General features: G+C 47.3%; 109 protein-coding genes, 1 other RNA gene, 3 pseudogenes and 1 riboswitch. Of the genes and pseudogenes, 27 read left to right on the forward strand and 86 right to left on the reverse strand.

From position 1 onward, the window contains the following. Positions 1-214: 214 nt before the first annotated feature. The 15 genes from BLV33_RS16190 to rpoE form a co-directional block, all read right to left on the reverse strand. The gene (locus tag BLV33_RS16190) at positions 215-484 is read right to left on the reverse strand and encodes a pro-sigmaK processing inhibitor BofA family protein (RefSeq protein ID WP_090793867.1); all 270 of its coding nucleotides are present in this window, start codon (positions 482-484) and stop codon (positions 215-217) included. Then, entirely contained in the window at positions 466-786 is a 321-nt protein-coding gene (locus BLV33_RS16195) for a DUF2508 family protein (RefSeq protein ID WP_090793871.1), read from the reverse strand. The genes BLV33_RS16190 and BLV33_RS16195 overlap by 19 nt, the downstream gene beginning before the upstream one ends. A gap of 140 nt (positions 787-926) precedes the next feature. Further along, positions 927-1,523 carry a recombination mediator RecR gene (gene recR, locus BLV33_RS16200; RefSeq protein WP_090793874.1) on the reverse strand — a complete coding sequence of 199 codons (597 nt, stop codon included), beginning with the start codon at positions 1,521-1,523 and terminating at the stop codon, positions 927-929. Positions 1,524-1,574: 51 nt separating this feature from the next. Then, positions 1,575-1,886, reverse strand: a complete 312-nt coding sequence (locus BLV33_RS16205) for a YbaB/EbfC family nucleoid-associated protein (protein ID WP_090793879.1) — start codon at positions 1,884-1,886, stop codon at positions 1,575-1,577. 18 nt (positions 1,887-1,904) lie between these two features. After that, the gene (gene dnaX, locus BLV33_RS16210; protein WP_090793884.1) at positions 1,905-3,644 is read right to left on the reverse strand and encodes a DNA polymerase III subunit gamma/tau; all 1,740 of its coding nucleotides are present in this window, start codon (positions 3,642-3,644) and stop codon (positions 1,905-1,907) included. A gap of 161 nt (positions 3,645-3,805) precedes the next feature. Then, positions 3,806-4,069: signal recognition particle sRNA large type (ffs, locus tag BLV33_RS16215), an RNA gene on the reverse strand. Positions 4,070-4,119: 50 nt separating this feature from the next. Continuing rightward, positions 4,120-4,506 carry a hypothetical protein gene (locus BLV33_RS16220; RefSeq protein WP_090793888.1) on the reverse strand — a complete coding sequence of 129 codons (387 nt, stop codon included), beginning with the start codon at positions 4,504-4,506 and terminating at the stop codon, positions 4,120-4,122. A 90-nt stretch (positions 4,507-4,596) separates the two neighbouring features. Further along, complete coding sequence (rpmE, locus tag BLV33_RS16225) at positions 4,597-4,794, reverse strand: 50S ribosomal protein L31 (protein ID WP_090793891.1); 198 nt, start codon at positions 4,792-4,794, stop codon at positions 4,597-4,599. Between the two features lie 124 nt (positions 4,795-4,918). Next, the gene (locus tag BLV33_RS16230) at positions 4,919-6,187 is read right to left on the reverse strand and encodes a radical SAM family protein (RefSeq protein ID WP_090793894.1); all 1,269 of its coding nucleotides are present in this window, start codon (positions 6,185-6,187) and stop codon (positions 4,919-4,921) included. Between the two features lie 25 nt (positions 6,188-6,212). Then, a complete protein-coding gene (gene rho / locus BLV33_RS16235) occupies positions 6,213-7,499 on the reverse strand; it encodes a transcription termination factor Rho (protein WP_090793897.1) in 1,287 nt (428 codons plus the stop codon). A gap of 82 nt (positions 7,500-7,581) precedes the next feature. After that, complete coding sequence (locus BLV33_RS16240; RefSeq protein ID WP_090798970.1) at positions 7,582-8,841, reverse strand: UDP-N-acetylglucosamine 1-carboxyvinyltransferase; 1,260 nt, start codon at positions 8,839-8,841, stop codon at positions 7,582-7,584. A 137-nt stretch (positions 8,842-8,978) separates the two neighbouring features. Continuing rightward, entirely contained in the window at positions 8,979-9,833 is an 855-nt protein-coding gene (fba, locus tag BLV33_RS16245; protein ID WP_090793900.1) for a class II fructose-1,6-bisphosphate aldolase, read from the reverse strand. Between the two features lie 141 nt (positions 9,834-9,974). Beyond that, positions 9,975-10,361 carry a response regulator gene (locus BLV33_RS16250; protein ID WP_090793903.1) on the reverse strand — a complete coding sequence of 129 codons (387 nt, stop codon included), beginning with the start codon at positions 10,359-10,361 and terminating at the stop codon, positions 9,975-9,977. A 143-nt stretch (positions 10,362-10,504) separates the two neighbouring features. Continuing rightward, positions 10,505-12,106, reverse strand: a complete 1,602-nt coding sequence (locus tag BLV33_RS16255; RefSeq protein ID WP_090793906.1) for a CTP synthase — start codon at positions 12,104-12,106, stop codon at positions 10,505-10,507. A gap of 158 nt (positions 12,107-12,264) precedes the next feature. Next, positions 12,265-12,843: a DNA-directed RNA polymerase subunit delta gene (gene rpoE / locus BLV33_RS16260; RefSeq protein ID WP_090793909.1), complete on the reverse strand. Its 579-nt coding sequence runs from the start codon at positions 12,841-12,843 to the stop codon at positions 12,265-12,267. Positions 12,844-13,287: 444 nt separating this feature from the next. Between rpoE and BLV33_RS16265 the strand changes: the two genes are divergently transcribed. Further along, positions 13,288-14,460 (forward strand): S8 family peptidase, encoded by a 1,173-nt coding sequence (locus BLV33_RS16265; protein ID WP_090793912.1) that lies wholly within the window; start codon positions 13,288-13,290, stop codon positions 14,458-14,460. Between the two features lie 86 nt (positions 14,461-14,546). Here BLV33_RS16265 and argS read toward each other — a convergent pair whose 3' ends face one another. The 4 genes from argS to speE all read right to left on the reverse strand — a co-directional run bounded on the left by argS (position 14,547) and on the right by speE (position 18,704). After that, positions 14,547-16,220 (reverse strand): arginine--tRNA ligase, encoded by a 1,674-nt coding sequence (gene argS, locus BLV33_RS16270; protein WP_090793916.1) that lies wholly within the window; start codon positions 16,218-16,220, stop codon positions 14,547-14,549. A 4-nt stretch (positions 16,221-16,224) separates the two neighbouring features. After that, positions 16,225-16,641 (reverse strand): YwiB family protein, encoded by a 417-nt coding sequence (locus tag BLV33_RS16275; protein WP_090793919.1) that lies wholly within the window; start codon positions 16,639-16,641, stop codon positions 16,225-16,227. 318 nt (positions 16,642-16,959) lie between these two features. After that, on the reverse strand, positions 16,960-17,832 hold the full coding sequence (gene speB, locus BLV33_RS16280; protein ID WP_090793922.1) for an agmatinase: 873 nt from the start codon (positions 17,830-17,832) through the stop codon (positions 16,960-16,962). A gap of 44 nt (positions 17,833-17,876) precedes the next feature. Further along, entirely contained in the window at positions 17,877-18,704 is an 828-nt protein-coding gene (speE, locus tag BLV33_RS16285; RefSeq protein WP_090798972.1) for a polyamine aminopropyltransferase, read from the reverse strand. A gap of 188 nt (positions 18,705-18,892) precedes the next feature. Between speE and BLV33_RS16290 the strand changes: the two genes are divergently transcribed. Further along, positions 18,893-20,977 carry a transglycosylase domain-containing protein gene (locus tag BLV33_RS16290; protein WP_090793924.1) on the forward strand — a complete coding sequence of 695 codons (2,085 nt, stop codon included), beginning with the start codon at positions 18,893-18,895 and terminating at the stop codon, positions 20,975-20,977. 139 nt (positions 20,978-21,116) lie between these two features. Here BLV33_RS16290 and BLV33_RS16295 read toward each other — a convergent pair whose 3' ends face one another. After that, positions 21,117-21,608 (reverse strand): YwhD family protein, encoded by a 492-nt coding sequence (locus BLV33_RS16295; protein WP_090793927.1) that lies wholly within the window; start codon positions 21,606-21,608, stop codon positions 21,117-21,119. 177 nt (positions 21,609-21,785) lie between these two features. On the opposite strand from BLV33_RS16295, the gene BLV33_RS16300 reads away from it, so the two are divergent. The 3 genes from BLV33_RS16300 (at position 21,786) to BLV33_RS16310 (ending at position 25,558) form a co-directional block, all read left to right on the forward strand. After that, the gene (locus tag BLV33_RS16300) at positions 21,786-23,783 is read left to right on the forward strand and encodes a M1 family metallopeptidase (protein WP_090793930.1); all 1,998 of its coding nucleotides are present in this window, start codon (positions 21,786-21,788) and stop codon (positions 23,781-23,783) included. Between the two features lie 170 nt (positions 23,784-23,953). Next, positions 23,954-24,775 (forward strand): hypothetical protein, encoded by an 822-nt coding sequence (locus BLV33_RS16305; protein WP_090793932.1) that lies wholly within the window; start codon positions 23,954-23,956, stop codon positions 24,773-24,775. A gap of 168 nt (positions 24,776-24,943) precedes the next feature. Further along, positions 24,944-25,084, forward strand: a riboswitch (cyclic di-AMP (ydaO/yuaA leader). Then, entirely contained in the window at positions 25,085-25,558 is a 474-nt protein-coding gene (locus BLV33_RS16310) for a C40 family peptidase (RefSeq protein ID WP_171909357.1), read from the forward strand. 235 nt (positions 25,559-25,793) lie between these two features. Here the strand turns inward: BLV33_RS16310 and BLV33_RS16315 are convergent, their stop codons facing one another. From BLV33_RS16315 to BLV33_RS16325, 3 genes are read right to left on the reverse strand one after another with little or no spacing between them, the layout of a single operon-like run. Beyond that, complete coding sequence (locus BLV33_RS16315) at positions 25,794-26,120, reverse strand: ArsR/SmtB family transcription factor (protein WP_090793939.1); 327 nt, start codon at positions 26,118-26,120, stop codon at positions 25,794-25,796. A 1-nt stretch (position 26,121) separates the two neighbouring features. After that, entirely contained in the window at positions 26,122-26,547 is a 426-nt protein-coding gene (locus BLV33_RS16320) for an SRPBCC family protein (protein ID WP_090793942.1), read from the reverse strand. Positions 26,548-26,575: 28 nt separating this feature from the next. Beyond that, a complete protein-coding gene (locus BLV33_RS16325) occupies positions 26,576-26,953 on the reverse strand; it encodes a hypothetical protein (protein ID WP_090793945.1) in 378 nt (125 codons plus the stop codon). A gap of 160 nt (positions 26,954-27,113) precedes the next feature. Here BLV33_RS16325 and BLV33_RS16330 point away from each other — a divergent pair, with 160 nt between their 5' ends. Beyond that, positions 27,114-27,887: an exodeoxyribonuclease III gene (locus BLV33_RS16330; protein WP_090793948.1), complete on the forward strand. Its 774-nt coding sequence runs from the start codon at positions 27,114-27,116 to the stop codon at positions 27,885-27,887. Positions 27,888-27,933: 46 nt separating this feature from the next. On the opposite strand, the gene BLV33_RS16335 is transcribed toward BLV33_RS16330, so the two are convergent. After that, positions 27,934-28,386, reverse strand: coding sequence for an SRPBCC family protein (locus BLV33_RS16335; RefSeq protein WP_090793951.1), 453 nt, complete (start codon positions 28,384-28,386; stop codon positions 27,934-27,936). Between the two features lie 145 nt (positions 28,387-28,531). On the opposite strand from BLV33_RS16335, the gene BLV33_RS16340 reads away from it, so the two are divergent. Together BLV33_RS16340 and BLV33_RS16345 are read left to right on the forward strand one after the other, a co-directional pair. Next, entirely contained in the window at positions 28,532-29,353 is an 822-nt protein-coding gene (locus BLV33_RS16340) for a helix-turn-helix domain-containing protein (RefSeq protein WP_090793954.1), read from the forward strand. Between the two features lie 256 nt (positions 29,354-29,609). Then, positions 29,610-30,056, forward strand: a complete 447-nt coding sequence (locus BLV33_RS16345) for a YdeI/OmpD-associated family protein (RefSeq protein ID WP_090793957.1) — start codon at positions 29,610-29,612, stop codon at positions 30,054-30,056. A 187-nt stretch (positions 30,057-30,243) separates the two neighbouring features. Here the strand turns inward: BLV33_RS16345 and BLV33_RS16350 are convergent, their stop codons facing one another. From BLV33_RS16350 to BLV33_RS16405, 13 genes are all read right to left on the reverse strand, one after another. Continuing rightward, entirely contained in the window at positions 30,244-30,783 is a 540-nt protein-coding gene (locus BLV33_RS16350; RefSeq protein ID WP_090793960.1) for an NADPH-dependent FMN reductase, read from the reverse strand. A gap of 145 nt (positions 30,784-30,928) precedes the next feature. Beyond that, positions 30,929-31,300 carry a VOC family protein gene (locus BLV33_RS16355; protein ID WP_090793963.1) on the reverse strand — a complete coding sequence of 124 codons (372 nt, stop codon included), beginning with the start codon at positions 31,298-31,300 and terminating at the stop codon, positions 30,929-30,931. Between the two features lie 5 nt (positions 31,301-31,305). After that, positions 31,306-31,623 carry a luciferase domain-containing protein gene (locus BLV33_RS16360; RefSeq protein WP_090793966.1) on the reverse strand — a complete coding sequence of 106 codons (318 nt, stop codon included), beginning with the start codon at positions 31,621-31,623 and terminating at the stop codon, positions 31,306-31,308. A gap of 44 nt (positions 31,624-31,667) precedes the next feature. Further along, positions 31,668-32,132 carry a MarR family winged helix-turn-helix transcriptional regulator gene (locus tag BLV33_RS16365; RefSeq protein ID WP_090793970.1) on the reverse strand — a complete coding sequence of 155 codons (465 nt, stop codon included), beginning with the start codon at positions 32,130-32,132 and terminating at the stop codon, positions 31,668-31,670. 176 nt (positions 32,133-32,308) lie between these two features. After that, on the reverse strand, positions 32,309-32,686 hold the full coding sequence (locus BLV33_RS16370; RefSeq protein WP_090793973.1) for a VOC family protein: 378 nt from the start codon (positions 32,684-32,686) through the stop codon (positions 32,309-32,311). Positions 32,687-32,702: 16 nt separating this feature from the next. Further along, complete coding sequence (locus BLV33_RS28855) at positions 32,703-32,852, reverse strand: VOC family protein (protein ID WP_139305761.1); 150 nt, start codon at positions 32,850-32,852, stop codon at positions 32,703-32,705. Between the two features lie 165 nt (positions 32,853-33,017). After that, complete coding sequence (locus tag BLV33_RS16380; protein WP_171909178.1) at positions 33,018-33,446, reverse strand: RNA polymerase sigma factor; 429 nt, start codon at positions 33,444-33,446, stop codon at positions 33,018-33,020. A gap of 5 nt (positions 33,447-33,451) precedes the next feature. Continuing rightward, entirely contained in the window at positions 33,452-33,586 is a 135-nt protein-coding gene (locus tag BLV33_RS30465; protein ID WP_290439055.1) for a VOC family protein, read from the reverse strand. Positions 33,587-33,606: 20 nt separating this feature from the next. Further along, positions 33,607-33,873 carry a VOC family protein gene (locus BLV33_RS16385; protein ID WP_090793980.1) on the reverse strand — a complete coding sequence of 89 codons (267 nt, stop codon included), beginning with the start codon at positions 33,871-33,873 and terminating at the stop codon, positions 33,607-33,609. 138 nt (positions 33,874-34,011) lie between these two features. Further along, the gene (locus BLV33_RS16390) at positions 34,012-35,097 is read right to left on the reverse strand and encodes an RNA-guided endonuclease InsQ/TnpB family protein (protein WP_090793982.1); all 1,086 of its coding nucleotides are present in this window, start codon (positions 35,095-35,097) and stop codon (positions 34,012-34,014) included. Positions 35,098-35,167: 70 nt separating this feature from the next. Next, complete coding sequence (locus tag BLV33_RS16395) at positions 35,168-36,070, reverse strand: IS1595-like element ISPaen7 family transposase (protein ID WP_086557962.1); 903 nt, start codon at positions 36,068-36,070, stop codon at positions 35,168-35,170. A 32-nt stretch (positions 36,071-36,102) separates the two neighbouring features. After that, entirely contained in the window at positions 36,103-36,537 is a 435-nt protein-coding gene (tnpA, locus tag BLV33_RS16400; protein ID WP_139305841.1) for an IS200/IS605 family transposase, read from the reverse strand. 284 nt (positions 36,538-36,821) lie between these two features. Then, a complete protein-coding gene (locus BLV33_RS16405; protein WP_090793988.1) occupies positions 36,822-37,238 on the reverse strand; it encodes a VOC family protein in 417 nt (138 codons plus the stop codon). Positions 37,239-37,352: 114 nt separating this feature from the next. Here BLV33_RS16405 and BLV33_RS16410 point away from each other — a divergent pair, with 114 nt between their 5' ends. Next, positions 37,353-38,072, forward strand: a complete 720-nt coding sequence (locus tag BLV33_RS16410) for a TetR/AcrR family transcriptional regulator C-terminal domain-containing protein (RefSeq protein ID WP_090793991.1) — start codon at positions 37,353-37,355, stop codon at positions 38,070-38,072. A 155-nt stretch (positions 38,073-38,227) separates the two neighbouring features. Here BLV33_RS16410 and BLV33_RS16415 read toward each other — a convergent pair whose 3' ends face one another. The 3 genes from BLV33_RS16415 to BLV33_RS16425 form a co-directional block, all read right to left on the reverse strand. Further along, entirely contained in the window at positions 38,228-39,064 is an 837-nt protein-coding gene (locus BLV33_RS16415; RefSeq protein WP_090793993.1) for a sulfurtransferase, read from the reverse strand. A 47-nt stretch (positions 39,065-39,111) separates the two neighbouring features. Next, complete coding sequence (locus BLV33_RS16420) at positions 39,112-39,582, reverse strand: GNAT family N-acetyltransferase (protein WP_090793995.1); 471 nt, start codon at positions 39,580-39,582, stop codon at positions 39,112-39,114. A 105-nt stretch (positions 39,583-39,687) separates the two neighbouring features. Beyond that, positions 39,688-40,338, reverse strand: a complete 651-nt coding sequence (locus tag BLV33_RS16425) for a hypothetical protein (RefSeq protein WP_090793998.1) — start codon at positions 40,336-40,338, stop codon at positions 39,688-39,690. 114 nt (positions 40,339-40,452) lie between these two features. On the opposite strand from BLV33_RS16425, the gene BLV33_RS16430 reads away from it, so the two are divergent. Further along, positions 40,453-40,917: a GNAT family N-acetyltransferase gene (locus BLV33_RS16430; protein ID WP_253187086.1), complete on the forward strand. Its 465-nt coding sequence runs from the start codon at positions 40,453-40,455 to the stop codon at positions 40,915-40,917. A gap of 3 nt (positions 40,918-40,920) precedes the next feature. On the opposite strand, the gene BLV33_RS16435 is transcribed toward BLV33_RS16430, so the two are convergent. Genes BLV33_RS16435 through BLV33_RS16445 form a run of 3 tightly spaced genes read right to left on the reverse strand, consistent with a single transcriptional unit; the run spans position 40,921 to position 43,366 of the window. Continuing rightward, positions 40,921-41,217, reverse strand: coding sequence for a 4a-hydroxytetrahydrobiopterin dehydratase (locus BLV33_RS16435; RefSeq protein WP_090794004.1), 297 nt, complete (start codon positions 41,215-41,217; stop codon positions 40,921-40,923). 23 nt (positions 41,218-41,240) lie between these two features. Continuing rightward, on the reverse strand, positions 41,241-43,046 hold the full coding sequence (gene recQ, locus BLV33_RS16440) for a DNA helicase RecQ (protein WP_090794006.1): 1,806 nt from the start codon (positions 43,044-43,046) through the stop codon (positions 41,241-41,243). Between the two features lie 26 nt (positions 43,047-43,072). Continuing rightward, positions 43,073-43,366, reverse strand: coding sequence for a hypothetical protein (locus tag BLV33_RS16445; protein WP_090794009.1), 294 nt, complete (start codon positions 43,364-43,366; stop codon positions 43,073-43,075). A 191-nt stretch (positions 43,367-43,557) separates the two neighbouring features. Here BLV33_RS16445 and BLV33_RS16450 point away from each other — a divergent pair, with 191 nt between their 5' ends. The 3 genes from BLV33_RS16450 to BLV33_RS16460 all read left to right on the forward strand — a co-directional run bounded on the left by BLV33_RS16450 (position 43,558) and on the right by BLV33_RS16460 (position 49,638). After that, positions 43,558-45,147: an SWIM zinc finger family protein gene (locus BLV33_RS16450; RefSeq protein ID WP_090794012.1), complete on the forward strand. Its 1,590-nt coding sequence runs from the start codon at positions 43,558-43,560 to the stop codon at positions 45,145-45,147. Next, positions 45,135-48,101 (forward strand): DEAD/DEAH box helicase, encoded by a 2,967-nt coding sequence (locus BLV33_RS16455; protein ID WP_171909179.1) that lies wholly within the window; start codon positions 45,135-45,137, stop codon positions 48,099-48,101. Before BLV33_RS16450 ends, BLV33_RS16455 begins: the two co-directional genes overlap by 13 nt. 262 nt (positions 48,102-48,363) lie before the next feature. Beyond that, a complete protein-coding gene (locus tag BLV33_RS16460; protein WP_090798974.1) occupies positions 48,364-49,638 on the forward strand; it encodes an MFS transporter in 1,275 nt (424 codons plus the stop codon). Here BLV33_RS16460 and BLV33_RS16465 read toward each other — a convergent pair. Continuing rightward, positions 49,629-50,534, reverse strand: coding sequence for a GNAT family N-acetyltransferase (locus BLV33_RS16465; protein ID WP_090794016.1), 906 nt, complete (start codon positions 50,532-50,534; stop codon positions 49,629-49,631). The genes BLV33_RS16460 and BLV33_RS16465 overlap by 10 nt on opposite strands. Before the next feature lie 211 nt (positions 50,535-50,745). Here BLV33_RS16465 and BLV33_RS16470 point away from each other — a divergent pair, with 211 nt between their 5' ends. Next, entirely contained in the window at positions 50,746-51,813 is a 1,068-nt protein-coding gene (locus BLV33_RS16470; RefSeq protein ID WP_253187245.1) for an ABC transporter permease subunit, read from the forward strand. After that, entirely contained in the window at positions 51,814-52,764 is a 951-nt protein-coding gene (locus BLV33_RS16475) for an ABC transporter permease subunit (protein ID WP_090794022.1), read from the forward strand. 92 nt (positions 52,765-52,856) lie between these two features. Here the strand turns inward: BLV33_RS16475 and BLV33_RS16480 are convergent, their stop codons facing one another. The 4 genes from BLV33_RS16480 to BLV33_RS16495 all read right to left on the reverse strand — a co-directional run bounded on the left by BLV33_RS16480 (position 52,857) and on the right by BLV33_RS16495 (position 55,905). Further along, positions 52,857-53,822: a bile acid:sodium symporter family protein gene (locus BLV33_RS16480; RefSeq protein ID WP_090794025.1), complete on the reverse strand. Its 966-nt coding sequence runs from the start codon at positions 53,820-53,822 to the stop codon at positions 52,857-52,859. Continuing rightward, positions 53,819-54,736: an NAD-dependent epimerase/dehydratase family protein gene (locus BLV33_RS16485; protein WP_090794028.1), complete on the reverse strand. Its 918-nt coding sequence runs from the start codon at positions 54,734-54,736 to the stop codon at positions 53,819-53,821. The genes BLV33_RS16480 and BLV33_RS16485 overlap by 4 nt, the downstream gene beginning before the upstream one ends. A 238-nt stretch (positions 54,737-54,974) precedes the next feature. Next, positions 54,975-55,607 carry a LysE family translocator gene (locus tag BLV33_RS16490; RefSeq protein WP_090794031.1) on the reverse strand — a complete coding sequence of 211 codons (633 nt, stop codon included), beginning with the start codon at positions 55,605-55,607 and terminating at the stop codon, positions 54,975-54,977. Positions 55,608-55,620: 13 nt separating this feature from the next. Continuing rightward, positions 55,621-55,905: a hypothetical protein gene (locus tag BLV33_RS16495; protein ID WP_139305762.1), complete on the reverse strand. Its 285-nt coding sequence runs from the start codon at positions 55,903-55,905 to the stop codon at positions 55,621-55,623. A 432-nt stretch (positions 55,906-56,337) separates the two neighbouring features. Here BLV33_RS16495 and BLV33_RS16500 point away from each other — a divergent pair, with 432 nt between their 5' ends. Together BLV33_RS16500 and BLV33_RS16505 are read left to right on the forward strand one after the other, a co-directional pair. Continuing rightward, positions 56,338-57,075: an SDR family NAD(P)-dependent oxidoreductase gene (locus BLV33_RS16500; RefSeq protein WP_090794036.1), complete on the forward strand. Its 738-nt coding sequence runs from the start codon at positions 56,338-56,340 to the stop codon at positions 57,073-57,075. Between the two features lie 115 nt (positions 57,076-57,190). Continuing rightward, positions 57,191-57,745, forward strand: coding sequence for a hypothetical protein (locus tag BLV33_RS16505; RefSeq protein WP_090794039.1), 555 nt, complete (start codon positions 57,191-57,193; stop codon positions 57,743-57,745). An 86-nt stretch (positions 57,746-57,831) separates the two neighbouring features. Here the strand turns inward: BLV33_RS16505 and BLV33_RS16510 are convergent. The 4 genes and pseudogenes from BLV33_RS16510 to BLV33_RS16525 form a co-directional block, all read right to left on the reverse strand. Beyond that, positions 57,832-58,585: pseudogene (locus BLV33_RS16510) on the reverse strand (methyltransferase domain-containing protein). 309 nt (positions 58,586-58,894) lie between these two features. Further along, on the reverse strand, positions 58,895-60,496 hold the full coding sequence (locus BLV33_RS16515; RefSeq protein WP_090794042.1) for a UDP-glucose--hexose-1-phosphate uridylyltransferase: 1,602 nt from the start codon (positions 60,494-60,496) through the stop codon (positions 58,895-58,897). Then, the gene (gene galE, locus BLV33_RS16520) at positions 60,496-61,482 is read right to left on the reverse strand and encodes a UDP-glucose 4-epimerase GalE (protein WP_090794045.1); all 987 of its coding nucleotides are present in this window, start codon (positions 61,480-61,482) and stop codon (positions 60,496-60,498) included. Before galE ends, BLV33_RS16515 begins: the two co-directional genes overlap by 1 nt. Continuing rightward, positions 61,483-62,664 carry a galactokinase gene (locus BLV33_RS16525; protein WP_090794047.1) on the reverse strand — a complete coding sequence of 394 codons (1,182 nt, stop codon included), beginning with the start codon at positions 62,662-62,664 and terminating at the stop codon, positions 61,483-61,485. It abuts the gene before it with no gap. Positions 62,665-62,873: 209 nt separating this feature from the next. Here BLV33_RS16525 and BLV33_RS16530 point away from each other — a divergent pair, with 209 nt between their 5' ends. Then, the gene (locus BLV33_RS16530; protein ID WP_090798976.1) at positions 62,874-63,746 is read left to right on the forward strand and encodes an AraC family transcriptional regulator; all 873 of its coding nucleotides are present in this window, start codon (positions 62,874-62,876) and stop codon (positions 63,744-63,746) included. A gap of 125 nt (positions 63,747-63,871) precedes the next feature. Here the strand turns inward: BLV33_RS16530 and BLV33_RS16535 are convergent, their stop codons facing one another. The 6 genes from BLV33_RS16535 to ilvA all read right to left on the reverse strand — a co-directional run bounded on the left by BLV33_RS16535 (position 63,872) and on the right by ilvA (position 71,695). After that, on the reverse strand, positions 63,872-64,834 hold the full coding sequence (locus BLV33_RS16535) for an ABC transporter permease (protein ID WP_090794052.1): 963 nt from the start codon (positions 64,832-64,834) through the stop codon (positions 63,872-63,874). A 1-nt stretch (position 64,835) separates the two neighbouring features. After that, positions 64,836-65,915 (reverse strand): ABC transporter permease, encoded by a 1,080-nt coding sequence (locus BLV33_RS16540; protein WP_090794055.1) that lies wholly within the window; start codon positions 65,913-65,915, stop codon positions 64,836-64,838. Further along, positions 65,908-67,449 carry an ABC transporter ATP-binding protein gene (locus BLV33_RS16545; RefSeq protein ID WP_090794058.1) on the reverse strand — a complete coding sequence of 514 codons (1,542 nt, stop codon included), beginning with the start codon at positions 67,447-67,449 and terminating at the stop codon, positions 65,908-65,910. Before BLV33_RS16545 ends, BLV33_RS16540 begins: the two co-directional genes overlap by 8 nt. Positions 67,450-67,570: 121 nt before the next feature. Continuing rightward, positions 67,571-68,665 (reverse strand): BMP family lipoprotein, encoded by a 1,095-nt coding sequence (locus BLV33_RS16550; RefSeq protein WP_090794061.1) that lies wholly within the window; start codon positions 68,663-68,665, stop codon positions 67,571-67,573. Positions 68,666-68,909: 244 nt separating this feature from the next. Next, complete coding sequence (locus BLV33_RS16555) at positions 68,910-70,403, reverse strand: putative bifunctional diguanylate cyclase/phosphodiesterase (protein WP_090794064.1); 1,494 nt, start codon at positions 70,401-70,403, stop codon at positions 68,910-68,912. 35 nt (positions 70,404-70,438) lie between these two features. Beyond that, a complete protein-coding gene (ilvA, locus tag BLV33_RS16560) occupies positions 70,439-71,695 on the reverse strand; it encodes a threonine ammonia-lyase IlvA (RefSeq protein WP_090794067.1) in 1,257 nt (418 codons plus the stop codon). Between the two features lie 142 nt (positions 71,696-71,837). On the opposite strand from ilvA, the gene BLV33_RS16565 reads away from it, so the two are divergent. Continuing rightward, on the forward strand, positions 71,838-72,062 hold the full coding sequence (locus BLV33_RS16565) for a DUF1540 domain-containing protein (RefSeq protein WP_090794069.1): 225 nt from the start codon (positions 71,838-71,840) through the stop codon (positions 72,060-72,062). 150 nt (positions 72,063-72,212) lie between these two features. On the opposite strand, the gene BLV33_RS16570 is transcribed toward BLV33_RS16565, so the two are convergent. The 7 genes and pseudogenes from BLV33_RS16570 to BLV33_RS30470 all read right to left on the reverse strand — a co-directional run bounded on the left by BLV33_RS16570 (position 72,213) and on the right by BLV33_RS30470 (position 83,323). After that, positions 72,213-74,573 (reverse strand): YcdB/YcdC domain-containing protein, encoded by a 2,361-nt coding sequence (locus BLV33_RS16570; RefSeq protein ID WP_090794072.1) that lies wholly within the window; start codon positions 74,571-74,573, stop codon positions 72,213-72,215. 184 nt (positions 74,574-74,757) lie between these two features. After that, positions 74,758-75,465, reverse strand: coding sequence for a 23S rRNA pseudouridine(2604) synthase RluF (rluF, locus tag BLV33_RS16575; protein WP_090794075.1), 708 nt, complete (start codon positions 75,463-75,465; stop codon positions 74,758-74,760). Between the two features lie 701 nt (positions 75,466-76,166). Next, positions 76,167-76,472 carry a hypothetical protein gene (locus tag BLV33_RS16580; protein WP_090794077.1) on the reverse strand — a complete coding sequence of 102 codons (306 nt, stop codon included), beginning with the start codon at positions 76,470-76,472 and terminating at the stop codon, positions 76,167-76,169. 56 nt (positions 76,473-76,528) lie between these two features. Continuing rightward, positions 76,529-78,631, reverse strand: coding sequence for an ABC transporter ATP-binding protein (locus tag BLV33_RS16585; RefSeq protein WP_090794080.1), 2,103 nt, complete (start codon positions 78,629-78,631; stop codon positions 76,529-76,531). A gap of 20 nt (positions 78,632-78,651) precedes the next feature. Next, entirely contained in the window at positions 78,652-80,397 is a 1,746-nt protein-coding gene (locus tag BLV33_RS16590) for an ABC transporter ATP-binding protein (protein ID WP_090794082.1), read from the reverse strand. A 638-nt stretch (positions 80,398-81,035) separates the two neighbouring features. Beyond that, positions 81,036-82,977, reverse strand: a pseudogene (locus tag BLV33_RS16595) (ABC-F family ATP-binding cassette domain-containing protein). A gap of 214 nt (positions 82,978-83,191) precedes the next feature. Beyond that, positions 83,192-83,323 (reverse strand): hypothetical protein, encoded by a 132-nt coding sequence (locus BLV33_RS30470; protein WP_290439056.1) that lies wholly within the window; start codon positions 83,321-83,323, stop codon positions 83,192-83,194. Positions 83,324-83,528: 205 nt separating this feature from the next. Here BLV33_RS30470 and BLV33_RS16600 point away from each other — a divergent pair, with 205 nt between their 5' ends. The 3 genes and pseudogenes from BLV33_RS16600 to BLV33_RS30140 all read left to right on the forward strand — a co-directional run bounded on the left by BLV33_RS16600 (position 83,529) and on the right by BLV33_RS30140 (position 86,408). Next, positions 83,529-84,278: a pirin family protein gene (locus BLV33_RS16600; RefSeq protein ID WP_090794085.1), complete on the forward strand. Its 750-nt coding sequence runs from the start codon at positions 83,529-83,531 to the stop codon at positions 84,276-84,278. A 189-nt stretch (positions 84,279-84,467) separates the two neighbouring features. Further along, positions 84,468-85,258, forward strand: a pseudogene (locus BLV33_RS30135) (transglycosylase domain-containing protein). Between the two features lie 316 nt (positions 85,259-85,574). Beyond that, positions 85,575-86,408 (forward strand): transglycosylase domain-containing protein, encoded by an 834-nt coding sequence (locus tag BLV33_RS30140; RefSeq protein WP_290439079.1) that lies wholly within the window; start codon positions 85,575-85,577, stop codon positions 86,406-86,408. A 133-nt stretch (positions 86,409-86,541) separates the two neighbouring features. Here BLV33_RS30140 and BLV33_RS16610 read toward each other — a convergent pair whose 3' ends face one another. From BLV33_RS16610 to BLV33_RS16660, 11 genes are all read right to left on the reverse strand, one after another. Further along, positions 86,542-88,209 (reverse strand): S-layer homology domain-containing protein, encoded by a 1,668-nt coding sequence (locus BLV33_RS16610; protein ID WP_090794088.1) that lies wholly within the window; start codon positions 88,207-88,209, stop codon positions 86,542-86,544. A gap of 560 nt (positions 88,210-88,769) precedes the next feature. Next, positions 88,770-90,014 carry an MFS transporter gene (locus tag BLV33_RS16615; RefSeq protein WP_090794091.1) on the reverse strand — a complete coding sequence of 415 codons (1,245 nt, stop codon included), beginning with the start codon at positions 90,012-90,014 and terminating at the stop codon, positions 88,770-88,772. Positions 90,015-90,079: 65 nt separating this feature from the next. After that, positions 90,080-91,276, reverse strand: coding sequence for an MFS transporter (locus BLV33_RS16620; protein ID WP_090794094.1), 1,197 nt, complete (start codon positions 91,274-91,276; stop codon positions 90,080-90,082). A 241-nt stretch (positions 91,277-91,517) separates the two neighbouring features. Next, entirely contained in the window at positions 91,518-91,922 is a 405-nt protein-coding gene (locus BLV33_RS16625) for a hypothetical protein (RefSeq protein ID WP_090794097.1), read from the reverse strand. 56 nt (positions 91,923-91,978) lie between these two features. Next, positions 91,979-92,626 carry a hypothetical protein gene (locus tag BLV33_RS16630; protein ID WP_090794100.1) on the reverse strand — a complete coding sequence of 216 codons (648 nt, stop codon included), beginning with the start codon at positions 92,624-92,626 and terminating at the stop codon, positions 91,979-91,981. 176 nt (positions 92,627-92,802) lie between these two features. Beyond that, positions 92,803-93,633 (reverse strand): aldo/keto reductase, encoded by an 831-nt coding sequence (locus BLV33_RS16635; protein ID WP_090794103.1) that lies wholly within the window; start codon positions 93,631-93,633, stop codon positions 92,803-92,805. A gap of 146 nt (positions 93,634-93,779) precedes the next feature. Further along, positions 93,780-94,034 carry a hypothetical protein gene (locus BLV33_RS16640; RefSeq protein ID WP_090794106.1) on the reverse strand — a complete coding sequence of 85 codons (255 nt, stop codon included), beginning with the start codon at positions 94,032-94,034 and terminating at the stop codon, positions 93,780-93,782. Positions 94,035-94,070: 36 nt separating this feature from the next. After that, entirely contained in the window at positions 94,071-94,556 is a 486-nt protein-coding gene (locus tag BLV33_RS16645; RefSeq protein WP_090794109.1) for a VanZ family protein, read from the reverse strand. 350 nt (positions 94,557-94,906) lie between these two features. Then, positions 94,907-97,390: a S1C family serine protease gene (locus BLV33_RS16650; protein ID WP_171909180.1), complete on the reverse strand. Its 2,484-nt coding sequence runs from the start codon at positions 97,388-97,390 to the stop codon at positions 94,907-94,909. A 132-nt stretch (positions 97,391-97,522) separates the two neighbouring features. Beyond that, positions 97,523-98,275 carry a formate dehydrogenase accessory sulfurtransferase FdhD gene (gene fdhD / locus BLV33_RS16655; protein WP_253187247.1) on the reverse strand — a complete coding sequence of 251 codons (753 nt, stop codon included), beginning with the start codon at positions 98,273-98,275 and terminating at the stop codon, positions 97,523-97,525. Positions 98,276-98,575: 300 nt separating this feature from the next. After that, positions 98,576-98,905 carry a winged helix-turn-helix transcriptional regulator gene (locus tag BLV33_RS16660; RefSeq protein WP_090794112.1) on the reverse strand — a complete coding sequence of 110 codons (330 nt, stop codon included), beginning with the start codon at positions 98,903-98,905 and terminating at the stop codon, positions 98,576-98,578. A gap of 180 nt (positions 98,906-99,085) precedes the next feature. Here BLV33_RS16660 and BLV33_RS16665 point away from each other — a divergent pair, with 180 nt between their 5' ends. From BLV33_RS16665 to BLV33_RS16675, 3 genes are read left to right on the forward strand one after another with little or no spacing between them, the layout of a single operon-like run. Then, complete coding sequence (locus tag BLV33_RS16665) at positions 99,086-100,162, forward strand: LLM class flavin-dependent oxidoreductase (RefSeq protein ID WP_090794115.1); 1,077 nt, start codon at positions 99,086-99,088, stop codon at positions 100,160-100,162. Continuing rightward, positions 100,159-100,725 (forward strand): NADPH-dependent FMN reductase, encoded by a 567-nt coding sequence (locus BLV33_RS16670; protein WP_090794118.1) that lies wholly within the window; start codon positions 100,159-100,161, stop codon positions 100,723-100,725. The genes BLV33_RS16665 and BLV33_RS16670 overlap by 4 nt, the downstream gene beginning before the upstream one ends. A gap of 20 nt (positions 100,726-100,745) precedes the next feature. Next, a complete protein-coding gene (locus tag BLV33_RS16675) occupies positions 100,746-101,933 on the forward strand; it encodes an MFS transporter (protein WP_090794121.1) in 1,188 nt (395 codons plus the stop codon). A gap of 63 nt (positions 101,934-101,996) precedes the next feature. On the opposite strand, the gene BLV33_RS16680 is transcribed toward BLV33_RS16675, so the two are convergent. The 5 genes from BLV33_RS16680 to BLV33_RS16700 all read right to left on the reverse strand — a co-directional run bounded on the left by BLV33_RS16680 (position 101,997) and on the right by BLV33_RS16700 (position 106,708). Continuing rightward, positions 101,997-102,857 carry a DUF72 domain-containing protein gene (locus BLV33_RS16680; protein WP_090794124.1) on the reverse strand — a complete coding sequence of 287 codons (861 nt, stop codon included), beginning with the start codon at positions 102,855-102,857 and terminating at the stop codon, positions 101,997-101,999. 287 nt (positions 102,858-103,144) lie between these two features. Then, positions 103,145-104,029 (reverse strand): glycine betaine ABC transporter substrate-binding protein, encoded by an 885-nt coding sequence (locus tag BLV33_RS16685; RefSeq protein ID WP_090794127.1) that lies wholly within the window; start codon positions 104,027-104,029, stop codon positions 103,145-103,147. A 27-nt stretch (positions 104,030-104,056) separates the two neighbouring features. After that, complete coding sequence (locus BLV33_RS16690) at positions 104,057-104,710, reverse strand: ABC transporter permease (protein WP_366414820.1); 654 nt, start codon at positions 104,708-104,710, stop codon at positions 104,057-104,059. Continuing rightward, entirely contained in the window at positions 104,710-105,837 is a 1,128-nt protein-coding gene (locus BLV33_RS16695) for an ABC transporter ATP-binding protein (protein ID WP_090794130.1), read from the reverse strand. The genes BLV33_RS16690 and BLV33_RS16695 overlap by 1 nt, the downstream gene beginning before the upstream one ends. 244 nt (positions 105,838-106,081) lie before the next feature. Beyond that, complete coding sequence (locus BLV33_RS16700) at positions 106,082-106,708, reverse strand: GntR family transcriptional regulator (protein WP_090794133.1); 627 nt, start codon at positions 106,706-106,708, stop codon at positions 106,082-106,084. A gap of 320 nt (positions 106,709-107,028) precedes the next feature. Between BLV33_RS16700 and BLV33_RS16705 the strand changes: the two genes are divergently transcribed. Next, the gene (locus BLV33_RS16705; RefSeq protein ID WP_090794135.1) at positions 107,029-107,289 is read left to right on the forward strand and encodes a GlsB/YeaQ/YmgE family stress response membrane protein; all 261 of its coding nucleotides are present in this window, start codon (positions 107,029-107,031) and stop codon (positions 107,287-107,289) included. A gap of 124 nt (positions 107,290-107,413) precedes the next feature. Here the strand turns inward: BLV33_RS16705 and BLV33_RS16710 are convergent, their stop codons facing one another. The 3 genes from BLV33_RS16710 to BLV33_RS16720 all read right to left on the reverse strand — a co-directional run bounded on the left by BLV33_RS16710 (position 107,414) and on the right by BLV33_RS16720 (position 111,947). Continuing rightward, complete coding sequence (locus BLV33_RS16710) at positions 107,414-108,991, reverse strand: phospholipase D-like domain-containing protein (protein WP_090794138.1); 1,578 nt, start codon at positions 108,989-108,991, stop codon at positions 107,414-107,416. 21 nt (positions 108,992-109,012) lie between these two features. Beyond that, on the reverse strand, positions 109,013-110,098 hold the full coding sequence (locus tag BLV33_RS16715) for an AI-2E family transporter (RefSeq protein ID WP_090794141.1): 1,086 nt from the start codon (positions 110,096-110,098) through the stop codon (positions 109,013-109,015). Positions 110,099-110,294: 196 nt separating this feature from the next. Next, positions 110,295-111,947, reverse strand: a complete 1,653-nt coding sequence (locus BLV33_RS16720; RefSeq protein ID WP_090798984.1) for a glutamine--tRNA ligase/YqeY domain fusion protein — start codon at positions 111,945-111,947, stop codon at positions 110,295-110,297. A gap of 88 nt (positions 111,948-112,035) precedes the next feature. On the opposite strand from BLV33_RS16720, the gene BLV33_RS16725 reads away from it, so the two are divergent. Further along, the gene (locus BLV33_RS16725) at positions 112,036-113,268 is read left to right on the forward strand and encodes an aminopeptidase (RefSeq protein ID WP_090794143.1); all 1,233 of its coding nucleotides are present in this window, start codon (positions 112,036-112,038) and stop codon (positions 113,266-113,268) included. Positions 113,269-113,338: 70 nt separating this feature from the next. Here the strand turns inward: BLV33_RS16725 and BLV33_RS16730 are convergent, their stop codons facing one another. Together BLV33_RS16730 and BLV33_RS16735 are read right to left on the reverse strand one after the other, a co-directional pair. After that, a complete protein-coding gene (locus tag BLV33_RS16730) occupies positions 113,339-113,554 on the reverse strand; it encodes a hypothetical protein (RefSeq protein WP_090794145.1) in 216 nt (71 codons plus the stop codon). Positions 113,555-113,643: 89 nt separating this feature from the next. Continuing rightward, positions 113,644-115,323, reverse strand: coding sequence for a glycerol-3-phosphate dehydrogenase/oxidase (locus BLV33_RS16735; RefSeq protein ID WP_090794147.1), 1,680 nt, complete (start codon positions 115,321-115,323; stop codon positions 113,644-113,646). Positions 115,324-115,343: the final 20 nt, after the last annotated feature.

A 115,343-nucleotide genomic window follows, 5' to 3' on the forward strand; every position in this document is an offset into this window, starting at 1 on the left:
GTTTTCAAAGAACAATAACTCTCTCTTCAGCGACTCTCTTTCGAAAGCCGGAAGACTAATATATCATGGCGCCAGCTCAATAGCAACTTGTATGTCTTCCCAGACAAAATCTGTTCCAATGCTGCAATTGTTCATGTCTTTTTAGCGGCAACTTTCATAAGATACCACAAGTCACAATTCGAAGTCAATGCCAATTGCAGGGAATTTTGCGAAGCTACATCAGGACAAGTTTCAACGTTACCAATAGAAATAATCCCGGGATGCCGAGGAAAGTAACCGTCGATAATGTCCAATAGTTAAAAGGTATTGAAACATTCGTGTATTGACTAAGCAGATTAATAACAAACAACAGAAACACGGCTATAAGTAAATTAATGCCTAAAAAAGACAACGACCTTCCAGCCTGTCCTTTGCGAAACCAAAGATAAAGAAGCAAAAGAGAGGAGCCTACAAGCAAGCCCCACATTACATATTGGACGACCATTGCATGACCTCCGCTGGACTGGGACGATCTTTTATATCCTGTATATTAAAATGAAGCTCTCTCGCTTGTTTGAGCAGCATCTCGTATCTTTTCTCTGCGGCTTCCATACAACAAATGGCGTAGTCGATCTGATCCTTGCCTAATGCAAAATCAAACTGGGCTTGTGAGTTGGTCCAGACTTTATGCGCCTTTTGAAGCTCCTGCAGCAAAAACTGCTGCTCTTTACGCACAGTTTCCCCTTGCAATTGAACCGCTGAAGAACCTTTCCATCTTGAGCTTGACCAAATACTGTTGACCTTCATCACGCTTCCCCCTCATTGATAAATAAAAATACCTCTATAAATATCATATGGACGGGAAATGCGCTTTAGAACCAAGCAATCGCCTATTTTTTTACAAAAAAAGAGCCTTATGGGCTCCGGGATTCCTTTTGTTATGATTACTACAGTTCCCTGCGGCCTTCAAGGGATTTAGTCAATGTAATTTCATCCGCATATTCCAGATCTCCTCCGACAGGCAGGCCATGGGCAATTCGCGTCACTTTCAGCCCGAACGGTTTCACCAACCTGGAAAGATACATCGCCGTAGCCTCGCCTTCAATATTCGGATTGGTTGCCAGAATCAGCTCCTGCACCTTCTCATCACTGAGTCTCTTGAGCAACTCGGCAATATGAATCTGATCGGGTCCAATCCCTTCCATGGGAGAGATAGCGCCATGCAGGACATGATAATAGCCGAGGAACTCTTTGGTTCTTTCCATCGCTACCAAATCTTTGGGCTCCTGCACCACACAGATCATGGAATCGTCCCTGCTTTTATCCTGACAGATCCGGCAAGGATCGATATCTGTAATATTGCAGCATACAGAGCAGTAATGAAGGTTACGCTTCACATTGACCAGCGCCTTGGCGAAGTCGATAACATCGTCTTCCTTCATCCGCAGCACATGAAAAGCAAGCCGGCCGGCCGTTTTGGGACCTACCCCTGGCAAACGGGAAAAGGCATCAATCAACTTCGCTATCGGTTCGGGGTAATACAACGGAAGATCTCCTTCATATTTAAAAGTATGTTAGAAACTTGGGGTTAGAGTTTAGAATAATCCTGGAATATTCATGCCGCCGGTGAATTTGCCCATATCCTTGTTGGCCAGCTCATCCGCTTTCGTAAGCGCATCATTAATGGCTGTCAAAATCAAGTCCTGCAGCATTTCCACATCCTCGGGATCAACAGCTTCCGGCTTGATGATAATGTTTTGTACTTTTTTGTGGCCGTTTACAGTAACTGTAACAACTCCGCCGCCTGCACTGCCTTCAATGACTTTGGTGCCAAGTTCTTCCTGAGCTTTCATCATTTGCTCCTGCATTTTCTTCACTTGCTTCATCATTTGGTTCATGTTATTCATCGTCATTCTCCTTTGGATTTAGTCTTCTTTAATGGTGACCAGGTCTTCGCCAAACAGCTGGATCGCTTCCGAAATCCACTCTTCCTTCGGGCTTCCGGCCGATTCATCTTCAGGCTGCAGCTCCAGAATTTCCGTTGGCGCTTCTGCAGCTACAGATTGGGCATCATCCCACTCTTTGCGCATAATCGTCACAAGCCTGTAAGATTTGCCTAGAACAGACGTTAGTACCTGCTCGATGAGCTGTTTATTTTCCGGCTTCTCTGTTGTATTGCGATGCATGTCGTTCTTGAAAGCAACTAGCAAAGTATCGCCTGCGACGGATACCAAATCTCCGTTGACCAGCCAAGCGTGAACCGTTATTTTCTTTTCTTTGACTGCACTCAGGACTTGACTCCACTTCATTAATGCCTGGCGCGTACTTTCACCGTTGGCTGCTTGCAAGAAGCCATCCAGCTTCAGGCCCGATTTCTTGGAAGGAGCCAACGGTGCTGCTTTGGGAGCTGCTGATGGCCTCGAACCGCCGTCACCGGATGGAACAGCTATACCCGATTTTACCAGTCCAGCGAACTGATCTTCAAGTTTTTGCAGCTTGCTGCTCATTTCGAGCAGGAGATCCGCTTGATCTGATGAAGTCGCGGTTGAGTTTACGCGTGCGGTCTCATTGGGAGCCTGCGCAAGAGCACCGCTGATTTTCATGATGGCAAGTTCCAGCATGGTTTGAGGCTGAGCGGAATATTTCATCTCACTCTGGTAATGGTTCAGGACTTCAATCATCCCCATCATGGCTGCAGGGGTAAAATGCCCGGCCACACTTTGCATTTGCGCTAAATCAAAGATTCGTTCCGTGACTGCCGTCGAATTTGGAACCATGCGCACCATCAATAAATCCCGGAAGTAATCGATCAGGCTCTCGATGCATTTGTCAGCGCTCTTGCCTTCTTGCATGAAGGTATCGACAAGTTCCAGGGCTGCCCCTAGATCTTGATCCTTAATAGCTTTAACAAGTTTCTCGAATTGATCTGAGGCTACTCCGCCTGTGATGGACAGGATATCGCCAAGCTGAATCGTACCTGCTGCAAAGGAGGCAGATTGATCCAGCAGGCTTAAGGCATCCCTCATCCCGCCATCGGATAATCGTGCTATATAATGAAGCGCTTCTTCATCGGCGTCAATGTGTTCTTGCTCGCATACGTACTTCAGTCTCGCTACTTGCTCATCCAGTGAAACTCTTCGAAAATCAAAACGCTGACAGCGCGAAAGGATCGTCGCGGGAAGGCGATGAGGCTCCGTCGTGGCGAGAATAAACATCACATGGGCTGGAGGCTCCTCCAAGGTTTTGAGCAGAGCATTGAACGCTTCGGTTGTGAGCATATGAACTTCGTCAATAATATATACCTTTTGCCTGACCTCGGTTGGTGCATATTTGACTTTATCGCGAAGATCGCGAATTTCTTCAACACCGCGGTTGGATGCAGCATCGATCTCCACAACGTCCATAACGGAACCTTCCGTTATGCGAAGGCAAGCGGAGCACTCATTGCACGGCTCTATGCCAGGACCCTTCTCGCAATTGATCGCTTTCGCCAAAATTTTGGCGGTGCTGGTCTTGCCGGTTCCACGAGGGCCACTGAATAAATAGGCATGGGAAATACGATTTTCTCTTAATGAGTTTTGCAAGGTTTGAGTAATATGGTTCTGTCCTACAACCTCCCGGAACGATTGGGATCGCCACGTCCGGTATAACGCGATATGTGCCATAATATCCTCTCCAATAATTCCAGCTTAGAATTATTGCATTCATTATACTATATCCCCACGTGTGATGAAATAGATGATGTTTCAACCGGTTTATTCCAGAAAAAGAAAAAACGCCGAAATCGACGTTTGGTGTTTATGCTTATAGTAAATATTGAAGTAAACCGTGCACCTGTTATTGATAAAGGGATCCAAGCGAACTCTTATCGTTAGCTCAAGTTAGGCTTCCCCTCGGCACATGAAAAATCCAACTTACGGCTGCTTCCTTCCAGACCTGACCGGGTTCATAGGCATTCATTGCGAAGGACCCGACTCTCAACACCACGTGTAAAAGTCAGACCTTACATCACAGTACCTCTAACAGGGATTCGACCCCGCTACAGCGGATTGCGAGCTACAGGGCACCGCTACCTCCCCGTCTAGCACGGCAAAAATAAGTATATCCGATAAAAAGGCAAATAGCAACCGGAGCATATTGTCATTTGGGTACGGTTACTCTCACTGAATATCTGGGCATATTGGTGCTGAGCGCCATTTGTACTGCAGATCGTAGTTGGTCTTCTTTTACGGGTCCAAGGCCTTCTTTAAAGCGCAATCGTACATCTGCAATCGCACCTTTAAATTGAATTCTGGACTCCTGAATATCTGGAAATTGTGCCATAACCGCATTCATTAAATGGGTATCATCTTGATAATGATGGTAAGTGGGGTTCATTGGATTGTTGGGATTGACACTCGTCATTCCCATATATCCATCCTGCGGATAGGATTTCACATTAGGATTGCTCGGATTGGAATTCGCACAGCCCGCCAATAAGGCGATACTTACTGCGGCTGCCCCTATTCGACAAAAAGCCATAAACATAAAAACACCTCCCCTTCTCATCTAAGCCTTAACTTAGGATGACCCGGAGAGGTGAACTTATGCGATAGAAAGCATTGAAATGCGTACCAATTAGATGCCGTATTTCTTTTTGAATTTATCAACACGGCCGCCCGCATCGACGAACTTCTGTTTACCTGTGAAGAACGGATGGCAATTGGAGCAAATCTCAACACGAAGATTTTGCTTGATGGATCCTGTCTCAAATGTGTTGCCACAAGCACAAGTCACTGTGGTTAATTGATAATTAGGATGAATAGCTTCTTTCATATCCTGTTCACCTCTTTCTGCCCTGAATCATTACGCGAAACAGAGTTAAATTGACACGTAGAACATAATACCACAAACGATATAGGGTTGGCAACTTAAAAAATAAGATTATTAAAATTCCCGGCTACGCTCTTGCTCCGGTTGTTTTCCCAAAAAATTCAGGTGTATGCGTATAAGAGCCCAAAATGACATCCGGCAGCTCTTCCTGGAAAATCTCAATCATCTGCTTCATGCCAAAAAGCTCCCCTCGAGCCTTGGGGATGACCCCCAGGTAGCTCTCCGGATCAATATTGAGGTTTCTGAATTGAATTAATTTCAATTCCGTTCTGCGGACAAACTCAATCATGGCCTCAATTTCCTCTTCGCGATCCGTGACGCCGGGAAACACCAAGTAGTTAATCGAGGTAATAACCCCTTGTTCCTTCGCATAACGCAGGGATTTTTCAACATTCTTAAGGGTATAGCCTCGCGGCTTGTAATAGGCATTGTAATGATCGTCCAGTGCACTGATTGTACTTACTCTCATCAAATCAAGTCCCGCATCGACAATACCGCGAATATGGTCCGACAATCCCGCATTCGTATTGATGTTGATATAGCCCAACTTCGTTTGCTGCCGCACCTCTCTCATAGCCGCGATGATTAACGGCGCTTGGGTAGAGGGCTCGCCCTCACAGCCTTGCCCGAAGCTGATGATGCTGTCCGGTGTCCGCAAATGCTCCAGCATGACTTGCACGACTTCATCCACATTCGGTTTGAAGCTCATCCGCGTTTGCGGGGCAGGGAACCCGCTGTCATCCGGCTGCTCGGAGATACAGCCAAAGCATCCTGCATTGCACGAAAAGGAAACGGGGACAGCCCCCTCCCAACGATTCAAGAACGTGTTGGATGCAGTCAAACACTCATAACCCAGAGCACAGTTGGATAAATGTTCGTATAACCGATTCTCGGGATACTGGCTAACCAAACGTTTAACCTGAACCTCCAGTTCATCTGGATCGCAGTTTACAGGATTCCAGAAGTAAGGAGCGTCGCTTTGCTTGGCAGCCACATAAAAGCCATCCTCTTTCCACACAACAGCGGTATATCCAAATAGCGGAAGCAGCTGGCTTTTGTCCGATTTTACATAGCCAGGGAGCAATAAACGAGTGAACCCTTGCGGCAGCAATGCGCCTACAGCTTGATAATCTCCTTCTACAAGCTGCATATTACCGGATTCAGCATGTATTCCAACAGGTCTGGTATGAGGCAAACTTACTAAAGTAGCTCCCTCCGGCAGAGGGATTAATTCATCCTCCATAATTTCCGTTATCATCTCGGCGTTGCGGCCGAGCGAATAGAAATCGGGATGATCAAATACGTTGCCGGCTGAGTCAGCGTAAACCAAATTCATCTTTGCACACCCCCTTGGACCCCAATCAAGAAGCCGAAGGCTTAACCTTGCCCTTGCCGGTTCCGGCTGCAGCGGCTGTTAATGTATCCAAAAACTCCTGATTGGTCTTGGAGTCTCCCAGCTTCTTAATAAAGGTTTCCGTATATTCGTAGGAATCATTCATTCCTTTGCGTAAAGCCCAAACTTTATCCAGCTCATCCTTCGTCAAAAGAGCCTCTTCACGGCGTGTGCCGGACCTCCGAATATCAATCGCCGGGAACGTTCTGCGCTCGGCGAGCTTGCGATCCAGATGAAGCTCCAAATTCCCGGTTCCCTTGAACTCTTCATAGATGACATCGTCCATTCTGGAACCTGTCTCTACAAGGGCAGTTGCGAGAATCGTCAAGCTGCCGCCCTCTTCGATGTTTCGAGCCGCCCCAAAAAAACGCTTTGGACGGTGGAAAGCACTCGGGTCAATACCACCGGTCAGTGTACGTCCGGATGGAGGAACAACCAGGTTATAGGCTCTGGCCAGACGAGTAATGCTGTCAAGCAGGATAACGACATCTTTCTTATGTTCGACAAGCCGCATGGCGCGTTCCAGCACCAGCTCGGCAACCTTGATATGATTCTCCGGGAGCTCATCAAATGTCGAGGCCACAACCTCTCCATTTACAGAGCGCTGCATGTCTGTTACTTCCTCCGGCCGTTCATCGATGAGCAATACAAACAATTCAATGTCCGGATAATTGGTAGAAATACTGTTGGCAATTTCCTTTAGCAGCAAGGTTTTGCCTGCTTTGGGGGGAGCTACGATTAATCCACGCTGTCCTAATCCTACAGGGGCCAGCAAATCCATGATCCGGGTGGAAAGCTTGGTTGGAGTGGTCTCCAAAATGATGCGCGTCTGTGGATATAAAGGGGTTAGCGCTGGAAAGTGGAGCCTTTCGGATGCGGTTTCGGGTTTCTCACCATTAACGGCTTCCACTTGAAGGAGACCGAAATAACGTTCATTCTCTTTGGGAGGCCTGCATTTCCCGGAGACTAAATCTCCTGATCGCAAATCAAATTTGCGAATTTGCGAGGCGGAAATATAAATATCTTCCGTACTCGGCAAATAGTTAATCGGCCTCAAAAATCCAAAGCCCTCTGAAAGAATTTCCAGAACGCCCTCCATGAACATCAATCCGCTTTCTGCAGCTTGAGCCCGAAGTATGGAGAAGATCAGCTCTTTTTTCTTGAGTTGTCCATAGGATGGGATCTGATGTTTTTTCGCTAACTTATATAATTCTGTAAGCTTCTGTGTCTCTAATTCTGCAAGCTGCATGCTCATTTGTTTCTACCACCAAACTATTAAATTTTATCCCTGCTTATTATTGCATATGAATATCTAGCATTGCCTGTTCGGAGTCCATTTATTCCTCTTGGACACGCCAAACTTCCGCCCCCAAAGAAGAAAGGTTGGTTACTAAATTCTCGTAACCCCTATCGATATACTCCACACCTGTGACCTCGGTAATCCCTCCGAAAGAAACGCTTAAACCAGCAATAACCAGCGCCGCACCGGCTCTGAGGTCCGTGGCTTTCACTTTAGCGGAACTTAGTAAAGAACCCTCGATTATGGCCGAACGGCCCTCTACTTTCATCTTGGCACCCATACGAACCAATTCTGGTATATGTTTAAATCGGTTGCTGTATACATAGTCTGTCAAAATACTTACACCACGCGCTTGACAAAGCAAACTCGCCATAGGGGACTGAAGGTCTGTAGCAAACCCGGGGTAAACCAACGCTTTCACATCGACACTCTGATATTCAGGCTGACCGACTACGCGAATGGATTCATCCATTTCATAGATATGTACACCCATCTCCTGAAGTTTGGCCGTGACGGCTTCCATATGCTTGGGGATTACGTTATCAACGATTACGTCACCGCGGGTTGCAGCTGCAGCAATCATATAAGTACCGGCTTGAATCCGATCGGGAATAATAGAATGACGGCAGCCATGCAGGGAATCCACACCTTCAATACGGATCGTTTCGGTACCGGCTCCTATGATTTTGGCGCCCATCGCATTGAGCAGCGTAGCGACATCGATGATTTCCGGCTCTTTGGCTGCGTTTTCGATAATAGTAGAGCCTTTAGCTCGCGATGCAGCCAGCATGATATTGATCGTAGCGCCGACGCTCACCATGTCCAAATAAATTTTGGCCCCGCGGAGCTCCTTTGCACGAATCCGCAAAGCTCCGTTCTCATTGCTGACTTGCGCCCCCAAAGCCTCGAATCCTTTTATATGCAGATCAATCGGCCGCGGTTCGAAATTGCATCCTCCCGGGAGGCCGATGGTAGCTTCACCAAATCTACCTAAAAGTGCGCCCATTAAATAATAGGAGGCCCTTAGCTTTTTTACTTTGCCATTAGGCATGGGGAGGGATTTCATACGGCTCGGGTCTATGACCATCTTGTCTTCATTCCAATCGATGGAAGCCCCCAAATCTGTTAAAATTTCTGTATATACAGCCACATCGCTAAGATGAGGCAGATTATCCAAAATTACTGTTGTTTCTGCAAGAATGGCAGCTGGAATCAAGGCAACTGCACTGTTCTTTGCACCGCTAATTTGAACGGTCCCTCGCAGCGGACGTCCGCCAGCGATCATTAATTTTTCCAACATGGATGTTTTTCCCCCTAAATCAGGTACATACTTGCTGTCCATCAGGACAAACCCATCTACAATAGCCAATTAAAAAAACAGAAGAAGGAAACGCTCTCGGCCGAGAAACATTTCCTGCTACTATACGATTTGAATTAAGCTTGATTGCTGCTTCCGAACAATTGAATTTTGGATTTTACAACTTCAACCATGGCTTTCTTGGCTGGGGTTAGATACTTGCGAGGATCATAAACTTTTCCGTCTTTACCAAGAACTTCGCGGATGGCTTCAGTCATGGCCACTTGGTTCTCTGTGTTCACATTGATTTTGCCTACGCCTGCTTGAATGGATTTGCGAATCATTTCATCCGGCACACCGGAGCCGCCATGAAGCACCACTGGAACAGGTATAGCACGGGATACTTTCTCAATGATGTCAAAATGAATATTAGGTTCGCCGGCATACATACCGTGAGCAGTACCCACTGCAATAGCCAGACAATCGACACCGGTCTCTTCATAGAAACGGATGGCTTCTTCCGGTTTGGCCATGTTTGCATTTTCTTCGTCAACGCTGATATCGTCCTCAACTCCGCCAATTGTGCCCAGCTCACCCTCTACGGAAACGCCCATAGCGCGAGCGGCTTTAACCACTTCCTTGGTTAAACGGATATTGTCTTCATAGGAATGATGAGAACCGTCAAACATAACAGAGCTGAAGCCGGCACGGATACATTTCATTGCCACTTCGAAAGAGCTGCCATGATCAAGATGCAAAGCAATCGGCAAGCCGGATTTTTTAGCTGCCGCTTCCGCAATAGCTACTGTAAATTCGATGCCCATATACTTGAGCGCCCCTTCACTGACTCCATAGATAAACGGAGACTTCAGTTCCATGGCAGCTTCCATAATCGCTTGGGCGAACTCCAAATTATTCATGTTGAATTGACCCACTGCGAATTTATTCGCTTTGGCTTGCGGCAAAAAATCATTCATCGAAACGAGTGGCATGGTGTTTTTTCCTCCTGCTTTTTCTTTAAATTAAGATGCGATACCGCTCTCAGTCATACTGAGTTATTATAGCACATAACTTTTCAAATGATAACCAAGCCCGCTGCATCGATGCCCAAAAAAAAAGATCCTATATAAGGATCATACAGCAAATCCGCTGCTGGATTCATTGCCAAGCTGCATATTTACGGCTAATCGGAGTTCATCGATATCAAATGGTTTGGTGAAATGCATAATCGCGCCAAGATCTGTCGCTTCCTTGATCATATCGAGTTCACCATAAGCTGTCATCATGATCACTTTCATCGAGGCATCCATAGCTTTGATATGTCGCAAAATATCCAATCCGTCCATCCCGGGAATCTTCATGTCGAGAAGAACCAAATCCGGCGTAACTTTTTTAACGATCTCAAGCGCCAGTTTTCCGCTGGATGCCTGATAGGCGTCATATCCTTCATTGTTAAATACTTCCATCAAAAGGATGCGAATACCGTTCTGGTCATCCACGATTAATATTTTTTTCTTCAAATTTACGTGCCTCCTCCAGTGATAATAGCAATCTCCCAAGGGCCTGAGAAGTAAACAATTCGCTATCCATTTGGATATTCCTTCCTGAGAGGAGGTTCAATTTAAGAGTTTTCCAAAATAATGGTTATTACATCATTTGTAAGTTATGTCTGTATCTGTAAAGAAGCTTTCACAAATTCACGGAATAAAGGCTGCGGCCGATTCGGTCTGGAGGTAAACTCCGGATGGAACTGTACCGCCAAAAACCAGGGATGCCCGGGAAGCTCAATCATTTCCACCAATCGGCCATCCGGCGACGTGCCGGATATACGCAATCCCGCCGACTCCAAGAGGTCACGATATTGATTGTTGAATTCATAGCGGTGACGATGGCGCTCATAAACCAATTCATCCTGGTAGCATTGCGCGGCCAAACTGTCTGGAGCCAGCTTGCAGGGATAAAGCCCTAAGCGCATGGTACCGCCCAAATCCTCAATATCTTTTTGTTCGGGCAGCAAATCGATGACAGGGTAAGCTGTCGTTGGATTGATTTCAGAGCTGTTGGCTCCTTCGAGTTTAACGATGGAACGAGCATATTCCACAACGGCTACTTGCATACCTAGACAGATGCCCAAGAAAGGGATACCACTCTCCCGTGCATAGCGGATTGCCGATACTTTGCCTTCAATCCCTCTATCCCCAAAGCCTCCAGGCACCAGTATGCCATTTACACCTTGAAGCAGCTCCGAAACATTATGATCGTAAACATCTTCGGCGTTGATCCAACGAATGGTAATCTCGGAACCATTGTCAATACCTGCATGTCCCAAAGCCTCAACGATGCTCAGGTAAGCATCGTGCAGAGCCACATATTTACCGACAATGGCGATCTCGGTCGTTTGCTTCAAGTTCTTCACCCGATGAACCATGTCTTCCCATTCGCCCATCTCCAGAGGATTTGTAATGAGCTTAAGGTGGTTAACTACAAACTCATCCAGCCCCTGGTCTCGCAGCATCATGGGCACTTCATACAAGGTTTCAGCATCTTTGCATTCTATAACAGCACCCGGCTCAATATCACAGAACAAGGCAATTTTCCGTTTCATTTCTTCAGTCAGTGATTGCTCCGTGCGGCAGACAATGACATGCGGTTGGATGCCCAGACTGCGCAGCTCTTTCACGCTATGCTGCGTGGGTTTTGTTTTTAATTCTCCAGCCGCATTGAGGTACGGAATCAAGGTGACGTGAATGTAGATTACATTGTCGCGGCCAATATCATTTTTCATTTGACGTATAGCTTCCAGAAAAGGAAGACTTTCAATGTCCCCAACCGTTCCGCCAATTTCGGTGATGACTACATCGGATCCAGCTTCACGTCCAGCGCGGATAATACGATCCTTGATCTCATTCGTGATATGCGGGATCACCTGCACAGTTCCACCAAGGTATTCCCCTCTGCGTTCTTTGGTAATGACAGAGGAATATACTTTGCCAGTTGTTACATTCGAGTTTTTGGAAAGATTAATGTCGATAAACCGTTCATAATGGCCCAAATCCAAATCCGTTTCGGCGCCATCATCGGTAACAAACACTTCCCCATGCTGGTAGGGACTCATGGTCCCTGGATCCACATTGATATAGGGATCGAATTTCTGAATGGTAACTTTGAGGCCCCTGTTCTTGAGCAGCCTTCCCAAGGAAGCAGCTGTAATCCCTTTGCCCAACGAAGACACGACGCCTCCGGTTACAAAAATGTACTTAGTCATTATGTAGCTCCGCCTCCTGGAAGTTTTTAGTGTAAAAAAACAAAAAAAGTGACACCCGTAGTGACGGGGCACTTTTATAAACGCAATCGCGAATTGTTAAGTTTTTTTAAAGCCCATGCAATAGTTTACTCTGTAGAGAGGTTAACTGTCAAGCCAAGTTATTTGTCTTCTTCTTCATCGTCTTCAAACGTGGATTCCTCATCCGTTTCGTCATCAAGTTCATCCTCGGCTTCCTCTTCCGCATCGTCTCCAATGACGGCATCTCCGAGATCTTCCCCTTCAATCTCCTCGTCCTCAAAGAATTCGGTATCCTCTTCCGCTTCTTCTTCGGCTTCGAATTCATCCGGTTCCGCGAAGGCATCGTATTCTTCTTCGACTTCTTCCTCGGCAAAAATATCGTCGTCGTCCAAATCGTCATCTTCATCGTTGATAATTCTTGGACGCTTGGCGTTACTGACCGCATCATCGGTTTTTTCCACCGGATACCAGCGCTTCAAACCCCATAAGTTAGTGCCTACGCAAGCAAAACGGCCGTCGATATTAATCTCCGTATATAGTTGAGCGATTACCTGCATAACATCCTGTTCGGATAATCCCTTGATCTTTGCAATTTCCGACATCAGGTCACGGTAATAAAACGGCGTGTTTACCGCCTTCAGTAACTCGAACGCCAAATCCACCATAGGCATTTCTTTTGCCTTTTCATCGGAGATTTTGAGAGTGTAATCGGTAGCCATCTATGGCACATCCCTTCAACCTGTATCATGTAATCTTTATTAAGTAAAACCTATTTTTTCTAAAAATGCAACTACCCGATCTATGTAAAAGAATGCGCAAAAAAAACGAGCACAAAGGAAACAAGCGAAGGTCCCCCTTCGCTTCAGACTGGCGAGAAAACTCTTGGCCTCAACCGATACCTACGGAAGAGTGATTTGGCTTCTCGGCAATCTCAAGCGAAGGTCCCCCCTCGCTTGTGACTGTATCCTCGGGAAAATGAGCTCATTTTCCCGGTTTGAGCAAGAGACACGCACCCCGGTCTCTCTCTTTATCCTATGAATGCCCGGGCGGTTCTGTCACGGCTTCACACCTATTTATTTACAAAGAGGCTAAGACACGGTCAGACAAGATGACCTGTACATAAGATGGGGAGATTCCAGTTAGCACCTGAGGGGGAATGAAGTTTGGATGCCATCAATTTTCTTCGTCAGCTGCACGAAGAGATTGGATCAGCTCAAGGTTCGGCCAAGAAACACATCCTCCATTTCCGAAACCTTAGAGATTACAGGTTATGCAAAGTTGAGCTGGAGCGTTTGAAAACCTCGCTCTCGGGCTTGTCCTCCGTGCAGGATCTTCAAATTATTCACGCCTTCTCCTGCTCCCTGGATTCCAACCAGAAGCTAGCTGAAGGACAGTATCCTATCTACATCGAAGAAGATTGCAAAATGAAAGTTCATGACAACCCCTCGCCCAAAAAGGGCAAGCAAGTCCATTCCCTGAATCAATTGGTAAAATCACCTGTCATTCCTTGGGGTGTTGGGCAGATTAAAGCTCCGGAGGCATGGAAGCAATCGCTCGGCAATCATGTAAGTATAGGCGTTATTGATACCGGAGTGGATTATAACCATCCCGATCTTCGACAAGCGGTTTCACGCGGGGTTAATCTGATCCATCGGCATTTGCTCCCATTTGACGACAACGGGCATGGCACCCATATATCCGGCACGATCGCGGCAGCAGGCAGCGCAAACGGGATTATCGGCGTAGCACCGAGAGCGAACATTCATCCAGTGAAAGCCTTTGATCAAAACGGAAGCGCTTATGTCTCCGATATCATTGCCGGTATCGACTGGTGCGTGCAAAATAATCTGGATGTCATCAATATGAGCTTCGGCATGAAGACCTACAACAAATCATTGGAATTGGCCGTGCTGAATGCCTATCATGCCGGCAAGGTTATCGTCGCTTCGTCCGGAAACGATGGCCATAAGGCCGCGATCGATTATCCGGCGCGCTTCCCTCAAGTCGTCTCGGTCGGAGCGATGACGAAGAATAATAAAATCGCCATCTTCAGCAACCGGGGGCGGCGCATTGACGTCTACGCGCCGGGCGAGCGCGTATATTCCGCTTGGCTCCACGGCGCTTATAACGAGCTGAGCGGCACCTCCATGGCCACGGCTCACGTCAGCGGCGTGATTGCCTTAATGCTTTCAATGCGGCCGCGGCTCGCGCCGCTGCAGATCAAAACGATCCTGAGGCGGTATTCCAATTCGCTCAGCAAAAACCGCAAAGTGCGGTGGCAGCCCGGGCAGCTCAATGCCCGACGCGTGCTGAACGCACTTAATAAGGATAAATAAGCTTAGCGAAGCTTATTTATTTCTAATGAGAAAAGCCCAGGCGGAGGAACTTAGCCTGGGCTTTTGTTATGGAGAAGCGGCGGATGCTACATCCGCTCCGGAGCCGAAACGCCAACGAGGCGGAGCACGTTGGCCAGGGTCGTGCGCAGCGCGCCCAGCAAGGCGAGGCGCGCCTGGGTTTGCTGTGCGTCGTCGGTGATGACGCGCTCGGCCTTGTAATAGCTATGAAACTGGCTGGCCAGTTCATAGACATAGCGGATGAGCCGATGCGGAGCGTACTGCTCGGCCGCGACCGCGATCTCTTCGGGCAGCTCGCCCATTTTGCGCAGCAGGTCGAGCTCCGCTTCCGTGTTTAGGATCGTCAGGTCGATCTGCTGCAAATCCTGGAGCACTATGCCCTGCTCTTCGGCTTGTCGAAAAATGCTGCAGATCCGCGCATGCGCATATTGTACATAAAAGACAGGATTCTCATTGGACTGCGAAACGGCAAGATCCATGTCGAAATCGAGATGCGAATCCATGCTGCGCATAGTGAAGAAATAGCGGATCGGGTCCACGCCAACCTCATCCATCAGTTCTTCCATCGTGACCGCTTTGCCGGTACGCTTCGACATTTTGACTTTTTCCCCGTCTTGGAACAAGCTGACCATCTGGGCGATCAGCACGGTGAGTGTGTCGGGATCATAGCCAAGAGCCGTCATGGCGGCTTTCATCCGCGGGATATAACCGTGATGGTCGGCGCCCCAAATGTTGATCAATTGGTCGAACCCTCGCTGATATTTATTGCGGTGGTAAGCAATATCCGGCGTCAAATAAGTGAAGGATCCGTCGTTCTTGATCAAAACGCGTTCCTTATCATCGCCAAAAGGGGTGGTCCGCAGCCAAGTGGCTCCTTCTTCTTCGAAGATATGTCCTTTTTCCCTTAACTCCTTCAGGACATCCGGAATCAATTGGTCCGTATAAATGGAAGTTTCCGAGAACCATTCATCGAACTTCACACCGAATCGAGCCAGATCCCGTTTGATTTTATCGAGCTCTTTTTCAAGTCCGTAGACGCGAAAATATACCAAGCGCTCTTCATAAGGAAGGGCAGCCAGGCGTTCGCCTTCCTGCTGCAATAATTCGACGGCGAATTGCTTGATGTCCTCACCATGATACCCGTCCTCGGGCATGGGAACGTCTTGTCCCATGGCTTGCAAATAACGGGCTTCAATTGACTTGGCCAGATTCATGATTTGATTGCCCGCATCATTGATGTAGTACTCTCTGGACACCTCATAGCCTGCAAAATCAAGCACATTGCAAAGGGCATCGCCGACTGCGGCCCCTCTGGCATGCCCCAAATGCAAGGAGCCGGTAGGATTGGCACTGACGAATTCGACCTGTATTCTTTTCCCTTGGCCTATATGGACTTCACCGTAACGTTCACCCTTGTCCCGAACATCCTTGATGATGGAATAAAGGTAGCTTTTGTTCATTGTAAAATTAATAAATCCCGGTCCGGCAATCTCCGCTTCGGCAATACCTGCCTTTTCTTTACGAAGATGAGCTACTAGCTGCTCGGCGACTTGCCTTGGATTTTGCTTGGCGATGCGTGAAAGCTGCATGGCTATGTTCGTGGCAAAATCGCCATGCGCTTTATCCTTGGGCACTTCCAAGATGATTTCCGGCAGCTGCGAGGCTTCAGCAAGTCCTGCGGAAGCAACAGCTTCAGTAATAGCTTCCTTGAGGGTTGCTTTAACTTGATTGAGCACATCCATTTGATTATTCCTCCTGAATCACAAGCTTTATCTCATATAATCCTGCAGGCTCCCCTTGCACGATTAAATTATAACTCCAGCTCACCCAGCCTATGCCGCGGCTCAAATCCGATGACATCCCATGAGTATGCATTTCAAGCTCCAGCCTGCCCTGGTTGGTTTGATAAAATCCAATGCTTCGCTCTCCAGGCAGGAACGATTGCTCTGACTCCACATCGCCCTGCCGGATTATTCGCACTTGACCCGTTTCCAGCTTAAGCAGAGTCGTTGTACGCCCAAGCTCCGATTCTGTTTCTTCATAACGAATATAGAAATGCTTCCCTTTCGGGTACAAATCTCCTTGGGCCAACTGCAGGGTTTCCTGCTTCCCCTGCCTGCTTTCGATTCGGATGCGGACTCTTTGTTTACCTGTGGTTGCCATTTAAGATATCTCCGATCCAAGGATAAACGGCTATGCCGTCCTAATGACGAGCGCGTTTGTCAAGGTTGATGCGAAGCAAGATAAGTTTAGAAAAACTTATAATTTCTTATCAACCCAGAAATCCATAGTCTTATGTGTGGATAGGCAAGTTAGCTATTAGTTTATATGATACAGGGATTGAATTCAATCTGCTTGTTCTTGATGCAAGAAAAAAAACACCATGCGGAGAAAGCCTGGTTCTGCACGGTGTTCCGATATATTCTTCCATCATTTAAGGCAGCACCGCCGGAAAATCCGCGGTACGGTTAACTCTTACTCTTATGATTTTACCAATCCGATCAAAATCTCGCGAACAAGCTTCGCTGCAACGATCTGTGTTTGTTCAGAGTGATCATATACCGGCGCAACCTCAACAATGTCGGCCCCCACTACTTTAGCTTCAGAGCCGGCAATGGCATGAACAGCGGCCAGCAGTTCTTTCGAGGTGATACCGCCCGCTTCAGCAGTACCTGTACCGGGTGCGGCTGACGGGTCGAGCACGTCGATATCGATGGTTAAGTACACGGGACGGCCAGCAAGCTCCGGCAGCACCTTCTTTAGAGGCTCCAGAACCTCAAAAGGATGGAGATGCAGGTTCTGACGCGCATATTCGAATTCGTCCCGGGTGCCGGAGCGGATACCGAATTGATAAACATTCTTGCCGCCGATGAGCTCCGCCGCTTTGCGGATCGGTGTGGAATGGGACAACGGCTCTCCTTCGTACTGCTCGCGAAGGTCGGCATGCGCATCGATATGAATCAGCGCCAGATCCGGATACTTCTGATACACCTCGCGAATGACCGGCCAGGAAACGAGATGCTCCCCGCCAAGTCCGAGTGGAAACTTGTCCTCACTCAGCAGCCTGCGGATATAATCCCCAATAATTTCGAGGCTTCTTCCGGCATTGCCGAAGGGCAGCGCCAAATCTCCGGCATCGAAGTAGCTGATGTCTTCCAGACTTTTATTCAGATAAGGGCTGTATTCTTCGAGACCGACCGAAACTTCGCGGATACGGGCGGGGCCGAATCGGGAGCCTGGGCGGAAGCTGACGGTATAATCCATCGGCATCCCGTAAATGACGGCGCGCGAAGCGGCATAATCAGTAGAGCTGGCAATAAATACATTGCCGGAATAGGCATCATCAAAGCGCAAAAGTCTCACATCCTTTATTTATTTACAGGGCTCACGATTCAACCTTACTTCACTAGATCCTCAACGAATTTGGGCAATGCGAATGCAGCTTTATGCAGGCGTGGCGAGTAGTATTTGGTTGTAAATTCAGGGATGGAAGCTTCCTCTACCTGAAGCGGATCATATACTTTACTCCCCATGGTGAAGGTCCAAAGCCCGCTAGGGTAAGTCGGAATATTAGCCGCATACACGCGTACGATCGGGAAGATTTCCTTTACATCGCGGTTAACGGTTTGAATCAGATCCGCTTTAAACCAGGGATTATCGGTTTGCGCGACAAACATGCCGTCCTCTTTTAACGCATCATAGATGCCTTGGTAAAAGCCCTTGGAGAACAGTTCTACTGCCGGCCCAACCGGTTCCGTGGAGTCGACCATAATGAGATCGTATGTGTTTTTGTGATCGTGGATATGCATGTACCCGTCATTTACAATGACCTCAACGCGTGGGTTATCCAGTTCACCGGCGATCGTCGGAAGGTATTTCTTGGAATACTCGATGACTTTGCCGTCAATATCGACAAGCACTGCTTTTTCCACTTTCGGATGCTTCATAATTTCACGGATGACTCCGCCGTCTCCCCCGCCTACTACGAGAACGTGCTTTGGATTCGGATGTGTAACCAGCGCTGGATGTGCCACCATTTCATGATAAACAAATTCATCCTTCACTGTAGTCATGACCATGCCGTCCAAAGTCAGCATCGTGCCCCATTCCACTGTATCGATCATAGCCAGATCCTGAAAAGCCGTTTGTTCTCTGACAAAGGTTTCTTTGATTCTCGCCGTTATGCCGTAGTTATCGGTTTGTTTTTCCGTGTACCACAATTCCATGTCCATTCCTCATCTCATCCTTATTCTTCACAAACTGTATTATAGTAGATTGCCCCCAAAATGCAAGATTTACTGACTCCCTGCCCATTTGTAAAAATAAATGTTCATTCTCCTTGTTTGATTGAATAGAGGACCCCAACCTTTTCCATACTGGTTAATAAGGTTTCCCCAAGGAAAGGAGGTCCGTTATGCCTGATAACAAGCACCCCTCATCCGTGCAATCGGCCAATAAACCGGAGGTACCCGCTATCCGCCACCTTCGGCGTATAAAAAAACTGCTCTCATTCCTATTTTCAAGCACTCTCATCCTCTGTGTCCTTATCGCTTTGTCGCTGCTCTATTTGCGAGCCCAGGCTTTGCCTGTAACCAAGATCCAGCAAACCACCCAGATTGTCGATGCCAACGGTGAATGGATGGATTCTCTTTATGCCGGCCAAAATCGGCAGGTCATTCCGCTTAAGGACGTCTCTCCCTATTTGATTAAAGCCACACTTGCTGTCGAGGATCAGCATTTTTATGATCACTACGGGGTCGATTTCAAAGGAATCGCCCGTGCATCCCTTGTTAATCTTGAGCACATGGCCAAAGTTCAGGGAGCCGGTACGATCACTCAGCAGCTTGCCCGCAATCTGTATCTGAATCATGACCGAACCTGGTCGCGCAAAATCAAGGAAACCGTCTACGCCTTTCAATTGGAGCTGCAGCTGAGCAAAAATCAAATTTTGGAGAACTATTTGAACCAAATCTATTACGGCCATTCGACGTACGGCATTGAAACGGCTTCTCAGCTTTTTTTCGGCAAGCATGCTGTGGATTTGACTCTTGCGGAAAGTGCCCTGCTTGCAGGTGTGCCTAAGGGTCCTCGTTATTATTCACCCTATTATGATTTGAAAGCCTCGAAGGATCGGCAGAAAATCGTCTTGCAGACCATGGTGCGGAGCGAATTCATCACACAGGAAGCAGCGGATGCGGCAAGCAATGAAACGCTCAATATCCTGCCGCTCACGAAGAAAAAACCGGCGATTGCGCCTTATTTTCGCGATTATGTGCGATCCGAGGCTACGGCCAAGCTGGGAATCACTGAGGAACAATTCGATCAAGCCGGTATGAAAGTGTACACCAGTCTGGATTTAAAAGCTCAGCAAATTGCTGAGGATGTGATTCAGGCCCAGCTCAGCCCCTATGACGGACTTCAAGCAGCACTCATTGCGATTGACCCTAGAACCGGTTTCATCAAAGCGATGGTCGGGGGACGGGACTATACCGAAAATCAGTTTAATCGCGCTTTAGCCAGCAGCAGACAACCAGGCTCCTCCTTTAAGCCGATTATGTATTTAGCAGCTCTGCAAATGGGTTTCACTCCGGTTACCCGTTATAAAAGCGAGCCGACGGTGTTCACTTACGATCAAGGGCGGCAAACCTACATGCCCAGTAATTTTGGCGATCAATATGTGCATGATTTTATTGATATGCGCAAGGCGATCGCACGGTCGGACAATATTTATGCCGTGCATACTATTCTCGATGTTGGCCCTGAAAAAGTAATTGAACTGGCACAGCGAATGGGGATCAAAAGCCCGATGAAGCCCCTTCCTTCGCTCGCGCTGGGAACCTTCCCGGTTAGCCCGCTTGAGCTGGCGTCCGCTTACGGCATCATTGCGAATCAAGGCGTCCAGGTCGAAGCGACCGCGATTGAGCGAATCGAGGATGCCGAGGGAACGATTCTTTATCAGGGAGCGCCGACACAAACCAAGGTGACGGAACCCGCTCCAGCCTATGTCCTGACTAATCTAATGGAAGGCGTGTTTGAAGAAGGGGGAACCGGAAGCCGGGTTTCCAGTATTATCAAACGGCCGATCGCCGGAAAGACAGGATCAACCGATACGGATGCCTGGATGGTCGGGTTCACGCCTGAGCTCTCCACAGCGGTTTGGACCGGCTATGATAAAAACAAAATCATCGGCAATGCAGAATCTCATTTAGCCGCACCTATCTTTGCCGAATTCACCGAGCGCTCACTGGAAGCCATCCCGCCCAAGCTGTTTCCCATCCCAGAGGGAGTCGTCAATGTATATATTGATCCGGCAAGCGGGAAACTGGCCAATGCGGATTGCCCGAATTCCCGAATGGAAGCTTTCCTGGCAGGCACTGAACCTACGGCATACTGTACGGATAGAAATGCTGCGCCTCAAACAAGCGAGACAAAACCGACATCGCCCAAGGGTAAAAACGGAACCTGGTGGGAGGATCTGAAGCGTTGGTGGAATAACTGATCAGGAAACACAAAAAGGCAGAACTAAGCGCGCCTTAGTCTGCCTTTTTGCTGTCCTAGTATATGGGTAACATACACTAGTGACCAGTATACTCGCTTCCGATTAGGGTCACAATGCATGACACATAATCTCCATAATTTCAGGAAAGGCCAGCTTTTAGAGCTTCATCCGAGCGGTTCCACCAGTCTTCATTGTGATCGATGAGCTGTTTTTTCAATGCCGCTTTCTCGGTTTCGTCCAATCCATCCAGCACGATTCGGCGTTTCATCGCTTGATCCATCTTGTTGACATGATCGGCGAGAATTTTCCATCCCCGTCTGGCTTCGGTATCCACCAGCATTTCACAAGCCGTTACTCCCGCATAGTAAGAGCCTTCCTCCGTACGATCCACGGCCACCCACACGATCCAGCATTTTCGCCCATTTGGGACATCCTCTTTGTTCGCTGAAAATTTGATCCCCTTTTCCACCCGGCTCTTCGCATGCAGCGCTCCCATATCCAGATACGCTTCACCCTCGTCGATAATCACGCTGGACACATTGCTCAGATCGATAGCTCCCGCCCCAAATCCCTTGTGATTGACCTTCGAGCTGATGATATTGAGGGCGATCTTCTTTTTATCTGAATCCATTTCGGCACCTTCCTATAGATAGGACATAATGTAGCTCTTCTTTATTTTAACTAATGTCCTCTCCTCATTTCCACCTAAAATGAAAAAAAAACTGATTTTCGATTTCTTCCCAGAAATAATCCCAGACAAGCATACATATACATCCTTTAGATGCTTGTCAATACGGGGTGAAAAATCATGAGACCATTATTCAAAAGCCGCAGCTTTCATTGGACGCTCGCCTTACTTTTTGCCGCAGGGGCCGCTCTTCTTTCGGAGTCTCTGCTGCCTCACCGTGCTTCGCTGATCGGAACTTCTCTCCTTCACGAGAAGCCGTATGCCCCCGCACAGGACATGCAGTCAGATCCCAATCTACTGTTTGAGATTCCTGCGCCTAAGCCGTTAAGCAATCGGATCGTAGAATATCATTTGAACGTGCAATATTTGCCGGATTCCAAAGAGCTTCTCGGGCAGCAAACCTTGACTTGGAAAAATCCAGGCTCCCTTCCGGTGGGAGAGCTGTACCTTCATCTGTATCCCAATGCTTTTGAATCCAAAGACACCACCTTTATGCAGGAATCCGGCGGCAAGCTGAGGCAGGATAAGTCCCAGAGCAATAACCATGGAAGCATGCGCCTTCTATCTGTAAAAACCCTTGAAGATCAAGATTTAACGAGGCGGATTGAATTTGTGCAGCCTGATGATGGTAATCAGAACGATCACACTTTGCTCAAGATCATTTTGCCCCAAGCCGTTAATCCTAATGAAAAGATCACGATCAAAACCGAGTTCAAGGTTGAACTCCCTGTTGCTTTTGCACGCATGGGTTACGTCGGGGACTTCGTCATGGCCGGACAATGGTTTCCCAAAGTCGCCGTCTATGAACCGGTTGGAACGCGTGGTCGAACTGCAGAGGGTTGGAACCTGCACCAATATCATGGCAATTCGGAGTTCTATGCTGATTTTGGCATCTATGATGTGAAGATCAAGGTTCCTTCCAGCTATACCGTGGCCGCAACCGGATTTCCGATTAAGTCGCCTGTCGATGATGGCAAAGTGAAATCCTATCAGTTTTATGCAGATGATGTGCATGACTTCGCCTGGTCCGCATCGCCGCACTTCAAATATTATGAAGAGCCCTTTTCCGCACCGCAGGTTCCAGGGGTCAAAATCAAGCTGTATCTGGATCCCAAGCATGATGCGCTCAAAAACCGTTATATGTATGCCGCCAAAAAGGCTCTCTCCCGCTACAGCCAATGGTATGGAAGCTATCCTTATTCCACTCTGTCCATTGTGGTTCCTCCCGAAGGGGGCAATGGAACCGGCGGAATGGAATATCCTACGCTTATTACAGCATGGGGTGTGAGTGAGGAAACGCCCGATCTGGAGCTGGAGCGAGTTGTCGTACATGAAATCGGCCATCAATTTTTTTATGGCATGGTCGCTTCTAACGAATTCGAGGAGGCATGGCTCGATGAGGGCTTCACCACTTATGCAGAGGACAAAATCATGGAGTCTGATTTCGGGTTAATTGCCAACCTGCCTATTGAAGCCAGCTACATGACCTCACCTGAAGCGTTGAAGCTTAATGCCTGGGATTACAGGAACCATAGTGAGTATGCGGATAATGTGTATACGAGAGCCAAGCTTGTCCTAAAGGCCATTGAACGCCAGGTAGGTTCAAATACAATGGATCGTGTTATGAAATCCTACTTCAACCGCTGGAAATTCAAGCATCCGTCCTCTTCAGATTTTCAAAAGACACTGGAGGATGTCACCAAGAGCAATTGGAGCGAGTTTTTCAATCAATATGTATATGGCAGCATGATGGTTGATTATGCAGTTGACAGTATCAAGTCGAAGCTGGTGAAAGGAAGCGGCAGCCCTTCCTATGAAAGCACTATCCTGGTGACCAGATTAGGCGGCGTGTCTCCTTCGGTCCCCATTCATTTTCACTTTGCCGACGGCACTGTGTTAGACAAGGTTTGGGATGGAAAAGAAGCCAGTATTGAATATAAGCTTACGCACGGGGCTCCGGTAGATTGGGTAAAGATAGATCCTGCATATACCTTGGTACTGGAAAATAAACATATCAACAATTATATGAAGACAACCGTCGATGAGAAGTGGAAAATACGTCTTCATCTGGGCTTTGCACAGCTTCTGGAAACTCTGCTCAGTTGGATTGCTTGGTAAATTACGAAGTCAGTTTTGCTAAAGCAAAACTCAAGATTATGCTTACGAAGTCAGTTTTGCTAAAGCAAAACTCAAGATTATGCTTACGAAGTCAGTTTTGCTAAAGCAAAACTCAAGATTATGCTTACGAAGTCAGTTTTGCTAAAGCAAAACTCTAAGGAGGACCTCTCATGAGGCGTTATTTGAAGTCGGGCTTTACCATGGCGCTCCATCAACCATTTGCTGTCATCCTTATGTTTCTTTACCAAGCCGGTTGGGGAGTTTTGCTCTATAAAATGATTCAATCCATCCTATTGCCGCTGATGCACCGCTATCCCGGGGCCGAACAGCCCGCCTTTGCGCTTAAACTATTCTTGGCAGAGAGCCAGTTTCAGCTGTTCAAAACAGATCTGATACAACCTTACATATGGTGGCTGGCTTCCCTGTTTGTGCTTCGAATGCTCGTCACACCGCTGCTGAATGCGGGGATTTATTACTCTCTGGCCCATCCGGAACTTAACGCCGGTTACCGTTTTGTAAAAGGTATCCGTGAGCTGTCCCTTCGCTTCTTTCTCGCTTATATCGTGCAAATCAGCCTGACATTAACGCCGCTCTTTTGGCTCGTGCCTAAATTCCAGACATCCTGGTCCACGCAAAGCTCATACGTTTCCGCTCTTACGGCTATAATGCCATGGCTGATCGCATACCTTTTTTATAGCTATTTGCTGCGGCTTTGCTTTACTTATATCCAGTTTACGCAAGTAAGCCGAGTCCCGCTTCTGTCCTCATTTTCGATTTTGCTGCGCCATGGAGGACTGATTCTTATGATCGGAATCATATTGCTTATTTTCTCGGGACTTTTGACTGGTACGGTTATGACAGCAGCCTACATATGGACTGGATTTATCGCTCTCCTGATTTATCAGCTTTATCCATTTTGCAACATGTTTCTACAAATTTGGAGCCTATCTGCTCAATTCCAGCTTTGGTCCTCCAAGAATAACATGCAATAATCAGGCTGATTTGATCTATTTTCAATAAATTTTTGACCAGCTCCCTTAGCTAAGGGAGCTTTTTTTGTGACAAAATTGTGAACTTTATTTCATATTTTTAAAAAAATCCGTTGTTTGGGGAGGATAAAGTGTTTCAAACCGAGAATATGTGGATCTAGCACTAAAAAACTACATAATTTGCCGAGTTCTCGACAAAAATCGGGAAACGGGGGAACCACTCTGGGTGAATTGATCTCGCAATACAGGGATCATAGGGAAACCTTCAACCGAACCCTTCAGCTAACCTCGTAGGCACCGGAAGGAGTTCAACTGTTGAAGAAGATTATTGTTCTTGGTTTGAGCTTAGTTTTGTTTTTGAGTTTGGGCGTTGGAAGCGCATTTGCACAATCGAAGCTTGAAAAAACGGCAGAGGATTTAATCGGAACCCCCTACAAATGGGCAGGCACCACGAAAAAAGGTTTTGATTGCTCCGGTTTTACCTCTTATGTCTTCGATCAATTGGGCATCGATCTTCCTCACTCATCTAAAGCACAAAGCTATGAAGGCAGCAAGGTAGCGAAGTCAGATCTTCGTGCCGGCGACCTTGTATTCTTCAACACCGACGGCAGAGGTATTTCCCATGTAGGCATCTACCTTGGAGATGGAGTTTTTATTCATTCCGCTACTGACCATGGTGTTACAAAGAACAAGCTTAGTGAGTCCTATTACGCTAAGCGGTATGTAACAGCCGTCCGTATTATGAGCGACGATACATACAATCAACTAACAGCTGAATCCCAGTAATAAACACCTGATAACACATGAATAAAGCCTTCTCATGGTCCCAGCTTGATATTAAGCGGCGTGAGGAGGCTTTATTCTTTCGAAGAATATAATGAGTTGAATAAATTGTTGTAATTCAGCGAATTTTGTAGTCATCAGAACCGGGAAAGCTAACTCTTCAGCGTCTTAATCTAATAGAGGAACAGTTTAAGCGAATGAAAAAATAGAAAGCTATCAATATATGTGGTATGGTTGATCATTCCTCATCGGATTCGACATAGCGCTGCAGCGCTGCCATTTTATTTTCCCAGAATCGCTCGTAATAATCGAGCCACTTCTTCAGCTCGAGCAGCGGCTCCGGCTGCAGGCGGTAGCGCGTCTCGCGACCGACTTTTCTGCTTTTGACGAGCCCCGCATCCGACAGAATACGCAGATGTTTGGACACAGCCGTGCGAGTCATCGGAAAGTGGCCGGTAATAGCCGTAACCGGCATTTCTTGGTCAACAAGCAGTCTCAGCAGACTGCGGCGCGTTTGATCGGCGATGGCCTGAAAGACATCGGGTTTGGGTGCTGTGGCAGCCATCTCAAGCCTCAACGTAAGCGGCCAGCTTTTTTTGTAGCCCTATCCAGCCTTGGAACATTCTCTCGCGGACAAGCTGATGCGTTTCTCCGAATTCGGTGAGCTTGTCGGTATCCCAGCCGGAATGAATAAAGGTAAACTCCGTTTTGCCGTCCAACTCCGTTAATTCGAAAGTAAGCGACCAATCCTTACCCCATTCAAAAGAAAGCCGATTCGGAGGATCAATTACAGTTACTTTGCAGGGAGAATTGCCAAATGGACCCGCATTCAAATGAAATTCAAATCCGGCTACAGGTTGAAAATCATTCGGCATAAACCATGCGGCAATCCCTTCAGAGGTCGCAACCGCGTTCCATACCTTCTGAATAGGAGCATTGAGCACCAGCGTCTGGCGGATATCCGATATTGTGCTCTGGTTGCTATTTTCCATCTTATTCACTCCAATTTTTATAGTTTTTTTATTTCGCTGTCTTCACTTTATCCTTAGGGCGAAAACGCAAGGCGGACCACATATCATCGACAGCTATATTACTGACAGGCCGGTAAGGCGTTTTATTTTGCACCAATTCCGCTAAACTATCCCGGTTAATATCCGGTTTGAATTTACCGCTTTGCTTCGGATAAGTGATCCAAAACAGCGCATCTTCGTTTAAAAAAGGAATGGCTTTCAACATCATTTCCTCGGCTTCCCGGGCATTATTCACAAATAGCTGAATAAACTCATACTTTCCTTCCAGCGTTTCACCCGTTTCAATTCCAAGGAGATACCCTGCAGGCGCACCCAGTACGATTGCTCGTCCTTCTTTGTAACGCAGTTTTTTCAGCAAATCTTCCATGCGGTTAAGCACCTCCTGATGTGAAACCTTTTGGTTTCGCCTTTGATTATATGACACCATCTGGTTTCGTGTCAATCTCTCATCTTAAATATTTTGAATGCTCTAATCTATGATAAACTATTAAAAAAGCTACTATAATTCAGCAAGGAGATTAATCATAATGAAGCTGGTATCCTGGAATGTGAATGGTTTAAGAGCGTGTGTGAACAAAGGATTTAACGATTATTTCAAAGAAGCGGGAGCGGATATATTCTGTATTCAAGAGACGAAGCTGCAAGAAGGCCAAATTAATCTGGAGCAGCACGGAGAATATAAGCAGTATTGGAACTACTCTATTAAAAAGGGTTATTCCGGAACAGCCGTATTCACCAGAATCAAGCCGCTTTCTGTAAGGTACGGCATGGAAGAGGATCATGAGCCCGAGGGCAGGATCATTACATTGGAATTCGACTCCTTTTATCTCGTAAATGTCTACACCCCCAACGCCAGGCGAGATCTGTCGAGGTTGGAGTTTAGACTGGAATGGGAGGAACAGTTTCGAAGCTTTCTTCAGCAGTTGGACGAGCTTAAACCTGTTATCATTTGCGGCGACCTGAATGTGGCCCACAATGATATTGACCTGAAACATCCGAAAGCGAATCGCAACAATTCCGGATTTACCCCTGAGGAACGGGAAAAAATGACCCGATTATTGGATGCCGGGTTTACCGATACCTTCAGACATTTCTACCCTGATCGGACAGATGCCTACTCTTGGTGGTCTAATATGCCAGGAGTAAGAGAGCGGAATGTCGGATGGAGAATTGATTATTTCCTTGTTTCTTCCAGACTAAATTCCTTGTTGATTGAAGCGGAAATCGATTGCGATATCAAAGGCAGCGATCATTGCCCTGTTGTTTTGAATCTTGAAAACACAAAGAGCATACTGGTGTAAACACCATGTAAGCTCTTTTTTTACCCGCCCTCTACTCCCCTGCTTGTTACCAGCCAAAATTCAATGTCTTACCCGTTTCTACGTAAGTTTTGATATTACTAAGCATCATGGGCCAACTCTCAATTGTATTGTCATAAGAGGGATGATTATCTGGCCACTGATCGTTTATCAGCGTGAGCTTCGTACAATCGCCCACCGTCTCTAATGTGAGCGTAACCCTCGTTTCAAGTTCTGCGTGGTTCTCCCGATATGAAGGTCCGGGATGTTCCGTGTAGCTCATGAGCCGATTCGGTTCGATTGCCAGCACCTTACCGTAGACGTGGACCGTCTCATCTCCATCGGTGCCTGGCCCAATATAGGCATAAGGGGCACCAATCTCGAACGTAGAATCAAGAATGCACCCGAAAAAGATCGCTTTGGTTGCTTCAGGTTTTACAAAGACCTGCCAGACATCTTCAGGCTTTGCCCCGACATAAAGAACGTACTTGAGATCATCCATCTTTTATTCCTCCGTTTGATTGTTATTTTATTGTTTTAGTTAGATTGCACAAACAAAGTCAAAATGCTAGTCTCAACTATATAACATAAAATGCGGCTGGTATTGTAAAAACGCGACAATCAGGCGAAGTTAGGGAGGAATGTTCATGAAATCAAATGATGATCAATCCCTTAGGGGTATCCTTAAAGTAGAAGCCGGCATGCAAAAATTTTCGCTAACGCGGTATGAGCCTGCACATGATCTCGCTTTTTTTATCGAGCAATACTGGGTGGTCCGGTTTGACTTGAGAGGACAAGCACCTTATCGTCAAGTCATCTTGTCCTATCCCAATGTAAACTTGGCGTTCGAGCAAGATTATAACGGGATCTTTGCCGGGATTTACGGCGTTCCGAAAACGACATATTCCCGTCTCCTGCAAGAGGATGGCTTGGTCGTGGGTGTTAAATTCCGCCCCGGTGGCTTCTACCCGTTTTGGAAACAGTCCGTATCCCTCCTTACCGGTCAGATCAAAAGCATTCAGGAAGTATTCGGAGTAAATGTGAATGCGCTCCAGGAACAAATTTTTGCCCAGAAATATGAAGACGAGATGGTCCGGCTTGCTGAAAATTTCCTGCGGGAGCGGCTTCCGGAACAGGATGAACAAGTTGAGCTAATCAATAGAATTGTGCAAACCACCATTGAGAATCGGGAGATTACCAAGGTGGAGGACATGGTATGCAGGTTCGGTGTCAGCAAAAGGTCCCTGCAGCGTCTGTTCAGCCGTTATGTCGGTGTCAGCCCGAAATGGGTCATCCAGAGGTATCGGCTTCAAGAGGCGGCTGAGCTTATGGAAAAAGGAGATGTTCCCGACTGGCCTAAGCTGTCGCAGGATTTGGGGTATTACGATCAATCCCATTTCATCAAGGATTTTAAAGCTATGATAGGCCGTTCACCGCAAGAATACATCAAGGAAACCGGGCTTTCCTAACATACTTATATTGTTGAATTAAACATCAAACTTTGCCATTCAGCAATCGAAATATACCCATAACATATTAATTTTGCTAGAATAGGAATTATAATGAAGAATATTATCGAAAGGCCTGTTCGAAGGACCTGCCGAAAGAAATTGGATCAAAATTCGCGAAGGGCAAACGACGGACTATGAAATGTTGGCCAAGCTTCTCGTTCAGGTATCCAGCTCTCTGTAAGGTGATAATTTTTTCCAAAGAGGAGACTATCCTATGAGATTTCGTGCCATTATTCTACTTAGCGGCAAGAGCGCCACTGGTATCCAAGTTCCGGATGAAGTTGTTGCGAGCCTCGGGACGAGCAAAAAACCGCCTGTCCGTGTCACAATCGGAGGTCATACATACCGCAGCACTGTGGCGTCTATGGGCGGAAAGTATATGATCCCGGTCAGTGCAGAGCACCGTATGAGTGCAGGAGTCGCCGCGGGTGATGAGCTGGATGTCGACATTGAGCTTGATACCGAGCCTCGCGAGGTTATCATCCCGCCCGACTTCTCGAACGTGCTTGATCGCGATGCGGATGCCAAACGGTTCTTCGACGGGCTGTCCTACAGCAATAAGCTGCGGTTTGTGCTCTCGATTGAGGAAGCCAAGACGGCCGAGACCAGGCAGCGTCGTATAGATAAGGCGCTGAGCATGCTGAGAGAAGGTCGAACCTAGAGGCTGGTTCGAGCGGCTGAAAGCAACAAAATCCCCCGCCACTTAACCAAAAGTGGTGGGGGATTTTGTTACCAGATATGAAAGTATAAAATTTCGGATCACCGAAATTGACTTTCTTATTGGCGAATAAACCTACCTTTAAACGCGGTCGCTCATCTTCGAAAGACCACGATAGAGGTTTATCTCATTAGCGCAATGTTTTCAATGCACCGCTCCAAGCGAGCACTTGATCAAGCATTCCATTAACATTGGTAAGATTCAGATCAGCTGGCTTAAAAACAGTTCCGTTCTCAAAATCAGTGAAAAGTGACAATGCCGGGTGAATGCGGACGTCCGCCACGGATAATTCCCCCAAGATTCCACGTAAATGTTCAGCTGCACGAGCGCCGCCTACGGCACCATAACTTACGATGCCTGCTGCCTTATTGTTCCAAGCATCTCGCGCAAAATCAAGAGCATTTTTCAATGATGCTGTTATGCTATGATTGTATTCTTGAACGATAAATACGAAGCCATCCAAGCTGGCTAGCTTTACATTCCATGCTGTCGCTTGTTCTGTAGCATCAGCTTCTCCAAAAAGAGGAAGCTTGAATTCTGCGATATCTACGATTTCATAATTAGCATCTCCACGTTTATCAGCGACACTTTTTATCCATTCTCCAACTTGTGGACTGAGACGACCTTGACGCGTGCTTCCTAAGATGATTCCGATATTTAATTTTGACATTGTGTCTTCCTCCTAAGTAGTTTTTCTCCATAATTAAACATAATATATTTAATTACATTTGTCAAGTTGATTACAAATAGTTAGTAAAAAACCAAAAGAAAGCTGCAGCATCTGCCTCCCGGCAATCTTTCAATTTCAAACCTGATTAAACTCTATAATAGGAAAGCACCCAACCAATGCCGTTTCGATCCGTAATGACGGCAAGCAGTCCGTTAAAGGGAGCCTCGAACACCTCAGTATTTATATGCCCGCCAGCCGTCAGGTCATCATAGACCTGGCGAAATTCCTCTTCAGTCTCGAGCTTCAGCAAGATCTTAACATAATCCCCTTTTAGAGACGGATTGGCTGCGTTACTATCAGCGAAGTAGATGATGGTGCTGCCGAAATTCAATTCCGCATTTAACACCTTATCGTCCTGTTTTCTTAAAATTTTGATCTCGCCGCCGAGCACACTCCGATAATACTCGATTTCTTCCTTGCAATTGTCCACAACAACAAAAGGATTTGCAATTTTCATACACTCTACCTCCTAATTTTCATATGCTCGTACTTGGCTCGCAAAATTTCAACCGCATTGTGAACGTCTGCCTCGGATCTCATATAAACGGACACCCAGCCCGACTCCGGATAAATATGATGCTCCTTGGCTCTTCCATCAGCGATTAACTCATCGCGTCTGGATTTGGACAAAAGCAAGTCGACGAGATGATCTCCATGAAGATGTCCGATTTCCTTGCCATTGAATAAAAATTCAATTCCGCCGAATCGGTGGGGTTGAACGGTTACTCCCGGCCAAGAAAGCAGCTCGTCAGTCAAGGCTGTCTTATAATTGGTTTGCATAAAGCAACACCTCCATCCAGGAAAGTTGTTGGATTATAGCCGTTTTACCCATTGCGAACCTGATCGCTCACATTGCGGAGCACCTTCTTCAGCAGACCCAGCATGATTGCATATTCCTCATCGCTTATGCCGATGCGGCTTTTGTTTCTTACGCGATTCAATGCTTCCTGGACCTTTGGAACCAAGGCTCTGCCCGCTTCCGTCAAATACAGCAAATGGTAACGCTTATCCTCGGAATCACTTTCCCTTCGAACGTATCCTTCGGCCTCAAGCTTGGCAATTGCCTTCGCGGTTGTTGTCTTATCAATGAGCAATTCCTCGCTTAACGCTTTTTGCGTTATCCTTTCTTTGCCTGCAATCGTCATCAGGAAAATATACTGCCCACTCCCTATCCGGAAAGGAGCAAGCTCGGCTGCTATCAGAATCTGAAAATGGCGGTAAATAGCCGATATATATTTCCCATACGACTCGGTAGTATCCTTTGGGGATCGAAGCCCATAGCCATCCATAAATGTGTACCCCCTGAAATAGGATGTTATTGCAACTAATTAGAGAATACAACATATAGGATGCTATTGCAACTATTTTTTGAGTAAGCTTTTTGTTTGCAAAAGAAGCACAAAAAGGGCTGCAACAGCCTACCTTGAGGCAAACTGTCACTGCCAGGGAATGGCTTAGGCCCTCATCAACGCACGACGCCGTACTTATTCCCGTCAGGATCGTACAGCGGAAAGCCGCGCATGCCACCGTCGAAGCTCTCGATTTCCTCGATGTTGGCCCCCTTTTCCTTCAAAGTTCGATATGCACCATCCACGTCTTCGGTATGAAAGTTGAAATATTGCTCGACTTGGTAATTGTTCCTTGGGAAACGCCGATACTCGAGATCGAATGCAAGCACGAGGCAGAAAATGATTTTGTAATCGTTCATCATCATCACCGTGGCGTTCGGTTCGTCTCGATGGGTAATCTCAAACCCCAACATTTCCTCATACCACTTTGTGGAGCGTTCCAAGTCGCTTACCGGAACGAATATCCCTACACCAAAAAAAGCCGATTTGCCCATAAGATCATGCCTCCAATTATTTGATTAATGGCGAAGTCACAGTCAACACATTGCCATCCGGGTCCTTGAAATAGAACCAGGCGCGCCCGTTCATGAAACGCACGCGATCGATCTTCACGCCGATATCGGACAGATCGCGGTAAGAGCGGAACATTGGATTTCGCATCGGCACTCCGGAACGCTTGCACGAACGCTTCTAGCAGTTCTGCGTCGGCTTTGGATTTTGGCACTTCTTCCACATCGTCATCTATCTCCGCCAGCAAATGGAATTGCCTGTCGGCTGCTTTCTTGAGCCGTTTCCTGGCCCGATGCAGTGCGGCTTTGATCGCCGTTACGGGCTGGCCCAGCGCACTTGCGGTGTCCGTCGGCGTGAAACCGAACACATCGTCAGCACGATTAGCGCCGCCTGCCTCGGCTCGAGCTCATCCATAAGCACTTCCAGCGATTCACGAATGTCATACTTGCTCCATTCCGAATAGGACTGGTCACCCTGATCGGCCAGAATCTCCGGCAGGAAAGCAGTTTTGCGCCTGCGGCAAATATCGAACCATGCGTTCGCCGCGATGCGATACATATAGGGCTTGCTCAACTCGCGCTCCGGCCATCTTCGGAACCTGCGAAACGCCTTGATCATCGTCTCCTGGAACAAATCATCGCCGTCCCATTCCGAGCCAGCCAAGTGCCTACAATACCTGCGTAACCCCGGCTCATGCGGCAGTGTGAGTTCCTCGAACGCTGCATCATTCGGCTGATGGGCCATATCCATCAATCCTTCCGGTACTTCCGCTTATGCGCGTAGAAAGCGGCCGAGCTTGGCAATTCTTCGACAATCCCGATCCGGTTGCCGTCCGGATCAAGGCAATCAAAGAATCGAATTCCGCCGCTATTCACGATCGGCATCACTTCAACACCGTTCTCGATCAGAGCGGCATGCGAGTATTCAATATCGAACGATTCGAAATTATATAGGGAATTTTATCCTCTCCTGTATCGAACTGCGTCGGTTGAGGCCTCTCTACTTTCCATAGGTTGATATAAGTCGCTTCACCAGGAAAGGCAAGCCCCGTGCATACTTCAGAAATCTGAATTACCTCCAGGTTGAACATCTTTATGTACCACTCCGTCGAACGATTCATATCCGTAACCGGGATAAAGATGCCGCTGACCTTGCTGACGATTTTACTCATCGATCATTCCTCCGTGTTTGTATTTCCTTACTCTACTGTGACATGCTCCCATGCCTAAAGGCAGGGGCTTCTCAGATCATCGGGGATCGTAACCTTTCCCCTCCTTGGAGGCTCTATCCAAGCCTAGTCTTTTTTAGGTTACGATACGTTTTTCAAAGCTAGGTTTAGTATGTTAATCGCCGCATTTACGTCCCGATCTGCAACGTATCCGCAAGAACATTGATGCGTTCGTTCGGATAGTGTTTTTTTGACGATTTCACCACAGTTGGAGCATTGTTGAGATGTGTTGTATGGATTCACTTGCACCACTTGACGACCGGCACTTTCAGCCTTGTACATCACGAATTGTACGAGTTGCTGCCATCCTGCATCAACAATGCTTTTTGCAAGATGATGGTTCTTAACCAACCCTAATACGTTTAAATCTTCAAAAGCAATCAATTGGTACTGGTTTACGAGTTTACGAGAAACTTTGTGCGCATGATCTTTTCGCTGATTGGCTACATGCTCATGCAATTTCGCCAATTGATGTACAGCTTTGCTTCTACGTTTCGAACCTTTTTTCTTTTTGGATACGGCACGTTGTAGATGTTTCAATCGTTGTTCACTTAGACGAAGATATTTGGGTGATTCTATCGGTTCTCCTTCAGATGGTATTGCAAGGTGTTTGAGTCCTAAGTCTATACCAACCTTCATGTTTGTTATAGGCAAAGGTTTGGCTTCAACTTCACACGAAAAACAAGCATAGTATTTTTCGTTTTTGACAAGGATGGAACAGGTTTTCATCTTGCCTTGCAGTTCTCGATGTAGTTTTATTTTCACTTCACCGATCTTGGATAGCTTTATTTTATTGCCATGGATTGTGTACCCGCCTTGCGGATAGGTAAACGAATCGTACCTCGATTGTGGTTTGAAACGTGGGAACCCTGGAGTCTCGGCTTGCTTCACTCGTCTAAAAAATGCTTGATACGCCTTATCCAATCGTTTCGCAACATCCTGTAACACTTGCGAATGCACTTGCTTTAATGCCGGAATGTGTTGTTTACGCTCGTTGAACGTGTTTGCTTGATCGTAGTAGTTCGGTGTTTTCCCTTCTTGTTTGTAGGCAAGAATACGTTCCTCTAGTAACCGGTTATACAACAAACGGCAGCGTTCAAGAGTAAATTGTATCTTCTGTTTTTGCTCTTTTGTTGGGTATATTCGGTATTTGTAGGCAACAAGCAATACTATTCACCTCGTTCTTTTTGGCTTTCAATATATTTTTTAATTTGAATATCAAGTTAGCTCCGCATCGTCATATGGTAAGTTCCTGGTAAGTAATGGTATCGGTAGAAATACAAGCAGATAAAAGCCGATTGAACAGTTGTCCTTCAAACTGTCTGCGGTTGGTACGGAAGCAAAATTCATTCAAGTAGGCTTGCAGATGCTTGGGTGCCAAGCCGTGAAACGTACCGCCAATAGAAGCTTTGGCGTTTGAGATCATCGTATGAAGCCACTTCAAATGATCCGGGTTTTCTTTGACGTTGAATTTGAGCGGCTGGTGGTTGTATTCTTTCGCAAGCGCGTTGTAAGAATGGTAAGCGTCGCTACTGATCGTTGCGCCGGGATCGATATGACGCTGTGCAAAATCGATCAGCGTTTTCCCTTTTACATCCGGAATCACTTGCATCTTGACGTATTGCGGTGCTCCCTGTTTGTTGAGTGAAACACCTACGAGCACGGGCGTTTGTTCGGTGCCACGACCGCGTTTGCCGCCTTCTGTTGGTGCACCAAAAAAGGCATCATCGAGTTCAACCAAGCCGGCCAGTCGATAGTTGGCATCGCGATCACCCATAGCTTTCCTGACTTTCTGAAGGAGCAACCAGGCTGTCGGATAGGTCAATTCAAGTTCTCGAGCGATATAGGTTGCAGAGATGCCGCGTTTATCATGGGCCATTAAAAAGATCGCCCAAAACCAGGTCAACAAAGGCGTGTGCGTTTTATGCATAATGGTACCGGCCGTCACGGAAGTTTGATGCTTACAAGCCATACACTGGTAAAGCTTCCGCGTCTCTAGGAAATAGAACGATTGGCTTTGGCATTTCGGACAGCAAAACCCTTCGGGCCAACGAATCTGGAACAGATGATCGTGACATGCTTGTTCCGTATTAAACTTCTCTTGAAACCTCTTAAGCGTCATCGTTTCTTGTTGAGCCACGCCAATCACTCCCGAACATTCGTTTGTATTTATTATATCAAACAAATGTTCGTATTTAAAGACCTTGCTGAAACAACTTGATATTCAAATTTTTTAATTACATCCAGTTGAACTGTACCTACGGTTGCAACAAAATACGAGTTTGTCCATAGGGAAGGGAGTCTACTTTTTAGATGGTTAAACTCTAGTCTTAGCACTCTTGACGTGTACCCTTTCAAATGTTTCACTACTTTGTGGATTCCAAACTGTGGATCGCATTTGATGAGCAAATGAACATGATCGGGCATGATTTCCATTTCAACGATTTCTGTGTTTAACGCTTTAGACTTCTCTAAAAACAAACTTTTTAGCCTTGTATCAATTGGTTCTTTGAGTACCTTTTTTCGATACTTAGGACAAAAAACAACATGATATTTACAATCAAAAACGATATTATGATTACTTTCTGCTTTTCTACTCAATGTCATCACCTACAGTAAATTGTACCACAAATAGTTAGTTTAATGTAGTTTATCTAACATGTTTTAAAGAGAGAATTTAAGAATTTTGCTCTTAACATCCCTAAAGGGATGCAGAGCAAATTGCCTTATATCCCCATGGCTAAAGCAAGGGGTTTTACGGCGAATTTGATAACGGAAAATTATGGCATTTAGATATGGGGGGCAGGGCAGCGTTGAGGGAACGCATCGGAGGATATGAAGCAAGGAAGCACCCGAAAGGGTGCATGGGTGGGAGTAGATCATCGGACAGATTACAGAAATATTGTTTGCAACATGTTGGCTATTGTTGGCAACCTCTGTTTAAAAACGAGGCAAGTTACTTCAAACAGTATCCCGCCAAGGGCTGTGAAGTACAGCGTATATCCATCCCTGATCTTCTTAGGTTTTTGATCGGTTATAATATTGGCCGCTGCAAGACGATCACAAAGCAGATCGACCTTTTCCGGCGTTTCGACATAGAAACCGACATGAAAATCTTTAGGGTACTCAGGAATAACCCCACCAAAGGCTGCTGGATTACTTAGTACGAGTGTGAAATCATGACCATCGCTCATCACGACAATTGCCTCTCCCTTCTGATCAATCAGTTGGAAGTCGAGTAAATCTCGAAAGAAATCCCGTGCCTCATTCAGATTTTCCACGCTAAGATTCAAATGGTTAAGCCTCATAGTCAGTTCTCCTCGTTGAATGAATGGACGGCTGCATTCATTCGAAATTATTCTAACACCATTAGATTAATCTAACTATGTTATAATTGTCAACCAAGAGAGGTGTTATTTGAAATGGCCAGAAAACGGACTCGACAGCCATTAGAACTCATTGGTGTTGAAGAAAGCGAAGGTACTCATATTCCTTTAAGTCGCTCGCGGATAACGCAATCGGCAATTCGTTTATTAAACGAGTTGGGCTTAAAGGAATTGAGCATGCGGAAAGTAGCCGATGATTTGTTGGTTCAACCTGCTTCCCTGTACTATCACGTAAAAGGAAAAGAGCAATTGCTTCAACTGCTTTCCGACAAAATAAGCTCCGAAATGGTATGGCCCGATTCATCTCTGCCTTGGAGGGAACAGCTTTTGCAGTGGGGAGAACAATTCCGGAAAGTGCTGCACGGATATCGCGACGCCGTAGAGTTGTTTAATTCGACAATCGGATTAGGCTACAATCGTATAATGCAGATCGAAAAGCTTTTTCAAATGCTTGTTGAAGCAGGGTTCGATGACAGCCAGATCCCATGGATCGCCTCCATGCTGAAGAGCTATGTTCTTGGATTCGTGGCAGAAGAAGCGCGGTTTGTATCCTTTGCAGACAAAAGCGACGCCACGCCTGAACAATTAAGTCAGCAATATAATCAGATCTATAGCAGCCTTTCCAAAGAACAGTTTCCAAACATGATCCGATTGGCGCCCTATACAACGAATACGGATTGGCAGCAAGAATTTAATTTTGGCTTGGGAGTAATAATCGACGGACTTTCCGTTAATCTTGCGCCCCATCTATCATAATTCTCATCGACATGTTGTCTAGAGGTTCAGAAAAATGCTATGTCGTCTTCTTGTTTGCAAGCAGTTTGCAATAAGCACAAAAGGACCGCAACAGCCCACCTCTCGGCAACCTGTGACAGCCCTCTAGTCCGTGTCCCACACGACCTCTCGCCTCTTTACTCTTCCCCCGTCGCAATCGGATTCTCCTCATACGAAACCCAGTCGCTCCAGCTTCCCGAATACAGCTTCACGTTCGTAAAACCCGCTTCCATCAGCGCCAGAACATTGGGGCAAGCGGTTACGCCCGAACCGCAGTAAACAATGATTTCATCCGCAGTGTGAAGCTCCTGAAAATGTTTCTCTAGCGCCTCAGGGCTTTTCCATGCTCCGGCTTCGCCCTGCACTTCTTTCCAAAAATAATTTTTTGCACCCGGAATATGTCCAGCCACCCGATCGATGGACTCTTCAAGGCCTTGATAGCGTTTGGCTTCTCTTGAGTCCACCAGTACGGTTCCCGGTAGCTCAAACTTATCCCTCACCTCATCAAAACTGGCAAGCAGGTGCCTGTGCACCTTTGGCGAGAAGACCCGCGGCACCGCGGTCGGCACCTCTTGGGTGACAGGCAGTCCGGCGGCTTTCCATGCGCTGTAGCCCTTGTCCAGAACATAAGTCTGCTTATGCCCCAGCAGCTGCAGCATCCACCACAACCGTGAAGCCATCGCGCCTCCTTGATCATCGTAAGCGATGACTTTTACAGTCGCATCGATGCCCAGACGGCCAACGAGCAAAGAGAATGCCCCCAGATCCGGCAGCGGATGTCTTCCTCCATGCTGCATGATCGGTCCAGATAAATCCTTTTCCAAATCCATATAAAATGCGCCCGGGATGTGATCCTCTGTATAAAGGTTCAATCCTGACACAGGATTACCCAGTATGAATCGGCAATCCACGATGATAATATCCGGCTCATTCAGATGCTCCAACAACCACTCTTGGCTCACGATATGACTCATATCAAATCACTCCTCACTGAAATTAGGTATGGATGCCGGAAGCAGGATCAATCCCCGATGCCGATGGTTGGATTGATGGAATAGGTCAACCAATCTCCTAGTTCCCCGCCCATTTTTTCATAAAATCTCTGTGCTCTAAGATTATCTTTGGCAGTTGTCCAAGACAAATTGGCGTATCGATTTCTGGCTGCATACCCTTTACATGCCGCAAACAGCTTGGCCGCAGCCCCTTGGCCCCGAAACTCTTCAGTGACGAACAGATCATTCATAACGGCAATTTTGGTTGCGCGAAGTGTACTGTAGCTGAAATATAACGTGGCAAAACCCACGAGATTGCCATCACTCTCGGCAACAAATTGGATGCCTTCCCGCTGCTCAAGCAAAACATGTATCAGTTCGTTAAGCTTGTCATCATCCGGCTGCCGAAATTTATAAAACCCGACAATATACTGAATCATTAGCTCCTTAAGCCGCGAAGTATCTTCCAAAAGCGGCTGTCTTATTGTAACTTGAGCCATCCGTATCGCCTCCCAGTAGGTCTTTGTGTCTATTGTACCCCGCCTCGCAGGACCTAGTAATGGAGGAATGGTCAGAAGATTTGCATTTCTGAGCGGGTAAGAAGATTAATCCTCTTCCATTTCTTTATTGTATAAAAACAACAGCAGCACAATCAATGAGATCAAAATACCAACTGTAATCCAGAGCAGATTGTTGATTTGAATCATTAACGCATAATAAGCAAATGAAAACACAAGGAGGGACAAAATAAAGGCAAGTGTAAATTTATTCTCTAATTTGCCGCTTTTTTTAGAGCCTCTCTGTTCGGAGAGAAATGTAAAGCCACGTCGATACTTGGCCATCGTTCCAATCAATAACCACATCAGAATCAAAGTAAATAACTTAATCAGAGGCATATTTTTCAATTCAAAAAAGATCTGGTAATAAGACACGCCTGACATGAGATGGTATGTAAAAAAAATGAGTCCCAAGAGCAAGGTATACGTTGTGATCGAAAAAAAAGCAAAGATCAAAGCATGCCATTTACTAATGCGAAAAATAATGTGAACTAATGCCGCTTGCAGTATTAAAGACAAAAAAGGTCTCACATCATCCCAGCCCATTTTATCCGTAAAAAAATCAAAGCAGCTCGTGAGTAGTGCAGCAGCCAAAAGCTTCTTCCAATGCTGTCTTAAGGAGAACCTGAACATCTGTGCTCCAAAAAAGTACATGGAGACAGATATCACCAGCTTATAAAAATCATCTAGTATATCCATTCTATAGGCCTTCCATTTCTGTTCTATTGCATCTATCATGTAAAATAATTCTACTATAGGTATTAAGAAAGGTGAATGCATGTGAATCCCAATTTCTATTGGAAGATTATACCAATGACAGAAACGCATGGACAATTGATCAGTACGTGGACTTACCCGCCGCCTTACCACATATACAATTGGCCGAGTTGGGAGCACATGGTGCGGGACGAGCTAGAATTTGCCGATCCTGTCGTGCGTAAAGATCAGTATGCAGCGGTCGTTGATGATCAGGGGAAGTTATGCGGCTTTGCGCAATTTTTCCCCATTTCGGGTGTTACGCGTCTTGGTTTAGGACTTCGTCCCGATCTTCTCGGTTTAGGCACGGGTGCGTATTTGACCTCACTTCTCGTGATAGAAGCCAAAAAAAGAGCTCCTCGCAGCAGCATCGATTTGGAGGTGCTCACTTGGAATATCAGAGCGCAGCGCAGCTATTTAAAGGCCGGATTCAAAATCACCGACACCTATATTCGTTCGACTCCTCGTGGATTGGCAGCATTCCACTGCATGGTCTATGAAAAAATACAGAACGATCATTGAACACTACTCATGAAGCAGGATCCCGAAGGAAGCGTCATAATGCGCAGCGGAACGAAAATCCAGATCGCTTAACCCGTTCACCTCGTGTGTGGATAAGCTTAAAGTAACCTTGGTATATTCGATATGAATGACCGGATGATGGTTCAATTCCTGAGCAATTCGCGCAACTTCATTCACGAAACGAATTCCCGTATAAAACTCGCGAAAAAGATAGGTCTTCCTTATAGTAGTTTCATCAGCCAGCAACCAACCTTGCAGCGTCTGCAATCTACTGCTCACTTGTTCCTCGCTCAATTTCATATCAGCAGCCTCCCCGTATTCAGTTAAAAATCATAGACAACTGCATCTATATCACTTTCTCCTGTATAACTTTGCAAAAGCTCCAAAAATGGACGTCCATAATTGCGAAACTTCACTTCACCGACCCCCTTGATCGCCAGCATCCCTGCCGCTGAAGTCGGGACAATCTCACTCATTTCACGAAGGGTGCTGTCTGTAAAAATAATATAAGGCGGTACCTTCTCCTTCTGGGAAATCTCTCTGCGCAGCAGTCGAAGCTGCTCGAATAAGGTGTTGTCGATGGCTGCTGCCTTTTGCTCCTGCCTGCGCACCTTCTGGTACACCTGGATCTTGCCCTGCAGGACATCGGCGGCGGGCTGCTGCAGCTTGACTACCGGATATTGACCTTCGGACAGCTGCAGGTACCCTTCCGAAATCAGCACATTGATCAGGTCTGAAATTTCCTTTTCCGGCAGATCACGCATAATCCCATAGGTCGGCAATCGATCAAAGCGATAGTCCATCACCTTTTTCAGCTTGGAGCCCTTCAGTACCGAGGTGATCATCGAGATGCCAAACCGCTCCTGCATTCGGCGGATACAGGAGAAAATCTTTTGAGCTTCCACAGTGATATCCACCGTGTCACGGTCGTCCTTGCAGGAGCTGCAATTGCGGCAAGCCTCCGTAACATGCTCATCACCGAAATAATGGAGTATATAGTTGCGAAGACAGCGCGGTGAGTAGCAGTAATCGATCATCGTCTGCAGCTTCTTATACTCATTGGCTTTACGTTCGGGTGAATGCTGATTCTGCTCGATCAGGAACTTCTGCGTCATAATGTCCTGTGCGCTGAACAGAAGAATACAGGAGCTGGGTTCTCCATCCCGGCCCGCACGGCCGGCTTCCTGGTAATATGCCTCCATGTTTTTGGGCATGTTGTAATGAATTACGTAGCGAACATTGGATTTATCGATTCCCATCCCGAAAGCGTTAGTTGCTACCATGACACGTATGTCATCGTAGAGGAAAGCCTCTTGATTATAGGAACGCTCCTCATCGGATAAGCCTGCATGGTATTTTCCCGCAGCAAAGCCTTTTTTCTTCAGCAGTTCATAGACATCCTCGACTTCTTTACGCGTGGCCGCATAAATGATGCCTGGTTGATGAGTATGCGCTTTTACATGATTCATGACAAAATCCCGTTTATTCTTACCGCGCAAAATGGTCAGTTCCAAATTATCGCGGCTAAAGCCGTTGATGTACACATCCGGATCACGCAGCGCCAGCAAACGGGCAATATCCTCTGTGACCTCAGCCGTTGCGGTTGCTGTGAAAGCAGCCACAATCGGGCGGTTCGGCAGATCCCGGATAAATGGCGCAATCGATACATAGCTGGGCCGGAAATCGTGGCCCCATTGCGAAACGCAGTGGGCTTCATCTATGGCGATAAAAGGCACATTCAGCGCATGCATTCGCGCTCGAAACCGTTCGGATTCAAGCCGTTCCGGCGCAATGTACAGAAGCTTGTATTTTCCCTGCAGGGCGCCTTGTAAACGCTGCTCTACTTCCTTCGACTCCAGGGTGCTGTTGATAAATGTTGCAGGCACGCCCAAGGCGGTTAACGCATCTACCTGGTCCTTCATCAGCGAGATCAGCGGCGAAATCACAAGGGTCACGCCATCCATCAGTAAAGAAGGCACCTGATAACAAATCGATTTCCCTCCACCGGTCGGCATGATGCCTAATGTATCCTTACCCACAAGAAGACTGGTTATAATCATTTTCTGGCCTTCGCGAAACTCCGGGTAGCCATAAACCTGTTGCAATATTCGACTTGCTTCTTCCAGCATGATGGTTTACACCTCTAATGACGATTTTAAACTAAATAAACCAAGGAAATCACATTCTCACCGTTATGAACCCGGATGACATGATTCTCGGGATCATGGCGAATCACGCCATCCCCCACTTCCATAACCGGATCCGAATCAAGTCCGTAAAAGATGTCGTCCGCCAGCGTCTGCAGGCAGTCCACCTGTTCGGAGGGCTCCAAATCCTGCCAATCGGATGCTTTCATATCAAAAAATTCATGGATTCTGGTCAATTGTCCAAGTGCTCGAACCAAATCATTCAGAATATCGGAATATTCTCTTCCGTGTTTGACACCCATCCTTTTACCGCCTTTCCATCTAACCGTTCATAGCTCCACTTTACCACATTCCTCACTGGAAATCAGGCGCGCTACTCAGCCGTTAAGGATATAAAGATTATAGTCCGCATAAGTTATGGAAATGGGCAATTTCGGGAAAAATCTGTTACTATGTAAAGAGGAAAGTACGCTCGGAGGGTAGAAACGCACAGATGCTGAAACTGCAAATTCCCAAAAACAGAATGAGTTACCTGATGAAGCAGGTCCAGCAGCTTTACGATGCCGTGATTCTGGAGCGAGGCTGGAACTACTACCACAAAGGTCAGGTTACGAGCGTCCAGCTTAAAGGAATAACCATCGAAGCTCTTGTCAAAGGAACCCAAACGTATGAAGTCGTAATTGACCTTGAACATTTTCCCAATAGTGAATGCAGTTGCCCCCATGAAGGATTGTGCAAGCATATTGCGGCAGCTTTTTTCTATTTGTATACGCCTTATGGCCGCCCGGAGATGCTTCTGCAGCAATTGAAACACGCCATTCTAACCCGCAGGAAGAGTAAGGGCGCCCCGCCCACTCCTTCGGAAAAGAAAACAGTCATACCCGCCAAGCCGAATGAAAATGAACTGCCGCAAGAATGGAATCGTTTTTTCGACGGAAAATTTCACGGCTTTTCGATTTCCCATCAGCATTCGATTGAGACCTTCTATGAATCCGCGCTGGCGACGCTGCCCGCTTATGCGGATGACTGGAAAAGCTCTCGAGAGAAACTGTATAGACTTCATATTATACTGTTCATCATGCGAAAGATCGAGCAGTTTTACCAAGATACCAAGAGCTCTTACTTGTCGTATTATCATGAAAGCGGCTGTAAAGCGGCTGCCGAGAACAGCCTGGAGAAGCTGGTTCAAGTTTTAGAGGAAATCGATCCGAATACGACATTTGATGCCGACTCTGATCATTGGCTTACTACACTTGAGATGCTCGGCGATATGTCCCTGCATGGGAAGGACAGCCCGATTAACTGGCTTTTCGTTTACCGTTGTTTGTGGTGGGGTATTACCGGGAAGTCCGCTTGGAATAAAAAAGAAAAGCAGCGTTTGGAAATGCTTTTGGACAAGAAGGATTTATTAAACCGCAGAAGAGATATCCTCACCATTGCAAGAGCTCACTTTGACGTAATGGAAGGCAAGATGGATACCGCCTTGGAGCGGCTGGCCGCTCTGCATACCAGACATGCAGCGGATTTCTTTATATATTTAAAGCATGATGACCAGCTGGAGCAGTGGGAGGACATGTTGGTTTGGCTGAGATGGCTGCTTCCCTCTATTCCCAAAGCCACCCATGAGGATTTTCGTACCTTTTGCCAATATTGGATGGACGCCGCAAAGCATGTGGATTCCGATGCAGAATGGGTTCAGGTGATGGAGTCGCTGCTACCCAGATCTTACTATTATTACACGGCCTATCTGCTGCAGACCCACCGTTACAAGCAATGGGTCGATCTCCAGATGGCCAACCGGATTTCTCCGCTAAGCCTCTACGCCTTAGAGCTTCGCGCGATCGAGGAGCATGATCCGGGCCTCCTGCTTCCGCTGTATCATCAAGCTGCAGAACGAGCCATTTTGGAAAAAAATAGAGCTTCTTATAAAACAGCCGTACGATTGCTGAAAAAGCTGAATGGCTATTATAAATGGCTCAAGCTGGAAGACCGATGGGAACAATACATCTATCGCTTGTCGGATAAGTTCTCTCGATTACGTGCTTTTCAGGAAGAGCTGAAGAAAGGAAAATGGATTCGATGATCGAAACCAGCACACTCACGGTTCATGCCGCCCCTATGCCGAGCGGAGCTTTATTTCTGTGGGGGACCCGCGCGAATGGCGGTATCTGGGATGCTTTGGACCTCAAGCATATATTGCTCGCCTGGTATCAACCCTCTTTCTATGGAACCTTTGTTGAAACCAGTGATTGGGGCCACCGCGAAGGGATTGAGCTGCAACCGCTGGATGCGCTGGAGTATTTCAGCGATCCGGCACCTGTTCAGCATTTGAAGGTGGCGTGGGACGGCAATGCACAAGATTTTATCCGTTTGGCTCCAGCTGTCAAGGCAGCGCTTGCCTCAGGCGAATTCATGCCGGATTACGAGAAGTGGAAAGCTGGGGAAATAGGCTGGAAGCTCAAGCTGCCGCAGGAGCTCCAAAGTCTGGAGACATCTGCGACACGCCTTTGGATTGACGCCTTGATCCCGGAATGGGTCGATGAAGACGGTGTGATGAAGGACAATTTGCGTCAGCTGGAAAGAGCCTATCCGCTCATGCATTCAGGCGAGATTCCCGCTGACCTGTGGCTCGATGAGGAGGATTGGCTCGTCGCCATCGGCTGGCGGCATGATCCTACGCCGATGCGGACGTGCTTGCAGCTGGTCGAGCCTGACGGCGAATCCGGCTGGCAGCTGAAGCTGCTCCTGCAGGACCGGCAGCATAAGGACGTGCTGCGCCGGGTCACGCTGGAGGCGGAGCCTGCCGAGGGCGAGCTGCCGCTGCCGGAGCACTGGCTGCCCGAGCTGGAGCGCGTGCAGCGCGACATCGGGCGCTTTCTGCGCATCCTGCCCTGGCTGGATGCGGCAGAGCCCTGCGATGGCGATGCGCGCGGAGCTGCCGACGAGGCGGCGACCGGGCGGCGCGTCGGGAAAGGCGCGGACGACCGGGCTGAACCCGGCGTCGACGGCAGGGGAAGCCTCCGCACGGAGCTGACGGAGGCAGAGGCTTGGCGCTTCCTCACGGAGGGAAGCGCAAGGCTGGTTGAGGCCGGGACGTCTGTGTTTCTCCCGGCCTGGTGGGAGCGCATCAGCAAGCTGCGGCCGAAGCTGCGGGCCCAAATCAAGTCGTCCGTGGGCTCCGCCCGGGAGTCGATGTTTGGACTAGGCCAGCTGATGCAGTTTGACTGGAAGCTGGCCTTGGGGGATTTGGTGCTGTCGGAGGAAGAATTCCGGCAGCTCCTGGACGAGAAGCGCCGCCTGGTGCAGATTCGCGGCCACTGGATCCAGCTGGACCCGCAGTTTATGGCGCAGGTCGAGCAGGTCCTGAAGAAGGTGCAGAAGAAGAAGGGACTCTCCTTCCGCGATATTCTGGAGTTCCATTTCGCCGGGGAGGCTGGCGGCATTCTGCCTGCCGATCTGGATCCCGATTCCGAACGGAGACTCGAAATGGAAGTGGAGCTGAGCGAGCAGCTGCATCACATGATCGAACAGCTTACCCAAACCTCCTCGATCCCTCCGATGGAGCCGCCGGATTCCTTCCAAGGCTCGCTGCGTCATTATCAGATCGCCGGGATCTCTTGGCTCTTGTTTTTACGGCGATTCGGTCTGGGCGGATGCCTCGCCGATGATATGGGGCTGGGCAAAACGATCCAGTGGATCACCTACCTGCTCACGGTCAAGGAGCAAGAGCAGCCGGAAACTCCATCTCTCCTGATTTGTCCGACCTCTGTTCTGGGCAATTGGCAGATGGAGCTGAAACGATTCGCGCCGTCGCTTCAGGTGCATCTGCATTATGGACCGCAGCGATTTAAAGGCAACGACTTTAAGAATTCTGTGTCAGGTATGGATTTGATCCTGACCTCCTATACATTATCGCATCTCGATGAAGCTGAGCTAAGCAGCGTAGCATGGAATTCCATCTGCCTGGACGAGGCGCAAAATATCAAGAACGCTTATACCAAGCAAGCCTCGGCGATACGACGACTTGAAGGCAGTCATCGCATCGCGCTCACGGGAACACCCATTGAGAATCGGCTCACCGAGCTTTGGTCGATTTTTGATTTTGCCAATCCCGGCTACCTCGGCTCGATTCGGGAATTCACGCACCGCTATGTCCATGCGATCGAAAAGACGCAGGACACGGAAATCATCGGCAAGGTGCAGAAGATGATTCGCCCTTTCCTGCTCCGCCGCGTCAAGAAGGACCCGGCGATTCAGCTCGACCTGCCGGAAAAGAACGAGTCGAAGACCTTCGTTTCGCTCACAGCCGAGCAAGGGTCGCTCTACGAGAACTACATTCAGGACATGTTCGATCGGCTGGATAAGCTCTCTCCCATGGAGCGGCGCGGGCTCATCCTCTCTGCCCTGACCAAGCTGAAGCAGGTGTGCAACCACCCTGCTTTGCTGCTCAAGGAAGGGCCTAACGCTCCGTGGAGCGGGCGTTCGAACAAGCTGGAGCGCCTGCTCGAAATGGTGCAGGAGCTCCGCCAGGAAGGCGACAAATGCCTGATTTTCACGCAATTTGTCGAGACCGGACATCTGCTGCAATCCGTCCTGCAGCGAGAGCTCGCGGAACCCGTGCTGTTCCTGCACGGTGGCTCCTCGAAAGCGGCGCGCGACGAAATGATCGCGCATTTTCAGGAGGCTTCGCTTCCTCCGGAGGAGCAGCGGTCGGTCTTTATCCTCTCGCTCAAGGCGGGAGGAATCGGCCTTAACCTCACAGCCGCTAACCATGTCTTCCACTATGATCGCTGGTGGAACCCGGCTGTGGAAAATCAGGCGACGGATCGCGCTTTCCGCATCGGGCAAACGCGCCACGTTCAGGTGCATAAGTTCGTGACCCTCGGCACGCTGGAGGAGCGCATCGATGAAATGATCGAGCGCAAGCTGGGACTCAGTGAACAGATTGTCGGCAGCGGCGAGAACTGGATTACCGAGCTTTCCACCGAGGATCTGCATGATCTATTCACCCTTCGCAAGGAATGGGTCGAGGTTTAATGTCTATGCAAAAGCCAAACAGGATACACGGAAGTCCGTGTGGCTTCCTGCTTGGCTTTTTTCCTGCTCATTTTTGCAGGATTTACCTGTGTGGTGTCGAAATTACTAGTTTGTCATTTGACACTGGCAAAGCCAGGAGACTCGCATGTAAATCACGAGATCGCTCTCATCCGAAGATAAATAACCAAGAAAGGTGTTGAAGCAAGTGGCACAGATCGAGTCCGTCAGTGTTCCGCCGCCACAATCCCGCAAAGCTTGGGCCATGTTCCTTTCTCTACCCATTTTTTCATGGGCCATGTACGATTTCGCAAATACGATTTTCTCTTCCAATGTAACTACTGTATTTTTCCCGCTTTATTTCTCGGAGGCCATTGGAACGAATGAATCGATGAACCAGATCGCGAGTACCTTCATTACTTATGCCACCGCCTTTGCAAGTCTTCTGCTTGTCCTGTTCTCGCCTTTATACGGGATCATGATTGACCGCACTGGACGCAAGAAAACATATCTGCTGCCTTTCACATGGCTCTGCATTGGATCAACCCTGATCATGGGAGCCTCTTCTCTTTGGTCCACCGACCAGCTGTGGTTTGGGATGAATGCCTCTATCATGGGGACACTGCTGTTTTTCGTGCTGGCTCAATTTTTTTACAGCTCTTGCCTCGTTTTCTATGATTCCATGATCTCCGATCTGGGCAATGCGCGCGAGCTTCCCGTGATTTCCGGATTCGGGGTATCTGTCGGTTATATCGGGACTTTGGCAGGCTTGGTGGCATTCATCTTTGTTGGCAAAAACCATTTTGAGAATACTTTTATTCCCAGCGCTCTTATGTTCTTGATCTTCTCCCTTCCCATCATGCTGCTATATAAGGAAAAGCCCGCCAAACAGGCGGACTCCGGCAAATCTTTTCTTAGCGGCTATAAGGAAATCTGGCAGACCTTCAAAGAGGCACGAATGTACCGTCCGGCTTTTGTGTTCATGTTTGCCTATTTCTTCTTTAATGATGCCATCAGCACAGCGATTGCGGTCATGGCTGTTTATGCCAAAACGGTAATGGGCTTTACAACAAGCCAATTTATTTTGCTGTACCTGGTGTCGACGGTGTTCAGCATCATTGGTTCATTCATCTTTGGATACATAACTCGTTTCATTGGCGCCAAGAAGGCTGTAACCTCAGTGGCGGCTTTGCTTATCGTAGCTGTTGCGATTGCGACCTTCGCCCCAAGTCAGAGCATTTTCTGGATTGCCGGCGGTTTATACGGGATTGCCATGGGTGCCATGTGGGTGACTTCACGCACGCTGATTGTTCAGCTTACGCCGCCTGAAAAGCGCGGACAATTTTTCGGGCTCTATGCGTTCTCAGGGAAGATATCCGCTATTGTCGGACCTACACTCTATGGCTCTATTACCTGGGCCCTTGCAAGCAGCGGCAATCTGGCAAGCCGAGTAGCTTTAGGCTCTTTGATGCTGTTGGTCGTGATCGGATTGATTATTCATATGCGTGTGCCTGGCGGGGACTCCGTTGTTCATAAATAAAGCTCATGATAATCGTAAGCCGTCACGACATAAAAACCGCAAGACTCATAGAGCCCTAGGGCTCTTTCGTTTTCTACAGCAACTTCCAACGCAATTTGCACGTCAGGCTCCATGCTGCGCATTGATTGAATCGTCTGCGCTAAAATCTGACGCCCGTAGCCCTTACCGCGGTATTCGGCCAGCACCGTGAAACCGTATATAAATCCGGCAGCTTCAATGAGCTGAGCGCCTATTTTTCCAATAGGTACCTCTCCCAGCTCTGCGATGTAGGTTTTATCTCCCTTGCCATTCAAACTTACGGCGACATATTCCCGCACATCCTGCTCACTCATGGAGAATCCCGACATATTAAGCCGCACAAGCAGTTCAGTATCGGGTTGACCCGCCTCGCGAATTCGGATGCCTTCATGAGACAAGTTCGCTTGAGATGCTGTCGTATCCGATGCTGTCTGCGCCTGACTTTCCAGTGGTGCCATCATCTCCATGCGATACTCCGAGAAGGAATACGCCGCGCCCAACGCATCCAGAAAAGCTTTACCGCTAGCCGAGGTGCGCGGACAAATGAAGATCAGCTTCGGAATCGATCTCCTCCTGCAAGCTTTCACAGCCGCATCGGTTAATTCCTGAAAAATCCCCCTGCGGCGATAATCCGGGTGAACCATCCCGCTGATTTCCGCTTCCTTGGAGTTAAAGCTATAAATGCCGAGAAAACCGATCAAGACGTTATTTTTGTAATATAAAAAATCATTATTCAGCTCTACGGACCGCTCTCGCAGCATGTCCCAATTCAGCTTCAGCCTGATTGCATCAGACTGGTTGCAAAGCAGCGACAGTCTTTTGATCTCACTCAGTTCCTTCTCGGTTAAGCCGTAACATGGCTTGATTCCATCTTTCATCTTAAAAACCTCCTGCTTGCAGCGGCTGTGCTTTTTATATATACGCAAAGCCATTATACTAGAATGCTTCATCCAGAGGTTAGTCATAATTTAATTAAAGACAAATTATCGGGAATGGCACGCAGGAAAAATTATGCTAATATACTAGAAGTAGTCCTATTTAACCATTGGTAGATACATAGTCGATCGGAGTGAACACCAAGTGAATGCCATGAGAAAGACATTGATGCTTATCTTTGCCGGGCTGGGCACACTGGTGGGTGTTTTTCTGCTGAGTAATCTCAATGAGGCTTTTATGAACTATTCGCCCGAGCTGCTCAAAGTTACCCATCGTTCTAATGTTGATCTGAAAGCCCTTACGGTGAAATATCCGGAGTTAACCGTCGAGGATACCGAGAAGGACATTATTCGCACTCCTTATGGAAAATCCTTATGGTTTGCTACCCAGCTGCCTTCGATTTCCGGAGTTATTAGAGCCAATCTCATCCCTATCGAACCTGCCTTCTCTATGAAAAAATACGTTTTTGAGCTTAAGCAGAAGCTTGAGCATTACAGCCGGGGGGACTTCGGTACCTCAGGCGGCTATGGCAGCACTAAAGGTATTTTGTTCAAGGATCAATTGAAGAAAATGATTCCGCGCACGTTAACCTACCTCCTTCCAGGACTGCTGTTCTCAATTCTACTGGGAGTCGGGTTTTCTCTGCTGGCTTTCATGCGCAAATCACTCGGCAAGCTGATCGATGGGATTCATATGCTGCTTATGGGTCTGCCGGATTTTTTCGTCATCGTCCTTATACAGCTCATCGCTGTTTATGCATCCAGACTTACGGATAAACGAGTGATATTGATCATTCAAGTGGGGAATGAGGTTCCATTCCTAATCCCTTTTTTGGCGATCACCCTCATCCCGGCTGTACTGATCTATGGAACCATGCGAACGGCGATTGGACGGGAAATGGCCCAAGCCTATGTGGTTACGGCCTATGCCAAGGGGCTCGGCCGATCCCGGGTGCTGCTCCGCCATGTGTTTCGCAACGTGCTGGAGGATTTGTTGGCCATAATGCCAAAGGCAACCACTATCGCTGTCTCCAGCATGGCGGTTGCGGAAGTGCTCTGCAATATTGTCGGGGTAGGCGGATACATCATCCGTCCCTTCTATCAGGATGTAAGTGCGCTCCCTCTGATGTGCACGCTGCTGGCTGTCTTCACCATCTCCCTTCACGGAATATTTGCGCTGATTCGCAAGCTTCTTGTCGTGAATACCAGTGAGGTGGCGTAAATGAACAAATATACATATTCCTATAAGCTGGCTTGGACACTGGTCATCATTCTCTTGCTTACCGCCCTGATCGGAGGCTTCATCAAGCCTCATCCCATAGATCCCGCTCACAAAATCGGTCTTATCGCCAATCCGGATCCACACGGCTTATCCATGATTAAACCGCCTTTTGCGCCTAACTCCACCTTCGGGTTGGGTACCGATCATCGAGGCTATGATATGCTGAGCTTAATTTTAAACGGGATGAAATATACGCTTGGCTATGCCTTATTTATTACTTTTGCCCGTTTTTTACTCGCACTGCCGGTGGGACTCTGGGTAGGTGCAGCCGGGAAAGGACGCCAAGCTTTATCCACCTTGCAATGGATTTCTTCGTCTGTGCCGCCGATCTTATTTATTTTTCCGCCCTTAATGGGGATATATGCAGGTCTTGGCCTGGATAGAGGACTGCCGATGAGCGATCCTCGCCAAATCGGGTTCAGTCTCACTTTCCTGATCATGGTGATCGGAATCGGCATTTTTCCGTTGGGCCACCTGGTTAATGAACGAGCCCGTTTTTACAATGACAAGCTGTACGTTACATCATCTCAGGTCATGGGTGGATCTCTTTGGCATCGGATTCGGCGGCATTTGCTGCCCAATATGCGGGCCGAGCTGCTATTTGCCTTTCTAGCCGAGTATGTGCAGATTCTTTTCCTGATGGGACAGCTCGCTGTCTTGGGCATTTTTCTGGGCGGGGGCGAGACCTTGACGTGGGATGATGGATATGTAATCAGCATAACCACCACTGGGGAATGGACCTCACTGATCGCATACGGCGGTAATACGAAGATGATTCGTCTCTATCCTTGGGTTATCGTAAGTGCAGGAGCCTTTTATACAGCGTCAATACTGATCCTTCAGTTCTTTCTCTCTCAATTGAAAAAGAAGCAGCGGACTTCGTTGAAGTAGAGTAGGCTAATTCAGTGCCGTGATGGGCCACCTTAAATGGTTAAATTTTACCAGCTTTACTGTGTTAGGTATAATCGATGCTTCTTCAAAAGTTATTTGATCTTTCCCTCAACTAGCTGCCTCTTACCTAACAAGTATCCAAAAAGGGCCGCCAAAATCTGCTGAAAAAGTATACCCGAAATGACGGGAAGCGCAACAGGAGCCGGGAAGTACTGAACGGCCAGTACTGCGCCCGCGCTTAAATTCCGCATCCCCGAGTTGAAAATAGCGGTGACCGTAAAATCCCGGTCCCATCGAAACCATCTGGATATCGCCCAACCCGCCAAATAACCCATCATTGTCGTTACTAGTGTCACAATAATAATCATCATAAGTTTCCCGTTGAACTGTTTCAAATACGGCGCTACAAGCGAGCTGTTGATCGCGACAACAACAAACAAACCGATTTTGGAAAAGGGAGCCAGCGTTGCTCCCCAAGTTTTTTTAATCCTGCCCTTCGTCATCTGATTCAGAGCCATACCGATCAACGACGGAATAACCACCATCCATAATAGCCCTTTCATAATCGCCCATACGTCCATTTGAACTTTAGCCCCTACCCACAGATTAAGACTGGCAGGAACGATAAGAGGCGAAAGCAAAGTATCAAGCAAAATCAACGATAAGGTAAGAGGTATATTTCCTTTATATATAGAAACCCATACCACGCTTACCACTCCGGTCGGAATAACAAAGAGCAAAATGTACCCGGTCTCAGTATACAAATCGTTGGGGAACAGTACATGTCCTGCTGTCCAACCTACGAAAGGCATTACGATATGCAGAATTACAAATAGGCAAATAATCGGCTTCGGATGAGTCATTACTTTGACCAAATCCTTAAAGCTCGAGCCAAGACTGCCTGAAAATGTCATCACTGCAAATATCCAAGGGACAAAACCGGCATAGCTATTCAGCCAATAGGTTCCGACAACTCCGATCAGTACTCCGGTAGGAGTAAGCAGAGGCATGACCTTCTCAAGCCCTTTGTTCAAGCGAATCAACATGGTACCCCTCATCCTGTTCCTTCCTTCGATATCATCCAATCAAGTGTTTCTTTAATTGCATCCTCCAGTTTTAACTGCGGCTTATATCCGGTTACTTGAGTTAAACGCGACGTGTCATAAATTCGGTGCCTCGCGTAATGGACATCGTTAGGTTTATGCTGCAAAAAGGTATGAAGAAGCACGGAACTGAATTGAAGCTCCACGCCTAGCAACCCGGCAACGATCTCATAATACCGCTTAGCCGTTACCGCATCCGGTCCGGTAAAGTTAAAAATATGGCCGAAGCTCTGCTCCATCCCGGCAATATGTGCGATGCAGTTCGCGATCTCGCGAGTCCACACCGGCTGGATAAGCATCTGTCCTTCGTTTAGCAGCTTAAGTCCCTCCCCACTACGGATTTTGGCTAATAGCCCAGTGTCCCGACCGAGAACCTGGTCGCTGCCGAGCTCCTTTCCCGCACCCAAAATGTGCGGCGGCCGAAGAACCGTCGCCGGAAACCTCCCACTATCCCAGGCATCCAGAAGCAACCGCTCACAATCAAGCTTCCCCGCCGCATATGCTGTGTCGCGCTGCGTCGCAGCCGATTCCGTAATTGGAAATGCCATCTGCTTGTTGGATGCGTATACATAATCGGTGCTTATGAAAACGTAGTGTCCGCAACGTCCTTTCAAGCTATGTAAAGCGTTCGCCGCATCGGGCTCATTGTAGCCGGCGCAATCAACGACCAGGTCATAATGACGACCTTCCAATGCCGCCTGCAACTTCTCAGGAACGGAACGATCTGCCAGAATAACGGTGCCACCCTGAGTAACAGGCTTATTGCCTCTGCTGAGCACGTGGGTGTCCCAGCCGTCCCTTGTCAGTTGTGCAGTAATCGCGCTGCCGAGAAATCCGCTGCCGCCGATGATAAGTGCGAGTTTTCCCATAGTCTCACCTCTTGGTTAATGTTGTAAAAATACTTCTCATTTTAAAAATATATCATTAAACAGAATGTCATAGCTAGCCTGCGTACAGTAAGTTATGAGAGCTAATCACAGATTAAGCGCACGATAGCAGTAGGGGCATTTATGCTGCGCCAAGCCACGATTAGCACTAGAGGATACCAAAGTGTCAGTTCCTGATTATTAGTAAAACATCCGAATAAACAAATTATTAGGTAGTTTTCTATTGCATTGCTTTTGTATTAAGTAATTTTATTCCCATAGCAATAAAAATAATTCCTGTTAGCTTATTTATAACCGTTTCAAATTTTGAATTTCCTCTTAGTTTGTTAGTAGCCATAGAAGAAAAATAAGCTGTGATTAGACACCATATTCCCCCAGTCAAAGTAAACGTAAGACCTAAGATAATAAAAGGAATTGGACTGATAACACCCGCACTATGAATAAATTGAGGGAGAAATGCTAAGAAGAATAAAGCAACTTTCGGGTTTGTGACATTCGTTATCATACCTTGTAAAAATATTTTTTTATTGTCTTGTTTTGGTAAGGATTTCTGCTCCTTTGCTGTCTTCTTTGCCAGTAACATCTTAATACCTAAATAAGCTAGATAAATTGCTCCTATAATCTTAATCACGTCAAATAAAAAAGCCGATTGCATTAAAATAACCGATAATCCAAAGGCAGCAAGCAATGTGTGAACAACAACACCAGCAGAAATTCCAAGAGCCGAATAAATCCCTGCCGTTCTGCCCTGTGAAATACTTCTGTTTACTATATACATGGTATCTGTACCAGGAGTTAAATTCAGCAGAATAGCTGTTAGTAAAAATACTTCAAAATTTATTATACCGTACACTTTAGACCTCCTTCTAATTAAATGGAATGTTCTGTTCTATTGCAGGATTACTTCCATTAAACCAGCTATCTAATTGTCTGATACCATCCTTCGAAAAATGATATGCCGAATAATACGTTTTTGTAATTGGACACGCTCCAAAATTAACAAGAGTTTTCGTTATAAGTTCCTTTACACCATCACGATTGTAATCAAAGAAGGTAAAAGCAGGAGTAATCGTTAAAATCAATTCCAATTCTGTCTGCCCACTCTCTTTCTGAGTCTTAGCGAAAGCTAAATAAGTTTTTGCTTCGGACAAATCGCTCACCTTCGCTTTGGTCACCTAAAATTTAACTTCACATGTTTTCCACATTTTACAATTTGCTCACCATTTTGTCACCATAAATTTTACCATCGGTTAAATAAAAAAGCCCATATGTTTGGAATTGTTCATTTACCATATTCGTACAGCAAGTCTACCTTGTTGGGCTATGAGAATCCTACTGCAAGATTATAGTTTATTATTCAAATTGTTTGTTTCATATATCAGCAAAGTCCCGTGATCGTCATCCGGACATCATAAAGCCGCAGCTCTTGACTGGCGTTCTCCATGAACACCGGATTACGGTAATCATGTGTCCTTGCGGACCATTCATCTTATTAATAATCTTTTGTCGGTAATGATTAAACCAATTATGATATATTAGAAATCAGCAAATATAGAACTTTATTTTTATTGGGAGGTACCTTTATGTTAAAAGGAAAAACAGCGCTGATTACCGGTTCGGCAACCGGCATCGGCCGGGAGATTGCGCTTCGTCTGGCGAGGGAAGGAGTCCATGTTACGATTAATTATTCAAAATCGGAGAAGGAAGCGCTTGAAACGCAGCGGGAGGTTGAAGCTTTAGGCGTACAAAGTCTGTTGTATAAAGCAACGGTCGCCGATGACCTGCAGGTGAGGCAAATGGTGAAAGAAACGATAAACAAATTCGGAAGCCTGGATATTTTGGTCAACAATGCCGGCGTCACGGATTTTGTGAAGCATGATGATTTGGAAGGGCTCAAGGAAGAACATTGGGACCGGGTGATGGATGTCAACGTCAAAGGTCTGTTTTTCTGCTGCAGGGCAGCCGCAGCTGAATTGAAGAGGCAAAAGGGTTGCATCGTCAACATTACTTCCATTGCAGGAATGACCGGTCTGGGCAGCTCAATCGCGTATGCCGCTTCCAAGGCCGCTGCTATCAGCGTGACGAAGTCGCTGGCCCGCGTTATGGCTCCGGAAGTTCGCGTGAACGGCATAGCGCCCGGGATTGTGCAGACGCGTTGGGTAGCTGGACAGGACGATCATATTAAACGCCTTGCGGAAGGTACCCCGCTGGGAAGGGTAGCTACTCCAGAGGATGTTGCCGAAGTCGCGTATTCTTTGATTGTGCATTCGCAATTTGTGACGGGCCAGACAGTGGTCGTTGATGGCGGAATGTTTATTTAATACCCTAAACATCATTTTTGACCTGATTTAACAATCGCTCGAACTACCCCCTGTAACTATGGACAGATGACCAGTATATACTATTACAAAACTGATCTGGAGCAGGAGGAGTTTTATGTATACTGGATTAACCGGATATCATCCTCAACATTTCCGTATTCATCCGGTTTTAGATCAAATTTTGGAAAGGTGGACTGGGGAACAAAAAGAGACTGTTCATTTGTTAATCAATAAATTTGGTTTACCAAATGAAGCAAGCTGGACAAAAATCATCTGGTATAACAATGGTCCTTGGAAGCGGACGATTGTTCATCTTGATGCAGTCCCTCATAACTTTCCGACACCCCATCTTGATTATTTGGAGCAAACCATTGATTATAAAGTGCCTGTTCAATTTTTTGATGAATTGGCACAGTTTGATGGCAGTTTATATCCAGACCGAACTGCTGGTGAAGCTACAGCTAAATGCGATCAAGAAGCGGCGAATTTTATGGCTTTAAACTTGATGCATGACATCGTTACTGGCAGGCGAAGCGTAGAAGATGCACGTCGTTTTGCAACTGAAATTGAAAAAGGACTTCGATTAAAAGGTCAATCGTCACCTTATTTCGAAAGATTCCTATTCCCAAAACAAAGTCATACTTCAGATCCCGATGTCCGCTATTTTTAAGTCAAATTTGTCAAACAACATATGAATTACGGTCACGCTTTGCAGACAAAGCAGTTTTCGTAGAATTGGTATTTCGGAAAGCCGAATTACGGTTTAATAGCAAAGATTCTCAACCGTTTATAATCCAAAAACCAAGCACCCTCATAAAATAAATCTTTTTGGGTTTTCGTAGCAACTTTTTCAAATACACTGCTTCGTTCGCTTTCCGACAACTCCTTGAAGAAATCATCAGCAAGTCCATCTAACCAGTGATACAGTCCATCCTTACCATCTTTCATTTTTGTTGAGCGGTCGAAATGAACTGCATAAGTTACACGAAAGCCTTGTTCTTCCAGTAAAGTGCTATATTCAGCGATACTTGGGAAATACCAGGGATTTAAAGTGCTAGCATCAATTCCATAATCTACAAACAATACTTCGCTAATTGCCTGAATTATCGTTTCAACATTACCTTTACCACCAAACTCAGCGACAAATCTGCCGTTATTATTCAAGCTATTCCATGCACATGACAACACTTTTTCGGCATTCTTCATCCAATGTAAAGCTGCGTTAGAGAATACAGCATCGAACCGTTCATCAAATGTAAAATCCTCAGCATTGCCATTCTGGATATTTCTTTTGTGCTTTTTCTATCATTGCGTTAGACAAATCCAGACCTGTTACGGCTGCTCCAGTTTTTTTAATTTCAAAAGCTAAATTTCCAGTGCCGCAACCTAAATCGAGAATACTTTCACCTTTTGTTGGGTTTAATAGTTCAACTACACCCTTACCAAATTCGGATACATAACCGAGTTTGTTATCGTACAATTCGGACTTCCAGACATGAACTGAACTCATGATACCATCTCCCAAGTTTTATCTTAGAAGTATTTTCACATTATTCAAACTATAAGTAAAATATATAATATCTATCATCTTTATAGTTTCATCCTATATAGTTTGAATCGCAAACGGCTGCTGATCATTAGATCGGCAGCCGTTACTTCTCTCAGACAATCTCTCCTTCCCAAATAGGTTTACAGATTATTTTTAAACTTCACAGCGGTAGGCTCCCGAATTAGGAGGGCAAGCCGGGGATGTCCCCCAGTTACCCAAACCTCAAGCAAAAAGCCAACCCCGCGCGGTGCGCAGAAGGTTGGTTTTTGTTTACTCCCGGGCAAAGCCCGCCGCCGCCAAAAAGCGGGCAAACGATGCTTGCCCCGAAGCCGTGTGCTTGAATACGCCTGCGTCAAGCAGCACATCAAGGAATTTGGCGCCGACTTCCGCCTGCAGCACAGTATCCGCCTCCTCAGCGGAAAGGCTCGCGCCATGCTTGCCAAGCAGCTGCTCGATCCAACCGGCATGCTTATGCAGCGGATTCGCCGGATTCTCGCGAATCTCGCTTCCAAAGTCGGCCGTGCCTGAAAGCAGCCCTGCGATCTCCGCCAGCTCCTGCTGGAGACGTCCAGGCAGAACCGCAAGCCCCATCACCTCAATCAAGCCGATGTTCTCCTTCTTGATGTGATGCAGCGGATGGTGCGGATGGAAGATGCCATCCGGATGCTCTGCACTCGTCCGATTGTTGCGAAGCACCAAATCGAGCTCGTATTCGCCCTTGGCATTGTTGCGCGCAATCGGTGTAATCGTATTATGCGGGATCCGCTCCCCGCCATTTTCCGTAAAAGCGGCAACTTCCGCCTCGGCATCGCTGTATCCCTTCCAGTCCTCCAGCAGCTTGCCTGCCAGCTTTTCCAGAGATCGCCGGTTAGACCCGTTGAGTCTGAGCACAGACATCGGCCATTTCACCACAGCTGCCTTCACCCCCGGAAAATCTGGGTGTACGAACAGCGTATCCGCATGTGCCTTTTCCATCGGAAATGCATGATGACCGCCTTGAAAGTGGTCATGGTTCAGGATGGACCCGCCGACGATCGGCAAATCCGCATTCGAGCCTATAAAATAATGCGGAAATTGATCCACAAAATCAAGCAGCCTGAAAAACGTGTTTTCCGATATTTTCATCGGGATATGCTGCTGGTGAAAAATGATGCTGTGCTCATTGTAGTACACATAAGGTGAGTATTGAAAATACCAGTATTCACCGTCAAGCTCCAGCGGAATAACCCGCAGATTCTGTCTGGCGGGGTGATCCAGCCGACCTGAGTAACCGACATTGTCTACGCACAGAAGACACTTCGGATAGCTGCTTTGCGGCAGCGTTTTGAGCAGGGCAATTTCCTTCGGATCCTTCTCCGGCTTGGAAAGATTAATTGTCATTTCCAATTCACCATACTCCGTAGGTGCCAGCCAGTAGGCATTTTTACGAATTCGGTCCATACGAATATAGTTGGAGTCGATGGAGAATTGATAAAAAGCGTTCGTTGCCGCTTGGATCCCCTTTAATTTGGCCGTTTGCCAAAATTGATGCACGACCTCGGATGGTCGGGGGATCAGGGCACCCATGATTTTGGCATCCAATAAGTCACGGTAAGTGTTTGTGTTCTCAGGCAGGAGCCCAGCTTCATAAGCATCGTCAAGCAGCAGCTCCAGCAGCTCGACAGGACTGTCCAGCCGCTCTTCCGGCAAGCTGCCTATATAAGGCTCTGCGATACCCAGCAGATCCATAAGGGCATTCCTCGCTGCATATACATCGAGCGGCTCCAGAAAGCCATTTTGTTTAGCGAACTGCAGCAGACGCTCAAGCGTACAGGCTGCACGTTCCGGGATGGTTCCTTTGTGTGTCATGATTTCACCCTCATGTTCGTCCATTACTTGTTGTATCCTCGGGGATGGCTTTGATGCCACTTCCATGCACTCTCAATAATCGCTTCCAGACTGTCGCGTGAAGGCTTCCAGCCGAGCTCCCGTCTGGCACGATCCGACGAAGCGATAAGCTCAGCTGGATCACCTGCACGGCGCGGTTCGATCACAACAGGAATCTCATGTCCGGTAACCTTGCGGGCAATATCGACGACTTCTTTGACCGAGAAGCCTTTGCCGATCCCGAGGTTGTAAATGCTGCTGTCCGCCCCTTGACGCAGCTTCTCAACGGCAAGGACATGGGCTTCCGCCAGGTCGCTGACGTGAATGTAATCACGAATGCAGGTGCCATCCGGTGTAGCGTAATCTTCACCAAAAATGGAGATATGCGTTCTTTGCCCCAAAGCAACCTGCAGGATGATTGGGATCAGATGCGTTTCCGGACTGTGATCCTCGCCGATTTTGCCTCCGATATGGGCGCCTGCAGCATTAAAATAACGCAAGGACACATATTTGATCCCGTGGGCGGTGTCGAACCACTTCATCATTTTTTCCATAGCCAGCTTGGTTTCGCCGTAGGTGTTGGTGGGCTGGGTACGATCGCTTTCGAGAATCGGGATATGCTCAGGCTCACCATAGGTTGCTGCCGTGGAAGAGAATACAATTTTAGCAACACCGTATTGATTCATCTTTTCCAAAAGGCACAGGGTGCCGTAAACATTGTTGTGATAATATTTACCAGGGTCTTTCATGCTCTCGCCGACCAGGGAACTCGCCGCAAAATGAATGACCGCATCGATTGTATTTTCGCTAAAAACCTGATCCAGAAAAGCTCCGTCCCGAAGATCTCCCTCATACAGTTTACCGCCCAATACCGCTTCGCGATGCCCCTGCTGGAGATTATCCACGACGACTACATCTTCACCTTTATCCAAAAGCTCCGCAACCGCATGCGATCCGATATATCCCGCTCCGCCTGTTACCAGTATGGCCATTTACAGTTCCTCCTTTATTTGCTTAACACCGTCGCCAATATCGCAGACGTAAAATTCCGGCGTGAGACCCGTTTGTTCTGTATAAGCTTTGCCAACTTGATACTGGAAGGCACGGACGCTGTCTTCATGCACCAGCGAAACCGTACAACCTCCAAAACCCGCACCCGTCATACGTGAACCGAGAACACCGGGAACTTTGAGCGCTTCCGCTACCATCGTATCGAGCTCTACTCCCGTTACTTCATACAAATCACGAAGCGAGTTGTGTGAACCGACCATCAGCTTGCCGAACGCTTCCAGGTCATTCTCTTGCAGCACCTTCATGGACTGCAGCACGCGATCAATCTCTTCTACAACATGCTGAGCTCTTCGGCGAACTGTTTCATCCGGGATCAGATGCTTGTACGCATTGAATTGCTCCAGTGTAATCTGCCCGAGCAATGTAATGTCGGGGAACTGAGCTTGCAGGTATTTTACCGCCTGCTCACACTGGCTCCTGCGCTCGTTATAAGCGGAATCGACCAGCCCTCTGCGCTTGTTCGTGTTCCCAATGACCAGCTTGTAGCTGCCGCTTTGAAAAGGAACAAGATCATATTCCAGCGTGTCGCACATGAGCAGGATAGCGTGATCCTTCTTGCCGTTCGCCACCGCGAACTGATCCATGATTCCGCAATTTACGCCGACGAATTCATTTTCCGTCTTTTGTGCGAGCAATGCGATCTTAACAGTGTCCGTCGGATAGCCTTCGGAAGCTAGAAGTCCATAGGCGGTTACCACTTCTATAGAAGCAGAGGAAGACAGCCCGGCTCCGTTAGGGATTTCTCCATGGAAGAGCAGATCATAGCCGCGCGTAAGTTCAAAGCCTTGCTTAGCGAGATGCACGATAATCCCTTTAGGGTAATTCATCCAGTCATCCGCTTCATTGTAGATCAGCTCATCTATGGAGATTTGTTTGTGCAGCTTGAAATTCGTTGATGCAAAACCGACCAACCGATCCTGTCGAGGACGAATTAGCATCGTCGTTCCAAAAGTGAGAGCCGCAGGAAATACGTAACCGCCATTATAATCGGTATGCTCACCGATCAAATTGACTCGGCCCGGTGCAAAAAATACCAGAATTTCGGATTCTGAAGCTTCATATCTATCCGTAAATTGCTGTTTCAGTACTTGAAGATCTGCCATTACAGCACCGCCTTTGCAGTAGTTTGTTTAGATTCATGAGTAAGTATGTAACTTCAGTATACGAGATGTTACAGATAAAGACTATGGAACGATGTTATCAATACATGGAAAAATGTGACCTTCATATTTATTGGTTGAAGATTATTGTGTTATATTGGAAACATCCATGCACGATCGATTATTTGGATACAAATAAGGCGGTGAATCCCATGACCCGAACGGAAAGCTATTATGTGATCTCCAATCCTTTTCCAGATCAAGAGAGTGATTTGCTTGTTCTTTTTACTGGTGAGAGTCAGACGAAACCCGCACATCAGCTTGGACCCAAGGTGTACGACTATTACCTGATTCATCATATTATTGCCGGTAAAGGTCGCTTCACCATTCAGGGCCAGGAGGTAGAGCTTGGATCCGGAGACAGCTTTATCATCAAGCCGGAGCAGCTTGTCTCTTACATTTCCGATGAAGAGGAGCCTTGGCATTATCGCTGGATTGCTTTTACTGGCTCACAAGCAGCCGAGCTTGTTGCATCCACTGGAATCTCGGCTCAGCAAACGATCCTCCGTACAGGCAAACGACGCCAAGTACCGATCATTTTTCGGCAGATTGGGCGAGCCTTTCATGAGAAAAAAGCGGGCTCCCATCTCAAAGCAAACGGATATCTTCATCTATTGCTGGCTGAATTCAGCGAAGCTCTTGCTCCTTCATCCCCGCTTGGCGATGTGCCGCATACCGAGAGCGAGCGCATCATAGCGCAGGCCATCCATTATTTATCTACTCAGTATGCGGAACCGATAACGATTGAAATGATGGCCGAAAGCCTCGGTTATAATCGTGCTTATCTTTCCAGATTGTTCAAACAGTATACGAAAATAACCCCGGTTACTTTTTTGCTGAAGCTGCGGATTGATAAAGCACGCCTTCTGCTGCGTGAACGTCTGGAACTGACGGTGGAACAGATCGCTTCTTCTGTCGGCTTCCATGATCCGCTCTATTTTTCCAAGCAATTCCGCAGATGGTATGGTGTATCTCCTACCGAGTACCGAGATCAAATGAAGCGTAAAATGCGCAATCAAATTTGAGGAAGTCGGAAATGGGATGCAAACTCCTATTCATCCATCCAGAAAAAAAAACACCCCAAACCCTGTCACAAGCATGTAATCCATGCACTTGCAGGCAGTCTGGGGTATTTGTGGTTTCTTGTACGCTATCTTTTGCCAGGATCGTAAGGTTCACCGAGTGATGCGGGCGGGCGAGCACGTCCTACAGCGCCAGCAAGCACAAGGATCGTGAGGAGATATGGCAGCATGTAGAGAAATTCCTGCGGAATGTTTTTCGCAAAGTCAAACAGCTGCAGGTAGTTGTTCAAGGCTTGAGCCATACCGAAGAACAATGCCGCGCCCAAAGCGCCAGCCGGATTCCATTTGCCAAATATCATGGCGGCCATGGCAATGAAGCCTTGTCCGGATATCGTATTGTGCGTGAAGTTGCTTGTAGTCGTCAGCGTAATCGTCGCGCCGCCAAGACCGGCTAGAGCTCCGCTGATCAGCACGGCGATGTAACGAATGCGATTTACCTTGATGCCTACCGTATCTGCAGCGCTCGGATGTTCCCCGACAGATCGGAGCCTAAGGCCGAATGGCGTCTTGAAAAGGACATAATAGGAAACCGCCACTAAAATTAATGCGAGATAGGTAGTGGGATAAGCTATAAAGATCGCATTTCCCAAAAAAGGGATTTTCGATAAAAACGGTATCTCGAATTTACTGAAAACATCATTGAGCGTCTCGGTTTGACCTGCGCCTTGGAAAAGAATTTTGACCAGATACACCGTAATGCCGGCAGCCAGAAAATTAATCACGACGCCGCTGATAACTTGATCCGCTTTGAAAGTAATCGTAGCCACTGCGTGAATCAGCGCAAAAACCATGGCGAAAATGATCGCCGCAATCAGGCCGACCCAGGGAGACAAGCTGCCCATATGGGCTTGCTCTGCGTAATAAGTGCCCACCGCCGATGCAAATGCGCCGGATATCATCAAGCCTTCAATCCCTATGTTGACCACACCGGAACGTTCGGAGAAGATTCCGCCCAGCGCACCGAAGATGAGAGCGGTTGAAAACACAAGCGTGATATTGATCAACTGCCCAAAGGAAGTAAAGAAATCCATATTACACCGCCCTCTCTTTCTTGCGTTTGGCGTAAAACGGGATGAGAACCCACTTCACGATACCTTGTGTAGCCACGAAAAAGATAACGGAACCTATCACGATCCGGATGATTTCCGGCGGTACATCAGCAGCGAAGCTCATGCCTGCCGAGCCGTAGGTCAATCCGCCAAACAGCGTTGCGCCCAGCACAACACCTAATGGATTATTCGCACCCAGCAGGGAAACGGCTATCCCATCGAAACCATAGCCTGGCGAGCTGGCCATCACCACTTGATAATGAAAGACACCCAGGACTTCAAACACACCGGCGAGTCCTGCAAATATGCCGCTGATAAACATCGCTTTGATAATGTTTCGGTTTACGTTCATACCCGCGTATTTGGCGGCGTGCATATTATGTCCAACCGCACGGAGCTCATAGCCCTGTCGCGTTTTCCACAAAATGATATAAAAGATCAAAGCGCCCACCAGGGCGATCAAGGTTCCCCAATGGACACGGGCATTCCCCATCATTGCCGATAACCAGCCGATACTGACGGATGCAGACTCTTGAATCATATAAGAACGCTGCTGTCCAGGCTGCAACAGGAATCTGTTGACTATGTAATTGGACAGAAACAACGCAATCCAGTTCAGCATGATCGTGGTTATGACTTCGTTGACTCCCCGCCTTGCTTTCAAATACCCTGCAATTGCCCCCCAGCATCCAGCTAGCAGCGCTCCAGTGATGACGGCAAGCGGTGCATGAATAATCCAAGGCAGTCCATGAATCTTCACCCCGATGAAGCTCGCCCCCGTCATCCCCATGATGAATTGGCCTTCAGCTCCAATGTTAAAGAGTCCGGAACGAAAGGCAAAAGCGACCGAGAGTCCGGTTAAGATTAGCGGCGTAATCTCGCGGATGGTTTCCCCGAAATCGTAGGAATTACTGAATATTTTGGCAAACAGCGCACTGTACGCCGTAATGGGATTATACCCGCCTACAAGCATAACAAGCGCTCCGAACAGCAAGCCGAGAATAATGGCTACCAACGGTGTGAGGGCAGTATCTCTGGTGAAGATACGGAGTACTTTATTCATGAACGGCTCCTTTCTGCATTCGATTGCTGCCTGCCATCATGAGCCCGAGCTCCTGGTCGTTCGTTTGCTGAGGCCGCACTTCTCCGACAATTTCACCCTCATAAATGACAATGATGCGATCCGATACATTCATGATTTCATCCAGCTCAAAAGAAATGAGCAGCACCGCTTTCCCACGATCCCTTTGCTCAATGAGCTGCTTGTGCACGAACTCAATCGCACCGACATCCAAGCCCCGCGTAGGTTGAGCCGCAATCAGCAGATCAGGGTTGCGGTCCAGCTCTCTGGCGATAATCGCCTTTTGCTGGTTGCCTCCAGAAAGGGAACGCGCCTTGTTATAGATGCTCGGCGTTCTAACATCATATTGCTTGATTAAAGTGTCTGCATGCTTATCTATAGCATCATAATTCAGGAAACCGTTCCGGTTATAGGCCGGATGGAAATAGGTTTCAAGCACCATATTTTCACTCATGGTAAAATCCAGAATCAGCCCATGCTTGTGCCTGTCCTCCGGAATGTGAGATAGCCCTGCCTCGGCGATATGACGCGGAGTTTGATTGGTAATCTCCCTTCCTTTGAGTATAACTTGTCCGCTGTCGATGACTCTCAGTCCCGTCAATGCTTCGATAAGCTCACTTTGTCCGTTGCCGTCAACTCCGGCTAAGCCGAGGATTTCACCGGCTTTCACTTCAAACTGGATGCCTTTCAATGAAGGCAGACCCTGGTGGTCACGTGCGGTAACTTGCTTCACCTCGAGAATGGGTTCCCCCGGACTCGCCTCTTTTTTTGCCACCTTGAACGATACTTCCCGTCCGACCATTTTCTCCGCCAGCTCTCTGGTTGTCGTTTTCGCTGTCTCCACGGTATCAATGGCTCTACCTCTGCGGATGATTGTGACTGTATCGGATATTTCCATAATTTCTTTCAGCTTATGCGTAATTAATATGATCGACTTGCCCTCTCTCACCAGGTTGCGCAGGATCACCGTCAACTCTTTAATCTCCTGAGGGGTGAGCACGGCTGTAGGCTCGTCAAAAATAAGAATATTTGCGCCGCGGTACAGCGTTTTTAGAATTTCTACGCGCTGCTGCATGCCAACCGAAATATCCTCAATCTTCGCTCTGGGATCTACTCGAAGTCCATACTGCTCGGACAGCTTTCTTACCTTTTCTTGCGCGAGGCGAATGTCAATATTAAGCCCTTTTTTGGGCTCCATGCCCAAGATGATATTTTCTGTGACTGTAAATGGCTGCACCAGCTTAAAATGCTGATGCACCATGCCTATGCCAAGCTCGATTGCCCGATTCGGACTGTCAATTGCGACTTCCTTGCCCTGCAGTGAAATGCTGCCTTCATCCGGCTGATAAAGCCCAAATAAAATGTTCATCAAGGTGGATTTACCCGCACCGTTCTCACCTAGCAAAGCATGGATTTCGCCTTGCTGCAGCTTAAAGCTGATGGAGTCATTGGCAACAATGCCTGGAAAACGCTTCGTTATGTTGGAAAGCTCAACAACGGGAACGGCTGCATTCATCGGATCACCCTACCGGTCAGTTTTGAAAAGCCATTAGGAATCAAAGAACAAGGCTAGTTGTACACAACCAGCCTTGTCTTATGTGTATCATGCTCGATATGAGGTCATTCATAGAAATGGTTTATTTATCAGCGACCTTGATCTCTCCGCTGATGATTTTTGCTTTATACTCGTCAACCTTTTTCAAGATATCCGGAGTTACATTTTTGGTGGAAGTATCAGGTAATCCAACACCGTTATCTTTCAATCCAAGAACAACTGCGTTAGCAGCTCCGCCTTTGAATTTGCCGGCAATAACATCATTGGATACGCGAATGATCGCTTGATCGACACGCTTCAACATGGAGGTTAATGTAACATCATCACCGAATTCCAGGGATTGGTCTTTATCCACACCAATGACCCATATTTTTTCACCTTTTTTGACACGGTCTTTGGCTTCATTAAATACACCGTTGCCTGTGGCACCGGCTGCGTGGAAAATGATGTCAGCTTTATCATTGAAAATCGTTGCAGCGGCTGCTTTACCCAGATCAGGTTTATCGAATGCACCCGTATAGTTGACTGTAATTTTTGCATTTGGATTTACTGCGGCAACACCAGCTTTGAATCCCGCTTCAAAACGTTTGATAACCGGAATGTCGATACCGCCGACAAAGCCGATTTTATTCGTTTTTGTTGTTAAACCGGCAACTACACCCACCAGAAAGGCACCTTCATTTTCAGCGAAAGTAACGGATTCTACATTAGGAGCGTCTACCACGTTATCGATAATAGCCAGCTTGGCATCCGGGTTTTGAGTAGCTACAGCTTTCAAAGCATCGCCCATTAAGAAGCCGATACCCCAAGTTAAGTTATACTTTTCTTTGACAAAGGTGTTCAAGTTCGGTGTATAATCAGCGTCGCTTTTACTTTGCAGGTATTTCACTTTTGCTTTGCCATCGGCTTCGATTTTCTTTAAGCCTTCCCATGCGCTTTGGTTAAAGGATTTATCATTGACACCGCCGATATCCGTTACCATTCCGATGTTCATGGCAGCCGCCGCAGCTGGTGTCGGTGCCGGCGTTGCCGATGCAGTTGCAGCCGGAGCTGTTGACGCAGGCTTAGGAGTAGGTGAACCTGCCGCAGTATTGGTGTCAGCTTTCTTTCCACAACCCGTTAGAACAACCGCAATAACCATCATTAATATTAAAGATACAGAAAACATTTTTCTCATTTTGACAAAACCCCCAACATTAATTTTTGTTTTAATAGAAAACCATACATCCTATATTAACTAATATGCCACGCTATGTATCTAATCCCTAACCCCTTTCGTTGTTTATTGAACAAAGGTATAATAATACAAAAATAAAGTCAACTCCTACTTTAACATGTATTCTCTCACGAGAAAAGTCAAACTTGAGTTGTCTTTACATGTGGGGTCGTTTATTTTTTCATAAAACGTTTACATCCTTTGACTACCCTGCCTGCTGCTGCATCAGGTGTTCAAAATCACTGTCCATTAACGGTCCGCTGAGCAGCTCTCCTTGAACTTCTTTGCAGCGGAGTTTGTACAGATGAGCCAGCTGCTCCTGTGATTCTACACCTTTGGCAATCAGATTGAGGTGAAGTCTTTCTGCCATTTCAATAATTGCGACTGCCAAGGTCTGGTTCTCGAGATCCTCCGGCAGATTACGGATCAAACTGCTGTCCAGCTTGATGGTATCCATTGGCACCTGCTGCGAGCTTGAGCCCGAGAATATGCCAGCACACACATCATCCATGGCAATGCGCAGTCCCAGTTGTTTTAATAAGCGCAGCTTTTCCCCTACGCTTTGCACGCTGAGCATAGAAATTCCTTCCGCCAGGTCAAGCTCCAGATATTTGGCATCCAGACCGACTTCCGCCAGAATTTCGGAGATTCGCTCAACCAGATTCTCTTTTTTGAATTGGGCCACCGATAAACCGATAGAAAGCTTGAGAGGCTGAAAGCCGACAGCCTGCCATTGCTTGGCTTTTAAACACGCCGTTTGCAGAGCCCATTCTCCGATAGAGATGATGAGTCCTGTTTCTTCCGCCACGGCGAGCCATTCGTTGCTAGAAAACTGCTTGCCTGCCCGGTTCCAATGAATCATGGCTTCGACGCCGATAATGCGTTTGTTGCTTAGCGCATATTGCGGCTGATAATGCATCTCCAACTCTCCGTTGTCGAGTGCAAGGCGAAGAGCTGTTTCCAGCTCATGCTTATAGGTCATCAAAGTATCGAGGCCGGATGCAAAGAATTGAAAATTGTTTCTTCCTCGCTTTTTGGCTCCATACATCGCTTTATCCGCATGTTTAATGAGCTCATCCAGCGTTTCGCCGTCTGTGGGATACAAAGAAATTCCGACACTGGCTGTAATATGATGCTCTAGCCCATTTAACGAATACGGTATATCCATTGCGGCATGAATGCGGCCTGCAACCAGTCGCACATCTGCAGGCTTTGAAATATTTTCAAGCAGCAGCGTGAATTCATCCCCGCCTTGCCGATAAACGGTATCCCCTTCCCTCAGACAGCTCTGCAGACGCTCCCCGGTAATGCGAATCAACTCATCTCCACAGGCATGACCGAGCGAATCGTTCACCATTTTAAACCGATCCAGATCCAAAAACATGACAGCCGCGATTTGACCGCTTCTTTTGGCACGCACTAAAGCGAGGTTCAAGCGATCTTCAAAAAGCCTGCGGTTGGGCAGCCCTGTTAAGGCATCATGATAAGCCAAATGCTCCATTCGGAGGCCAATTTCCTCATGCTTGTCTCTGGATTTCAGTAAACTGTGTAGGAAATAAGCAAAAGCTCCTGCTGCACAGCTTATAAATACTACGCCGATCCCTATGCCCAGCCAGAAAATCGAAGCAGTTGCAAGCATATTGACAACCAGCAGGACCAAGCCTGTCTGCCATGCATATTTGGATAGTAGATTTTTCATATCCGATCCTCCGGTTCATATAAAGCTGCTTCCACTCAGATCAAGAGATTAAATAGCTTGGGATCTTTATTAATCTCTATATACCCATAATCTTTGTTTGCCAAACGCAATATGAGAGGGTCGTAATCGTCTTTATTCTTCAATTCTATTCCGACCAAGGCCGGCGCGTCTTCGCGATTATTTTTTTTCGTATATTCAAACCGTGTTATGTCATCGTTAGGGCCGAGAACATCCTCCAAAAACTCACGAAGCGCCCCCGCCCTTTGCGGGAAATTCAATATAAAGTAATGCTTGAGCCCCTCATAGATCATGGAGCGTTCCTTGATTTCCTGCATCCGGTCGATGTCATTGTTGCCGCCGCTGATGATGCATACTACATTTTTGCCGCGAATTTGCTCCCTGTACGTATCCAAAGCCGCAACAGACAGCGCGCCTGCCGGTTCAATCACAATCGCATTGTTGTTGTATAGCTCCAATATGGTTGTGCACTCCTTGCCTGCCGGGATCAGGATAATATCCTCCACCATTTGTTTACAAATGTCAAAGTTCAATTGACCCACCTGCTTGACGGCAGCCCCATCGACAAAACGATCCACGGAGGAAAGTGTCACCACTTCGCCTACCGCCAGAGATTTGGTCATACTCGCCGCACCTTCAGGCTCAACGCCAATGATGTGAGTTTGCGGGGAAACGCTTTTGACATAGGCAGCAACTCCGGAAACCAAGCCCCCGCCTCCAATGGCCGCAAAAATATAATCCGGCGCTTCCGGCATTTGATCCATGATCTCCAGCCCTGCAGTCCCTTGTCCGGCAATGGTCCTCGCATCATCAAAAGGATGGATAAACACCTTGTTTTCACGCGCGCAATAAGCTTTGGCCTCAGTGGAAGCATCGTCAAAGCTGTCTCCGGTCAGAATCACTTCTACACTGTCACCGCCGAAAAATTTAACCTGCGTGATCTTTTGCCTGGGAGTTGTGGTTGGCATAAAGATTTTGCCTTCTATCCCGAGTTGTTTGCAGGAATAAGCCACACCTTGGGCATGATTGCCTGCACTGGCGCACACGACCCCGCTTTCTCGCTCGGATGCGGTCAAGCTTTGAATCACATTATAAGCTCCTCTTATTTTAAAAGAACGCACGATCAGCATATCTTCTCTTTTCAAATAAACGTTGCAGCCGAATTGGTTGGAGAGAATCTCATTTCTTTGCAGCGGAGAAGGCTCCATGACTTGGCTGAGCACATGGCTCGCTTTGACGATATCTTCGGGATTTACTTTTCCGGGCACTGCCACTTACGCCAACTCCCTTTCGACAATCCGCTGAAAATTCATAGATTATTGTATCACAACTTGGATAGATATAACTAGGAAGTCTACAGTTAAATTTAGTTTAAAACCCGTCAGGTCAGGGTAATGATTGGGGAGGTGATCAAATATGGTGAATCCAATGGTAAAATGCAGTATTGCTAACTGTGAGTATTGGGAGGAAGGCAACAATTGTGTTGCAGAAGTCATCATGATTGAGGTCAACGCCCACGCACAAAGGCCGCAGCCTGAGAGGAAAGGCGGCCAAAAATACGACTCCAGACATACGGACAATGCTTCAGGAATTGTGGACACTTGCTGTCAGACGTTTGAAGAGCGTAAACATCATCATTAATCCTAACACTACAAAAAATGGTAATAAGCCGCAAAGTACTTCTTAATATCACAAGTTACCCGCAAGTTGGCTCCTTCTGCCCATTGAGCGAAAAAGCATACCCTCGAGGGTATGCTTTTTGTTTAGTCTCACTATTTGGTATGGCTTGGTTTAAAAGTACCGAGGACCGTCCTGAAGCTCGGCTCGTTTTTGCAAATAGCGGAAGAAGGCTGTTGCCGCTTGGGCTCGTGTTACCACTTCCGTAGATCCAAAGCTGCCGTCAGAAAGGGTCATGATGTTTAGTCCTACAACGATGGCCACCTCGCCGATATTTTTGATCGCAGCTGCGTCGGTAAACTTATCATTGAAGATGGTGCTGTACTTGGTCAGATTCTTGTAGCCCAGGGCTCGGACGACAAGCTGCGCCATTCCCTCGCGGTTCATGGTCGCATTCGGGTTTAAATCAGTTCCTCGATCGACCAATCCGCGATCCACTGCATTCTCCACATAGGCAAACAACGGGGAGTCGTTTATGACATCCGCAAAAGAAGCCGCACGCTCCTTGCCGTAATTGATGCCCCCACGGCCGCCGTTCATCGCGATGACGAGCATTTTGATCATCTCACCGCGAGTGATTACCTTATTAGGGTTCACTTGGCCGTTCACCACATCAAGTGCTTGATAATCGACCATCAGCTGCAGCTCATTTTGCGCCCAATGGCCCTCGATATCCGAAACCTTTATTTTGTCCAAAATGATCACTTCACCCGTAGATGGATCCTTCCATTGCCCGGTTACTGCATCCAGGAAAAAGCCTTGCTGTGTATATTTGGGAACCAGCATATAAACGAGTTTGGCCGATTTCTTATCCGTATTCGTTCCTGGTGGAATTTCTCCGGCGGCGATCATCACATTCATCTTTTGGTAGCTAATCCCGCCGTAACCATATCCCATATTTCCATTCTGAGGGGTATAGGCGAGCACGATATTATATTGCGATAACAACAGATCCTTCGCTTTATCAAGCGGAAGTACTTCCGGCTTTTGAGTTGGAAAAGCTATGTTTGAGAAGTAGAAATTGTAATTAACCATTTCGCCTGTCGTTTTGTCTATGCTTACGCTTACTCTCTCCCCTGCGGCATTAACACCATCAATGATTCTTTGGAAATTAAAATCCCAATTCCGCATTGTTTTTTGCTGATCGAGTGGGATCGCATTCAAGGTGAAATCGTCTAGAACCAATTGATCGGTGTAGGCAGGAAGATTCTTTTTGACATAATCAATCGCCTGCTGTTTGGCTGTTTCCTGAGAAACCTTAGCCACTATTTCTTTGTTTTGACCGTCCTTATAAGGAATGTAATGGTTGAAGTTAAGCAGCTCACCGGTTTGGCTGTTCACGGTCGCATAGATGGAATAAGGTATTTTGCCTGATACGCTTAAAGTTGGGTCAACAGGGGCTTGGCTCCAGTTCAAGTTCCAGGAGGAGTTTTTCTCACCCGTTTCCGGATTTGTACTTTCATTATAAGAAGCATTCTCCAGCTTTGCATCCGCAGGAAACTTTACCGTGTCTTGCACTTTCTGGATGGCTTGTTCCTTCGTCAGGTTCAAATTGGCGGCCGGCTTTGCACCCAGCGGTTTATCCGTCAATGGCTTCGCATCCGACTGGGTCGGCAGGTCATAGCCTTCAGGACTCCACGGTTCGCCAGTTGCAGCATTCAAAAAAACAGTGCTCATGTTGTAGCTGATGATCGGCTTTTTCTCACCTTTAGCTCCATACGGAATTTGATAGATCAAGAAAACCTTCGTTTTATCGCGGAATGCCTGAACCGCCTTCTCCATAGAAATTGGGGAGGCTACCTTTTCAAAAGCAGCGGATTCATCCCATTGATAGGAGTAGTTGGTCACAACACCTTCACTATTCACACTAATGGAAACCCCATTTTGCGGAAAAGGAATCCCGTCAACCATCCGGTCATAGCGAATGTTGTACTGAAAATCGCCATTTAGCGGCGTGCGGAACGATTGCTCATTTTGCTGGTTGTACACCAGCTGCTTCTGCTCATCCGGGTTGATCTTTGCGATCCACTGGGCTGCTGCTTCTTTGGCACCTTGGTAATTCACCTTAGGCGGGTAGCTTGGTTTGTGATCCGGATCGTTGTTGCTAAAATAGTAGCCGGTCAGCTTTCCATTCGTCCCATTGATGGTGATATTGATGTTACCTAGATACTGATCCTTCACCTTCTTGGTATAGCTTAAATTCCAGGTTGGAGTAGCAACCCCTGAGTATATAGGATATGTAGATAAGTTCACCGATTGCAGGGTATAGCCTTCCGGCAGGGTTATGTATGTCTGGGCTAGTTCAATTGCTTTTTCTTTTGAGATTTTGGCTTCAGCGGTAACGGCTCCATCCTTGCCGGGCATAACCGGAGAGCTGGTCGTTACAGCAATGTCGCTTGCCAAAACCTGGGGAACATAGGAAAACAACAATGCGGAAGCCAGAACTGCAGTTCCTGCTTGCTTAAGAAGTTTCAATATTTTCTTCCTCCTTTATAATGTTGAATATTTCCAATCAACCTATATACGGAGGTTTCACAAAATATGTTGCGAGAGCATCCATATTTGTTTCATTTCAAATTCCAGCCCCAAATATCGGCAAGATTACCCTTAGCTTGAATCATTGAGATAACGGCAAAAAAAGAGCACTAGCCGCATGCCGCTAGACTCTGGTTTCATCGCTCTTCAAAGTTGCCATGAGATCTTGCAATTCTTGCTCTGTCAGATCCCTCCACTTGCCGACGGGTAGACCGTCAAGCCCAACGTTCATGATCCGCACGCGCTGCAGTCGAGTCACACGATACCCAAAAGCTTCGCACATGCGTCGGATCTGCCGGTTTAACCCCTGCGTAAGAATGATGCGGAAGACGCGATCACCCACTTTATGGAGAGTGCAGGGCTTGGTTACTGTACCCAGAATCTTTACACCGCTGGACATTCCCTGCAAAAACATAGGTGTTATCGGACGGTTGACCGTGACTACATATTCTTTGTCATGATTGTTCTCGGCCCGCAGAATTTGATTGACGATATCTCCGTGATTGGTCATCAAAATCAAGCCTTCCGAGTCCTTATCGAGTCTTCCTATCGGGAAGATCCGCTCCGGGTGATTCACAAAATCAACGATATTCCCCTGGATATGGGTTTCCGTGGTGCTGGTGATGCCAACCGGCTTGTTCAGCGCAATATAAACATGCTTTTTCTTGGCGCCTATGGGTCGGCCGTCGACACGTACGTCATCTCCGGGCTCCACCGTGCTGCCTAATTCGGCAATCCCTTCGTTGATCGTCACACGCCTGGCGTCAATCCATTTATCAGCTTCGCGTCGGGAGCAAATGCCGGTTTCACTGATGTATTTATTGATTCGCATCGCTGGGAATTCCCCTTATTTGTTAAAATAGTGCTATTGGTTCATTCTCCCCCATTATGCTGGATACAGCCGTAAGGTTCAAGTCTGATGCACCGGTCAGATACAATGCAGGGGTCATTCCTGTACAATAATGAAAATGACAATGGATCATCGTTGATGCGGGTTGGTGCTGGTTAATGCCAGTAAGGTGCTGGTTAGTGCCAGCAAGGTGCTGCTTAAATGCTATTAGTTGCGCATAGGCAATTTGTTGCTAGTTGTAAAACCTACATCTATAATCATTAAATTTCCTCAATTCGAGCCTACAGCATGCAAAACTTACATCTAAATTAGCCAATTTCAGCAAAATCCATCGAATCCCCGAATTCCAGATGCAGGTTTTACATCTCGACTTCAAATATTTTTGCAATCGGCTTTTTATGATGTACATTCTGCATCTGGATGTTAGTCCACACGGCTTGTCCTGTCCTCATCCTCCATACTTATCATCCCGATTTTTCCCTACATACCATGATGAACCTTCGGATTTTTTTCTGAGATACCTACAATTGAGGTGTAAAATAGTGTTTACCTCTCCATTTTGTTGTACATATCTCAGAATGGAGAGATATTCAACCACAGCCAGACTTAAGATCCAAACAAAAAAGGAGTGATCTAACTGGTTTCAGTTAGCACTCCTTTCCGGGATCGATTACATGATGGAACTAGTAGTTCCCTCTTCTTAACATGCGCAGGTTGATCACGGAGATCCCGGTTCCAATGAGACGGAACAGGAAACCAACGGCCGGAATATAGCTCAGGAAAGCCATCGCCAGGTTGGCGATTGTGAACATCAACGTGCCATTCTTATTGATCAATGCAATAACGAGACTGACAAAAACGAGCGGAATCACCCAGCCGCTGGACCATATATACGCAAAAGGAATCAAACCAATCAAATACCCCGCTGCAATGCAAATTTCCGAAATCATTTGAATCAGATTCAAAAGCCGTACAGTGTCCCGTCTCATGGGTTTCCCTCGTTTCTTAGTAAAGATATCCATATTATATCACGTATATGGATGACTTATGACCCAAGCTTCACCTGATCCGGGTTGGAGTTAAGCTGAGCGTCAGCATTAGCTTCCATACCGGCATCCGCTTTAGCGCTGGACGAGGCCTGCTTCTGTCCCTGCTGCAGCAGGTACATTTGATAATACCGACCTTGCTGCCGCATCAGGTCCTCATGATTGCCACGCTCGACGATTTCACCGTGGTCGAGGACAAGAATCTGGTCGGCGTCCTTGATGGTCGACAGCCTGTGGGCAATGACGAAGGTGGTGCGCCCCTTCTTGAGCACTTCAAGCGCGGCCTGGATGATGGCCTCGGTCTCGGTATCGATGCTGGCTGTCGCCTCATCGAGAATCAGGATCGCCGGGTTAAACGCCAGCGCCCGGGCGAAGCTGATGAGCTGCCGCTGGCCGGCGGACAGGGTGCTGCCCTTCTCGATCACAGGCTCATCGATACCCTTCGGAAGGGTGCGGAACATCTCATCCGCGCCCACATCGCGCAGCGCCTGTTCAACACGCTCCCGGGAGATGGACGGATCGTCCAGGCTCACGTTGGAAGCAATCGTTCCGGTGAAGAGGAACGGATCCTGCAGCACAATGCCCATGTGCTGGCGCAGCATTTGCTTCGGAATGTCGCGGATATCCTGCCCGTCAATCGCGATCCGACCGTGCTTGATGTCGTAGAAGCGGAACAGCAGGTTGAGGATGGAGCTTTTGCCTGATCCGGTATGCCCGACTAAAGCCACGGTTTCACCAGGCTTTGCCTCAAAGTTAAGCTGCTTCAGCACATATTCCTCTTCCTTGTAAGCGAAGCTGACGTTCTCGAAGGTAACATTGCCTTTGTAACGCTTCATCGATTCTTTGGCTACAGGCAGACCGTCTTGGTCCAACAGCTCAAACACGCGATCTGCCGCAACCAGCGCCTGCTCCAAATTAGCGAGCTGGTTCACTATCCCTACAACCGGCTGGAACAGTCTGTTCAAAAAATCCACGAAAGCGTACAAAACCCCAACCGTCACAACAACACCCGCCAACCCAAGCGACCCGCCGCCCACCAGCCAGATTAACCCGAAGAAAAACACGTTGCGGATCACATTGACCAGATTGTGCGAGGTGATGGAGTTGAGCCTTTGCATTTTCTGCTGAAAGGTGAAATATTGCTCGTTTTGCTCCTCGAATTCGTTCAGGGTTTCTTTTTGCCGGCGAAAAGCCTGAATGATCGACATCCCTTGTATCCCCTCAGCAATCATCCCATTGATATTGCCAAGCCGCTCACGGATCTCATGATTGTAGCGCGAAGCAAACTTTCGGTAGCCCAGAATCCACACATAAATCATCGGAACGATCGGAACGGTGAAAAGGGCAAGCCGGTAATCCAGTACAAACAAAGCAATAATGATACCCGTGATATAGATGATGCCGGTGAAAAAGTTGGCCAACACCTGCACGTACAGCTCGCGAATGGCCTCTGTGTCATTGGTGATTCTGGAGACGATTTTACCTGCTGGCTGATTGTCAAAATACGTAATAGGCAACCGCTGAATTTGCGCAAATACATCGGTCCGCATTTTTTGAATGATCCTGTTGGCCGAAGTTTGCAGCAGATACTTTTGACCGTAGGTGAAAAGTGCCCCCATCACGAGCAAGGCGAAGTAGAACAGCGCCAGCCTCAGCAAGCTCCCGAATTCAGGCTGATAAAAAGCAAACAACTGCATGGTGTCCAGCGCTTTCACGGGATAAACCGCGGTTTCGGTGCCCTTGGTAATGGTCAGCTCGCTGCCCTCCAATTTACGCTGACCGTCAAATGCGACCGGTTGATCCACGAAAACAAATTTGCGGCCAACCTGCAAAATGCGAACCTCCTGGCCCTTCGTATCGCCGACTGCGAAATGATCGCCCCTCTTGTAAAAAGTGCCGTCAAAAGGAACCGTCTTATCTCCCCTGGCTGTCTCGAACCAAGGAGATTCGATGCCCAGAATGTGGCGGTCGATCATTTGCCTGGCGACAAACGGGCCCGCCAATTCGGCTGAAACCGCTACAGCGAGCAGCAGCAAAGCTATGAGGATCGGCTTTTTAAACAAAGCCGCGTATTGAAATAAACGAATTCCTGTATGTTTCATGAGGTTTCTCACCTTCCTTTTTAGCCTTCAATCAACGCTTCCAGCTGCTGCCGATCGAACTGTTCCTTATACCAGCCGCCGAGCGCCAACAGCTGTTCATGTGTGCCTTCTTCCACCAAGCAGCCCTCATCGAGAACCAGTATCCAATCCGCATGCTGTACAGCGGATAGCCGGTGAGTCGTGATCAGTGTGGTTTTGCCTGCCCGTTCTCTGCGAATTCCGCGGATGATTTCCGCTTCTGTCTTGGCATCTACGGCGGATAAAGCATCATCCAGAATCAGGATTTCCGGATTGATGATCAGAGCCCTGGCGATAGAAACGCGCTGCTTCTGTCCGCCCGATAAAGCTACACCTTTTTCCCCAACGAGCGTTTCCAGTCCGTCCGGGAGGAAATGCACGTCTTTGCTGAACGCTGCCAGCTCCAGCGCCTTTTGCAGCTCCTCATCGGTAGCATGCTTGCGGCCGAAACGAATGTTTTCTCTGACCGTCAGAGAAAACAGAATCGGCTGCTGCGGCACATAGCCGACCCAGCTCTGAATGCGTTCCACCGGCTGCTGCTCCAGCGGCACACCGGAAATCGCAATCGTTCCGGTTCCGAGCGGATATTCCCGCATCAGCTGCTTCAGCAGTGTGGTCTTGCCGCTTCCTGTACGGCCGACAATACCCAGCGTCTGTCCGCGTTCCAAATGAAAGGAGACATTGATCAAATTATCAATCGATGACGATGGGTAGCGAAAGGTGACTTTGTCAAAAACGATGCTCTCCGGCTGCGCCACCTCCACGAGGCTTCCTGTATTCTTTACATCCGGATCATAACTCAGCGTCTCCATGACTCTGTCGAGGGAAGCATTCCCCCGCTGCATGATGTTGATCAGCTCGCCGATCGCAAACATCGGCCAAATCAGCATACCGAGAAAGATGTTGAAGGAAACCAGTTCACCCAGCGTCAGCTCATTGTGGAATACCAAATATCCGCCATAGCAGAGTCCAATCAAATAACTGACCCCAACAAGCACCTTGATCATCGGCTCGAACAAAGCATCAATACGGGTCACTTGCAAGTTTTTGTCGTAGACATCATCCGTCATCTTCTTAAAGTCGGCTTCACTCGCTGTTTCCTGCACAAAGGCACGAATGACACGAACACCGGAGATGGTTTCCAGCACTTGATCGTTCATCTTTCCAAAGGCATTCTGTGCCTCTGTAAAACGCTCATGGATTTTAGAACCCAATATTTTAAAGATGATGGACATGACCGGCAAAGGCAGCAATGCGGCAAGAGTCAGCTTCCAACTGATCAGAAATCCCATCATGGACAGAATGGTCAGCATAAAAAATGTGGAATCAATCAGCGTTAAAATTCCAAAACCGGCTGTAGTGGATATAGCGCGGAGGTCATTTGTGGCTTTAGCCATCAGGTCGCCTGTACGGTTGCGCTCGTAAAAAGTCGGGGTCATCCGTAATAAGTGGCTCATCAGCCTGGAACGCAGGATACGCTCCAAAATAAAAGCGCCGCCAAAGAGCTGATAAAGCCAAACATAGGTGATTCCATAGCCCACAAGGATTAAAAGTCCATAAAAAACGAGAACGTTGATTAATTTACCTATGGTCAGATCCCCGCTCTTAATATTGTCAATGGCATACCCAATCAGCTTGGGCGGGATCACATCAATAAATCCGGCAAGGATCAGCAGCACAATCGCTACCGTATATCGCTGCCAATACATTTTAAAAAACCAGCTCAACTTTTGTAAAACACTTAACATCCAGATGTCACTCCTCTCCAGGTAGAAAACAAAAGGGCACCTCGCTGCGCCTCAGCGATATGCCCCATTATAAAAATAAAAGCGCACGTTGCGAAATTTCGCAACCCGCGCTTCTTATGCTGTATGCACACAGATGATCAACATACACCTTTAGATCATATATATGAGCGGTCGGGTTACCGGATATTCAATTATCGATGCAAGGATTGCATGCATAGGAAACTGTCCTTGATTTGGTTGCATTTTGGTAACCCTCCCTTCCAATTTTTTTACAAATTACTTTACTCTGTTGATCCTAACACCGTCATCAAGGAATTGTCAACGGATTATTTTCCTATAATTAACAATCCGCATGTCCCTACAGGTCGATCCCTGCGAAACGCTTGGGCGAGATGTAAAATCTGCATCTAAAATCACCAACTTGTTCGATTTCGGGTGATCCAAGTGTAAAACTTACATCTCGACTAGCTGATTCCGTGAGCTTTAAGCGAATGACTTGGAAATAGATGCAGGTTTTAAATCTCAGACTTCCATTTGCGGAAGAAACGGATTCTCAGATGTACATTTTGCATCTGGAGACTCCGTCGGGCCTTTCACGGGATCACGGGATCGCGATCACCCCGTGATCCCGGCCTTGCCTAAGTGGATGACTCTTCGAGTGCCATCCACTCCGCATACAGTCCGTCCAGCTCCGCCTGGACGGACTCTCGCTCCGCGAAGCGCACAGCGAGCGCAGCCGACTCCCCGGAGTCGGCGAGCTGCTGGAGCGCTTCGTCCAGCACCGCCAGATTGCGCTCAGCCAGCGCAATCGACTGCTCCAGCCGTACTCGCTGCTGCGCGGCTGTGTACCCGCTTCGCTGCACAGCCTCGACCCTCCGGGTCGCAGGCTTTGCCGCCGAAGCGGCTTTACTTGCAGCCGGATGTACGGCTGCAGCTGTACGGGAAGGCTCAGCCTGCTGGAGCAGCTGAGCGCTCTTCTCCTTATAGGCGTCGAAGTCGCCTATAAAGCTGTGGAGCTTCCGGTCACGAAGCTCCCATATGCGATCCGCGATCCGGTTCATGAAATACCGGTCGTGGGAGATCGCGAGCACCGTGCCGGGGAACTCCTCCAGCGCTTCCTCGAGCGCTTCGCGGGAAGTGATGTCGAGGTGATTCGTCGGCTCGTCAAGCAGCAGCAGGTTGGGCTTCCTGTGCAAAATAATCGCCAGGCGAAGCCTCGCCCCATTCGCCCCCGGACAGCGATGCAGCCGATTTGAACACGTCCGCGCCATAAAATAAATATCGGGCAAGCTGGCCCCTCGCTTCACCCTCTTCAAGACGGGCCTCCTCACGGAAGAGCTGCAAAACGGTCTTCTTACCTTCCTGCAGGCTTTCTTCCTGAGCCAGGTAGCCCACATCGACTCGAGCACCCAGCGCCAGACTGCCTGCGTCGGGATCTTCAAGTCCAAGCAGCAGCTTGAACAGGGTGCTCTTGCCGGTTCCGTTGTTCCCAACCAAAGCTACCTTTTCCCCATAACGAAGCTGGCCATCCAGTTCGTTAAACAGCACCCGTGGGCCGAAGCTCTTGCTGATGCCTTCAAGCACAAGCACCTCTCGTCCCGAACGGTCCGCATGGGCGAACTCAAAATCTGCCGTTTTTCGCTCCAGAATCGGGCGCTTCAGCTTTTCCATGCGATCAAGCGCCTTCTGCATGGATGCGGCCCGGCGGAAAAATTTCTCGTACCCTCCAATTTTCCCCCATTCTTGAAGCTGTTGATCGTGTCTTTCATCTGCTTGATCTTCTTTTGCTGCTCTTCGTAATTGGCGAATTGCTGCAGCAGCAGCTCTTCCTTCTCCTTCACATACCCGGAATAATGGGTGTGAAAAACCGTGGCTTCGCCATCCTCCAGCTCAATGATTTTCGTCACAACCTTATCCAAAATGCGAAACAATCAAGCAGGTTCCTTCATATGCCGCCAAGTGGGCTTCCAGCCATTCCACACCGGACAAATCCAGATGATTGGTAGGCTCATCCAGAAGCAGCAGCGCAGGCTGCTCTACAAGCAAGGCCGCCAAACCCACCTTGGTTTTCTCCCCTCCAGATAAACTCGAGAAGGCTCGGCTGAATTGCTCCTGCGGAATGCGAAGGCCATTCGCCACCTGCTCGATGCGAAAGTCCATATCATAGCCGCCGCCTTGCTCGAAAACCTCCTGCAAAGCAGCATACTGCTTGAGAATTCGATTCAAGAGATTTTCATCCTTGAGAACATCAGGTTCGGACATCATCATCTCAAGCTCTGTCATTTGTGACTTGGAGGCTTGAACTTCCTTGAACCCTCGCGCAAGCACCTCGTAAACCGAATTCTCCTCTTCTTCCTGAGAAATTTGCTGCAAATAACCGATTTTAGTGCCTTTGCGAATGGCTATTTGCCCTTCATCCGGCTGTAAGCGGCCGGCCAAAAGCTGCAGCAGCGTGGACTTGCCCGTTCCGTTGCGCCCAATAAGGCCTACTCGTTCGCCTGTGCGAATGTCGAGGGATATTTGGTCCAGCACCAGATTAGCGCCATGATATTTTTTGACTTGGTGACAATTAATGATCATATTAAGGTCCTCCTTAAGGTTAGGACCCCCGTTTCCGCTTCCTTGCACAAGGATAAACGGCTACGTCGTCCTAATCGACGAGCGCGTTTGTCAAGTTTGATGCGAAGCAAGATAAGTTTAGAAAAACTTATACTTTCTTATCAAATGAAAAAGAGCCGCAGGGAAATTCCCTACGGCCCTAGGATCTATCATCCGATCAAGGTCAAGGCAGGAGTCATTTCGCGAGTTGTGAAACCGTATATGCAGATTGGGACAGACTTATCCCTGCGCCAACTTCTGTATGAACGATGCCAGCCATCGCGATGGGTAACTGGCTCCTACGGTTATTCACTAACTCGTGATTCATCCTGCCTCACCTCCCTCATGTAAAAATATAGTAATAAATTACCACATACTCCCCTGTCTTTGCAAGAGCAATTGGAAGGGTGAAATCATTTTCTTTAGGTATAATAACGCTGTGAATTGATAGGTTTGACATCGATACGTCTGTCAACTATACTTACTTATATAAAATAAGTAACATACTAAAATATAGAAAAGGACTGATCAGGATGAGTATTCGAATATACCCGCCCGAACAACAGGGGGCTGGAGCTTTTGACCATGGAAAGTTTGTGGAGCAGCGGCCCATTGGTTTCCCGGGGGACGATTCCACATTAGACCGACTAGGACCGCTTTTTTATTGGGCATGGGGCAAATCGAGTCAAGATGCAGAAATCGGCATGCATCCGCATAAAGCTTTTGAGATAATGACGTACATGTTGAGCGGCATCGTCGAGCATCAGGATACACTGGGTACTAAACAAGCCGTATCCGCCGGGGGCGCTCAGGTTATGCAGACAGGTTCCGGCGTCTCTCATGCGGAGGCTTTTCGCGGTTCGGATACGGAAGGGTTTCAAATCTGGTTCGAGCCTCATTTGAGCCAATCCGTCAAACGGCCGCCCACTTACAATCAATTTCAGCATGAGCAGTTCCCTTTGAAGAAGGAAAGCGGCGTTATCCTCAAAACCGTCATCGGTGAAGGCTCTCCCGTTCAGATTGAGACGGATGTTCAGGTGTATGACTTCACTTTCGCTCCTGGGGCCGCTTATACCTACTCTTTGAGCAAGGGTCGCATTCTCTCTTTTCTGGTTGTTCAAGGCTCGGGTATGGCAGGCTCGGAGAATTTTACACACAAAGACTTCATCGTCGTAAAAGCTGAAACGGATGAGAAATTTTCCCTGCAGGCTAGCAGCGATCCTATGCGTCTGGTGGCTATCGAAGTGCCGGCGGAAGTCGATTATCCTTTGTACCGGAAATGAAAATAAATAAGCCGCAGTCTTAAATAAGACCCTCTTTTGATTCTAAAAGGGGGTCTTTGGTGTATAAAGACCTATTTGATGAAGTTTGCTCGAACCATATAACAGGGGTGATTTACGATGCAAGAAACTTCGAACCTTAAAAAGAGAAAAACCCGTCACTGGTTGAACGTGCTTTTGATTGTGCTCTGCATGGGGGTTATTGCTGTAATTGCACTTTCTCTGTCTATTTCAAAGCTCGATGTAAGTAAGCTTATCGAGCCGCTGCAGGAGCCTACCTTTGTTTTTGATCGGAATGGTGCGAAGGTATCCCAATTGACCTCTGCCAAGTCAGATCCTGTCAGCCTTAAGGAAGTTCCCCTATTTATGCAGAGCGCCATGATTGCTGCTGAAGATAAGCGCTTTTATGTCCATCCGGGCGTCGATGTCCGCTCTATTGCCAGAGCCTTGGTACGCGACATTCGGGCGGGAGATTTTGCCGAAGGGGGCAGTACGATTACCCAGCAGCTGGCCAAAAATATGTTTTTGCCTACGGACAAATCGCTGGCCGCAAGCTGAATGAAGCTGCTTATGCGCTGAAAATTGACCTCACCTATGATAAAAATCAAATTCTTGAGCTATACTTGAACCGGATTTATTTCGGCGAGGGCTGTTGGGGAATCCGTGCTGCCAGTCAGCACTATTTTGCCAAGGAGGTTAGCCAGCTTACTCTCGAAGAATCTGCGCTGTTGGCCGCTATTCCGAAAGCACCCACTAATTATTCGCCGAATGCCAACCCTGAGCGTGCGCTGGAGCGCAGAAATCTGGTGCTCTCCTTGATGAAGGATCAATTCTTCATTACCGATGCCGATTATGCTAAAGCGATCAAACTGCCTATTGCCCTTCATCCCGGTGATAAAAAGAGCTTGGTCGGCAATTATGCTCCATATGTCGATTATGTGATGGAAGAAGCGATTAAGAAATACGGCTTCACGGAGGATTAACTGCTGTCCGGCGGACTGAACCTCTACACCGAGCTGGATCCCAAGGTGCAGAAGGCGGCGCAGGATGTGTATGCGAATCCGGCTTCTTTCCCGGAGAGCCCGCCGGACCAGCTGATGCAAAGCGGCGCGGTCGTGCTGGATCCGCACACCGGAGGCGTGCGCGGGCTGGTGGGCTATCGCGGCGAAGGCGTGTTCCGCGGCTTCAACCACGCGACCCAGCTGAGGCGCCAGCCGGGCTCTGCCTTCAAGCCGCTTGCCGTCTACGGCGCGGCTTTGGAAAAAGGGCTACACCCCGGAGTCCATCCTGTACGACGGGGTGCTCGACGAGGCTGGCTACCGTCCGCAGGACTGGGACCGCCAGACACGGGGGCAAGTGACGATGCTCGAAGCCATCGTCCAGTCCTGGAACATCCCCGCGGTGTGGCTGCTGCATGAAATGGGCATCGATACGGGGATGGGGTTTGCCCGGAAGCTGGGGATTCCGCTCGCCGAGCAGGAAGACCGCAACCTCGGGCTTGCCCTCGGCGGCCTCGCCACCGGCGTTTCGCCGCTCGACATGGCGCAGGCGTACAGCGCCTTCGCCAATCAAGGCGTGATGCATGCCGCGCATGCCATCACGAAGATCACGACCCGGGACGGCCACGTGCTCGTGGAGGCCGCTCCCGCTTCGTCGCAGGTGATGTCCCCTGCGACGGCAAGCACGATGACGCTCATGCTGCAGCAAGCCGTTGCCCGGGGCACAGGGCGACTCGCTGCACTCGAGCGTCCTGCTGCAGGCAAGACCGGGACGACGGAGCTCCCGGCCACGGAGGAATTCGCGGCTGCGGTGCCGACCAGCGCGAAGGATGCGTGGTTAGTCGGCTATACGCCCGATCTCACCGCAGCGATCTGGGTCGGCTACGACCGCACCGACAAGGATCACTACCTCAACACCGCCGGGGGCTCGGTGCCGGCGAAGCTGTTCCGCGAGATCATGACTCGTTCTCTGCAGGGCGTTCCTGTGGCGGATTTCGTACTATCCGCCCCGGTGCAGGCTCAAGTATCGGCACAGGATCCAAATCCCGTTCAATCCGATCAAACCAATAAAAAACAAAGTGGAAAGTCTGATCAAGGCGGAGGGCATAACGGGAAGAGCAAGAAATGGTGGTAAATTTGTTTTTAATTAAATCGGATCTTTAAATCAGTGGGCCATGATTTTAGCGGAGCAATGACTGTCGAGCCAAAGAAGTTACAAGAGCGCAAAAAAGAGAGCAGCATTAGCTACTCTCTCTCTCAATAAAGTTTTATTGAATTACAATAGTCGAGACCACTTGATTGCTTCCCTGCAGAAGTATTGAGTGGTTTTGCACCAGCTGAGACGCGTCTCCGGAAATCGTTACGGTAGGCGAAACAGCGTATATGAAAGTTTGCACAGTGCCGTTGGAATCCACTTGGTTAATCGAGATGGTCGAGATTTTTCCTTGACTATCCAGTGTCGTTCCATTCAATGTGCCGGAAACATTCAAGTTCAGAACTTGACTAGTGCTCGTCACTTGGACAAGATTGACAGCATTGTTAGTGGTGTAGGCATTCACCACATCTCCCGCTAGCAGTGCAGATGCGCTAACTTGCACCCCACCGCGGTAAATACTCGTGTTCGAATTTAATCCAAGGGTCACCGTTTGTCCAGCACTATTCGTAATGGTTAACACATTGTTGTACACAGGGGAAACTATGGTTCCTGTGACTAACCCATCCTGAGACACGGTGCTATTAACAGGCTGAGTTACTTCAACGGAAATGACCGTATTGTTGTAAGAATTGATGTTTACCACATCCCCTACTTGCAATGCGGATGAACTAACTTGCGCACCGGCCCTGTAAATAAATGTGTTCGGACTCAGCGTTAGATTCACGGTTTGTCCATTACTTGAAATCGTCAGAATGTTATTGTTCACCAGAGCAGCTATCGTGCCTGTGGTGACCCCGCTATTAGTAGTCACTGGAGTACCGACCGGCTGCGTTACTTCTACATAGATAACATTATTATTATAAGAACGAGTCTTCACCACATCTCCTACTTGCAATGCCGATATACTGACCTGAACGCCGCCACGATAAATGAATGCATTAGAGTCCAGTGTTAAGCTATTCGTTTGACCGGCATCCGTTAACGTCAATATATTGTTAGTAACAGGAGCAGCGACTGTTCCGTTAACCAGACCATCATTATTGCTCGGAAGCTGATTCCCTGTACGGTCGAGCAGCGCAGCTATCTCCGCGCGTGTTACCTGTTGATTTGGCCGGAACGTATTATCTTGAAACCCGTTTACAAGTCCCTTCTCAATGGCAACTTGCAAATAGCCCACAGATCCTGCCGGAACCTTACCTGCATCCACGAAAGGCAAATGAACATTCATTTTCGAATCGGCTTCGCTTTGTAACCCGAGTGCTTTAACAAGCAATGTTGTCGCCCAAAGACGATCAGCCGCTTGATTTGGGTTCACTTGAGTATCTGATTCTGCAAATAGATTGTTCTCAACAGCTACAGCAACGTATCCGACCGCCCAAGAAGGTACCTGATTGGCATCTTTGAAATTCAAATTCGTTTGCATTTTTGAACTCGATTCAGCTGTAGCTCGCAGTCCCATCAATCTTACGGCGGCAGTAATGGCTTCAATTCGTGTGACTGTATTTTGAGGTTGGAACGTTCCGTCAGGATATCCTTCAAAAATTTGTCTATTAGCGAGATCCGCTATGTACTGTGTAGCCCACTGCACATCGCCCTCCGTCATATCCTTGAAGTTCATTCTCACGTTGGTGGTGCTCTTTGTGTTTTTCTTTTGAGTCTGATAATTATTATCGCCCTTGTTTTGATTAAAATCTTTGGCAAATGCGGCTGTACCTGTTCCTAAGACCATGCTGAGTGTAAGACCTGAAACGACAAGCTTTTTCATCAAGTTTGCTTTCATTTAGTTGTACCTCTCATTCCTATTTTTTTTCTTACACTTTGAAGTATAGTCTCTGTTTATGAATTAAGTTTGATGAAAGGCTTAAAGCGAAATAAAGTTAAGCTTAAAATCACATGAAAAGAACGTCCAGATCCAAATCCGACCATCGGAACAACTTCTTTCCAGGCTGCATCCCACCACCCCTTATTGAAAAACATCCTTCCAGCAAAAACAAGACCGTCGAGACTTTCCCGACAGTCTGGATCCGCACACTGTGCGGATTTTTTTAATTCTGAACATGTATGGGGTACAATAAATCAGGCCCTGCGACGTTAGTCGCAAGGCCTTTTAGCAGGAAGCTCCAAATTTTTCACCATTCATTCGATCATTATCCTTGTTGAATAATGTCGAAGAACGTTTAACCGCTGCTCTTTTCAGAGTGTACAGGGTAGAACCAACCTAAACTGGACCTTATCAATCCTTTGCAGGATGATCCGTTGTTTGATGCTTCCCACTTAATTATGATTACCCGATTATTGCTGCTTTGAAACATATGCTCATGATTTTGCTGGTATCAAAGCTCAGGAAGGTGCTTCGTAACTCCGGGCTCGTTCCCGTCGATTTTGGCGGCTGTACAGAGCTCCGGCGCAAAGCAACAGGACACCCATGAAGCCGAACCCCATTGATAGGCCGATGACCGTCGTCACCGCCCCGAAAAATAGCGGGTTTGTCAGCTGTACGACCCGATTGGACATGGTCCGAATCGTCATCCCCATCCCTTGTTCCTTCGGTTCTACCGCTTGCGACACCATAATCAGCGCCATCGGCTGATTGATGCCCGTGCTGGCCCCCCACAGGAACATGATGACGGACAGCAGCAAGATTTCCGGTCGAAGCGTCAGCAGCAGCAGACTTACTCCCCCGACAATCATGCTGGCCATCATGATTCGGTATTGACCCAGCCGGTTGATTGCATAGCCGGTGAACGGCCTTACGATTAGAACGGCCAGTCCCGATACCGACAAAACCCAGCCGATAACCGTATGGGATAACCCGAGGTTATCCAGATAGAGCGGGAAAAATGTGGAGCGGAGGTCGACCAGCATGAACATAATGCCATTGAGCAGAATTGCCATCGAGAACGGTTTATTTCTGCGCATCAGCCCAAAGCCGGTTGCATAGCTTCTCCATAAAGCCTGTTGCCAGTCTGGCTGGTCCCCAGCCACTGGATCGGGCCCTGTGACCTCTGCCCTGGCGGGAGGCAGGAATGTCGTCATCAGTAAGGCGGCCGCGTTCATGGCAACGAATATGAGAAAGATCGTCGTATATCCGCCCCAATCCGATAGAAATCCGCCAAGCGACGGCCCCGCCAGCTGCGCAAGCGAATTTACAAAGGTAAAATTCGAAAGCACCCGATTGCTCCGACTCTTATCCGCCTTGCGGTCTACGGACAGCGAGGCCGCCGCCTGCAGCGCACCCCAGCTCAGCAGGCCTCCAATGCCGTTAATCACTTGACCCAACAAAATCAGCCAAGTCCAACCCAGACTCACGCCGATTACAAAAGCGACTCCGCTGGTCAAGCTGACAACCGTACCGTAGAGTACCGCCCGGCGAGTACCGATTCGATCGATCCAGCTTCCAATCGGCATGGAAAATACGATTGGTAGTATCGAATTGAGTGCCATAAACAATCCAATGGCTGCAGCCTTATAACCGTGATCGGAGAAATACAGCGGCAGGACCGGTCGAATCATACTAAAGCCAAGCCAATACAGCGCAGCGGAAATAAAAACGGATGCATACCCTAAAGCGGCTGTACTTCGCATGTCACACCTCCACGGCTCCAAAAAAATCCGTTAGTTCAGCCGCTTGCTAGACACCCATACGCTCCTCAAGGCCCGTTATCCGATTCAAACAACCTTTTTGCGGATGCGAATGAAAAATAAATCAAGAATACCCAGCAAACCATCGCAACGAATCCGAATCCTCCGAAAATATCCATTTTTGCAGAGAAATAGCCAAATCCTATTCCGATGACACTTACTGCGGCATGTTCCCCTAATGATTGAAATGAACCGATGGTCGCCCTCATGGAGGAATCCATTCGGTGATGCAAATACCCGGCAGCGAGTGGCTCAATCATGCCTGCAAACAAGCCGATCAGACATATGGCCGCCAAACTGCTGTAATCTTTCATGACCGAGACATATAAAAAGCCTGCGGCGAATACTGCGATTGCACCGAATAATAAGCTTTTGTAACTGAATCGGCTTTTTAGTAAATAGGCAAGAAGGTTACCCGGCAATCTCAGGAGGTAGATTGCAGCCGAGAACATCCCGAAATAGATAACCGGAATTCCCAACCTCTCCAAGTAAGTTTGCCAGAACTCATCAATGAAACTGATCGCTGCCCCAGTCACCATGCCCGATAATACCACCAGACGTACTCCCGGATTATTTTTGAAGTAGCGTAAGGAAGCTGCAACATAGATACGAATCGGTATCGGTTGATCCTGCTCGCTATCGCTATTCACAGCAGGTTCAACCAGAGTAAGCGTTAAGATCAGCGCGACCAGCATGCTCACCAAGGAAATCCAATAATTAAGCTCATAACCATAGCGACCAGCCAAAAAACTCCCGCAAAGCGCAGCAATGATAATGGAGAAGATATCGAGAGCATTTAAACGGCCAAGGTACTTCTCAAAAGAGTGCTCTTTACCCGCTGACAATAAGGAATCATAAAGCAAGGCATTCTCCGCCCCGCTGCTTGCAGATCTGCCAATAGCCGCCAAAAAAACAACAAGCGCGAAATGCCAAAATTCGGTTGCGAGCAGCAGGATCACAAACTCGCAGCACCCCATTAAAGCAGACAATATCATCATCTGCTTTCGCCCCCACTTATCGGCGATGATTCCAGTGGGTATCTCAAGTAAAACAATCGTAATAGCAAAAATAATCTCCGTATACACGACCATCTGAATGGTCATGCCTCTCTCTTCCCAATACAATCGCTCAATGACATAAGCAGGAATCAGATTGGAAAAGAAGCGGCTGGCAAACAGTTTCCATACATTCGGCATATAGCCCATAACCCAAGCTCCTCTCATCTTTGGTTGAAGCTTTCTCAACCCATGTGAGGAGGTGCTCGTGAAGAATGGAATCTTAAAAATTAGCAGGGCGGTCTTGCATGCGTCATGTCATTGTCTCCTTTATTCGTCCATTATTTGGACTCAGTCTCTGTGCTGTTAAAGAATATTATAGCGTAAAGTATTCAAAAAAGGACCGTCCCTCAAGCAGAAATTTCTACTTTAAGAACGGCCCATTGAATTTTTATTTATTAAAGAATCGAATGATAGCTTCCCGAATAGATTGGGATATAGAGCTTAGGGAGTCCCGAATGCTGCCAAGCACGCCCGTCTGTTCTCTAACAGCAGCTGTGTTGTCTTGGATGGAGCCGTTAATTCTGGCTGTTTGACCTGTCAGGCTGTAAAAGCCTATAAAGACAATGACAATGGCAATAATCGCGATGACCATCCATACCCAGCCATGTGAGCTTCGGGTGCGGGCTGCCTGATCGGAACGACTTAGTGTGTCAGGAGTTTGCTGTATATGAAAATGATTGTGGACGACTCCACCAGGTACTTCTGTTGTTTTCTGAGTCACTGTATGTTCCGTTTCCAACGGCTGTGGATCAACAAGTCTTTCTTCTTCTAGACGCTTATCATGGTTTTCCATGGTAATGCTCCTTTCCGAATATGTTCTTGTTACTCATTAACCATATTGGATTGGTTTTAATCATTTCCGGATTTGCGGCCATGATGATCTTCTTGATGATCCGACTTCTTGTTAGCTTTTCCCCGATTGTTATCAACCTGCTTTTGACCATCGTCATGATCATTTTCATTATTATCATCTTGATCTTCCTGAACCGACTGATTTAGCGTGACGGTTAATTGAGCTTGAGTCTTCGAAATAACCACTGTACTTGGTGCAGGTGTGGCTTGCGCTGGTGTTGCAGTCGCCTCGGGTGTTGGTGTCGGCGATGCAGTAGCAGTAGGCACCGGAGTTGGCGATGCCGCCATAGTGGGTTCCGGCGTCGGACTAGGAGCAGCGCTAGCTGCAGCATCCGGTGAATTTGCTTTAATATACGCAGCTTGCAGCTTGGCGTTCAAAATCAGCACCAGCTGATCCTTTGCCTTTAAATCCTTTAAATTAGCCTTTTGCTGATTGCGGTACACCCAGACAGATTTGGCCAGTACAATGGTTTCTGTGCCGTTTGTTGTTTGGATTTGGATATTGTTCTGATTATCGATTGCTACAAAAATTCCCTTTACTTCTTTCGACCCGTTTGCCGGAGTTTCGTTGGCATAAGCCATTACACTATAACCAATTAAAGTGATGCTGAGACAGGCAATAATGAGATACATCCATTTTTTCATATCGATCCCTCCGATTTTTTTAGTAAAACTTTCCTTGTCAAAGAAGGAAGTTACTATAGGGTTCGAAGTGAATCTACATTTTAGGACGTTCACTATGCTTTGCATCCACGACAAAAAGCCCTTAATCCTCATGGATAAAGGGCTTGTACACGCATCAAAACTTTTTTTAATTTATGTTAAAAGTTGAAATTATCCGGGTCCGGACCCACTCTCTGATCCTGATTCAATTGATCAATGGACGCCATATCTTCAGCCGTAAGCTCAAAATCAAAAACATCGGCGTTCTCGATAATGCGATGCTCTTTAACGGACTTAGGAATCGTGACCACCCCATTTTGCAGGTCCCAGCGAAGGATAATTTGGGCTACTGATTTATGATGTTTCTCGGCAATTTTCATCAGCTCGGGCTGATCCAGCAGCATACCCTGCATGAGAGGACTCCAGGCTTCAAGCTGAATACCCTTCTTCTTGCAAAAATCCAAAAGAGGCTTCTGTGTAAGTCGAGGGTGATATTCCACTTGATTAACAGCAGGAACTACATCACTGTCCGCCAGAATATCATTAAGATGGTGAATCTGAAAGTTGCTGACACCAATCGCTTTGATTTTACCTCCTTCATACAGCTTGTTGAAGGCTCTCCAGGTTTCTCTATATTTGCCTTTGACCGGCCAATGAATCAAATATAGATCCAGGTAATCAAGTCCCAGCTTCTCCATGCTATCGTCAAATGCTTTCAAGGTGCTTTCATATCCTTGATCTTTATTCCACAGCTTCGTAGTGATGAACAGCTCTTCACGCGGCACGCCGCTCTCCCGAATCGCTTGCCCCACTCCCTCTTCATTGCGGTAGGCCGCTGCAGTGTCAATACTGCGATAACCGGCGGCAATGGCGGACTTTACAGAGGTAATGACTTCAATTCCCTCTTCAACCCTCCATACACCAAGTCCAAACCAAGGCATTTTCACCCCGTTATTCAAAACTGTTTGATCGCTGATGTGTTTAATCATTACGCAAGCCCTCCCAGCTTTTTCTTGATTACCACTTTAATCTACCGCATTCCTTAAGAGTGTACAAGTTTTACAGAGTCTCCGAGTGTCAGACAAAAAGCCCCGAAGAACGAAATCCTCGAGGCTTTGCTCTCCTTTTTACAGGGCTACGTTAAGTTTTGAAAATCGGATTTATCTGTCTCGAGGTCTTCCTCAGCTTGATCTATAGCATTCGGATTCTGTTCACCCTTGGTTTGATGAAGCGCGTTTTCTGCTTGGTCGATAGCATTTTGTGCGCCTTCCAAAGTTTCCGGTCTGGGATGGGATTGCGCCTGTTTCACTGCATTGTGGGCATTATTTACGGAATTTTGGGCGGAAGAGATCGGATTCTGCGACTGTAAACTGGAATCTTTTTGGCTCATGGGTATTCCTCCTCGAATGAGTTGTGATGGACTCCATTAGAATAAGGAATGCGGAATTATTTTATACATCCATTTGTACAAAATAAATCCGATGAATGCGCCGAGAAGATTCAAAATCAAGTCATCCACATCAAAGCTTCCCCGCCTAAGTACGGTCTGCAGGATTTCAAGCACCAGCAAAGGAATAAAGAACAGGACAAGAAAGGTGGTCCACTTTTTTCCATGCTTGAATAGAGCGGGCAGAAAAATGCCAAATGGAACGAAAACAGCAATATTGCCAAATAAGTTCATTGCCCATGTCCGAAAGGGATAGTAATGGTAACCAACAATGTACATTTTGATCGTTTTGAAGGGAACCAAGTTATACCGCCATTCCGTCGAAGAGAAAAGGGCCCTGCCGAAGTCAAAAAACATCCAATAAATGATTAGAAGCGAATAACCAATGAAGAGAAAAGTTATGACGAAGCGAATTCTTTTTTTAACCTCTGCCTGAGGCTTTTCCAACAATCGTATCCTCGCCATTTGGAATCGAATTCTCCTTTCGATGCGAGCTTTAACTTTTTTTTGGTTTTGGGGGCGCATATCAAGTAACGAGATGTATTTCTTACATCTTGTATCTCTGATTTTCCTGTTTTGGCGACCTCCAAATGCAAAACCTACATTTATTATTATAAAATTCTAGCAATTACCCTATTTATAGAAAAATGTAATGTAGGTTTTACATCTGAACTTCTCAAAACCTCGATTCTTGCTCAACAACATGTACATTTTACATCTCAAGGGGATTTGCTGCATCTCATTAAGAAGAAAAATGAAAAGAAGCTAAGTTAAAAAACAACTGCCCGCAAAGGGCAGCTGTTTCTCATTAAAAACTACTTGGCGGTGAAGGTCATCGATTCAAATGCTTGATTCAAGCGGGTTTCATTCTCGGTAGTACGGACGGCTTCATCGATGTTCAGTGTCGCTTTGTAAGTAATGTTATTTTTGCGGAAAATGTAGAGGGTCTCTTTATATGGCATTTTTCTTGTTGAGTAATGGACCACGTATTTTTTGGCAGCTTCACCAAACACGGTCACATCGGATGCCTCGAATTTGTACTCGGGGTCATTGCCGCTGCTCTTTTTCTGATGGGCATCTTCTTCCTTAACCGTGTCGTCATAGCTTTTTTGGTTGTCCGCGAGGATTTCCAGATGTCCGCCGTTGAAGCTGAAGAAGCTGTCATTATCGTCCGAGTAGTCGTAGGAGGAACTGTCTGACCAGATCTCGGGAATCTGCAGGGAATATTTGTACTTCTTGTTGACATGCTTGTTTGTTGACGTTTTATCCAGCAAATCATTCATATCTTGGATGAAGCCAAGCTCGGGATCCATGGACTCCTTATTGATGCTGATCGAAGAGATCAAGGTCCCCAGTATTGTGTTTATTTCTTCGGAGTCTGCATCCTTGGGATAAGCAAAGCTAACTTCGTATTTGTATTTATCCTTAATTAGATAAATGGAGGTGAGAGACTTCCAATTATCTCCCATGGTGCTGGAGTAGGTCAATTTGAGAGCATTCACACTGGATAATGTTAATTCTTCAGCTGTGCTCATTTCCCGATAGGCAGGCAAATAGGTGTCTTCGAAGTTCTTTTTCTCACGGTCAACCCATGCCTTGAGGGTGTCACCGGAGGATGCCGAGGTAACCTGCATAGAAATGGATTCCGAATAATCATTATTATGGAAAGCAGACCCGCTTGAACCATAACTGTTCTTTTTCCAGTCTTTTGGCAGATCCAAAGAAAGTCCAAAGCTGTTCGTATAGGTGTTGCCTTTGTCCGAATAAACCGAAATATCCTTAAGCGCCGTATCTTTGGCATCAAAGCTCAATTGAAAGCTGTCAAGCAAATCGTTCAGACTATTTTGCTTGGAGACGCTTTTCGAGTCAGCCACCTTGCTTAGCAAGCTTACTTTATAAATGCGGCCGTTCAGCTGATAAGCTCTGATCTGGGCATAACCGGCAGCCTTTGATTTTCCCAAAAGCTTGGCATAAGAAAGGCCGTCCGCTTGCTTGACATACCTTCGTTCAAGCAGTCCATCCGAGTCCTTTTCATCGGAAATCTTATTCAATAAAGCGGATGGAGAAAGCTCTCCAGTCGGTTCCTTGTCCACCAAAATCGTTAAGTAAAATTCACCTTTAGCGTCGATAAAAGTAACCGAATTGCCGTCATCGGATTGTTCTGTAGTGACCAGTCCAGCCGGGTATTTCATCGACCAGCCGTAGTGGCTGTCACCAATTCTTGTCTTGCCGCGATCGGTATCAATACCGGCATTTTCTGAATCCGCAGTTTGTTTGGTATCCATACTCTGAACCTCGCCGAGCGTCAACTGCTTGGTGATCGTGGAAACTGCGGATTTCAAGGTAAGACTGACGCTATCGCCAGGCAAAAACTTTTTCAATGCTTCATTGTAATCAACCATGGATTTGACATTGATTGCGCCGATAGAAATGAGTTGGTCATCCTGTTTAATTCCTGCTTTGGCGGCCGGTGAATCTGGATCCACATAGGCCACTCGAAGCCCCTCCGAGCTAGGCAGTCCGACAACGGCCTCCCAGCTTTCTTCCAGCTCTATGCCCAAATAAGGGCGTTTAACCTTACCGTATTTTTCAAAATGATCCAGCACGTATTTCACCGTATTCATGGGGATCGCGAATCCTAAACTCTCTACCCCAAACTCGGTGTATTTCAGTGTATTGATCCCTATAACCTCGCCGCTCATGTTAACCAGCGCGCCTCCGCTATTGCCTGGATTAATGGCTGCATCCGTCTGAATGAGCTGATACTCGGAGCTGACAGAACGTTCAATCCCGCTGACGATCCCTACTGTAACCGAGTTGCGTAGGGCGAATGAGATCGGCGTGCCAATGGCCGCCACAGTCTCACCAACCTGAATATTCGAGGATGATGCCAACTTGGCTGCAGATAAGCCGGTTGCTTCTATTTTAACAAGCGCTAAATCGCTTTCCACGTCCATATGAGTGGTACGTCCGCTGTAGGTCTTGCCATCCGAAGTAACGACAACTATATTGTGCATGTCTTTAACAACATGGGCATTAGTTATGATGACTCCATCCGATTTAACGATAACCCCTGTCCCATGGGCCAGGTTATAACGATTCTTTTCCGAGGTTTTCCCCGATCCTGTTGGTTTGCCGATGATGGCCACGACCGAAGCTGACGTTTGACTGACGACCTTGGGAACATCACTCCCGCTGTCCGCAGCATAAGAAGAACCTGAGCCTATCCAAGTAACTAAGTTGACAGATACCATAACTGACAGAATAACTTTCAACCATTGTGATTTCCATTTCCCCATGTTGGTTTTCCTCTCTGGATATGTATGCTTTTTATAAGTAACCTGGTGCCTTTTCGAATTTAGCACATTTTACCAAAAGCAGCAATGAAAACTTCATTGCGGAATTCCAGCAAGGGGGCTTCAAAAATACTGTTATGAGGGGTCCGGTTTCCACTCTTTAATTCTCTCGGGGTGCGTGTATACATTCAGCTGAGTGCCTCGAATAAAGCCGACAATCGTAATGCCCAAATCATGCGACAGACTGAGCGCCAGATCCGTGGGAGCTGATTTGGAGAGCAGGATGCCTACCCCGATCTTGGCTGCCTTGAGCGCAACTTCAGAAGAGACTCTTCCACTAAAAGCCAGCAGCTTATCCTTGAGAGGCAGCTTATTCCGCAGGCAGTAACCATAAATTTTGTCCAATGCATTGTGCCTGCCAATATCCGTTCGAGCTATGATAAGCTGATCCACCGTGCATAATGCAGCATTATGAACACCGCCTGTTTTTTGAAAATCTCCGGAATTCTGCTGAAGCTCACGCATTAAATAAAGACATTGATCTATCGAGATCTGCGTGCGGGAGAGAACCGTTTTGGCTGTACGGGCATCGTTGTGAAAATAAAACTGCCGGCTTTTTCCGCAGCAGGACCCGATAAATCGCTTGGATACCATTTGGGTGCTGAGCTGGTGCTTGTTCAGCAGCCTCACATCAGCAAAGCCTCGCTCCTCATCGAGCGAAAGCGACCCAATCTGATCGGCAAAGCGAATCACTCCTTCGGAGGCCAAAAATCCGATGACCATATCCTCCAGGTCCTCAGGTGTACATACAATCGTAGCAAATTCCTCGCCATCCAGCCTGATGGTCATGGGGAATTCTGCTGCGATCTCATCCTCCTGGGAGAGCAGCTCCTTCCCGTCATATTTATAGGCGGTCCAAGGCACTGTTGCGCCCGCTTCCTTAATTCTTTTCTCCAATATAATCACCTCATCAGCTTTCGTGTACTATGCAAAAAACCACCGCAATCCCATACGACAGGTTCACAAGGAACTCTGATTCGAATGGTTTCACGGCGGTTAGTCTCCGGCAGGTTCGCTGCCAAGTGCCAACTGCACAGTTAATTTATATTCTTCGTTATTCCGGATGGGAATACCCTTATCTTAGCAATAAAGCGTCTCCATGACAAAGGAAATTTGTGATTTAACGCCTTACATTTCCGATCTTCTAATGATATGCTTCGTACCCCAATCATGCATAGCAACCAAAATCGGCTTCAGTGTCATTCCATACTCAGTTATGGAATACTCCACTTTCGGCGGGACCTCGGGATATACCTTCCGGCTGATAAATCCTTCCTCCTCTAGGTCACGCAATTGACTTGTGAGCATTTTGGGGGTAATACCTACAAGTGCTTTTTTAAATTCGCCGTATCGCATTGTACCCTCCGACATGAGATACAACAAAATAATAGGCTTCCATTTCCCCACTAAGATTGAAAGAGCGTCTTGTATTTGACAATACTGAGGTTTAATTATCATTGTATCCTCCAATAGTATCATTTTGTATACTATATCTCATTGAAGTGCGTACTTACTACTGTCGTCATTACATCTTATAATTATAATACAACATGTAAAACATTTGAACCTAGTTGCGCAAGCGAAGGTATTAAATTGGGCACATCGAGTACACTAAAAAACAAAGCAAAGGTGAGATAAATGGAAAAATACAGGATTGATCCAAATAAAGGTTTGGAATTCGGGATTTACACGTTAGGAGACCATATTCCTAATCCCTACACTGGAAAGCGTATTTCCGCCGAGCAGCGAATTCATGAAATCATTGAATTGGCTAAGTTGGCTGAGCAAGCAGGTATTGACTTTTTTAGTGTGGGTGAAAGTCATCAGGAGTATTTTACAACTCAGGCTCATTCTGTTGTTTTGGCAGCGATCGCTCAAGCCACAGAAAAAATTAAAATCGGAAGCTCCTCCACGATTATAAGCACATCTGATCCCGTTCGGGTGTATGAGGATTTCGCAACAATTGATTTGATTTCCAATGGTCGAGCGGAAATCGTTGCCGGTCGCGCTTCCCGTATTGGACTATTTAAATTATTGGGTTATGATATTCAGGACTATGAGGAACTGTTTGAAGAAAAATTCGAATTGTTGATTCAGCTAAATGAAGAAGAAGTCATTACGTGGAAAGGACAATTTCGACCACCGTTAAACAATGTTCGGATTTATCCAAGACCAAAAAACGGCTCGCTGCCGATTTGGCGTGCAGTCGGCGGTACACCTGCAAGTGCCATAAAAGCTGGTTATGCTGGTGTGCCAATGATGCTCGCTACGTTGGGCGGTCCTGCTATGGTCTTTAAAAGAGCAATTGATGCTTACAGGGAAGCCGCCAAAATGAAGGGTTTCATCCCATCCACTCTTCCGGTTGGAACAACAGGCTTTTTCTATGCGGCTGAAACAACGCAAGAAGCACTGAAGGAGTATTATCCTCACATTAATGAAGGAATGAAGGTAACGAACGGTCAAGGATTTGCGAAACAATTATGGGCACAAGGTGCTGATACCGGTAATGTCATGAATGTCGGCAGTCCACAGCAAATAATTGAAAAAATTCTTTATCAGCATGAACTATTTGGTCATCAGCGTTATCTCGCGCAAATGGATTTCGGTGGAGTGCCCTTCGATAAATTAGCAAAGAACATCGAGATTATCGGTACAGAAATCTTACCAGCTGTCCGAAAGTACACGGCAACAAAACAGGAGGCTGAACAAAATTGAAAATGGTTCTCCTATCCGGTTCACACGTGGGATCAAAAACAAGAACAGCGATGAACTACGCACAAAAAGTTCTCGCTGAAAAATACCCGGATGTTGAAACGACATTAATTGATTTAGGCGAATATAATGTCGAATTTAGTGATGGGCGGAATTACCTGGAATATGAGGGCGATACGGGTGTTGTGACAAATAGCATTATGGAAGCAGATGCCATTTTGATTGGAACACCTATTTTTCAAGCATCGATTCCAGGTACATTAAAGAACATCTTTGACTTGCTCCCAATAAACGCTTTTCGGGATAAAGTTGCAAGCATGATCGTGACCGCAGGTTCGTCTAAACACTACTTGATAGCAGAACATCAGTTGAAGCCGATTTTAGCTTATATGAAAGCACAGATCGTTCAGACCTACGTATTTATCGAAGAAAAGGATTTCCATCGTAAAGAAATTGTCAATGATGATGCCCTCTTTCGAATTCAGCGTCTCATTGAGGATACCGTTTTGTTAACGAAAACCTATAAGAAGCTTCGCGAAGAGTATGAAGCAGAATACGGTTTTTAATCAAGGGGGATTAAAGCAACATGAAAAAAAACGTTCTACTGATGGTTATAGCATTATTTATTGCCTCACTTAATTTACGCCCTGCGATTAACTCGATTGCCCCGTTACTCGGAAACATTAATGCAGAACTTGGAATGAGTGCAGCCGTTGCTAGCTTGTTAACCTCGATTCCAGTACTGTGCATGGGAATTTTCCCCTCGATTGCCATTAAAGCGAGCGGTAAATGGGGACTTGAACGGATTATTGGATTGTCCCTGCTTGTTATTGGAGTTGGTACCGTTATTCGTTTGTTCACTCATTCGGTAACCCTTCTGCTCATCACAGCTTTGATTGCAGGAGTCGGTATTGCAATGATAGGTCCGCTGTTGTCCGGTTTCATAAAACTGCATTTTCCAAAACACGTTCCGTCAATGATTGCGGTATACACAGTTGCGCTTACGTTGGGTGCTGCCATGAGTTCTTCGCTTTCAATACCATTACAGGAAATCTTCCATTCCTGGCAAGGCTCCCTTGCATTCTGGGCCATTATTGCATTCATCGCTGCTATTATTTGGTGGTTGTTCGTCAATCTGCAAGTGAAAAAGTCGGCTCACACTGAATCCGGAGCCATGAAATCCAAATTGCCATGGGGGAGTGGTAAAGCTTGGATAATCACCTTGTCCTTTGGTCTAATGGCCATATTATTCTACTCGTTTACTGCTTGGCTTCCTCAAATTATCCAAGGCATGGGATACACGAAATCTTACGCGGCAAATGCTTTAACCATATTTGTAGCTATTCAAATTCCTGTAAGTTTGGTCCTCCCTATCGTGTTGAAGAAATTTCCATCCCGCCGCTTGTGGTTGGTTATCGAATCCTTGATCGAGCTGCTAGGTCTGATCTTACTTGTATTCAAAGTTGAACCATGGTTGGCTTCTGCATTTATTGGAATTGGGGCAGCCGGATTGTTTTCCTTAAACCTGCTTCTTCCAATCGAAGCTACTGGTAACCACCATGAAGCTGCTGCCTGGTCAGCGAAGGCACAATCTGTCGGTTATGTGATTGGTGCGGCTGGACCAATCATGTTGGGCTGGATTCATGATGCTACCAACAGCTTTACTTCTGCCGTTTTTGCAATGATTTTCATAACCCTACTGATGATTATTGTTCAAATTGCAGCAACCGCAAAAACACGCAACCCGATGGATAGGGTAAAAAAAGCAATTTAACGATGTGGTTAAAAGGCACCCTTGCCTTACAAGCATTTAGAAACTCTGGGGGGAAAACTCGGATTAAAACAAATCCAGCTGCCGAGGGGCCAACCCCTCATAATCTATGCCAAGCATGGCCATCAATTGCTTGGCATTACCCGCAGCATCGCCGCCGGAGTTATTATTGAAGATCACAAAAACATCCTTAACCTGCTTTTGCAAAAGTTCCAATCGTTCCTTCCACTCCATCAGCTCTTCAGTGCTGTAACGATACAGGTATCTGACTTCGCGCCAATTATCTCTGCCCTTTTGAGTCCATCCACTCACGTTTCTTCCATGAAAACGAACGATTACTGCATCCGTATGTGTGGATTCGAGCACGATTGGAACGGAACCCATCCCGGCTTGAGGTTCATCGCAGATACTGTGTATCCAACCCTCCTGCTTCATAAAAGACAGGGTTCGTTCCCGCATGTCCCCTTCAAACCAGCTTTGATGCCGGAATTCCAGTGCCAGCGAAATCTCCTTCCCATTTCCCTTGGTTGAAATAGACTCCATTCTTTCCTTTGCTTCACGGAGATTCTCTACATTCTCTTTGCTGCATTCAAACCAGGGAGGGTACTGAAAAAGCACGGCCAACAGCTTGCCGGTTTCCAGGAGCGGCTGGATCGAGGAAACAAAGTCCTTGAACATTTGTCCATCATTGGCAAAAGGCTGTCCGCCCCGTAAATGGCCTGTCATCCCCTGATAAGCTTTGACCACAAATTTAAAGCCTTCAGGCGTCTCCTCGTTCCATTTGCGCATATTTCTTTCCGGCTGAATCGCATAAAAAGAGCTGTCCAGCTCAACAATAGGAAAATGCCCGGTATAAGTTGTCAGCTTGCCTCTGCCGCTTTCTCCCAAATGATGATCACCCCAGCCGGCCAAACCGATATAGATCATTTTAAAACCTTCCTTTTTGCTCTCATTACCTCTATGATAGCGAAGCGCTATAACCCTTACAAGGCATTGCTTTTAGCTCATGTTTGGAGCGGCTTCCCTCCCATGTTAAAAAGCGAGCTGCGGCTGTAATCGTTTCACTCCTGAATTGTCTGTGGAGTATACCACTCAAGAAAAATTAAGTAGAAGAGGTAATTTTAAAACGACTGGTCCCCGTATTTATCAGAACCGCGGATGATGAAACGTATCCGCGGCTTTTGTATCTTGGGTTCCAACTATTGCTATACAGTCTACTTCAGTATCCCCTTTTGTTTTAAAAAATCGCGGGCGACGGTTTCCTCCTTCAAGCCTTCTGTATCGACTTTCGCGTTCAGCGCTTGCATGTCTTTTTCCGTCAACTGACCTTCGAGTTTGCCAAGGGCTGTCTTGATCTCCGGATGCTTGGATAAGATATCATCGCGGACAAGCGGCCCCGCGTCATATGGCGGAAAGAAGGCTTTATCGTCTTCCAATACGACAAGATTATTTACTTTTATCTGACCGTCCGTCGAGAAGGCATCGATAACGTCAACCTGCTTATCGGTCAAAGAGCGATACATGATGCCGTGATCCATGCCTTTGACATCCTTGAAATTCATCCCATATGCTTTCTGTAGTCCGGGATAACCATCCGGCCGGTCTTTAAATTCAAACTCACAGCCCAACAGCAATGACCCGGACACTTTTACAAGGTCGCTGAAGGTTTTTAATTGGAATTTGTCCGCCGTTTCTTTGGTAACGGCCAACGTATAGGTATTATTGAAGCCGAACTTATTGGAAAACACAAGATGGTCACGTTTGAGCAGATCTTGTGTTTTTTTAAGAGTTTCCTCGGAATTGCCCGTTTTTTCCTGATAATAATTGGCCGTTATCGTGCCGGTATAGTCCGGATATAACTGAATGTCGTTATTCAAAAGGGCCTTCCATGCCACGTTGGAGCCGCCTAAATTCACTTTACGGTTTACTTTCAGGCTGGTATCTTGTTCGATAATGTCAGCCATCATATGGGCCAGAATGATATTCTCCGTGAAATTTTTCGAGCCGACTGTTATGACCTCTTTACTCTTACCCGTACTGCATCCAACAAGAGCTGTTATTAAAATCATCGATAGACAAGTTACAATCCATTTTTTCATTTTTTTCTTAGTCCTCCCAACCGATCTTTAAATTTTCAACCCCCTCGGTTTCGTCAACTTCTCCATGAACCCCAATAAGAAATCAAGAACCAAGGCTAAACCTGCTGCCGGCAGTGCACCGAGGAGCACCAAGGCGTCAATATTTCGAGTGATGCCCAGGAATATAAAATCGCCTAACCCCCCTGCTCCTATAAAAGCCGCCAATGTGGCGGTACCCACATTGATAACAGTAGCGGTACGAATACCGGCCATGATAACGGAAAGGGCAAGCGGCAGTTCGACTTTAAACAGAATCTGCAAGTTCGTAAGTCCCATCCCCTGTGCGGATTCAATAATGGCTCGGTCCACATCCTGTATTCCCGTATAGGTGTTTCGGACGATCGGTAATAGAGAATACAAAAATAATGCCGCAATGGCCGTTTTCATCCCAATCCCAAAGATAGGAATCATAAAGCCTAGCAAGGCGAGGCTGGGGATCGTCTGTAAAATGCCGGCCCCGCCCAGAATCCAGGTTTTCAAATAAGGCAGACGTGTAATTGCAACGCCAAGCGGGATACTGACTATAATTGCGATGGCCATGGAGATGATGACGAGCTCGATATGCTGGAACGCAGCGTACCAAAGGTCATTACCGCGCATATCGAACTGTTTGACAAGCTGCTCCCATAAACTTTGGTTCATCAGGCTTCCTTCCTTCCCGCCCAATGGTCCGCAAATACCGTTAACAAGCTTGATCGGGTAACAATGCCAATAATCCTATTGCCATCATCAACGACTGGAATAATTCCGAATCTTGCCCCGGTTATTGCGATTAGCGCGTCCTTGGCCGTTGCTGACTCATGCAGGCTGAGGTCTGCCGGCAGGCTGATTTCCTGGATTGCTTTGATTCCTTCCATTTGAGTTTGGAGATCATAGGCAGAGACAATACCCGCTAGTTTTCCGTCTTCATCGCCTACAAGCAAAGTGTCTGTTCTCCTTTGCCGCATCAGGGACAGGGCTCTTGCCGGAGAAAGCGAAGGCAGGGCAGTCGCCGGATTTTCACGCATAATCTCCTTGATGGAAATAAAGTCCGGATTCTGATATATCCGGTTTTTTCCAATGAACGTTTCTACAAAACCATGAGCCGGCTCTCGAAGCAATTTCTCCGGAGTATCCAGCTGAAGCAAAGTGCCTTCCTTCATAACTGCGATTCGGTCAGCTAATTTCAAGGCTTCATCCATGTCATGCGTTACAAAAACGATAGTTTTCCTGACCGTTTTTTGCAGGCGGAGAAGTTCATCCTGAAGCTGTTCCCGGGTAATCGGATCCAAGGCACCAAAGGGTTCATCCATCAGTACAATCTCTGGATCGACTGCCAGGGCACGGGCAACTCCAACCCTTTGCAGTTGTCCCCCGGACAGTTCGCGGGGATAGCGATTGGCAAACTGGGCAGGTTCAAGACCAATCATTTTAAGCAGTTCATGAGCGCGTTCCTTCCTCCTGGCCGGTTTCCAGCCTTTAAGCTGAGGGACCAGGGAAATGTTTTCCTCGATTGTATAGTGGGGGAAAAGTCCGATTTGTTGGATGACATAGCCGATATTGCGTCGTAATTCCACGACATTTTCTTTGGTGATGTCTTTGCCCCTGATGCTAATGGTTCCTTCCGAGTACGGTATCAAACGGTTGATCATTTTCATGGTAGTTGTTTTTCCACAGCCACTGGGACCTATGAAGACGATGAGTTCCCCTTCTTTTATTTCAAAATTCATCGAATTAACCGCCCGGAAGCCATCGGGATACGTTTTGCTGACATGATCGAATTTAAGCATGCCTGACCTCCTTCTCATCTTTTTTGATGAACATTTTGTTCAATCCACCTTATCGAGAAAGCAGCTGAGATTAAGCCGAAGGATGAATTGAATATTACATACTATAGCAAATGAACACAAAAGATGACAACTTTATTTTAATTTAAGAGTTGTTTGTATAAATATGGAAGCTATTTCTCGAGGAAAATAAAAGGGACTGCCCGGCATAAAAATGCCAAAGACAGTCCCTTAAATTTTTCCTAAATTATTCTTCAGGTCGCCATACATTGATAAAATGATTGGTTCTTTCTTGAACCTGACCGTCACCCACTACAACAAGAACATCGTTCTCTCTGAGAATAACATGGGGGCCTGGAGAAATGGAGACGTTTGTCCCCCTGCGCAGCGCGACAATGGTCGCTCCTGTATTTTGCCAGAACTGAAGATTTGCTATGGTTTTACCCAATGCTTGAGAATGATCACTCACCTTGACTTCTATCAGATTATATGGCTTCAGGTTTTGCAATTGATCGGAAGCATTGATAAGCGCATTAATCAGCACCTCAAACTTGCTGTCGATTTCCTTCTTCTGTATCAACAACTGCTGCAAATCCTGTTTGAGGAAATAAACCGATTTCAGGTAATTATTGCGGGTAATGTAGTCATAAGCATTTTGGTCCGATATGATCTCGATCCCTTTTCCTTGTGAAACGGAAACGATGTTCTCATCCTTCAGCAGACCAATTGCTTTGCGAATCGTTTCAGGGGAAACATGGTATTGGCTTGCCAATAGGGAGCGCCCGGAAATTTTGCTTTGAACAGGAAATTCCCCACTTACAACTCTTTGGGCAATATCAAGCGCTATCGACTTGTATCCGGCCATCTCTTGCATTGTTCCTACCCCTTATTTGTACAAATGATTCGTGAAAAAGCTGCGTGACCGCCTTATTGTGTTTACCGTCAATCCTTTTTTAACCATAAAAACACTCTTGTATTTTAGCATAAATATGGAGTACAGGGTATATTTTGTTGAAATTTGATAGCTAAGCGTTGTAACCCTTACAAGGCATTGCTTTTAGCTCATGTTTGGAGCGGCTTCCATCCCCTGTTAAAAAGCGAGCTGCGGCTGTAATCGTTTCACTCCTGAATGCAAGGGGTATTATATACATAGGAACAAGAACATCATTATTAATAACAAGGAGCGTGAGTAACATGATGGGATTCATTATTACAGTGATCATGGCGATTATTATCGGCTGGATTGGGGATGCGCTCGTTAGAAGCGATATGCCGGGCGGAATTATCGGATCGATTATTGCAGGTTTTGTAGGAGCATGGTTAGGTCATTTCCTGCTTGGAACCTGGGGTCCAGTTATCGGTGGATTCGCGGTCATTCCAGCTATTATCGGTGCAGCCTTGTTCGTATTCCTGCTTGGTCTTGTGTTCAGAGGTATGCGCAGCAGCCGAGTTTAATTCCTGATTTAACCAAAACGGCAAGAGGCCGATTGCAACCATCCTTGATGGTGCTCTCGACAGAGACCGGTTGGCAACCATTCTGGTTGGTGCAGTCGGTCTTTTATTTTGTACAAGGTTACCTTTAAGTAAAGTATCGGGACAAATCATTCAAATAGCTGCTAGGATGCAGAAAAGGATATTTAAAAAATGCCGAAGCATCCGTAATTTTCTCGGAAACCTGCAGGTCATAGCTTATCATGGCTTTGATTTTTTCGGCGAATGGTTTGCTTTTGACCAATACTACGGCTTCGAAATCATGCAATGCACTCCGCATATTCAAATTATAGGAGCCATGCAGCACGCAATGGGCTCGTTTATCATAGGTGATCTTCCAATGCGAAAACCGTCCCGTCTGACTGTAATCAAAGAATGCAACTCCATTTTTGCTGGGATTATACATTCCGCTGCGCACTGCAGCTTTGTTCGTCAAATGGTCGTTGACCTCTAATGAATTGCATAGCGTAAGTCGACTTGCCGATTCCTTGTCCAGACTTTGAATCGATTTCCAGAAGTCTTCATCAATCAAGTACGGATTTACAATGATAGTTTCATCCTCTGTATAAGTCACCAGATCAAGAAAATACTGCTTGATCATATTCACTGGATTGCCTGGGAAGCTCGCCAGAAGTGAACATTGCTCCTCACCAAATTGGCGGTCCATCGGCGGGTAATGAAAGTGGTCGTCCGGATCAAAAAAGTCCCCGCCGAGTACGAGCCATTGGGCTTGAAAAAGCCGATTGAGCGGCAGAGCAAATTCGCCCCTAATCCGAAAGCATCCGTCATGCCACTGCTCATCTTCGCGAGGAATACCCAGCGTTCTGCCATCAATTTGCTGTCCCTCTGATGCTGCAAGTGGTGTCTCATAAGTATACTGGTCACCAATATTCAGACTGCCGATGATCGAGGTTACCCCATCGATAACAATGAATTTGCGATGGTTGACAATATTCAGATCGGAACTAATTCCTTCCTGGACCAAGTCCTGAAGATACAAGATTCCATCCTCCGCTCCTTGTCTCTTCAGCTGTTCCCGTTTCCGGGTCCAATCCAGTTTATTGTAGCAATTATCAAAACAATCCAGCACTTTACCGCCTGCAGCCTCCAGCTTGTCCGCCAAGAATTTAAAATCACCGACTTCCGGCTTCTTTCCATACCCCAATTTGGTAATCCCGTAATCGACCATAACCCTGACGATAACGCCTCTGGCGAGAGCATCCAAAAACGCATCCATAACCAGGTTCCCCGACCTATCGTTAAAAAAGAGCATCATCGTGAAGTGTATGTATTGCTTTGCATGTTTGATTTCTTCCAAAATCACTTTTAAATTAGAAGGTCCGTTCACATAAGCATCCACCTGATTGCCCCATGTTGTTTTCGGTGTGAGCACCTTCAATTTCTCCACATTTAATTGCGCAAGCAGCGGCACCAATGCTGAAACCAGCTCCTGGCTGTTTCCCGGCAATGGCTCAAGTTCTTCCATGGAGGTAAAACAACCTCCAAGCTCTTGCCGGTAGCGGCTAAATACTTCCACCGATCCCATTAATGCCGCGATGCTTCTGATCGTTTGTTCATCTTCAGTCAAGACCTCAAGCGGCCCTCTGGAGCTGTAATAATTGAAAAAATCTATGATGACTTGTTGTTTTTCCTGACTCCACTCCATAGGTAATTTTCCTCCCGATCACTATTCGATGAACTCTTCCATTTTTTCCGCAAAGAATAATTTGTACGCGTGCACGATCAAGATTTTTACAATCATATAGGCCGGGATCGCCAGAATCACGCCCAAAATCCCTGCGATATCTCCTGCAACAAGCAGAAGAACAATAGTCGTCATCGGATGGATATCCATTCGATTCCCATAAATATAGGGAGCTAGCACATTGCTTTCAAGTTGTTGGGCAAGGATCACCACAATCAGCGACCAAAGCACCATAGTCGGGGAGATGATAAAAGCTACAATGAGTACCGGAATGGCACCCAGGATCGGACCGATATACGGAATTATATTCAAAATAAAAGAGACTAAGGCCAGCAGTAAAGGATAAGGCAGACCTATGATTAAAAAGCCGATATACATCATCACTGCCAATAAACTGGTAATAATGACCCGCCCGACAATAAAACCGCTTAGAGCCGAATCCATTTCAAGGATCATTTCTTTCCCAATTTTTTGATAGCGTTTTGGGATGATATGCATTATCGAGGCAGGAATATGATCGCTTTCTTTTAACATGTAATAAAGCAGGATGGGGGCCGTACCGATGACAATGAAAAAATTGGTTATTGCGGATACGAAATTCACGAAATAGTTGGACGCGGTGTTGAGACCTCTATTTAAATAGTCGGACAATCTCGCCGATAGATCCGCCTCGTTGCTGACCACCATGGAGATCAGACGATTTTGCAGCATGACCTTGATTTGTCCCTGAAAATCCTGAATCAGCTTTGGCGCGCTTGCGATAAAATTGGTTATCTGCGTCTGCAGCACTGGCCATCCCACAACAAAAAATAGCATGAATAAGGCGGCTAAAAACAAGTAGATTATGAGAATCGCACTAACTTTGTTCACTTTTCGAGCTAGCAGATAATTCATGACCGGCCTCAGCAGATAATAAAAAAAACCGGCCAGCATAAAGGGCACGATCAATACATTAAATAGCGCGAATAAGGGTTTGAAGATGAAATTAATCTTGGATGTCAGGAAGATAATCAAGAGCAGCATGATGATGCCCAGGCATACTTTAAAAAACCGGCTTTGCGGAATCATACATATCCCCCTAGACATAGCTATGGATGTAAATAACCTACATGACCTTCAGGTGAATCACTTTGAAAGCAATTTTATGCGATTTCCCCCACTAGGAAGTTATTTCCATTTGACTGTTAACCTAATCAAAAGCAAAAAAAAGGAGCCGCGAGGACTCCTTCTTCGGATTGAAATTATGGAAAGCAATGAGATTGCATTAAACTTCAAATGAGCTTTTCAAAGAGACGATCAAATTAAACACCGGACTTCCCTCTGCCGAATACTTGGAATCTACATTGAAGTAGCCATGGCGGAAAAACTGGAATTTGTCCTGCGCCTTGACCTGCTTCATGTTATTCTCCACGTAGCCATGCAGAATTTCCAGCGAATTCGGATTCAGATGCTCGAGGAAGGATGCTCCGTCCTCATCATTTTCATCCAGGATGAGCGGCTCATACAGCCGGAAAACGGCGGGTACAGCCTGCTTCGCTTCGACCCAGTGAATGGTTCCCTTCACCTTACGGCCGGTAAATCCGCTGCCGCTCTTAGTCTCGGGATCATAGGTGCAGTGCAGCTCAACGACATTGCCTTCCTCGTCCTTGATGAATTCATTGCATGTAATGAAATAGGCGTTTTTGAGCCGCACTTCATTGCCGGGGAAAAGCCGAAAATATTTGTTCGGCGGATTTTCCATGAAGTCGTCCTGCTCGATATAAATCTCACGGGAGAATGGGATTTGGCGGCTGCCCATCTCCGGATTCTCTGAATTATTCTCCGCTTCAAGCATCTCCACCTGACCCTCCGGGTAGTTGGTGATGACGACCTTAAGCGGTTTGAGCACCGCCATCGTCCGCGGCGCCTTCTCCTTCAGGTCCTCGCGAATGAAATGCTCCAGCATTCTCGCGTCCACGATACCGTAGCCCTTGGAGACGCCGGTTTCCCGCACAAAATTGCGGATCGCTTCAGGTGTGTAGCCTTTGCGGCGCAGGCCCGAGATGGTGGGCATCCGCGGATCGTCCCACCCGTCCACGACCTGCTCGTCGACGAGCAGCTTGAGCTTTCTTTTGCTCATTACAGTATTCGTGATGTTCAAGCGGTTGAACTCATATTGTCTGGGCACGTTTTCCATTTCACACTCGCGAACAACCCAATCGTAGAAGGGCCGTTGATCTTCAAATTCCAACGTACAAATCGAGTGCGTAATGCCTTCTATGGCGTCCTCGAGCGGATGGGCGTAAGCATACATCGGATAGATGCACCAGGTATCCCCTGTATTATGATGATGGGCATGAACCACTCTGTAAATAACCGGATCACGCAGATTCACATTGGGTGAAGCCATATCGATCTTGGCGCGCAGCACCTTTTCTCCGTCCTTAAATTCGCCTTGACGCATACTGTCAAACAAATCGAGGTTCTCCTCTATAGTGCGCGTTCGGTATGGACTGTCTTTACCCGGCTCAGTCAACGTTCCGCGAGATTCACGGATTTGATCGGCTGATAAATCATCTACATAAGCAAGCCCTTTTCGAATCAAAATAACAGCACGCTTGTACATTTCATCAAAATAGTCCGAAGCAAAAAACAAGCCGTCCCATTGAAAGCCTAACCAAGCTACATCCTGCTTGATCGATTCTACGTATTCGATGTCTTCCTTGACCGGATTCGTATCGTCAAATCGGAGATGCGCATGTCCTTTGAATTCACTCGCCAGTTCGAAATTCAAACAAATCGATTTGGCATGCCCGATGTGCAGGTACCCGTTAGGCTCGGGCGGGAATCTGGTCACAACCTTTTGAACTTTGCCAGATTGTAAATCTTCAATTACAATGTTTTTAATGAAGTTAGATGGTGCAGCTTTGGTTTCCATAGGCGCCGGACCCAACCTTTCTCTCTCGATGTGAATAATACTCTCTATCATACACTAAATTTGATTCAAATATAAAGGAGATATCCCGATGAGCCGCTTCGAACAAAACCTTGAGAAATATGCAGAGCTTGCTGTAAAAGTAGGCCTGAATGTGCAAGACGGTCAAACTCTTGTAATTATGACGCCGGTTTCCTGTGCGGCTTTTGCCCGTAAAGTCAGTTTAAAGGCTTACGAAGCAGGCGCCAAAAACGTGATCCTCGATTGGGAGGACGATGAAGCCAAAGCCATTCGCCTGCGCTATGCTCCCGAAGAAGCATTGAACGAATACCCGATGAAATGGAAAGCGGACGGTTTTGAAGAGCTTGCTCGCGAAGGTGCGGCCTTCATTCAAATAGTAGCACCGAATACAGAGATCCTGAAGGGTATCGACCCGGAGCGCATTGGCAAATCGAACAAAGCCGCGGCCCTAGCCCGGAACGGATTTCTCAATTACCTCCGAAATAATAAAATCAATTGGAACATTGTGGCTGTCCCCACTCCGGAATGGTCCGCCCAGATTTTTCCCGGGCTGGATGAGGAAACGAGAATGGCTAAGCTGTGGGAGCAGATTTTCAAGCTGACCCGAGTTGACGCGGAAGATCCGGTTGAGGCCTGGCAGCAGCATATCGATACTCTGGTGCACAAGATGAATTACCTGAATGAGAAACGGTATGTAAAGCTGCATTACCGCGCTCCCGGTACAGATTTAACCATCGAACTGCCGAAAAAGCATCAGTGGGTCAGCGCGGGAAGCACAGCCGATAACGGCGTCTTCTATGTGCCAAACCTTCCGACTGAGGAAGTATTTACAATGCCGCATAAAACAGGCGTGAACGGTACTGTAAGAAGCACCAAGCCGTTAAGCTACAACGGCTCTTTAATTGATGGCTTCAGCTTCACCTTTGAGAATGGGAAAATTATAAAAGCCACGGCCGAGCAAGGCGAAGATATTCTGGACAAGCTGCTGGACATGGATGAAGGCGCACGATACCTGGGTGAGGTAGCGCTTGTGCCTAACGATTCGCCGATTTCCAACTCCAATCTGATTTACTACAATACCCTGTTCGATGAAAATGCATCCTGTCATCTAGCCATTGGCAATGCCTATCCCTTTACCTTGGAAGGCGGAACGTCCTTGAGCAAGGAAGAGTTGGAAGCGCAGGGCAGTAATTCCAGTATCACTCATGTTGACTTCATGATAGGCTCGGCCGAGCTGGATATCGACGGCATCACCGAGGATGGAACCCGTGAGCCACTGTTCCGCAATGGGAATTGGGTATAAGGCGGGAAAACCAGTGAGACAAGGAAGGAACCCTCCAAATGCTGTCGGCGGGCTCCTTCCTCTTTTCGGTTTATCTTTTTTTCATCTCGAAAAATTCACAGAGCTTTCTAGAATAATAGGTAAGCTCACTGACACCGGCCAGGATCACGATGCTGGCTTCATCAAAACGGGTAACAATCCCACCCGAACCCACGACATGATCGTCTTGAAAAACACGAATTCGCACCTCGCGTTCCATGGCTTCTTTGAAATCCTGATCGGTGACCAACCTGTTGTTCTGTGCCATGTTCGGTCTCCTTTATATGATTATTCATTTCATTATACATATAAATGTTGGTTGCCAATATAACTCTCATCTGTATGTTTTACAATTACTCACTCATGATCACTAGCCGCCTCCAGTGGAGTCACAGCATAGTGCAATTGAAGATCCAAATCATCGGTGAAGCTGCGAGTCTGCTCTTCCGTCCATTGGAACATATCAGCCATATAGGCGATGACCGCATCCTTCGATTGCCGCACCCAGGAGATGTTGAAGAAGAGTCCTCCCGTGCGCCGAATGAAGAAATCCACCGGCTTCACCGTCATTTCCTGCTCGATTGAATAGATGAGAGCCGCATACAGAGGAGCGGACAGACCCGCTGCCTCCGCATCAGAGCGATGTCGCTCGAGCAGCGCGAATACCGCCTCTACGTTGGAGCCGTATCGGCGAATCAGCGGCTCCGCCTCTTTGTCGGACAAGCCGAGGCGCCCAGCCTCCGCTAGTTTGTCGCGGACAAAGTGCGGCCACTGGGCCGAGCCGCCCATGTCCCCGCCGGAGATCGGCAGATGCTTCGTGCCGCTCGCCGGAATTGATGAATGGCCCGACTGCATCAGCATGTCGGCCACTTGATTCACGACCGTTTCCGCCATTTTGCGGTAGCCGGTCAGCTTGCCGCCGGCAATCGAGATGAGGCCGGAGGCGGAAACGAAAATCTCGTCCTTGCGCGAGATTTCCGAAGGATCTCGGCCTTCTTGGTGAATCAGCGGACGCAATCCGGTCCAGCTGGACTCTACATCCGCTTCCGTCAGCAGCAGGCTCGGGAACATGTCATTGGCGACATGCAGCAGATAAGCACGGTCCTTCTCGGTCATGCGCGGATTCACAATGTCGCCGTTATAGTTGGTGTCCGTAGTCCCCAAATACGTTTTTCCTTCGCGGGGAATCGCAAAGACCATCCGCTTATCCGGTGTATCAAAGTAGCTCGCCTGATGGAGAGGAAACCGCCGCTGATCAAAAACCAGATGAACACCCTTGGTCAAATGAAGTGTCTTGCCCTGTCTGGACTTGTCTTTCTCCCGCAGCGTGTCCACCCAAGGACCTGCCGCATTGATGATTTTGGCAGCACGAATCGAATAGACGCTTCCATCGATTTGATCAACGGCTCGAACTCCGGCAACAACGCCATCTTCATAGATCAATTCCTCGGCCTTCACATAATTGACGGCTTTAGCTCCGAAAGAAACCGCTTTTTTCATCACTTCTATAGTAAGCCTGGCGTCGTCCGTGCGATATTCCACATAATGACCGCCGCCTTTGAGTCCATTCTTTTTGAGCAAAGGTATGCGCCTGAGCGTCTCCTCAGTAGAGAACATTTGGCGCCTTTCGCTTCTTTTCACCCCGGCTAGAAAGTCGTACACCCGCAGCGCCAAAGAAGTTGTCAGCTTACCGAAGGTGCCTCCCTCATAAAAGGGCAGCAGCATCCACTCCGGCGTAGTGACATGCGGGCCGTTTTCAAATACAATGGCGCGTTCCTTGCCAACCTCCGCTACCATCTTCACTTCAAGCTGCTTCAGATAACGCAATCCGCCATGAACGAGCTTCGTTGACCGACTGGAAGTTCCGGCCGCAAAGTCCTGCATCTCCACCAACGCTGTGCGTATCCCTCGGCTTTGGGCATCAAGAGCGATGCCTGCCCCGGTAATCCCGCCTCCGATGACGAGTAAATCGTACGTTTGGCCATTCATTTCCTGTAAGATCTCTTTTCTGTCCAATCCCGAAAACAAAGCTTCCATAAGTATTCTTATCCTCCCTG

Origin of the sequence: Paenibacillus sp. GP183, from assembly GCF_900104695.1 — a bacterium.
Classification (GTDB): domain Bacteria; phylum Bacillota; class Bacilli; order Paenibacillales; family NBRC-103111; genus Paenibacillus_AI.

Bases quoted from the DNA above. Each gene is read 5' to 3' on its own strand.
- BLV33_RS16190 (WP_090793867.1), bottom strand. From the start codon at position 484: ATGGTCGTCCAATATGTAATGTGGGGCTTGCTTGTAGGCTCCTCTCTT.
- BLV33_RS16195 (WP_090793871.1), bottom strand. From the start codon at position 786: ATGAAGGTCAACAGTATTTGGTCAAGCTCAAGATGGAAAGGTTCTTCA.
- BLV33_RS16205 (WP_090793879.1), bottom strand. From the start codon at position 1,886: ATGAATAACATGAACCAAATGATGAAGCAAGTGAAGAAAATGCAGGAG.
- dnaX (WP_090793884.1), bottom strand. From the start codon at position 3,644: ATGGCACATATCGCGTTATACCGGACGTGGCGATCCCAATCGTTCCGG.
- BLV33_RS16220 (WP_090793888.1), bottom strand. From the start codon at position 4,506: ATGTTTATGGCTTTTTGTCGAATAGGGGCAGCCGCAGTAAGTATCGCC.
- rpmE (WP_090793891.1), bottom strand. From the start codon at position 4,794: ATGAAAGAAGCTATTCATCCTAATTATCAATTAACCACAGTGACTTGT.
- BLV33_RS16230 (WP_090793894.1), bottom strand. From the start codon at position 6,187: ATGAATTTGGTTTACGCTGACTCAGCCGGCAACGTATTTGATCATCCC.
- rho (WP_090793897.1), bottom strand. From the start codon at position 7,499: ATGAGCATGCAGCTTGCAGAATTAGAGACACAGAAGCTTACAGAATTA.
- fba (WP_090793900.1), bottom strand. From the start codon at position 9,833: ATGCCACTCGTTTCGATGAATGATTTTTTGCCGCAAGCCAAAGCGAAT.
- BLV33_RS16255 (WP_090793906.1), bottom strand. From the start codon at position 12,106: ATGACTAAGTACATTTTTGTAACCGGAGGCGTCGTGTCTTCGTTGGGC.
- rpoE (WP_090793909.1), bottom strand. From the start codon at position 12,843: ATGGCTACCGATTACACTCTCAAAATCTCCGATGAAAAGGCAAAAGAA.
- argS (WP_090793916.1), bottom strand. From the start codon at position 16,220: ATGGATGTGCTCAATCAAGTTAAAGCAACCCTCAAGGAAGCTATTACT.
- BLV33_RS16275 (WP_090793919.1), bottom strand. From the start codon at position 16,641: ATGGCAACCACAGGTAAACAAAGAGTCCGCATCCGAATCGAAAGCAGG.
- speE (WP_090798972.1), bottom strand. From the start codon at position 18,704: ATGGAATTGTGGTACACGGAAAAACAAACCGATAACTACGGCATAACG.
- BLV33_RS16290 (WP_090793924.1), top strand. From the start codon at position 18,893: ATGCCTGATAACAAGCACCCCTCATCCGTGCAATCGGCCAATAAACCG.
- BLV33_RS16295 (WP_090793927.1), bottom strand. From the start codon at position 21,608: ATGGATTCAGATAAAAAGAAGATCGCCCTCAATATCATCAGCTCGAAG.
- BLV33_RS16300 (WP_090793930.1), top strand. From the start codon at position 21,786: ATGAGACCATTATTCAAAAGCCGCAGCTTTCATTGGACGCTCGCCTTA.
- BLV33_RS16305 (WP_090793932.1), top strand. From the start codon at position 23,954: ATGAGGCGTTATTTGAAGTCGGGCTTTACCATGGCGCTCCATCAACCA.
- BLV33_RS16315 (WP_090793939.1), bottom strand. From the start codon at position 26,120: ATGGCTGCCACAGCACCCAAACCCGATGTCTTTCAGGCCATCGCCGAT.
- BLV33_RS16320 (WP_090793942.1), bottom strand. From the start codon at position 26,547: ATGGAAAATAGCAACCAGAGCACAATATCGGATATCCGCCAGACGCTG.
- BLV33_RS16325 (WP_090793945.1), bottom strand. From the start codon at position 26,953: ATGGAAGATTTGCTGAAAAAACTGCGTTACAAAGAAGGACGAGCAATC.
- BLV33_RS16330 (WP_090793948.1), top strand. From the start codon at position 27,114: ATGAAGCTGGTATCCTGGAATGTGAATGGTTTAAGAGCGTGTGTGAAC.
- BLV33_RS16335 (WP_090793951.1), bottom strand. From the start codon at position 28,386: ATGGATGATCTCAAGTACGTTCTTTATGTCGGGGCAAAGCCTGAAGAT.
- BLV33_RS16340 (WP_090793954.1), top strand. From the start codon at position 28,532: ATGAAATCAAATGATGATCAATCCCTTAGGGGTATCCTTAAAGTAGAA.
- BLV33_RS16345 (WP_090793957.1), top strand. From the start codon at position 29,610: ATGAGATTTCGTGCCATTATTCTACTTAGCGGCAAGAGCGCCACTGGT.
- BLV33_RS16350 (WP_090793960.1), bottom strand. From the start codon at position 30,783: ATGTCAAAATTAAATATCGGAATCATCTTAGGAAGCACGCGTCAAGGT.
- BLV33_RS16355 (WP_090793963.1), bottom strand. From the start codon at position 31,300: ATGAAAATTGCAAATCCTTTTGTTGTTGTGGACAATTGCAAGGAAGAA.
- BLV33_RS16360 (WP_090793966.1), bottom strand. From the start codon at position 31,623: ATGCAAACCAATTATAAGACAGCCTTGACTGACGAGCTGCTTTCTTGG.
- BLV33_RS16365 (WP_090793970.1), bottom strand. From the start codon at position 32,132: ATGGATGGCTATGGGCTTCGATCCCCAAAGGATACTACCGAGTCGTAT.
- BLV33_RS16370 (WP_090793973.1), bottom strand. From the start codon at position 32,686: ATGGGCAAATCGGCTTTTTTTGGTGTAGGGATATTCGTTCCGGTAAGC.
- BLV33_RS28855 (WP_139305761.1), bottom strand. From the start codon at position 32,852: ATGCGAAATCCAATGTTCCGCTCTTACCGCGATCTGTCCGATATCGGC.
- BLV33_RS16380 (WP_171909178.1), bottom strand. From the start codon at position 33,446: ATGGCCCATCAGCCGAATGATGCAGCGTTCGAGGAACTCACACTGCCG.
- BLV33_RS30465 (WP_290439055.1), bottom strand. From the start codon at position 33,586: ATGCCGATCGTGAATAGCGGCGGAATTCGATTCTTTGATTGCCTTGAT.
- BLV33_RS16385 (WP_090793980.1), bottom strand. From the start codon at position 33,873: ATGAGTAAAATCGTCAGCAAGGTCAGCGGCATCTTTATCCCGGTTACG.
- tnpA (WP_139305841.1), bottom strand. From the start codon at position 36,537: ATGACATTGAGTAGAAAAGCAGAAAGTAATCATAATATCGTTTTTGAT.
- BLV33_RS16405 (WP_090793988.1), bottom strand. From the start codon at position 37,238: ATGAGGCTTAACCATTTGAATCTTAGCGTGGAAAATCTGAATGAGGCA.
- BLV33_RS16410 (WP_090793991.1), top strand. From the start codon at position 37,353: ATGGCCAGAAAACGGACTCGACAGCCATTAGAACTCATTGGTGTTGAA.
- BLV33_RS16415 (WP_090793993.1), bottom strand. From the start codon at position 39,064: ATGAGTCATATCGTGAGCCAAGAGTGGTTGTTGGAGCATCTGAATGAG.
- BLV33_RS16420 (WP_090793995.1), bottom strand. From the start codon at position 39,582: ATGGCTCAAGTTACAATAAGACAGCCGCTTTTGGAAGATACTTCGCGG.
- BLV33_RS16425 (WP_090793998.1), bottom strand. From the start codon at position 40,338: ATGGATATACTAGATGATTTTTATAAGCTGGTGATATCTGTCTCCATG.
- BLV33_RS16430 (WP_253187086.1), top strand. From the start codon at position 40,453: ATGACAGAAACGCATGGACAATTGATCAGTACGTGGACTTACCCGCCG.
- BLV33_RS16435 (WP_090794004.1), bottom strand. From the start codon at position 41,217: ATGAAATTGAGCGAGGAACAAGTGAGCAGTAGATTGCAGACGCTGCAA.
- recQ (WP_090794006.1), bottom strand. From the start codon at position 43,046: ATGCTGGAAGAAGCAAGTCGAATATTGCAACAGGTTTATGGCTACCCG.
- BLV33_RS16445 (WP_090794009.1), bottom strand. From the start codon at position 43,366: ATGGGTGTCAAACACGGAAGAGAATATTCCGATATTCTGAATGATTTG.
- BLV33_RS16450 (WP_090794012.1), top strand. From the start codon at position 43,558: ATGCTGAAACTGCAAATTCCCAAAAACAGAATGAGTTACCTGATGAAG.
- BLV33_RS16455 (WP_171909179.1), top strand. From the start codon at position 45,135: ATGGATTCGATGATCGAAACCAGCACACTCACGGTTCATGCCGCCCCT.
- BLV33_RS16460 (WP_090798974.1), top strand. From the start codon at position 48,364: ATGTTCCTTTCTCTACCCATTTTTTCATGGGCCATGTACGATTTCGCA.
- BLV33_RS16465 (WP_090794016.1), bottom strand. From the start codon at position 50,534: ATGAAAGATGGAATCAAGCCATGTTACGGCTTAACCGAGAAGGAACTG.
- BLV33_RS16470 (WP_253187245.1), top strand. From the start codon at position 50,746: ATGAGAAAGACATTGATGCTTATCTTTGCCGGGCTGGGCACACTGGTG.
- BLV33_RS16475 (WP_090794022.1), top strand. From the start codon at position 51,814: ATGAACAAATATACATATTCCTATAAGCTGGCTTGGACACTGGTCATC.
- BLV33_RS16480 (WP_090794025.1), bottom strand. From the start codon at position 53,822: ATGAGGGGTACCATGTTGATTCGCTTGAACAAAGGGCTTGAGAAGGTC.
- BLV33_RS16485 (WP_090794028.1), bottom strand. From the start codon at position 54,736: ATGGGAAAACTCGCACTTATCATCGGCGGCAGCGGATTTCTCGGCAGC.
- BLV33_RS16500 (WP_090794036.1), top strand. From the start codon at position 56,338: ATGTTAAAAGGAAAAACAGCGCTGATTACCGGTTCGGCAACCGGCATC.
- BLV33_RS16505 (WP_090794039.1), top strand. From the start codon at position 57,191: ATGTATACTGGATTAACCGGATATCATCCTCAACATTTCCGTATTCAT.
- BLV33_RS16515 (WP_090794042.1), bottom strand. From the start codon at position 60,496: ATGGACGAACATGAGGGTGAAATCATGACACACAAAGGAACCATCCCG.
- galE (WP_090794045.1), bottom strand. From the start codon at position 61,482: ATGGCCATACTGGTAACAGGCGGAGCGGGATATATCGGATCGCATGCG.
- BLV33_RS16525 (WP_090794047.1), bottom strand. From the start codon at position 62,664: ATGGCAGATCTTCAAGTACTGAAACAGCAATTTACGGATAGATATGAA.
- BLV33_RS16530 (WP_090798976.1), top strand. From the start codon at position 62,874: ATGACCCGAACGGAAAGCTATTATGTGATCTCCAATCCTTTTCCAGAT.
- BLV33_RS16535 (WP_090794052.1), bottom strand. From the start codon at position 64,834: ATGGATTTCTTTACTTCCTTTGGGCAGTTGATCAATATCACGCTTGTG.
- BLV33_RS16540 (WP_090794055.1), bottom strand. From the start codon at position 65,915: ATGAATAAAGTACTCCGTATCTTCACCAGAGATACTGCCCTCACACCG.
- BLV33_RS16545 (WP_090794058.1), bottom strand. From the start codon at position 67,449: ATGAATGCAGCCGTTCCCGTTGTTGAGCTTTCCAACATAACGAAGCGT.
- BLV33_RS16550 (WP_090794061.1), bottom strand. From the start codon at position 68,665: ATGAGAAAAATGTTTTCTGTATCTTTAATATTAATGATGGTTATTGCG.
- BLV33_RS16555 (WP_090794064.1), bottom strand. From the start codon at position 70,403: ATGAAAAATCTACTATCCAAATATGCATGGCAGACAGGCTTGGTCCTG.
- BLV33_RS16565 (WP_090794069.1), top strand. From the start codon at position 71,838: ATGGTGAATCCAATGGTAAAATGCAGTATTGCTAACTGTGAGTATTGG.
- rluF (WP_090794075.1), bottom strand. From the start codon at position 75,465: ATGCGAATCAATAAATACATCAGTGAAACCGGCATTTGCTCCCGACGC.
- BLV33_RS16580 (WP_090794077.1), bottom strand. From the start codon at position 76,472: ATGAGACGGGACACTGTACGGCTTTTGAATCTGATTCAAATGATTTCG.
- BLV33_RS16585 (WP_090794080.1), bottom strand. From the start codon at position 78,631: ATGAAACATACAGGAATTCGTTTATTTCAATACGCGGCTTTGTTTAAA.
- BLV33_RS16590 (WP_090794082.1), bottom strand. From the start codon at position 80,397: ATGTTAAGTGTTTTACAAAAGTTGAGCTGGTTTTTTAAAATGTATTGG.
- BLV33_RS30470 (WP_290439056.1), bottom strand. From the start codon at position 83,323: ATGAATCACGAGTTAGTGAATAACCGTAGGAGCCAGTTACCCATCGCG.
- BLV33_RS16600 (WP_090794085.1), top strand. From the start codon at position 83,529: ATGAGTATTCGAATATACCCGCCCGAACAACAGGGGGCTGGAGCTTTT.
- BLV33_RS16610 (WP_090794088.1), bottom strand. From the start codon at position 88,209: ATGAAAGCAAACTTGATGAAAAAGCTTGTCGTTTCAGGTCTTACACTC.
- BLV33_RS16615 (WP_090794091.1), bottom strand. From the start codon at position 90,014: ATGCGAAGTACAGCCGCTTTAGGGTATGCATCCGTTTTTATTTCCGCT.
- BLV33_RS16620 (WP_090794094.1), bottom strand. From the start codon at position 91,276: ATGGGCTATATGCCGAATGTATGGAAACTGTTTGCCAGCCGCTTCTTT.
- BLV33_RS16625 (WP_090794097.1), bottom strand. From the start codon at position 91,922: ATGGAAAACCATGATAAGCGTCTAGAAGAAGAAAGACTTGTTGATCCA.
- BLV33_RS16630 (WP_090794100.1), bottom strand. From the start codon at position 92,626: ATGAAAAAATGGATGTATCTCATTATTGCCTGTCTCAGCATCACTTTA.
- BLV33_RS16635 (WP_090794103.1), bottom strand. From the start codon at position 93,633: ATGATTAAACACATCAGCGATCAAACAGTTTTGAATAACGGGGTGAAA.
- BLV33_RS16640 (WP_090794106.1), bottom strand. From the start codon at position 94,034: ATGAGCCAAAAAGATTCCAGTTTACAGTCGCAGAATCCGATCTCTTCC.
- BLV33_RS16645 (WP_090794109.1), bottom strand. From the start codon at position 94,556: ATGGCGAGGATACGATTGTTGGAAAAGCCTCAGGCAGAGGTTAAAAAA.
- BLV33_RS16650 (WP_171909180.1), bottom strand. From the start codon at position 97,390: ATGGGGAAATGGAAATCACAATGGTTGAAAGTTATTCTGTCAGTTATG.
- BLV33_RS16660 (WP_090794112.1), bottom strand. From the start codon at position 98,905: ATGATAATTAAACCTCAGTATTGTCAAATACAAGACGCTCTTTCAATC.
- BLV33_RS16665 (WP_090794115.1), top strand. From the start codon at position 99,086: ATGGAAAAATACAGGATTGATCCAAATAAAGGTTTGGAATTCGGGATT.
- BLV33_RS16675 (WP_090794121.1), top strand. From the start codon at position 100,746: ATGAAAAAAAACGTTCTACTGATGGTTATAGCATTATTTATTGCCTCA.
- BLV33_RS16680 (WP_090794124.1), bottom strand. From the start codon at position 102,857: ATGATCTATATCGGTTTGGCCGGCTGGGGTGATCATCATTTGGGAGAA.
- BLV33_RS16685 (WP_090794127.1), bottom strand. From the start codon at position 104,029: ATGAAAAAATGGATTGTAACTTGTCTATCGATGATTTTAATAACAGCT.
- BLV33_RS16690 (WP_366414820.1), bottom strand. From the start codon at position 104,710: ATGAACCAAAGTTTATGGGAGCAGCTTGTCAAACAGTTCGATATGCGC.
- BLV33_RS16695 (WP_090794130.1), bottom strand. From the start codon at position 105,837: ATGCTTAAATTCGATCATGTCAGCAAAACGTATCCCGATGGCTTCCGG.
- BLV33_RS16700 (WP_090794133.1), bottom strand. From the start codon at position 106,708: ATGCAAGAGATGGCCGGATACAAGTCGATAGCGCTTGATATTGCCCAA.
- BLV33_RS16705 (WP_090794135.1), top strand. From the start codon at position 107,029: ATGATGGGATTCATTATTACAGTGATCATGGCGATTATTATCGGCTGG.
- BLV33_RS16710 (WP_090794138.1), bottom strand. From the start codon at position 108,991: ATGGAGTGGAGTCAGGAAAAACAACAAGTCATCATAGATTTTTTCAAT.
- BLV33_RS16715 (WP_090794141.1), bottom strand. From the start codon at position 110,098: ATGATTCCGCAAAGCCGGTTTTTTAAAGTATGCCTGGGCATCATCATG.
- BLV33_RS16720 (WP_090798984.1), bottom strand. From the start codon at position 111,947: ATGGAAACCAAAGCTGCACCATCTAACTTCATTAAAAACATTGTAATT.
- BLV33_RS16725 (WP_090794143.1), top strand. From the start codon at position 112,036: ATGAGCCGCTTCGAACAAAACCTTGAGAAATATGCAGAGCTTGCTGTA.
- BLV33_RS16730 (WP_090794145.1), bottom strand. From the start codon at position 113,554: ATGGCACAGAACAACAGGTTGGTCACCGATCAGGATTTCAAAGAAGCC.
- BLV33_RS16735 (WP_090794147.1), bottom strand. From the start codon at position 115,323: ATGGAAGCTTTGTTTTCGGGATTGGACAGAAAAGAGATCTTACAGGAA.